The organism is Photobacterium rosenbergii (genome assembly GCF_003026455.1).
Taxonomy (GTDB): Bacteria; Pseudomonadota; Gammaproteobacteria; order Enterobacterales; family Vibrionaceae; genus Photobacterium; species Photobacterium rosenbergii.
Map to the genome: position 1 here is coordinate 1 of NZ_PYMB01000003.1, position 115,343 is coordinate 115,343.

At 45.6% G+C, this 115,343-nt stretch carries 109 protein-coding genes and 2 pseudogenes (1 of these 111 running past the window's edge); 76 read left to right on the forward strand and 35 right to left on the reverse strand.

The genetic code is table 11. The features are described from left to right. The first annotated feature begins 68 nt into the window (after positions 1-68). Positions 69-779, forward strand: coding sequence for a GntR family transcriptional regulator (locus tag C9J01_RS09770; protein ID WP_107297967.1), 711 nt, complete (start codon positions 69-71; stop codon positions 777-779). A gap of 113 nt (positions 780-892) precedes the next feature. Here C9J01_RS09770 and C9J01_RS09775 read toward each other — a convergent pair whose 3' ends face one another. Next, complete coding sequence (locus C9J01_RS09775) at positions 893-2,092, reverse strand: enolase C-terminal domain-like protein (RefSeq protein ID WP_107297968.1); 1,200 nt, start codon at positions 2,090-2,092, stop codon at positions 893-895. 542 nt (positions 2,093-2,634) lie between these two features. Here C9J01_RS09775 and C9J01_RS09785 point away from each other — a divergent pair. The 3 genes from C9J01_RS09785 (at position 2,635) to C9J01_RS09795 (ending at position 5,694) form a co-directional block, all read left to right on the forward strand. Then, the gene (locus C9J01_RS09785; protein ID WP_419686822.1) at positions 2,635-4,020 is read left to right on the forward strand and encodes a PTS transporter subunit EIIC; all 1,386 of its coding nucleotides are present in this window, start codon (positions 2,635-2,637) and stop codon (positions 4,018-4,020) included. Between the two features lie 300 nt (positions 4,021-4,320). Continuing rightward, a complete protein-coding gene (locus tag C9J01_RS09790) occupies positions 4,321-4,905 on the forward strand; it encodes a putative ATP-dependent zinc protease (protein ID WP_107297971.1) in 585 nt (194 codons plus the stop codon). Between the two features lie 129 nt (positions 4,906-5,034). Next, positions 5,035-5,694 carry a cation efflux transmembrane domain-containing protein gene (locus C9J01_RS09795; protein WP_237156931.1) on the forward strand — a complete coding sequence of 220 codons (660 nt, stop codon included), beginning with the start codon at positions 5,035-5,037 and terminating at the stop codon, positions 5,692-5,694. Positions 5,695-5,764: 70 nt separating this feature from the next. Here C9J01_RS09795 and pepE read toward each other — a convergent pair whose 3' ends face one another. Together pepE and C9J01_RS09805 are read right to left on the reverse strand one after the other, a co-directional pair. Beyond that, complete coding sequence (gene pepE / locus C9J01_RS09800; protein WP_107298448.1) at positions 5,765-6,496, reverse strand: dipeptidase PepE; 732 nt, start codon at positions 6,494-6,496, stop codon at positions 5,765-5,767. A 100-nt stretch (positions 6,497-6,596) separates the two neighbouring features. Then, on the reverse strand, positions 6,597-6,794 hold the full coding sequence (locus C9J01_RS09805; RefSeq protein WP_107297973.1) for a hypothetical protein: 198 nt from the start codon (positions 6,792-6,794) through the stop codon (positions 6,597-6,599). Between the two features lie 507 nt (positions 6,795-7,301). Here C9J01_RS09805 and C9J01_RS09810 point away from each other — a divergent pair. The 3 genes from C9J01_RS09810 (at position 7,302) to C9J01_RS09820 (ending at position 10,911) form a co-directional block, all read left to right on the forward strand. Next, a complete protein-coding gene (locus C9J01_RS09810; protein WP_107297974.1) occupies positions 7,302-8,588 on the forward strand; it encodes an L-lactate MFS transporter in 1,287 nt (428 codons plus the stop codon). A 113-nt stretch (positions 8,589-8,701) separates the two neighbouring features. Further along, positions 8,702-9,511: a bifunctional 5,10-methylenetetrahydrofolate dehydrogenase/5,10-methenyltetrahydrofolate cyclohydrolase gene (locus tag C9J01_RS09815; RefSeq protein ID WP_107297975.1), complete on the forward strand. Its 810-nt coding sequence runs from the start codon at positions 8,702-8,704 to the stop codon at positions 9,509-9,511. A gap of 230 nt (positions 9,512-9,741) precedes the next feature. Then, a complete protein-coding gene (locus C9J01_RS09820; RefSeq protein ID WP_107297976.1) occupies positions 9,742-10,911 on the forward strand; it encodes a DUF3179 domain-containing (seleno)protein in 1,170 nt (389 codons plus the stop codon). A gap of 77 nt (positions 10,912-10,988) precedes the next feature. On the opposite strand, the gene C9J01_RS09825 is transcribed toward C9J01_RS09820, so the two are convergent. Continuing rightward, complete coding sequence (locus tag C9J01_RS09825) at positions 10,989-11,909, reverse strand: LysR family transcriptional regulator (protein ID WP_107297977.1); 921 nt, start codon at positions 11,907-11,909, stop codon at positions 10,989-10,991. A gap of 200 nt (positions 11,910-12,109) precedes the next feature. Between C9J01_RS09825 and C9J01_RS09830 the strand changes: the two genes are divergently transcribed. Further along, positions 12,110-13,012, forward strand: a complete 903-nt coding sequence (locus C9J01_RS09830) for a S1/P1 nuclease (RefSeq protein ID WP_107297978.1) — start codon at positions 12,110-12,112, stop codon at positions 13,010-13,012. Between the two features lie 179 nt (positions 13,013-13,191). Continuing rightward, positions 13,192-14,085, forward strand: a complete 894-nt coding sequence (locus C9J01_RS09835) for a homocysteine S-methyltransferase family protein (protein ID WP_107297979.1) — start codon at positions 13,192-13,194, stop codon at positions 14,083-14,085. A gap of 93 nt (positions 14,086-14,178) precedes the next feature. On the opposite strand, the gene C9J01_RS09840 is transcribed toward C9J01_RS09835, so the two are convergent. Beyond that, positions 14,179-14,544 (reverse strand): hypothetical protein, encoded by a 366-nt coding sequence (locus tag C9J01_RS09840; RefSeq protein ID WP_107297980.1) that lies wholly within the window; start codon positions 14,542-14,544, stop codon positions 14,179-14,181. Positions 14,545-14,733: 189 nt separating this feature from the next. Between C9J01_RS09840 and C9J01_RS09845 the strand changes: the two genes are divergently transcribed. The 8 genes from C9J01_RS09845 (at position 14,734) to C9J01_RS09880 (ending at position 22,927) form a co-directional block, all read left to right on the forward strand. Further along, positions 14,734-15,360 carry a glutathione peroxidase gene (locus C9J01_RS09845; RefSeq protein ID WP_107297981.1) on the forward strand — a complete coding sequence of 209 codons (627 nt, stop codon included), beginning with the start codon at positions 14,734-14,736 and terminating at the stop codon, positions 15,358-15,360. 470 nt (positions 15,361-15,830) lie between these two features. Then, on the forward strand, positions 15,831-18,392 hold the full coding sequence (locus tag C9J01_RS09850) for an ExeM/NucH family extracellular endonuclease (protein WP_107297982.1): 2,562 nt from the start codon (positions 15,831-15,833) through the stop codon (positions 18,390-18,392). A gap of 131 nt (positions 18,393-18,523) precedes the next feature. Beyond that, the gene (locus C9J01_RS09855; RefSeq protein WP_107297983.1) at positions 18,524-18,802 is read left to right on the forward strand and encodes a hypothetical protein; all 279 of its coding nucleotides are present in this window, start codon (positions 18,524-18,526) and stop codon (positions 18,800-18,802) included. Positions 18,803-18,895: 93 nt separating this feature from the next. Then, positions 18,896-19,801, forward strand: coding sequence for a DMT family transporter (locus tag C9J01_RS09860; protein ID WP_336596069.1), 906 nt, complete (start codon positions 18,896-18,898; stop codon positions 19,799-19,801). Between the two features lie 353 nt (positions 19,802-20,154). After that, the gene (locus tag C9J01_RS09870) at positions 20,155-21,168 is read left to right on the forward strand and encodes an MFS transporter (RefSeq protein ID WP_107297985.1); all 1,014 of its coding nucleotides are present in this window, start codon (positions 20,155-20,157) and stop codon (positions 21,166-21,168) included. Between the two features lie 133 nt (positions 21,169-21,301). After that, positions 21,302-21,826, forward strand: coding sequence for a hypothetical protein (locus C9J01_RS29870; RefSeq protein WP_237156932.1), 525 nt, complete (start codon positions 21,302-21,304; stop codon positions 21,824-21,826). A gap of 105 nt (positions 21,827-21,931) precedes the next feature. Beyond that, positions 21,932-22,207 (forward strand): hypothetical protein, encoded by a 276-nt coding sequence (locus C9J01_RS29875; RefSeq protein ID WP_237156933.1) that lies wholly within the window; start codon positions 21,932-21,934, stop codon positions 22,205-22,207. Between the two features lie 27 nt (positions 22,208-22,234). Beyond that, positions 22,235-22,927 carry an SDR family NAD(P)-dependent oxidoreductase gene (locus C9J01_RS09880; RefSeq protein WP_107297986.1) on the forward strand — a complete coding sequence of 231 codons (693 nt, stop codon included), beginning with the start codon at positions 22,235-22,237 and terminating at the stop codon, positions 22,925-22,927. Between the two features lie 21 nt (positions 22,928-22,948). On the opposite strand, the gene C9J01_RS09885 is transcribed toward C9J01_RS09880, so the two are convergent. The 3 genes from C9J01_RS09885 to C9J01_RS09895 form a co-directional block, all read right to left on the reverse strand. Beyond that, on the reverse strand, positions 22,949-23,239 hold the full coding sequence (locus C9J01_RS09885; RefSeq protein ID WP_419686637.1) for a hypothetical protein: 291 nt from the start codon (positions 23,237-23,239) through the stop codon (positions 22,949-22,951). A gap of 107 nt (positions 23,240-23,346) precedes the next feature. Beyond that, complete coding sequence (locus tag C9J01_RS09890; RefSeq protein WP_107297987.1) at positions 23,347-23,916, reverse strand: DUF1349 domain-containing protein; 570 nt, start codon at positions 23,914-23,916, stop codon at positions 23,347-23,349. Positions 23,917-23,946: 30 nt separating this feature from the next. Then, positions 23,947-24,975: a radical SAM protein gene (locus tag C9J01_RS09895; RefSeq protein ID WP_107297988.1), complete on the reverse strand. Its 1,029-nt coding sequence runs from the start codon at positions 24,973-24,975 to the stop codon at positions 23,947-23,949. A gap of 128 nt (positions 24,976-25,103) precedes the next feature. Between C9J01_RS09895 and C9J01_RS09900 the strand changes: the two genes are divergently transcribed. After that, a complete protein-coding gene (locus C9J01_RS09900; RefSeq protein ID WP_107297989.1) occupies positions 25,104-26,039 on the forward strand; it encodes a LysR family transcriptional regulator in 936 nt (311 codons plus the stop codon). Positions 26,040-26,148: 109 nt separating this feature from the next. On the opposite strand, the gene C9J01_RS09905 is transcribed toward C9J01_RS09900, so the two are convergent. Beyond that, positions 26,149-28,134: a bifunctional metallophosphatase/5'-nucleotidase gene (locus C9J01_RS09905; protein WP_107297990.1), complete on the reverse strand. Its 1,986-nt coding sequence runs from the start codon at positions 28,132-28,134 to the stop codon at positions 26,149-26,151. A 687-nt stretch (positions 28,135-28,821) separates the two neighbouring features. Here C9J01_RS09905 and C9J01_RS09910 point away from each other — a divergent pair. The 3 genes from C9J01_RS09910 to pepT all read left to right on the forward strand — a co-directional run bounded on the left by C9J01_RS09910 (position 28,822) and on the right by pepT (position 32,547). Continuing rightward, on the forward strand, positions 28,822-29,682 hold the full coding sequence (locus C9J01_RS09910; protein WP_107297991.1) for a MurR/RpiR family transcriptional regulator: 861 nt from the start codon (positions 28,822-28,824) through the stop codon (positions 29,680-29,682). A 181-nt stretch (positions 29,683-29,863) separates the two neighbouring features. After that, complete coding sequence (gene dcuC, locus C9J01_RS09915; protein WP_107297992.1) at positions 29,864-31,225, forward strand: C4-dicarboxylate transporter DcuC; 1,362 nt, start codon at positions 29,864-29,866, stop codon at positions 31,223-31,225. Positions 31,226-31,305: 80 nt separating this feature from the next. After that, complete coding sequence (pepT, locus tag C9J01_RS09920; RefSeq protein ID WP_107297993.1) at positions 31,306-32,547, forward strand: peptidase T; 1,242 nt, start codon at positions 31,306-31,308, stop codon at positions 32,545-32,547. Between the two features lie 119 nt (positions 32,548-32,666). On the opposite strand, the gene C9J01_RS09925 is transcribed toward pepT, so the two are convergent. From C9J01_RS09925 to C9J01_RS09945, 5 genes are all read right to left on the reverse strand, one after another. Further along, positions 32,667-34,154, reverse strand: coding sequence for an alanine/glycine:cation symporter family protein (locus C9J01_RS09925; RefSeq protein ID WP_107297994.1), 1,488 nt, complete (start codon positions 34,152-34,154; stop codon positions 32,667-32,669). A gap of 565 nt (positions 34,155-34,719) precedes the next feature. Continuing rightward, positions 34,720-34,932 carry a hypothetical protein gene (locus C9J01_RS09930; RefSeq protein ID WP_107297995.1) on the reverse strand — a complete coding sequence of 71 codons (213 nt, stop codon included), beginning with the start codon at positions 34,930-34,932 and terminating at the stop codon, positions 34,720-34,722. A gap of 302 nt (positions 34,933-35,234) precedes the next feature. Beyond that, a complete protein-coding gene (locus tag C9J01_RS09935) occupies positions 35,235-36,923 on the reverse strand; it encodes an NAD-dependent malic enzyme (protein WP_107297996.1) in 1,689 nt (562 codons plus the stop codon). Between the two features lie 369 nt (positions 36,924-37,292). Beyond that, positions 37,293-38,228 (reverse strand): LysR family transcriptional regulator, encoded by a 936-nt coding sequence (locus C9J01_RS09940; RefSeq protein WP_107297997.1) that lies wholly within the window; start codon positions 38,226-38,228, stop codon positions 37,293-37,295. Between the two features lie 460 nt (positions 38,229-38,688). After that, positions 38,689-40,254 (reverse strand): arylsulfatase, encoded by a 1,566-nt coding sequence (locus tag C9J01_RS09945; protein WP_107297998.1) that lies wholly within the window; start codon positions 40,252-40,254, stop codon positions 38,689-38,691. A 370-nt stretch (positions 40,255-40,624) separates the two neighbouring features. Between C9J01_RS09945 and C9J01_RS09950 the strand changes: the two genes are divergently transcribed. The 9 genes from C9J01_RS09950 (at position 40,625) to C9J01_RS09990 (ending at position 52,241) form a co-directional block, all read left to right on the forward strand. Next, entirely contained in the window at positions 40,625-42,172 is a 1,548-nt protein-coding gene (locus C9J01_RS09950; RefSeq protein ID WP_107298451.1) for an arylsulfatase, read from the forward strand. A gap of 42 nt (positions 42,173-42,214) precedes the next feature. After that, positions 42,215-44,602: a multiheme c-type cytochrome gene (locus C9J01_RS09955; RefSeq protein WP_419686642.1), complete on the forward strand. Its 2,388-nt coding sequence runs from the start codon at positions 42,215-42,217 to the stop codon at positions 44,600-44,602. A gap of 120 nt (positions 44,603-44,722) precedes the next feature. Next, positions 44,723-45,709, forward strand: a complete 987-nt coding sequence (locus C9J01_RS09960) for an AAA family ATPase (RefSeq protein ID WP_107298000.1) — start codon at positions 44,723-44,725, stop codon at positions 45,707-45,709. An 11-nt stretch (positions 45,710-45,720) separates the two neighbouring features. Continuing rightward, the gene (locus tag C9J01_RS09965; RefSeq protein ID WP_107298001.1) at positions 45,721-46,683 is read left to right on the forward strand and encodes a DUF58 domain-containing protein; all 963 of its coding nucleotides are present in this window, start codon (positions 45,721-45,723) and stop codon (positions 46,681-46,683) included. A gap of 2 nt (positions 46,684-46,685) precedes the next feature. After that, on the forward strand, positions 46,686-47,210 hold the full coding sequence (locus C9J01_RS09970) for a DUF4381 domain-containing protein (protein ID WP_107298002.1): 525 nt from the start codon (positions 46,686-46,688) through the stop codon (positions 47,208-47,210). Continuing rightward, positions 47,203-48,279, forward strand: coding sequence for a vWA domain-containing protein (locus tag C9J01_RS09975; RefSeq protein WP_107298003.1), 1,077 nt, complete (start codon positions 47,203-47,205; stop codon positions 48,277-48,279). The genes C9J01_RS09970 and C9J01_RS09975 overlap by 8 nt, the downstream gene beginning before the upstream one ends. Then, positions 48,272-49,972 carry a vWA domain-containing protein gene (locus C9J01_RS09980; RefSeq protein WP_107298004.1) on the forward strand — a complete coding sequence of 567 codons (1,701 nt, stop codon included), beginning with the start codon at positions 48,272-48,274 and terminating at the stop codon, positions 49,970-49,972. The genes C9J01_RS09975 and C9J01_RS09980 overlap by 8 nt, the downstream gene beginning before the upstream one ends. Continuing rightward, positions 49,969-51,273 (forward strand): BatD family protein, encoded by a 1,305-nt coding sequence (locus C9J01_RS09985; RefSeq protein ID WP_107298005.1) that lies wholly within the window; start codon positions 49,969-49,971, stop codon positions 51,271-51,273. The genes C9J01_RS09980 and C9J01_RS09985 overlap by 4 nt, the downstream gene beginning before the upstream one ends. A 71-nt stretch (positions 51,274-51,344) precedes the next feature. Continuing rightward, positions 51,345-52,241: a LysR family transcriptional regulator gene (locus C9J01_RS09990; RefSeq protein ID WP_107298006.1), complete on the forward strand. Its 897-nt coding sequence runs from the start codon at positions 51,345-51,347 to the stop codon at positions 52,239-52,241. 16 nt (positions 52,242-52,257) lie between these two features. Here C9J01_RS09990 and C9J01_RS09995 read toward each other — a convergent pair whose 3' ends face one another. After that, positions 52,258-53,013 (reverse strand): alpha/beta hydrolase, encoded by a 756-nt coding sequence (locus C9J01_RS09995; RefSeq protein ID WP_107298007.1) that lies wholly within the window; start codon positions 53,011-53,013, stop codon positions 52,258-52,260. Further along, complete coding sequence (locus C9J01_RS10000; protein WP_107298008.1) at positions 53,010-53,393, reverse strand: DUF2784 domain-containing protein; 384 nt, start codon at positions 53,391-53,393, stop codon at positions 53,010-53,012. The genes C9J01_RS09995 and C9J01_RS10000 overlap by 4 nt, the downstream gene beginning before the upstream one ends. Before the next feature lie 315 nt (positions 53,394-53,708). Between C9J01_RS10000 and C9J01_RS10005 the strand changes: the two genes are divergently transcribed. The 5 genes from C9J01_RS10005 to C9J01_RS10025 all read left to right on the forward strand — a co-directional run bounded on the left by C9J01_RS10005 (position 53,709) and on the right by C9J01_RS10025 (position 58,725). Next, positions 53,709-55,037, forward strand: a complete 1,329-nt coding sequence (locus C9J01_RS10005; protein WP_237156934.1) for a ferredoxin reductase family protein — start codon at positions 53,709-53,711, stop codon at positions 55,035-55,037. Positions 55,038-55,227: 190 nt separating this feature from the next. Beyond that, positions 55,228-55,761: a porin family protein gene (locus C9J01_RS10010; RefSeq protein ID WP_107298009.1), complete on the forward strand. Its 534-nt coding sequence runs from the start codon at positions 55,228-55,230 to the stop codon at positions 55,759-55,761. Positions 55,762-56,135: 374 nt separating this feature from the next. Beyond that, entirely contained in the window at positions 56,136-56,447 is a 312-nt protein-coding gene (locus C9J01_RS10015) for a hypothetical protein (protein WP_107298010.1), read from the forward strand. An 80-nt stretch (positions 56,448-56,527) separates the two neighbouring features. Further along, positions 56,528-56,839, forward strand: coding sequence for a hypothetical protein (locus tag C9J01_RS10020; RefSeq protein ID WP_107298010.1), 312 nt, complete (start codon positions 56,528-56,530; stop codon positions 56,837-56,839). 182 nt (positions 56,840-57,021) lie between these two features. Further along, positions 57,022-58,725 carry a protein adenylyltransferase SelO gene (locus C9J01_RS10025; RefSeq protein WP_107298011.1) on the forward strand — a complete coding sequence of 568 codons (1,704 nt, stop codon included), beginning with the start codon at positions 57,022-57,024 and terminating at the stop codon, positions 58,723-58,725. A 5-nt stretch (positions 58,726-58,730) separates the two neighbouring features. Here the strand turns inward: C9J01_RS10025 and C9J01_RS10030 are convergent, their stop codons facing one another. Both C9J01_RS10030 and C9J01_RS10035 read right to left on the reverse strand, forming a co-directional pair. Continuing rightward, positions 58,731-59,102, reverse strand: coding sequence for a DUF2237 family protein (locus tag C9J01_RS10030; protein ID WP_107298012.1), 372 nt, complete (start codon positions 59,100-59,102; stop codon positions 58,731-58,733). Between the two features lie 143 nt (positions 59,103-59,245). Next, on the reverse strand, positions 59,246-59,626 hold the full coding sequence (locus tag C9J01_RS10035; RefSeq protein WP_107298013.1) for a winged helix-turn-helix transcriptional regulator: 381 nt from the start codon (positions 59,624-59,626) through the stop codon (positions 59,246-59,248). 144 nt (positions 59,627-59,770) lie between these two features. On the opposite strand from C9J01_RS10035, the gene C9J01_RS10040 reads away from it, so the two are divergent. From C9J01_RS10040 to C9J01_RS10050, 3 genes are all read left to right on the forward strand, one after another. Then, complete coding sequence (locus tag C9J01_RS10040; protein ID WP_107298014.1) at positions 59,771-60,313, forward strand: nuclear transport factor 2 family protein; 543 nt, start codon at positions 59,771-59,773, stop codon at positions 60,311-60,313. A gap of 154 nt (positions 60,314-60,467) precedes the next feature. Further along, the gene (locus C9J01_RS10045; RefSeq protein ID WP_107298015.1) at positions 60,468-61,307 is read left to right on the forward strand and encodes a phosphate/phosphite/phosphonate ABC transporter substrate-binding protein; all 840 of its coding nucleotides are present in this window, start codon (positions 60,468-60,470) and stop codon (positions 61,305-61,307) included. A 39-nt stretch (positions 61,308-61,346) separates the two neighbouring features. Then, positions 61,347-63,644, forward strand: coding sequence for an ATP-binding protein (locus C9J01_RS10050; protein WP_107298016.1), 2,298 nt, complete (start codon positions 61,347-61,349; stop codon positions 63,642-63,644). Here the strand turns inward: C9J01_RS10050 and C9J01_RS10055 are convergent. Then, complete coding sequence (locus C9J01_RS10055) at positions 63,580-64,482, reverse strand: LysR family transcriptional regulator (protein WP_107298017.1); 903 nt, start codon at positions 64,480-64,482, stop codon at positions 63,580-63,582. The two genes, C9J01_RS10050 and C9J01_RS10055, sit on opposite strands and share 65 nt — an antisense overlap. A gap of 163 nt (positions 64,483-64,645) precedes the next feature. Here C9J01_RS10055 and C9J01_RS10060 point away from each other — a divergent pair, with 163 nt between their 5' ends. Both C9J01_RS10060 and C9J01_RS10065 read left to right on the forward strand, forming a co-directional pair. Continuing rightward, positions 64,646-65,629 (forward strand): quinone oxidoreductase family protein, encoded by a 984-nt coding sequence (locus C9J01_RS10060; RefSeq protein WP_107298453.1) that lies wholly within the window; start codon positions 64,646-64,648, stop codon positions 65,627-65,629. Between the two features lie 159 nt (positions 65,630-65,788). Then, positions 65,789-66,304: a hypothetical protein gene (locus C9J01_RS10065; RefSeq protein WP_107298018.1), complete on the forward strand. Its 516-nt coding sequence runs from the start codon at positions 65,789-65,791 to the stop codon at positions 66,302-66,304. A 48-nt stretch (positions 66,305-66,352) separates the two neighbouring features. On the opposite strand, the gene C9J01_RS10070 is transcribed toward C9J01_RS10065, so the two are convergent. Continuing rightward, complete coding sequence (locus C9J01_RS10070) at positions 66,353-67,276, reverse strand: LysR family transcriptional regulator (protein WP_107298019.1); 924 nt, start codon at positions 67,274-67,276, stop codon at positions 66,353-66,355. Between the two features lie 90 nt (positions 67,277-67,366). Here C9J01_RS10070 and C9J01_RS10075 point away from each other — a divergent pair, with 90 nt between their 5' ends. Continuing rightward, positions 67,367-67,609, forward strand: a complete 243-nt coding sequence (locus C9J01_RS10075) for a DUF2798 domain-containing protein (protein WP_107298020.1) — start codon at positions 67,367-67,369, stop codon at positions 67,607-67,609. Between the two features lie 76 nt (positions 67,610-67,685). Continuing rightward, positions 67,686-68,234, forward strand: coding sequence for a carboxymuconolactone decarboxylase family protein (locus tag C9J01_RS10080; protein WP_107298021.1), 549 nt, complete (start codon positions 67,686-67,688; stop codon positions 68,232-68,234). A 193-nt stretch (positions 68,235-68,427) separates the two neighbouring features. Here C9J01_RS10080 and C9J01_RS10085 read toward each other — a convergent pair whose 3' ends face one another. Beyond that, entirely contained in the window at positions 68,428-69,435 is a 1,008-nt protein-coding gene (locus C9J01_RS10085; protein ID WP_107298022.1) for a LacI family DNA-binding transcriptional regulator, read from the reverse strand. Here C9J01_RS10085 and C9J01_RS10090 point away from each other — a divergent pair. The 5 genes from C9J01_RS10090 (at position 69,434) to C9J01_RS10110 (ending at position 74,418) form a co-directional block, all read left to right on the forward strand. Next, positions 69,434-70,717, forward strand: a complete 1,284-nt coding sequence (locus tag C9J01_RS10090; protein ID WP_237156935.1) for a phytanoyl-CoA dioxygenase family protein — start codon at positions 69,434-69,436, stop codon at positions 70,715-70,717. The genes C9J01_RS10085 and C9J01_RS10090 overlap by 2 nt on opposite strands. Positions 70,718-70,933: 216 nt before the next feature. Continuing rightward, positions 70,934-71,389 carry a Fur family transcriptional regulator gene (locus C9J01_RS10095; RefSeq protein WP_107298023.1) on the forward strand — a complete coding sequence of 152 codons (456 nt, stop codon included), beginning with the start codon at positions 70,934-70,936 and terminating at the stop codon, positions 71,387-71,389. Positions 71,390-71,471: 82 nt separating this feature from the next. Continuing rightward, positions 71,472-72,806 carry a dihydroorotase gene (locus C9J01_RS10100; RefSeq protein ID WP_107298455.1) on the forward strand — a complete coding sequence of 445 codons (1,335 nt, stop codon included), beginning with the start codon at positions 71,472-71,474 and terminating at the stop codon, positions 72,804-72,806. A gap of 60 nt (positions 72,807-72,866) precedes the next feature. Continuing rightward, a complete protein-coding gene (locus C9J01_RS10105) occupies positions 72,867-73,427 on the forward strand; it encodes a DapH/DapD/GlmU-related protein (protein WP_107298024.1) in 561 nt (186 codons plus the stop codon). Beyond that, positions 73,417-74,418 carry a CobW family GTP-binding protein gene (locus C9J01_RS10110; protein WP_107298025.1) on the forward strand — a complete coding sequence of 334 codons (1,002 nt, stop codon included), beginning with the start codon at positions 73,417-73,419 and terminating at the stop codon, positions 74,416-74,418. The genes C9J01_RS10105 and C9J01_RS10110 overlap by 11 nt, the downstream gene beginning before the upstream one ends. A gap of 101 nt (positions 74,419-74,519) precedes the next feature. On the opposite strand, the gene C9J01_RS10115 is transcribed toward C9J01_RS10110, so the two are convergent. After that, positions 74,520-76,220 (reverse strand): alkaline phosphatase family protein, encoded by a 1,701-nt coding sequence (locus C9J01_RS10115; RefSeq protein ID WP_107298026.1) that lies wholly within the window; start codon positions 76,218-76,220, stop codon positions 74,520-74,522. A 75-nt stretch (positions 76,221-76,295) separates the two neighbouring features. Next, positions 76,296-76,997, reverse strand: a pseudogene (locus C9J01_RS10120) (formylglycine-generating enzyme family protein); the annotation flags it as partial. Between the two features lie 259 nt (positions 76,998-77,256). Between C9J01_RS10120 and C9J01_RS10125 the strand changes: the two are divergent. Genes C9J01_RS10125 through C9J01_RS10135 form a run of 3 tightly spaced genes read left to right on the forward strand, consistent with a single transcriptional unit; the run spans position 77,257 to position 80,842 of the window. Continuing rightward, positions 77,257-78,591 (forward strand): anaerobic sulfatase maturase, encoded by a 1,335-nt coding sequence (locus C9J01_RS10125; RefSeq protein WP_107298028.1) that lies wholly within the window; start codon positions 77,257-77,259, stop codon positions 78,589-78,591. A gap of 14 nt (positions 78,592-78,605) precedes the next feature. Beyond that, positions 78,606-79,637, forward strand: coding sequence for a tetratricopeptide repeat protein (locus C9J01_RS10130; RefSeq protein WP_201797817.1), 1,032 nt, complete (start codon positions 78,606-78,608; stop codon positions 79,635-79,637). A gap of 38 nt (positions 79,638-79,675) precedes the next feature. Continuing rightward, on the forward strand, positions 79,676-80,842 hold the full coding sequence (locus C9J01_RS10135; RefSeq protein WP_107298029.1) for an OmpP1/FadL family transporter: 1,167 nt from the start codon (positions 79,676-79,678) through the stop codon (positions 80,840-80,842). Between the two features lie 251 nt (positions 80,843-81,093). Here the strand turns inward: C9J01_RS10135 and C9J01_RS10140 are convergent, their stop codons facing one another. After that, positions 81,094-81,894 carry a LysR family transcriptional regulator gene (locus C9J01_RS10140; RefSeq protein WP_107298030.1) on the reverse strand — a complete coding sequence of 267 codons (801 nt, stop codon included), beginning with the start codon at positions 81,892-81,894 and terminating at the stop codon, positions 81,094-81,096. Positions 81,895-82,158: 264 nt separating this feature from the next. On the opposite strand from C9J01_RS10140, the gene C9J01_RS10145 reads away from it, so the two are divergent. Further along, the gene (locus C9J01_RS10145) at positions 82,159-83,283 is read left to right on the forward strand and encodes a GGDEF domain-containing protein (RefSeq protein WP_107298031.1); all 1,125 of its coding nucleotides are present in this window, start codon (positions 82,159-82,161) and stop codon (positions 83,281-83,283) included. Between the two features lie 288 nt (positions 83,284-83,571). On the opposite strand, the gene C9J01_RS10150 is transcribed toward C9J01_RS10145, so the two are convergent. Both C9J01_RS10150 and C9J01_RS10155 read right to left on the reverse strand, forming a co-directional pair. Then, the gene (locus tag C9J01_RS10150) at positions 83,572-84,468 is read right to left on the reverse strand and encodes a 1,4-dihydroxy-2-naphthoyl-CoA synthase (protein WP_107298032.1); all 897 of its coding nucleotides are present in this window, start codon (positions 84,466-84,468) and stop codon (positions 83,572-83,574) included. A gap of 244 nt (positions 84,469-84,712) precedes the next feature. After that, a complete protein-coding gene (locus C9J01_RS10155) occupies positions 84,713-85,708 on the reverse strand; it encodes an NADP-dependent oxidoreductase (protein WP_107298033.1) in 996 nt (331 codons plus the stop codon). Between the two features lie 208 nt (positions 85,709-85,916). On the opposite strand from C9J01_RS10155, the gene C9J01_RS10160 reads away from it, so the two are divergent. The 4 genes from C9J01_RS10160 (at position 85,917) to C9J01_RS10175 (ending at position 90,744) form a co-directional block, all read left to right on the forward strand. Beyond that, the gene (locus C9J01_RS10160) at positions 85,917-86,336 is read left to right on the forward strand and encodes a MarR family winged helix-turn-helix transcriptional regulator (protein ID WP_107298034.1); all 420 of its coding nucleotides are present in this window, start codon (positions 85,917-85,919) and stop codon (positions 86,334-86,336) included. A 64-nt stretch (positions 86,337-86,400) separates the two neighbouring features. Continuing rightward, complete coding sequence (locus C9J01_RS10165; protein WP_107298035.1) at positions 86,401-87,858, forward strand: FAD-binding domain-containing protein; 1,458 nt, start codon at positions 86,401-86,403, stop codon at positions 87,856-87,858. 63 nt (positions 87,859-87,921) lie between these two features. Continuing rightward, positions 87,922-90,300: a helicase-related protein gene (locus C9J01_RS10170; protein ID WP_107298036.1), complete on the forward strand. Its 2,379-nt coding sequence runs from the start codon at positions 87,922-87,924 to the stop codon at positions 90,298-90,300. Between the two features lie 144 nt (positions 90,301-90,444). Beyond that, positions 90,445-90,744, forward strand: coding sequence for a hypothetical protein (locus tag C9J01_RS10175; RefSeq protein ID WP_107298037.1), 300 nt, complete (start codon positions 90,445-90,447; stop codon positions 90,742-90,744). A gap of 116 nt (positions 90,745-90,860) precedes the next feature. Here the strand turns inward: C9J01_RS10175 and C9J01_RS10180 are convergent, their stop codons facing one another. Next, positions 90,861-91,142 (reverse strand): DUF3861 domain-containing protein, encoded by a 282-nt coding sequence (locus C9J01_RS10180; RefSeq protein ID WP_107298038.1) that lies wholly within the window; start codon positions 91,140-91,142, stop codon positions 90,861-90,863. Between the two features lie 56 nt (positions 91,143-91,198). Continuing rightward, positions 91,199-91,690, reverse strand: a complete 492-nt coding sequence (locus C9J01_RS10185) for a DUF2798 domain-containing protein (protein WP_107298039.1) — start codon at positions 91,688-91,690, stop codon at positions 91,199-91,201. A gap of 102 nt (positions 91,691-91,792) precedes the next feature. Between C9J01_RS10185 and C9J01_RS10190 the strand changes: the two genes are divergently transcribed. Together C9J01_RS10190 and C9J01_RS10195 are read left to right on the forward strand one after the other, a co-directional pair. Next, positions 91,793-92,227, forward strand: coding sequence for a MarR family winged helix-turn-helix transcriptional regulator (locus tag C9J01_RS10190; RefSeq protein ID WP_107298040.1), 435 nt, complete (start codon positions 91,793-91,795; stop codon positions 92,225-92,227). A 163-nt stretch (positions 92,228-92,390) separates the two neighbouring features. After that, positions 92,391-92,759, forward strand: coding sequence for a VPA0510 family protein (locus C9J01_RS10195; RefSeq protein WP_107298041.1), 369 nt, complete (start codon positions 92,391-92,393; stop codon positions 92,757-92,759). 114 nt (positions 92,760-92,873) lie between these two features. Here C9J01_RS10195 and C9J01_RS10200 read toward each other — a convergent pair whose 3' ends face one another. The 3 genes from C9J01_RS10200 to C9J01_RS10210 form a co-directional block, all read right to left on the reverse strand. After that, positions 92,874-93,503 carry an SGNH/GDSL hydrolase family protein gene (locus C9J01_RS10200; RefSeq protein ID WP_107298042.1) on the reverse strand — a complete coding sequence of 210 codons (630 nt, stop codon included), beginning with the start codon at positions 93,501-93,503 and terminating at the stop codon, positions 92,874-92,876. A 117-nt stretch (positions 93,504-93,620) separates the two neighbouring features. Continuing rightward, positions 93,621-94,082, reverse strand: a complete 462-nt coding sequence (locus tag C9J01_RS10205; protein WP_107298043.1) for a tellurite resistance TerB family protein — start codon at positions 94,080-94,082, stop codon at positions 93,621-93,623. A 213-nt stretch (positions 94,083-94,295) separates the two neighbouring features. Continuing rightward, positions 94,296-94,829, reverse strand: a complete 534-nt coding sequence (locus tag C9J01_RS10210) for an LA_2272 family surface repeat-containing protein (protein ID WP_107298044.1) — start codon at positions 94,827-94,829, stop codon at positions 94,296-94,298. Between the two features lie 182 nt (positions 94,830-95,011). Here C9J01_RS10210 and hrpA point away from each other — a divergent pair, with 182 nt between their 5' ends. The 13 genes from hrpA to C9J01_RS10280 all read left to right on the forward strand — a co-directional run bounded on the left by hrpA (position 95,012) and on the right by C9J01_RS10280 (position 107,731). Then, positions 95,012-98,926: an ATP-dependent RNA helicase HrpA gene (hrpA, locus tag C9J01_RS10215; protein ID WP_107298045.1), complete on the forward strand. Its 3,915-nt coding sequence runs from the start codon at positions 95,012-95,014 to the stop codon at positions 98,924-98,926. A gap of 470 nt (positions 98,927-99,396) precedes the next feature. Further along, complete coding sequence (locus C9J01_RS10225) at positions 99,397-100,842, forward strand: amidohydrolase family protein (RefSeq protein ID WP_107298047.1); 1,446 nt, start codon at positions 99,397-99,399, stop codon at positions 100,840-100,842. 125 nt (positions 100,843-100,967) lie between these two features. Further along, positions 100,968-102,221, forward strand: a complete 1,254-nt coding sequence (locus C9J01_RS10230) for a carbohydrate porin (RefSeq protein WP_107298048.1) — start codon at positions 100,968-100,970, stop codon at positions 102,219-102,221. A gap of 56 nt (positions 102,222-102,277) precedes the next feature. Then, entirely contained in the window at positions 102,278-102,490 is a 213-nt protein-coding gene (locus tag C9J01_RS10235; protein WP_107298049.1) for a helix-turn-helix domain-containing protein, read from the forward strand. Positions 102,491-103,047: 557 nt separating this feature from the next. After that, positions 103,048-103,314 (forward strand): type II toxin-antitoxin system RelE/ParE family toxin, encoded by a 267-nt coding sequence (locus C9J01_RS30170; protein WP_419686825.1) that lies wholly within the window; start codon positions 103,048-103,050, stop codon positions 103,312-103,314. A gap of 246 nt (positions 103,315-103,560) precedes the next feature. After that, positions 103,561-104,421, forward strand: a complete 861-nt coding sequence (locus tag C9J01_RS10245) for a GIY-YIG nuclease family protein (RefSeq protein WP_107298051.1) — start codon at positions 103,561-103,563, stop codon at positions 104,419-104,421. Positions 104,422-104,943: 522 nt separating this feature from the next. Beyond that, positions 104,944-105,123, forward strand: coding sequence for a hypothetical protein (locus tag C9J01_RS29495; protein ID WP_146157074.1), 180 nt, complete (start codon positions 104,944-104,946; stop codon positions 105,121-105,123). 501 nt (positions 105,124-105,624) lie between these two features. Further along, on the forward strand, positions 105,625-106,035 hold the full coding sequence (locus tag C9J01_RS10255) for a hypothetical protein (RefSeq protein ID WP_107298053.1): 411 nt from the start codon (positions 105,625-105,627) through the stop codon (positions 106,033-106,035). A 46-nt stretch (positions 106,036-106,081) separates the two neighbouring features. Further along, a complete protein-coding gene (locus tag C9J01_RS10260) occupies positions 106,082-106,285 on the forward strand; it encodes a hypothetical protein (protein WP_107298054.1) in 204 nt (67 codons plus the stop codon). Then, a complete protein-coding gene (locus tag C9J01_RS10265; RefSeq protein ID WP_107298055.1) occupies positions 106,282-106,833 on the forward strand; it encodes a hypothetical protein in 552 nt (183 codons plus the stop codon). Before C9J01_RS10260 ends, C9J01_RS10265 begins: the two co-directional genes overlap by 4 nt. Before the next feature lie 11 nt (positions 106,834-106,844). Then, positions 106,845-107,081, forward strand: coding sequence for a hypothetical protein (locus C9J01_RS10270; RefSeq protein WP_107298056.1), 237 nt, complete (start codon positions 106,845-106,847; stop codon positions 107,079-107,081). Next, a complete protein-coding gene (locus C9J01_RS10275; RefSeq protein WP_107298057.1) occupies positions 107,078-107,410 on the forward strand; it encodes a hypothetical protein in 333 nt (110 codons plus the stop codon). Before C9J01_RS10270 ends, C9J01_RS10275 begins: the two co-directional genes overlap by 4 nt. A gap of 6 nt (positions 107,411-107,416) precedes the next feature. Continuing rightward, positions 107,417-107,731: a hypothetical protein gene (locus C9J01_RS10280; protein WP_107298058.1), complete on the forward strand. Its 315-nt coding sequence runs from the start codon at positions 107,417-107,419 to the stop codon at positions 107,729-107,731. 604 nt (positions 107,732-108,335) lie between these two features. Here C9J01_RS10280 and C9J01_RS10285 read toward each other — a convergent pair. Beyond that, positions 108,336-108,518 (reverse strand): hypothetical protein, encoded by a 183-nt coding sequence (locus C9J01_RS10285; protein WP_107298059.1) that lies wholly within the window; start codon positions 108,516-108,518, stop codon positions 108,336-108,338. Between the two features lie 197 nt (positions 108,519-108,715). Here C9J01_RS10285 and C9J01_RS10290 point away from each other — a divergent pair. From C9J01_RS10290 to C9J01_RS10315, 6 genes and pseudogenes are all read left to right on the forward strand, one after another. Next, positions 108,716-108,853: pseudogene (locus C9J01_RS10290) on the forward strand (carbohydrate porin); the annotation flags it as partial. Positions 108,854-108,964: 111 nt separating this feature from the next. After that, positions 108,965-109,879, forward strand: coding sequence for a LysR family transcriptional regulator (locus tag C9J01_RS10295; RefSeq protein ID WP_107298060.1), 915 nt, complete (start codon positions 108,965-108,967; stop codon positions 109,877-109,879). A gap of 89 nt (positions 109,880-109,968) precedes the next feature. Beyond that, positions 109,969-111,072, forward strand: a complete 1,104-nt coding sequence (locus tag C9J01_RS10300; RefSeq protein WP_107298061.1) for an alkene reductase — start codon at positions 109,969-109,971, stop codon at positions 111,070-111,072. 183 nt (positions 111,073-111,255) lie between these two features. Further along, on the forward strand, positions 111,256-111,816 hold the full coding sequence (locus C9J01_RS10305) for a nuclear transport factor 2 family protein (protein WP_107298062.1): 561 nt from the start codon (positions 111,256-111,258) through the stop codon (positions 111,814-111,816). 118 nt (positions 111,817-111,934) lie between these two features. Then, positions 111,935-113,227, forward strand: coding sequence for an MATE family efflux transporter (locus tag C9J01_RS10310; RefSeq protein WP_272898719.1), 1,293 nt, complete (start codon positions 111,935-111,937; stop codon positions 113,225-113,227). A 117-nt stretch (positions 113,228-113,344) separates the two neighbouring features. Then, the gene (locus C9J01_RS10315) at positions 113,345-113,785 is read left to right on the forward strand and encodes an ankyrin repeat domain-containing protein (protein WP_107298064.1); all 441 of its coding nucleotides are present in this window, start codon (positions 113,345-113,347) and stop codon (positions 113,783-113,785) included. Positions 113,786-113,830: 45 nt separating this feature from the next. Here C9J01_RS10315 and C9J01_RS30020 read toward each other — a convergent pair whose 3' ends face one another. The 3 genes from C9J01_RS30020 to C9J01_RS10325 form a co-directional block, all read right to left on the reverse strand. Next, positions 113,831-113,965: a hypothetical protein gene (locus C9J01_RS30020; protein ID WP_272898716.1), complete on the reverse strand. Its 135-nt coding sequence runs from the start codon at positions 113,963-113,965 to the stop codon at positions 113,831-113,833. Between the two features lie 29 nt (positions 113,966-113,994). Further along, on the reverse strand, positions 113,995-114,282 hold the full coding sequence (locus C9J01_RS10320) for a hypothetical protein (RefSeq protein WP_107298065.1): 288 nt from the start codon (positions 114,280-114,282) through the stop codon (positions 113,995-113,997). 237 nt (positions 114,283-114,519) lie between these two features. Then, positions 114,520-115,343, reverse strand: partial view of a multidrug effflux MFS transporter gene (locus C9J01_RS10325; RefSeq protein ID WP_107298066.1) — the 3' portion only. It continues 379 nt past the right edge of the window; 824 of the gene's 1,203 nt are visible here — the last part of the coding sequence; the start codon falls outside the window, past its right edge; its stop codon occupies positions 114,520-114,522.

A 115,343-nucleotide genomic window follows, 5' to 3' on the forward strand; every position in this document is an offset into this window, starting at 1 on the left:
GTTCCCACATTGAATCCTCAAAGGGCTTTGTTAAAATAGTCACATAGCATTGCTTGAATATTTCATCTATGAAGAAGTTTGAATTCGTCGTCCAAGATATCCTCAGCAAGATTTACCAAGGGGTGATCACCGATAAACTGCCTGCAGAGCGTGAGTTGGCAGAGAGCTATGCGGTGTCCCGGTTCACTGTCCGCAAGGCGCTGAATAAGCTTGAGGCTATTGGTGCGGTATTCGTTCGTCAGGGGGCAGGGCATTTTGTCAAAGATGCCAACCGTAATAACCCGCTGGTTTATAACTCGATTACCGAAAACAGTTTCGAGGAGATGTCGTACAAAAAGGTCAGCCTTAACAAGAAGATCACCGACTCACACGATAAGAATTCATTTTTGAGTGATGAAAATGATTATATCTGGGCTATCAAACGCCTACGCTTGGTCAATGGGAAAATTGTACAGTTGGAAAGTACCAAGTTGCCGGTAAAACTCTTTCCCAAGATGAATGACGATATAATCGAGAGCTCGCTACAAAACCATACTTTGGATCTTGGCCTGCAAATCGATAGGTATTTAACCAGCTATAAAGCGATCAATGTTTCAAAAGAAGAAGCGGAACTGCTGGGCTGTAAGAAGGGCATCGCGGCAATGAAAATAACCAACCGGGGATTTCTAACCACCGGCGAAGTCTTTATTGTCAGTGAGGTGATCGATATTGATTACCAATGTACCTATGTGATCCCGTTTAATAGCGAAAATATTAAGTTCAGGGGAAAAAAAGAATAGCTGGTTATTTCACGGGAAATAACGCAGCTATTTTTGTGATAGGTCCGAGATCCTAGTTCCTAAGTTCTAAGTCCCAGGATCTAGGCTCCAGGATCTAGGTTCTGAAAACCTCTTTACGGCGTATGAATAGTGCCGTCAGGTAGGCGGCTTTGGGTCCACTCATGTGGGCGGTAAGTCACCGGGAAATCTCGCGCTGCTGCAACATCCATTTCTACACCAATACCGATTTCTTCTGAGGCGTACAGGTAACCGTTGCGTGGTTCTTGGGCATTAGGGAAAACACGCTGGGTATTTTCTTTGTATTCCACATGCTCCTGAATTGCAGCGTTATGCAGGTGAACGTTCATATGGGTATTTACCGCAGCACCGATCGGTGTCATATCTGGTGGGCAGTGCCATGCCAGACGAACGCCGAATGTCTGGCAAAGGTGCGCCAGTTTAAGGGCAGGGGTGATACCACCGATTTGTGAAACATGGCAGCGGATAAAATCAATCCGGCGGTTGATGATCAGCTGTTTCCACTCTTCAGGGTTGTTGAAAAGCTCACCTAGGCCAAGCGATACCGAAGTCTGGCTACGGATGTTATCAAGCCATTCGGTCTGGTTTGGCGGTAGGATATCTTCGATGAAGTATGGCTTGTATTGCTCAACTTCTTTAGCGAACTGGATAGCCTGGTTCGGGAACAAACGCTCGTGAACATCATGGAGAATATGGAATTGGTTACCGTATTTCTCACGGAGTTTCTTGAACATGGTCAGGGTGTTTTCGGTGTACTGGTCCTGATCATAATATGAGCCTTCGGTTGGGTTTTCCGTGGCATGAAGGTTCTCTGGCACACCGCCGTAGAAACCAAGCTGGCAACGGATGTGCTTGTATCCTTGCTCTAGGAAGCCATCAACCAGCTCATAGATCCCTTCCATTGTGTCGCTGGTGGCGTGGGTATAAACCGGGATAGCATCACGGGATTTACCACCGAACAGTTGGTGAAGAGGCATTTCGGCCAGCTTGGCTTTGATATCCCACAGTGCCATATCCACACCAGATACCGCATTGTTGATCACAGGGCCGTTACGCCAGTAGGCGTTGACCATCATCATCTGCCATAGGTCTTCAATGTTGTTCGCATCTTTACCGACTAGCAGTGGCTTGAGGTATTCATCTACCATGGTTTTGACAGCTAGCGGACGCTGTTGGAAAGTGGCACAACCATAACCTGTAACGTCTTGATCAGTATGGACGATAACAGTAATTAAATTATGACGATCAGGTTTAGTAATAATGCATTCAACATCTGTGATTAATGTTTTTTTCACAATGAAATTCTCATCTGAGCCGGAATCTATTTTTATATATACCAATTGGAAAACGGTTATTTCAACCCCTATTTTTTTAATAAATTTAATTGGTACGGTAACTTAGCTAAACCGGACCAAAAAACAGACCAATCGCAGAAAATTAATTGTTTTAGCGCTAAATGTCCTAATTTTCGTGATTTAACTCTCAGTTTCGTCCGTTGGATTTTCGATTTGGTTCTATATCATTTGTTTCATCAAATGGAACTTCCGGTGTTGAACAGGGTTAAAGATGTGCAAGTTAATGCACTGTCTCAGGGCCAGGAGGAAAAGAAAATAAATTCATACGGCGTGATTTTAAAAAGTGAGTTTTAAACTCAAATTAAATGAAATCATAAGTGATCAATTTATAAGACATATCTTAAGTGTGAATATCTTTGTTTTACAAAAGATGGCTATTCCACTAGATTTCTTTTCTTAAAGAGAGTTATTTAAATATGCAAATTAGTGAGTCGATGGGTGGTTTTGGAAAAAAGGCATCTGCATCATCTAAACAAGATGCAATGACTGAAAAACTATCGCTAATGATTGATGCGTTGGGTGGCATCAGCAACATTACCGATGCTACGCACTGTATGACACGACTAAGGCTTAAAATTGCCGACCAGTCGAAGGCTTCTGAAGAGACGTTGAAATCCATCAAAGGAGTTCAGGGTGTCGTTTTTGCAGAAGGCCAAATTCAAATCATCATTGGTGTAGAAGTCGAGAAGTGGCATAAAGCGCTGCAAGCTATTATGGCGGGTAGTGGTGCGGCTGTGAGCGATGACGACAAGCCAAAAGCAAAAGATGACGGCAAGCTATTCCAGAACGTTATGCGTGTGGTAGCGGGCATCTTTGGCCCGGTTGTTCCGGCTATTGCTGGTGCAGGTATGTTGATGGGCCTATTATCTGGCCTTATTGCGACCAATGTGATCTCTGAAACATCGGATACGGTTTACTTCTTCCGTTCAATCTCAGTTGCTGTTTTCTTCTTCTTACCTATGCTGGTGTCCTTCTCGGCAGCGAAGATGTTCCGTGTGAATGAGTATATCGCGTTGGCTGTTGCTGCTGCGATGCTCTCGCCACAGCTTGCTGACAAGGCTGCTGCACTAAAAGCTGCTAGCGATGCTGCAGAGCTGACTGTGTTGGGTGTGGTGCCTATCGAGCTGATGAACTACGGCGGTGCTATCGTTCCGGCTATCCTGGCAGTTTGGTTACTTTCAAAAGTTACGCCGTTAGTAGACAGTATTGTCCCGACTGTAGCGAAGCCAGTATTTACTCCACTGCTTGCCTTTGCCGTTACTGCGACAGCGACGCTAGCAGCTGTTGGCCCGCTAGGTATGTGGCTAAGTAATGGTGCAGGCTGGGTAGTAAGCTCACTACTTGAGATTTCACCAACGCTAACAGGCTTCATCTTCGGCCTAACACGTCCGATTACCATTGTGTTCGGTATCCACCACAGCATGACGCCTATCAGCCTGAATAACTTCGCCCTATACGGCAAGGATCTGCTGATGCCTATCATGTGCTTGGGTAACCTTGCTATTGCCGGTGCAACCCTTGCTGTCTGGTACAAGCAACGCAAGAGCGTATCGAAAGAGCAATCATCAATTACTGCAGGTTCTGGTGTAACAGCAATCCTAGGTATCACTGAGCCAGCACTATTCGGTGTTCTAACTAAGTACACTAAAGCAATGTTCACTGCGAGCTTGGCAGCAGGTGTGTTCGGTGCAATCTCTGTAACGCTTGATACGCACCTAACTAGCTACATTCTTTCATCTGTATTCAGTCTGCCAGCATACCTGTCAGCGGGTACACAGAACTTCATCCAGGCTGTAATGGGTGTGTGTGGCGTGTTTGCTCTGTCATTCGTACTGACCATGCTGTTTGTTAAGTTGGATGAAGAGTAAGGCTGGAGAAGCAATATTTAAAGCCTGAAAAGTCAGCCTGTAAAAAGATAAAGTCTCAACAAGCGTTAAAACCGCAGCCAGCAATGGCTGCGGTTTTTTGCATTTGGAAAATTGTAAATCCTTTTTTCCCTGTATTGCTCCTGTCAAACACCTTTGTAAGTATGGCTAGAGGACCAAGGACCAAGGACCAAGGACCAAGGACCAAGGACCAAGGACCAAGGACCAAGGACCAAGGACCAAGGACCAAGGACCAAGGACCAAGGACCAAGGACCACAAATTACACATGGAAGGGAGTTGTCATGTTATTAAAGAAGGGAAACAAGGCTGAAACCTTGAATAAGGGCAAGAGTATCGCTTTGGGAGCGGTATTGGCCACAACACTAATGTTATCGCCAGCGGTATTAGCAAGTGATTACGCACAATCGTGCAGTATCGATGGTTCAGGTATTGAACAATCGAGCAAACTGGTCATCGGTCAGAAGGAAACATTCTACTCTCCGGCGGCTAACCTCAATTTCCGCTCTCGGATTGATACTGGTGCAACCCGTACCTCTATTCATGCGACCAATATTGAAATAGAAGACTTCTCGCCGGATGCAGAAGAAAACATTGGCAAGATAGTGAATTTCATTACAGCGAACGAGTTGGGGGAGACGGTACACATGCGTGAGAAAATCACCCATGTCCGCCAGATACAGAACTCACTTGGTTCAGAGATGCGTTACAGCATCCAGTTGGATTTGTCCTTGGATGACCGCGCCTACAGTGTCGAAGTAAACCTCAAAGATAGGAGCTTGATGTCCGATAAGCTACTTATTGGCCGTAACCTGCTGTCATGTAACTATGTCGTGGATGTATCAAAAGCCTCTGTATATGGCGTATAGATAACCACTGGTTGATTCAACGAAATTTCTTCGTAAATTGCTGCGCTTCCATTTCCTAAATGGAAGCGTCTTTATTTCTACCCGTTTGGAATATCCGTAACCGAAGCCTTGTACTCTTTGGTAAAAGGTTTGCTGCTTCTTGGCGTGATTATCTCGGCTTTTACCTCCAATGGCGGCAAGATACTGCAGTACTTGGCCGGTGAGCCCATCGCTATGATCAAAACCGGTCCTATTCTCTATTACGTGGTTGCCATGGTGGCGATTTGTTGGGGCTTGTCGGCTTTCTATTATATCCAGAACAAAAAGTTGCAAGGCAATAGTTCGATGCTGGCCGTTGATCAGAAAGCGTCATTGATTGATGGCTTATTGTCTGCCTCAACAGGTGCGGTGCTGGTGGTGATTGGATACATCCAACAAGGCTCTTCGTGGGATTTCCTTTTGTATATCGGTGATGCCTTGCTTGTTGTTGTGTTGGCAATATCTATGCTTGGGCAGCCTGTTCGTATTATCAAAGAAGCCTTTGTCGAACTGGCGGGTGGTAAATTACAGAACGATCAACAACATCAGGCTATCGCTGAAAGGGTTAAACAGACGCTTACTGATAATGGGTTGAAGGCGGAATCATTGAACATCAGTAAAACGGGCAGTAGTTATTTGGTGATTGTCGGGTTGTCTTTAGAAGCACTCAGCATTGAACAGAGCGGCCAAGTTATGTCGGTGAAGGCCACACTTCAGGGTTTGTTGGCTGATGATCTGACTTTTGTCGATGTTGAGATGGTGTTGGTTTAATCTGGATAAAAAGCACAGGAATTAAGGATGAGGCGTCCTTTACCCTGTGCTTTCGGTTAAGCTGCAGCAATTAGCCGTCTAAGCCCATGAGCTCAGTGACATCTGAACCAGCTTGAATTAGCTTACGTTCTTGGTTCAGTTTGAACCAGTGTAGTGGTTTGCCGTTAGCGGCTTCATAAGTCATGGTATCGCCAGATACTGCAAGCCATGAACCTTCAGGAATACCAATCACAGACTGGTGAGGGTTCACCACAAGGAACTCTTCAATACGCTCGTCACGGGTTTCACCCATATGGCCTTCAATTGTCGCATCAATGTAGTGGGCATTGATCTGGAACGGGACAAAGCTAAGGGAAGGGGTGATAGCCGCAGATACGATACACATATCATTGGTCGTGCGGATTGTCGGGGCACTGATCACGGCACCAGCACTCCATCCGACATACGGCACACCACGTTGGGTCACAGCCTGTTGGATAGGGCCAATTAAGCCAAGATCATGCAATGTCTTATTCAATACCCAAGTATTACCGCCACTACAGATGATAGCGTCGGCTTGGCGTACGGCCTCTACAGGGTCTTCAGCGCGGTGAATACCTGTAACATTCACATCAAGGTGGCTAAGTGACTCTGCGACCATGGCGGTACGATCGTCGTGGCTGCTGCGAATAACCGCGTAAGGAATAACAAGTACGTTTTTAACTTGTTTGCGGGTGAAGACGTCTGTAATCGCAGGTAGGGCAAACTCCATCACCTTGGTGTTGCCAGCAATTTTGCCGTTACTTAGTAGTAAGAGATCCATCATATATTCTCTTGATTTGGGTAAAAGAGCTTAAGCATATATGAATCTCATTATCAGTAAGGTGAAGGGGAGCACAAAACTGTCCCTCCATCCTTACTTATTAGTGAACTAATCTAGGTGCTTGATCATAAGTCGCTTCGAGTTGAAGTTGAGCGGCTTCAAGCCCTACGAGCAACTCGCTGACTTGCTGGGTTTTGCCGTGGGCAACAGCCTCACGAATTTGCTTGTGATAGCCACGAACACGCTGGATACATTGCTGACGCTGAAAAATGCTGCGTAAACCTTCTGCCTGATCCATACACTCACCTCATTATTTTGCTTTGTTTGAAGCTCTTTATTAAGAGCTAGGGGGCTGTAAATATTTAACCAGCAAAATAGCGTTCGTTTTTCAGGGTATTGTCAATTCACTATCAATTTATTTTTAAATTATAATTTTTATAATCAGTAATCATGATTAATATTTAGACAAACTTCAGGTTAAATTCAGGATATCAATCATTCCAAGAATGGAAAGTTAGATTGCACTATGTAAGTGCGGGCGATCTAATACTGCGGTTTAACCGAGTTGTTCCAAGAGTGTTAAATCATAAAATTATTATCAAATATTATAATTATCAATAGCTTGTGGTTGGTGTTTTTATATGCTTGTTATTCTTAAAAAAACGCCTAATTTCATTTTGTTTTGCATTGAAAATCTTTATTTCAGCATTAACTTTTCGAAATGAGAGCGATATTTTGCCTTTGTTTTTCTCTCAAACTATTTCATATAGGGTATGCCTGTCTTCGAATATTAGGTAACTCAAAAATGAAAACAGCACAAGTGAAAAACCGCTGGCTTATTGCACTCGCTGCAGTTGGTATTCATATTTCCATCGGTTCAGTGTATGCGTGGAGTGTATTCTCAAACCCACTTCATGAAGCGTTTGGTTGGGATTTGCAGCAAATCTCATTAACCTTTGGTATCGCTATTTTCTTCTTGGGCGCATCGGCTGCTGTTATGGGGCATGTTGTTGAGAAAAAAGGCCCTCGCTTTACTGGTATGATTGCAGCGACCTTCTTTGGTGCTGGTATTGCCGGTGCAGGTATCGCGGTTGCGATGGAAAGTCTATACATGCTGTACCTTAGCTATGGTGTCCTGGCAGGTATTGGTCTGGGTATGGGCTATGTAACGCCGGTATCTACCTTGATTAAATGGTTCCCGGACCGTCGCGGTTTAGCAACTGGCCTTGCTATCATGGGCTTTGGTTTTGCTTCTATGATTGCAAGCCCGGTTATCCAGTCGCTAATTAGCGCGGTGGGTCTATCTTCTACTTTCTTCATCATGGGTGCGACCTACTTTGTTGTCATGCTTTCTGCATCCCTGTATCTAGAACGTCCGCCGGAAGGCTGGAAACCAGCTTCTATGGTTGAAAGCAAAGAAAATGGTACACCGGCTAAAAAGCCTGCTGCTGACCTTAACCAATCAAGTGCCAACGACGCCGTACGTACACCAACGTTCTGGGGTCTGTGGGTGATGATCTTCATCAACATCACTTGTGGTATCGCAATCATCTCTGCTGCGTCACCAATGGCTCAGGAAATTGCTGGTCTAACAGCAATGGAAGCGGCCACTATGGTGGGTGTGATGGGTCTGCTAAATGGTCTTGGCCGTCTACTATGGTCTGCTGCTTCTGACTACCTAACGCGTCCGTATACATTTATGCTGTTCTTCGTTATCCAGATCGCTGCATTCTTCATGCTGCCTTCGCTATCGAACGCAATTGCATTCCAGATTGTGGTGTTCATCATCATGACATGTTACGGCGGTGGTTTCTCGACACTACCTGCATACATCGGTGACCTGTTCGGTACTAAGCAGCTAGGCGCTATCCACGGTTACGTTCTAACTGCATGGGCACTTGCTGGTCTGTCTGGTTCTTCACTAGCGGCATTCGTTCGTAATCTAACGGGTAGCTACACCATGACTATGTACATCTTCGTGGGTATCTTGTCTGTTGCATTGGTGATTTCGGTTGTGATGAAAGCACACGTCACTAAAGTGCTACGTGCTAAAGAGCAAGAAGCGATGGAAGCAAAGCCAGCGACTGCATAATCTACAGGGTAGGGCAATTATGTGATACCAAACACGTTTTAATTGTCCTACCTCAATGTTGATGTAGAATCAGTTGGTTATAAACAAGAGATTCGTCACAAACAGTAAGTAGTATGAAAGCAGTAATCAATACACTTTACGAAGCCAAACTGGCTGAGCTTAAAGAGAAAATCGACGCAGAGAGCATTCCCGTTCAACTGACTATCGTTACTGTCGGTGATGATCCTGCCAGTAAGGTCTATGTGAGAAACAAGGTACGCCTTTTTGAAGCGCTAGAATTGCCTTGCCATCACATTGTCCTTCCTGAAGAAGGGACAACACAGGCAGATCTCGATGGCTTGGCCGCAAAGGCGGATCATCCGATTTTATTCCAACTGCCTCTACCAAATGGCTTAGAAGCACCCGATCTACCGGCAGCAGTCGATGTTGATGGGTTTGGTTCTGAAGCGTTGGGTCAGTTGGTATTAGGCCAGAATCCAGTGCTACCTTGTACGGTTCAAGCTGCTATCGATATCATCGAACTTCATTGCGGGGAGTTTAGTTTCCCTGGCTTGAAAGTTGCCATTCTTGGTCGTAGCAATATCGTGGGCAAACCGCTCGCAATTGAATTGATCAACCGCCAAAGCACGGTTTCAAGCTTCAATAGCCGCTCAGATCTGGCAGCGGTAGACTGGAATAAGTTTGATGTCATTGTGGTCGCAACGGGTCACCACGGTACGTTGGATAATTCCCAGTTTATCGAAGGCCAACTGATTATTGATGTAGGTATTAACCGCATTGATGGCAAGCTGGTGGGTGATATTAAGCATCAAGACGGTGTCTTATCTGCGGCAGCAATTACGCCGGTACCTGGTGGGGTAGGTCGCCTGACTTGTCTGAACGTTCTAGGTAATGCGGTTAAGCTTTGCCAAGCCAACTCATAGAGTGAGTTCTGCCTCAACACGAAAAGCGCTACCTTGGTGGCGCTTTTTTTATTCCTCTTATTCATACCTTTGGCATTACACCTACCGGTAGAAGCTATCAATAATGGCTACAGCCCAATTGCTGATATACCAAACATGATATAGCAGTGATACAGGTAGCGTGATTGCTGCTTTTTTCACCGCCTTTAGAATGCACTCATTACTTCACTTCAAGCTGTTGGAGACGATTTATGAGTCAATCTCGAAAGATAAGTAAATTCCATTTTTACGTTGTTGCAGTCGTGACAGCATTCTTCTCTATCTTTTCTGCTGTCGTTATGACCGAGCCAGGGCAGAGTTTGGACCTGCCTCGCAGTTGGACGGTAGCGTATTATGAGTACAGCGAGTACTTTGTTGCAGCCAACTTGTTGCTGTTGGGCTACCTATGGTATCTGCATTCAAAAGCTAGGTTGTGGACGAACCGGAAGATGCGCTGGGCAACCAAAGGGGTATTGGTCAGTATTATCACGGCCAACTTCCTGCTGAGTTTGCTGTTCCCACCTAAGCAAACCGATGCGGTTTATGTGACGGTTGCTGAGGCCAATAACCAACTGCGCAAAGAAGATATTATCTATGCAGTAGAGATCAATGGTGACGTTCGTGGTTATCCGCGTCAGTACATGGAAATACCTCATATCGCTGGAGACAATATTGGCGGCAAAGATGTAGCATTGACCTTTTGTGCCTTGAGTAATCTGCCTGTGGTTATCGACCAAGATATCGGTCATGGTGAAAAGTCAGATCTGGGTATCCTTATCCAAACGCACAATAACCTTGTTATGGTCGACCGTAACTCTGGGGATCTTATCCAGCAAATCACTATGGAGACCGAATTTGGTGAGTCAAACATCCAACAATATCCGAATACCATGATGACATGGGAGGCATTCCAGGAGGTTTACCCAGATGCCGAGGTTTTTGTTTACCCTTATGAGCGTTGGATGGATAAGTTACTGGTCAAAGCGTTTGATAAGCCGATGCAAATGCAGTTTGATCCCGAGCGTGGTCCTATCTTCCCGACGTTGGATTTAGCAGATGATAGGTTGAATGCCAAAGAGCAGGTGTGGGGATTTGATTACGCCGGCGAGCAAATTGCTTTTACTCATGACTTTGCCGTCCACAACCCAGTGTATGAGTTTGAAATGGCCGGTAAGCCCTATGTCATGGTGTACAGCAGTAAGTATGACATCGTGAATATATTTAGTTTGGAGAAAGACGGTCAACGAGTTGAGTTTAGCGAGATTAACTTTCAAGGTGAAACCGACTCTGAGTGGGGACGGTTAGATCAAGTACCGACAAAAAACGGCGTATTTTGGATGGTATGGTCTCATTGGTTCCCGGAATCTAAATTGATGAGTTGAAGAGAAAGGTAAAGATGAGAAGGGAGATAAAAAGGAAGTACAGTGTACTTCCTTTTTTATTGGGAGGGACCAATGGGCTACTGGGTGTTAGTTGATTCTTCAAATACCGACCTTACCAATTTTTCAAGCCATAGATATTTGGCACTTCGGAATTGATTGTTGTTGAAAGTCAGGGAGATTTTCATCGTCAACGTTTCTTCCAATCCCGCAAACTCGATAAAAGAGAAATCGTCTGCTGAAAGGCTAGCTAGTGATGTTTTCGGGCAGATACAAACCGCATTATTTTCGTTGATGTATCTCAACACGTTATTGAGATATTGGCTTCTTAGTTTGGGCTTAAGAACTGTTCCTTCAGGAAACAATTGCTGGATCAGCATGTACTGGTTATTCAAATCAGGCAAAATCAAGCCGGTTATCGGGTAGTCCAGCATAGAGGCAATAGGGACAGTTTTTCCTGCCAGTTCGTGGCTGTGTTTACATATCGCACCAATTAACGTTTCAGCGATTGGGACTTGCCTGAGAGCCTTTGGGACACCGGTTGGGTAGAAGCTTAGCCCGGCATCCAGCTCTTGGGTGATCAGTTGGTTTACCGTGGCGGCACTGTAATTATGGATTTCGATATCAAGCTCAGGCGCATCTTTGGTCAGGGCTTGAAAGATGGCATAGCCGTGACTTTCAGACAGGTAACTATGGAGCGCAATTCTAAATGTGCCGGTTAGGTCACTGGGTTTGAAATCGTCACCTTGTAGCGTACTGGCGAGCTGTGACAAAACCTTGGGTAACTCTTGCTCTAACCCTTGGGCTTTGGGCGTTAGCTTTAGTCCCCTTGGCTGCCGGATAAAAAGGGGATCATCAAAATGGCTACGAATTTTAACCAGTGCACGGCTGACAGCTGGCTGGCTGATCCCCAGCCGTTCGGCGGCCTTGCTGGTGTTTTTCTCCTGTAGAAGTACAACCAACACTTTCAAAAGGTTTAAATCGAAATTATCTAACTGCATTCATTATCCGTTGGCTCATAACTTTCTCCATCAATCCTAGCTGATGTTGGTTAGAACGGTTTGTGTGATAAGTAAGCGTTTTAACCCGGGTTAATCGATTACGTGCTCAATTAGATGCTTACTAGGGATATTTCCTTGACCATCACTTTTCAGAAGAGCAAAGTAGCGCCGAATGTAACAAAATGTAAATGTGGTCAGCTATGAAAAATATCACTCTTGTTGCCTCTGCAATGGCAGCGTTGGCGCTAGCACCGACTTCAGCCATGGCTTGGAACTATCAAGGTCATGTTACTGTGGCGGAAATTGCCTACCAGAATTTGGATGAAGCGGTGAAAGTGCAAGTGGATGAGCTTGCCGTTAAGGCTTACCAGTCGATGCCAAAAGATGTTCAGCATAAAATGGACAGCTTTGAAGGCGCGAGCCAGTTTGCCAAACTGGCGATGGTACCGGATCTGATCCGCAAAGTGCCGGCTGAGCAGATTTGGGAGCAAATGGGCGAGACGATTCCTGCATCACTGAATCAGTGGGAAGAGAAAGAAACCGGTGCATGGCACTACATAAACCAAACTTATCCAGCCAGCAGCCAGTGCGATTTTGTCCATACTCCGAATATCAAGTTAGTGGCAAGTTACCTGTTCGAAGACTTCAAGCATAATCCGCAAGCAGCGAGCTTAATGTTCATGAGCCATGTAACTGGCGACTCACACCAGCCAATGCACTCCATCTCCCAGAGCTTGAGCCAAAATGAGTGTGTGACGGATTTGGGTGCCAATAAGCATACTTTGGATGTACCGCAGAAAGACCTTCACCACCTATGGGACAGCGGTATGGGGATGCTGGATACGGAACACAATATTCACGACTTTGCCGCCTCGCTACAGCAAGACTTCCCGAAAGGTAATATGGCGCTGGGTGAAGTGGCTGACGTTGATTTGTGGGTCAAGGAAAGCTATGGGTTAGCCGACTTTGGTTATAGTGTCGGCAAAGACACCAAGCCGTCCGGGGAGTATTACCAGAAAGGAACTGAACTGGTAAAACAGCGACTAACCCAAGCGGGCTATCGATTGGCGGATGAGCTCAATAGCGCTTACACAGAACAGTAAATAGCATTAGTGTTTCTGTTGGTAGATTGATGTTATGAATCCGAGTGCGCTTAACAGGCGCACTCGGATTTTTTATGTTCGTTGTGGCTTTCTCATAGGCGTTGTGAAGAAGTTTCAAAACACATTTGGTGGATATTGTGGTTCAATACAACAAATAGCTAAGTTGTATAGGGCTGACAATGAAGAAACTAACCATACTAGATGGCGGAATGGGCAGGGAGCTCAAACGTATTGGCGCGCCATTTTCTCAGCCTTTATGGAGTGCTCAGGCACTTATTGAATCACCAGAGCATGTCTTTCAGGCCCACCAACGTTTTATCGAGAGTGGCGCTGAAATTATTATTGCCAACAGTTATGCGTGCGTTCCTTTTCACTTAGGCGAGGAGTTGTATGTGTCTGATGGCCCTCGATTAGCCGGCGAGGCTGCAGCGATTGCCAAATCTGCAGTACAAGAAAGCGGGAAGGATGTGCTGGTTGCAGGGTGTATCCCGCCAGCATTTGGCAGTTACCGGCCAGATTTATTCAAGCCTGATGAGGCTTTTGATATCTTTACTTCCCTTTTCAAAGCGCAAGATCCGTTTGCTGATCTTTGGATAGCTGAGACTATATCTAGCCTTGAAGAGTTAGCGGCGATCCAAAAGGTATTGGCTCAAACCGACAAGCCTTGTTACTACGCCTTCACCCTTGATGATGGTGAAGGGGAGGCGAGGTTACGTTCTGGCGAACCGGTAAAACTCGCGTCTGAACGAGTATGCAAAGCTGGTGGCGCGGGCATTTTGTTCAATTGTTCAGTGCCAGAAGCGATGGAGAAGGCGATTAAAGAGGCTAGGTCTGTCATGGTTGAACACGGGAAAAATATTGATCTTGGCGCTTATGCAAATAACTTTACCCCGATAAAGTCAGATCATCAGGCTAACGACACCTTGCAAGCGATGCGAGAACTATCCCCTGAAGATTATCTTGAATTCGCTAAGCGTTGGCGAGAAGCAGGAGCCACAGTCATAGGCGGCTGTTGTGGTATTGGCCCAGAGCACATCTATGCACTGGTTAAGTGGAGAGATTCACTTAACTGATCTGATGATGGAGTCATCATCATCCTTGTTTGATTCATTGAAAAGCGATACCCGCAACTTTGCAGGTATCGCTTTTTGCATTCAACCAACAGGCTAGTTTGATGGTTTCAATAGTTGGCCAAGGTAGCGAACCACATGGGCTGCGTCTTGTGCGGTGTGGGTGATCTTTTGGATGATCGCCTGTGCTCGCTCGTCATCTTCGTTTAGGGCAGCCTTAACCTTGGCGTTCATTGCCTGGGCATTTTCAAGCTTCTGCTTGCAGTCTTCAAACAGTGCCGACAAAAACTCCATATCGACTTCACCGCCCTTGATAAACATGTCTGCCGCAATTCGGTAAACGGTGTGGAACTTGTTGGCCATGTCTTTTTGGTTAGTCTGACCTTCTTTGGCCCAGTCTTCTGCCCAACCTTTAAAGATGATGGCAATTTGAGGGTTTGGAACAATGTTTACTTGTGGCATTCGAACTGTCCTTCGGCGTGTTACTGCATTTTTAACAAGGCAAGTGTAATGGAGGTCGCGGTATGGTTAAAGGGATTGTAGGGTATATGATTAATTAACGAGCAGGTGGTGATCATGCGTTAGCAAAGTGTCGTACTCAAATATATGTTTTATTGCCACATTTCCATCAGCGAGATTTTGGAGCGAGTTATGAGTCGAAGCCATTGCATAGAGCAGAAACAACTTGTTGATCAAACTTACCGCCAATCGGCTGTAGCTTGTTTATTGGGCATATGTGTAGCGACTATTGCGTTGTATACACCATCGATAAAAGCAGAAAACCAGTTAAGCGCACAGACGGAATGCGGTGCTTGGTTTGATCAGCAGTTTAATAAGCTGAACTCTACCGAATCAGTCAAACTGTGCGAGCAATTTGCAGGGCAGGTACTTGTTGTGGTCAATACGGCCAGTCAGTGTGGTTTTACGCCGCAGTTCGAACAACTTGAGGCCGTTTACCAAAAATACAAGGATAAAGGCTTCTCAGTGATTGGCTTCCCTTCCAATGACTTTAACCAAGACCGTGGTAGTGAAGAGAATACGGCCAAGGTCTGCTATCTCTATTACGGGGTGACTTTCCCTATGGTTGAAAGGACAAATATTAAAGGAAACAATGCCAACCCTGTATTTAAACATTTAGCTAATGAAACGGGAATTACGCCAAAATGGAACTTTTATAAATATATTATCGACAGGCAAGGTGAGGTGGTCGCTGTTTTTTCAAGCAAAACGAATCCAACCGATACTGTAATGATAGATGCAATAGAAAAAGCATTATAGTTGTTGTGATGCATATATTGGTGAAATAACCGTCGTTGGATAATCGTCATCGGCGGTTTTTAAAAACTTCATGTCTTTTGCCAAATGTAACTTATTTCAAATCTGTCACTTATTGTTGAGTGACAATGTAACGCAAAATTTCATCTTAGAGTATTGTTAATAGAAGTGAAAACGCGCATTGCATTTTTATCAAAGTAAATCAATGGTTTCATTTAAATGTTGCGAGCAGTATTTGTGTTGGTATGTAACCTTGTGCACTTGAGTCAAGAATTGAAGAAAAACTGCATTTCGTGTCAGATCAAATTGATATTTGTAACACTGATATATAAAAATAGTCTCGCTCAAATTGGTATCTCGATATTACATTCGAAATTATATTAATTAAATAATTATTCACTGAGCATAATACTATCAGTTGGAAAACCTAAGGCTGGATAGCCTCTGGTTTTTATTTATATCGGAGTTTACACATGACACGAATCAACACATTAGCCAGTGCTATTGCCCTGGCTTTGATGTCATCATCTGTTTCTGCACAGTTATTAATAACGGAATATGTTGAAGGAACGAGTAATAATAAAGCTATTGAGGTGACCAACCTTTCTGAATCTGGAATTAACCTCTCAGAATATAGCGTGAAGTTGGCAATAAACGGTGCAGACTCATTTGGTACCACCATCAGTTTGAACGATGTTAATTTGGCGGTAGGTGAAAGCTATGTCCTTCACCATAGCTCTGCGTCATCAGATATCAAAGAGGTGGGTGACCAAGCATCAGGCAGCCTGAGTTTTAATGGTGACGATGTCGTTGCCTTGTTCGATGGTGAAGAGTTGATTGACAGCTTGGGCCAACTAGGTGTGCGTGAAGACTTTGCCAAAGATGTGACCCTTCGCCGTGACCCTTCAGTGACGACTGGAAGGACGGATGTCGAGAATGAATTTGACCTTGATGCGCAGTGGACAACTTTTCCAACGGATACTTTCGATGGCCTAGGCTGTAGCGGCCTTGAAGCCTGTGATGGCACAACACCGCCACCGAACCCGTTCGTGTGTGATACTGAAAACCTTGTGCCAATCTATGATGTTCAGGGCGATGGTGACAGAAGCCCATTAGTACCAGAAGGTAGCTTCGAGAGCCCAGAAAAATACTTTGTTCGTGGTGTTGTAACCGCAAGGGGCGAGAGCTTGTACAAAGGTTTCTACCTTCAAGACCCTTACGGTGATGGTAACGAAAACACATCAGATGGGGTGTTTGTTTTCTTGGGTGGCGGCACTGCACCAAATGACATTCAGCCGGGAGCAGAAGTCTGTGTTGAGGCAACAGTCAAAGAATACTACGGCAATACCCAATTGGATGTTCGCAACAATGCGTTTAAGGTAGTTAGCACGGATAACCCAATTCCAGCGCCGACAGCTTTCCGAGTGAAGGAAGGTGAAGATCTTCATACCGCTTTGGAACGTCACGAAGGTATGCAGGTATTGCTTGATGCAGACAGCCCGTTGGTGATTACGCGTAACTTCAGTTTCGATTATGCCTCATACCGTAATAACCTGATGCTGGCCCATAACACACCGCTTTATAACCCGACGCACCTTTATGCCGCAGAGACAGAAGCTGCCAAGCAGCAGGCTGCCGAAAATGCGATCAGCCGTGTTTACGTTGAATCAGATTACAAAGCCAAAGATGGTGAAGTGCCTTGGTTCGATAACTTCAATCCTGTAGATGGTTATCTCCGTATGGGCGATAAGCTTAACGGCCTGACTGCAATGGTGGGCTACAGCTACGGTGAATACCGCCTTGTGACAACCAATACTATCAATAGTGGTCACTTGGGGCGTGAGCCTGAAAATGAAAGGACAGAACAACCGGTGACTGCTTATGAAAATGGGTTGAAGGTCGCTGGCTTTAACGTGCTCAACTACTTCACGTCTTACGCGAAATCAGGTAACCCGAACCCTATGTGTACTGAAGCATCGGTAGGGCCAAACGATAATTGCTACCGTGGTGCGCCATCGGTTGATGAATTTGCTCTTCAGCAGGCCAAGCTCGTCAATGCCATCGTCGCGATGGATGCTGACATCGTTACCCTTATGGAGCTTGAAAATAACGGTTTTGATGAGAACAGTGCGCTCGATTCATTGGTGAATGCATTAAATGATGAACAAACGGATAAGAAAGATCACTACCGCGCAGTAAAAGTGCATAAATCAGATCTGACGTTTAAAGATGAACCTGGCTTTGAAGGTGTTGAATACTTTGGTACCGATGCGATCACAGTCGGCATTATCTACCGTCACCATAAAGTGAAGGCGAAGAACAAAGCACGCCAGATCATGATGCCGGAACAGCATGCGCCACTTGATGATGGCGGTGTGAAAAGTGCTTACCAACGCCATGCGATGATGCAGAAGTTCAATATCCCTGGTGCTAAAGATGATTTGACCGTGATTGTTAATCACTTTAAGTCAAAAGGCTCTACGTGTTGGGAAGACGATTTCATTTTCGGGGAAGATGAAGACGTTCAAGGCAGCTGTAATAACTTCCGTGTCTCTGCAGCTAAAGTTCTCGGTGAAGCCGTACAGGACATCAAAGGCGATGTGCTTGTGATGGGTGACTTGAACTCTTATGGTATGGAAGACCCAATCCTTACGCTTACCTCCTTCGATGAAGCTGACCGTGGCGGCAAAATCTACACGGCGTCTTACACCACACTGGATGGAAAAGTGTTTGAGAACGAAGGGCAATTAGTCGAAAAGGGCTATGGACTGGTGAACCTGAAACACAAAACCGACTATAGCTACAGCTATGAAGGTGAGTTAGGTAGTTTGGACCACGCCCTAGCTAGCCCTTCTTTGGTGAATAAGGTAACTGCGGTTGAGGCTTGGCACATCAACGCTGCTGAAAGTAATTTGTTTGAGTACAGCAGTAAGTACACCGGTGATCTGGAAAAATCAGACAACATTTACTCGTCGTCTGATCACGATCCAATCATTGTTACCCTGGAATACAAACACAAGAACGGCAAAAAATAACGTTTCTTGATCTGAAGAAAAACAACCGGCCTTGTGCCGGTTGTTTTGTTGGGACTGTACTTTGGGGCTGTACTAAAGTTGATTGCATACGGAGTGTCTATAACAGTGAACAATTAAACAAGGAGCACAGAATGCGCTTAATGTTACGTTTTTCCATTCCGGCCAAGAAAGGGAATGAAGCAGTTGCCGATGGCACCTTGGGAATAGCCTTCAAGAACTTGGTGGAGAAGGTAAACCCTGAAGCGGCATATTTTCACTTAGATGATGGCTGTCGAGCAGGGACCATTATCTTTGAGGCAACCGAGCAACTATCAATGGCTGAAATCAATGAGCCCCTGTTTGCTATGTTGGAGGCTAAAATTGACATCCAGCCAGCTATTAGTCTGGATGAACTATTGGAAAAGCTATAATAACTTATTGATATATCATTTGCTTTTATCCGCTAGCATTTCGATTCTCACCGCTTTATAGAGCCGCTATGATGTTAATCGAACACTCATTAGGTGGAATTTGAATTGAACTCTTCTCCATTAAAAACGGCTTTGTATGTTTCTAGCGCCATGTTGGCTTTTGCGGGTAACTCGATATTGTGCCGCTTGGCATTAGCTGAAGGGGCTATTGATGCCGCAAATTTCACCCTCGTGAGATTGGTATCAGGGGCAATAACCCTTGCGGTGTTGACTATTGCCCTGCATTCCCAATCATTCTTCAGCCCGTTTAACTGGAGAAAAACCGATATTCTCGGGGCACTAATGTTATTTGGTTATGCTGCGACCTTTTCATTTTCATATGTGAATATGGCGACGGGCACGGGGGCTTTAATTTTGTTTGCGTCGGTCCAGTTCAGCATGATTGGGTTTCATCTTTTCAGCGGTAACAGGATGAGCCTTTGGGAGTGGGTGGGACTGGTTGTGTCCCTGGCTGGTTTTGGGTATTTGCTTATTCCTAATGCCACCCGGCCCGATATTGGGTCAGCCGTGTTGATGGCAATTGCCGGGATATGCTGGGCTGCGTTTACTCTGTTAGGAAAGCGCGAAAGTGATCGCCCCTCGCTGTTGACCATGTCAATAAGCTTTATATTGGCCTCATTGCTGGGCGGAGGCATTGCCATGACTGCTGGGATGTTTATGCCAATGCCATTTCAAACTGAGCTTATTTCATCTCGTGGTTTAGTGTTAGCGGTGCTGTCTGGCGCGGTTGCTTCAGGTATTGGCTATGCGATTTGGTATGCTGTCTTACCAAGGCTTTCTATATTGCGAGCTTCTGTCGTTCAACTTTCGGTGCCGGCAATCGCCAGCATTGGTGGCTGGATAGTTCTTAGCGAGCAAATCACTCTTTCCACCACAATCGCCACTTTGTTGGTTCTGGGCGGTATTGCCTTAGTGTTTGCAGCAAGAAGCAATGAGTAAGCTTCCTCATAACCGCTATCTAATGGTTTGTTTACTATTAGCTATAGCCTAATAATTAATTAAGTATTGTCTGTCTAGTTGTTAATAATCGTTTTGAATAAGATAACTTTCATCGATGTAGAGCTAGGAAACAGACATGAATGCGACAACACAGAGCCGCCCCTTAAACCAAGGCGTTGGCTTAACCTTACTTGCTGGTTTACCTCTTTTCACCCTCTTACCATTGGGTTTAGATATTTTCCTACCAGCGGTTTATCAGATTGGAGAGTTTTTCAATAACCAAAATGTCCCCTCGATGGCAATCAGTATTTATATGCTTTTTTGGGGGATAGGCCAGCTATTCTGGGGGGGGGGTGGCCGATACGCTTGGTAAAAAGAAAATCGCCCTTATCGGTTTGGTTATCTTCTCAGTAAGTTCGTGGATGATTTCTGGCATTGAGCAAGACGAATCCCTGCAATTTCTGGCCTACCGTGCCCTACAAAGCTTTGGCGGTAGTGCTTGTTTTACTGCGATTTTTGCACTGATCCGGATGCGCTTTGAAGGCGCAATGCTAAACAAAGCCTATAGCTACTTAAACGGTATCTTGGCGTTCGTACCCGTTAGTGCCCCTTTGATTGGTGCCTATATTGTCGAAAACAGTGCCTGGTTTACCCTGTTTAGCATAATGGCTGTGCTGGGCGTGGTGAGCGTTGTGTGGATTATGCTGACATTGCCGGCTGACAGTGGCCAACAAAAGAGCAATAACTCTGCAGGTACTCAACAAGGATTTGTGAAGCGCTATCTGTCGGTATTGGGGAATATCCGCTTTCGTACCTACCTATTTTTTGCACTGGTGGCCCAGACACTCTTTATCTACTTGCTGACAGTTGCTCCTATGTACTTGATGGGTAAGTTGGGCGTGTCTCAGATCTTGTTTGGTCAGATGTTTATGGCGATTGCGATTGTGTTTATGGTCGGCAGTTTCATTGCCCCGAAACTCAATCAATTAATGAATATTAAAACGATCATTGGTGTATCCCTAAGCTTGATTGTGTTGGGCGCGGCTTTGATGTTTGCCATGAGCGGTATTCACGCATGGTATTCATTAATCATGCCTATGGTGATTGTTGCAGTGGGCTGTACCATTTTGTTAAGTAGCAGCCCTGCTAACGCCCTTGCTGATTTTAAAGAAAATGCGGGTGCCGCTAGTGGCCTATATACCGCAACCACTTTTGGTGTAGGTGCATTGGTTTCTGCGCTGTTCACTAAACTGGTTGATAGCACGGATTTGGTTCAGGTCGCGATGGTTTATGGTGTGTCTGCTCTGTTGGCACTGGCGGTATTTACTATCAACAAAACACTAAGGGCAGATACCCAAAAAGCTTAAGGGAAATTGTCACCCAAGCAACAAAATTCAAAACACCAAGCAGCTTTGTTCAATCAAACTCATCGGTAACGGCTTAATCTTTGATTAAGCCGTTACCGACAAGAATTCCCACATCCGATAGGAAATGAGCACGATGAATATCAGAACGTTTTTCTTTCTTTTGCTTGCCCTGATGAGCACTCAAGCATCGGCACAAGACCCGCAGACACATAGGCAACACGCAGACACAATTAATGCCTTCTTCTCTCAATACTCACTCATTGGCAAATCAGATTCTGAAGAAAAAGGGATGGAGGCTTTTGCTGAGCAGCGAATGGCGTTGTTTAGCAAAGACAGCAAGACAATCGTCCATGATGATGCCCGTACAGAATATCAGGGTAGAGAAGGGCATATTCAATCGATAAAAGATTGGTTTGCTATCTACAGCACTCAAGATGACTTTGATTATGAGATAAAAGGCAATGTGGGTGGCAACACGGTAAAAGTTGAGTTGTATGGCACCCTGCAGCAATCATTACCTGATGGCGAGAAGACGGTTGCCCCTGATGCCCATAAGTGGACAGAATATTTCACGTTTGATGAATCAGGGCTGCTCGAACGTTTGCAGATTGATATGAACCTATTGAGCGACAGCTATGACAGTCATGCCCGTGAGTAGCTGAGCCGTAATGATGTTGCGAGTTTTGTCTACCAGTGGTTTGCCGGCTTCGACCATCAACGTGAATCAGGCTTCTTCCTACAAAAAATCGCAGAGCCAGTAGACATGTATTACCCAGATTTTCCGGTAAAGTCCTATGATGACTTCCTGCGCTGGTACAAAGGGGTGACCGATAATATCACTTGGAATGCCCATGATATTCAAAACTTGTCTATCTCAGGCAATCAGGATGAAGGGTGGCAGGTCAGTTATGATGTGGTTTGGAAAGCGACGGCAAAAAATGGCGACAAATACGATATGCGGGTACATCAGCAACTCAGAGTGGTTCTGCAGCAGGGGCAGCTGAAAATTGCCAAACTGCATGCTGAAGTTATTGAATAACCCATGACAAGTTTTAGAGGGTAGGTTATGTCACAACCAGTCGCAATCATTACCGGTGCTAATCGCGGTTTAGGTAAAGAAACCAGCCGCCAGCTGGCCTCGCTAGGGTATAAAGTCTTTGTTACTGCGCGAAAATTAGAAAGCGCGCAGCAGACCGTTGAAGATCTAGGTAGTAAGAATTTGATCCCAGCGCAACTCGATATTACTGATGCTGATACTGTTGGGAGGTTCGTGCACTTTGTAAACCGTGAAGCACAAAGCGTGGACGTGCTAATCAACAATGCCGCGATACATTATGATACTTGGCAGAATGTGGTCGATGCAGATTTAGAGACGGTACAACAAGCGATGGATACCAATGTTTTTGGTGCGTGGCGAATGGTACAAGCCCTGTTGCCTTTGTTGCGTCAAAGCCCGAAAGCCAGAATCGTCAATGTCAGTAGCGGGGCGGTTGCACTCCATAATATGGGGGGCTCGACACCCGCTTACAGCATGTCAAAGATTGCTTTGAACGCATTGACCCTGATGCTGGCAAACCAGTTGGGGCAGGAAGGTATTCCGGTCAATGCGGTTTGTCCGGGATGGGTAGCCACTGATATGGGTGGCACAGGTGGTCGTCCTATCGAAGAAGGCGCAAAAGGCATCGTATGGGCTGCGACAATGGATCAAGATGGCCCGTCAGGCGGCTTCTTCCGTGATGGTCAACGGATTGATTGGTAGGAAATATAAAGTGGCAAACGGCTATTTCACCCGAAGTAGCCGATACCTGACGCCCTCAATATGAAAGACTAATACCTGAGAGACTTTCATCTCCTCAACCTTCTCTAGCATATCGGCATCAAACTGTTTTTTCTTCATCCATTGTAAGGGTTGTTTGAAATTATCTTCGCTGACAACAAATGATTCATCTTGAAGCGTGCTGCTTCGGATATTGACGACCCACACGCGGGATTGGAAATCAAGGACATCAGCGGCGGCGGATTTAAAGCGTTGCCAAAGTGAAGTGGGTTTGTTCATTTCTGCATTAATCATTACGGCTCTGATGCAGCATAGTGTAGCTTGCATCAATAGCAGAGGCTAGAGGCTGAAAAACGCCTCTAGGTTTGTCTTCGGCTGCTTGCTACTTATCGAAATGGCTTTTAGTTTGAGGCCAACACAAACTTTGAAAATTTTGCTGTCGACGGGGCCATTTTTGATCCTCCGAAGGTGTATAGCATCAGACCTTCTTCTTCGTCATCAAGGGCGTCAGCGGTACCAACCACTGTCCATTTACCATTGACAGACTCGGCATAGGAAGCGGTTATCAAGCTATCACGCTTTTCGATTTTGACAACCACATCATCTTTTGAGTAATCGATAAGCTGCTGTACTGAAGGGTAACCGTCTTTCTCGATAACAAACACTAGCGACAGCCTGCCATTGAACATCTCTTTGCTGATCTTTATGTAGTTGTCGGTATCCCAAATAATGCCCAGCCCTGCTTGTTCGTAAGTCCGTTTAGGGGTTAGGTTAATAGCAACCTGTGCACTGAAATTCCCTTTCTCTTTAACGCTATCTGGCTTTAACGGATGGATAAACATATTGTCCACCTCCGATGAGCCAGCGCCCCAGATGTTTCCTTCAGAGACTTGGACAAGCAATTCTTGGTCTTCAATACGCCAGTTCACTGGGTTGTCATTGCGAATATGCCAGTTGTTTATTTCAATCATGGTCAGTTCCTGTGGGTTAATTCAATGAAGTTAAATCATGCGCTGGCGCAACTGATAAAAGATATCGTCAATATTCGCAGTACCAGATTGCTCAATTTTGTTTAATTCTCTTTGTACTGTATCAAAGTAAAGCTGGTTGCTCATATCGTCCAACTGGCTGTAATAGTGAACTCTGCGACCGAGAATGAAGTTCTGTTGTTGCTCTGGTTGTAATGCCAAATAACGATCGATAGTCGCAAGAAACTGAGGCTTATCTTCAGGCAATTTACCATTTAGCTCCATAAGTAAGTTGATGGAATGGTAGTTGCCATAGTTACCATTAACGCTTTCTAGAAGGCTAATCAGCTTTCTTTGCTCCTCGACCATTTCAAGCTCTGTCAGAGGAGTGAAATTACCATCTTCCACCATACTATCGAGTTCTGTTCCGGGCTTAACGGCCAGCGACAGAATACGGATTTCATCGGGGTCAATCTGATTGAGTAGGGCAGCTGTTTCATTCACATGCTGATCTGAAAGCTCTTTGCCACCCAAGCCAAGAATGATAAATGTCATCATCTTCATGCCTGCCTGTTTGGCGTATTCCGCTGACTTGAGGATAGACTTAGGCGTGATGCCTTTCTTCATCTTCTGCAAAACATCAATCGAACCAGACTCCATGCCGCAGTAAAGCATGTTGAGGCCAGCGTCGCAGATGGCTTTCATCTCTTCCGGTGACTTTTTCGTCATAGTTTGGGCTCGGCCATAAGAGCTGATTTGTTTTAACTCAGGAAATGCTTGTTTAAGTGTATTCAATACATCCAGTAAATCCTGCGTATCCATGGCGAACGAGTCACCGTCTTGTAGAAAGCAAGTATCGAATTTCCGGCCCTTATAAAAGGCTTTCGCCGCCCAGATATCTCGTTTGATGTCTTCGACAGGGCGGATGGAAAAATCCATTCCGTCAAACAGGGTGCAAAAACGACATTTGTTCCAAGGGCAACCTTGGGTTGTTCTGATCAATAAACTATCGGCTTCTGATGGTGGACGAATTGGCCCTTGTTGAAACTGAATAGACGGCATCTTGATTATCCGGTCGGTAAGGAATTAATTGGTTGTCATCATAAGCCTTGTCACTTAACTTAAAAACGGCGTTGAAATTGATATATTATCAAAAGAGATTTGATAATAAGTTTATTGAAGGCACGTATATGCTCATCCAAGATCTTGAAGTGGTGTTGAAGGTGGCGGAGTTTCGCAGTATTACTGCGGCAGCGACCAGTTTAGATATGCGGGTGGCAACGGCCAGTGCAGCAGTCAAACGAGTTGAAGCCTCACTCGGCGTTGAGTTGTTTGTTCGTACTACCAGGCAACTTAGGATCTCTCCTGCTGGAGAGCGCTATTTACCCCAGTGCGAACAAGCCTTGCAAATGCTTGAAAGTGCAAAGCTAAATGTACGTGAAGATCTTGATGATATAGATGGTGAAATTAGGATCTCCCTGTCGTCAGATCTTGGTAGGAATGTGGTGACCCCATGGCTGGATGCGTTTCTGGCCAATCACCCTAATGTCGCCTTGCGCAGTAATATCAGTGATAGCAATATCGACTTTTATCGTGACTCGGTTGATATGGCCTTGCGGTACGGCTCTCCCAATGATGCCAGTATGTATGGTTTCAAAATTTGTAATGTGCCTCGTTTGATGTGTGCGTCAGCTTCCTACCTTGAATCCAATGGGACTCCTAACTCGCTAGAGGATCTGAAACAACACAATGGTTTGTTCTACCAGCTTCGCGATATTGTTCAGGATGAGTGGCGGTTCAATGTTGGTGAACAGAGCCACAAAGTGAAACTAAGGGGAAACCGCTCCTCCAATGACGGGGATTTGGTCAGGCGCTGGTGTGTATCGGGGCAGGGGATTGCAATTAAATCCTGCTTGGATATGGCTGATGATCTTCTCAATGAGCGGGTGATTAACCTGATGCCAGACTACAAACCCACCCCGACCGAGCTATGGCTTGTCTGCCCGAGCCGCCAGTCGATTACACCGACAGTAAGAATGCTCCGTGATTTTTTGCGAGAGCAAACTCGTGAAGTGTTATTAAAACTGGTGGACGCAAAAGTGCTAGAAAAGAGTGTGTTGAAGTAGAACTAGCAAGACAGGAGCCGTAGAGGGAAATAAAGTTACGGCAGAATAAATAAAAAAAGAGGATGGCCTATGCCATCCTCTTTGTATTTTTCATAGCGGTTGATACAAATTAGTTCGCGCGGTTAAACGTTACTACGTTGTAGTCAAGCGGCTTCAGTGTTGGCATGTTTTCAGCGATGTAGTCGATAACAGCTTGTGCATCGGTGTTACAGCGGAAGTTGTCAGCCTTACAGTTAGGGGCTGCGCCTTCATAGTTCACCTTGAAACGACCATCGGCCTCGACGATGTTCTTCACTTTGAAGCCTGTCAGCTTGCCGTCAACATATGCAAGGTCAACACGGCCAGAAGATTTCTGCTGGGCTGTAAATAGCGGAGTCCAACCATCGTTACCTGTTGCGTTGTAGTTGTTGATAGCAACGTTGTAGGTCTTGTTGTCTTCGATTGGTGTCCAAACCGGTGCTTCAGCAGTGCCAGTCATCACTTCAACGTAATCTAGCTTACCGCTTTGGTAAGGCGTCGTTTCTGTGTACTGGTAACGGATGTGGCCACCGTATGGGAATTTACCTGCGTGAGAACCTTCAGGAAGGGTCGCAGAAACTGTACCGTCGATCAGCTCTTTGATGTCTTTACCTTTTACAGGTACGACAGACATGAAGTTAGAGAACGGTAGTAGTTCTAGTGAAATGTTACCTTCACGGTATTCACCCGCTTCAATGTTGGTACGGATACCGCCAGCACCGATCAGCGAGAAGTCAACTTTCATACCAGTGACAGCAACAACTTCTGGTGAGTTAGCCCAGTAGTACTGGCCTGCTGCCAGGATAGGGGCTACATCAGAACCGTGTGCATCTGTACCGCCGTCACCCGGACGACGTTCGTGGTTGATTTCTTCAGGAACCTGAGCGATTACCTTGCCGTAAGCTTCGTTAACCGCTGGTTTGTACTTGGTGTCGATGATCTGACGCATTACCGCTTCTTCTTCGGTAATGGTGATGTTGTCTTCCCCTTCGATGAAGCTCACAACGTTGGCGGTCTCATCAGCACTGAATTCGCTACCGGCTTCACGTAGCGGCGAGTGGAAATACTCGTCGTTACTTAGCAATACGTTAAGGCCGGCACAGTTAGTCACTTTACCGTTGGCGTCGAAGGTAACATCTAACTGACCGATAGCTTGCGCGTATTCACCGGCTTGAACAACACATGTCTGGCTCTGACCGTCAGGGTTCTGAACCATTTGTGCGTATTCGCCGCCATTATCGTGGCCTAGGTTGGTGAAGTCGCCCAGTAGGGTGTGTGAGTGACCGCCTACGATTAGGTCGATACCATTAACCTGTGATGCAACGTCTACATCGATTGCGTTACCGATGTGGGTAACCGCGATGATGTTATTGATGCCTTTGGCATGGAACATATCAACAGTTGCCTGCGAAGATTCCACCATGTCATGGAAAATTACGTCACCGGTATTAGGCGCGATGTTTGGCATGTCGTCTAGTGCGATACCGAAGACAGCAACAATATCTTTGCCTGCAGGAAGGTTATCTAGGTCAGTAACTTCTGTTTTCTGGTTGCCGTCGAAAGCGTAAACAACGTAAGGCTTGAGGTTGGTTTGGTCTTTCAGGTCGGCATCTTGGCTAGCGTCAATGTTAGCAGCTAGAACAGGGAAGTTGATGTCGCCAATGAACTGGTTAAGTTTTGCGTTGTTCAGGTCAAACTCGTGGTTACCCAGTGCCATGGCATCAATGCCTAAGCGGCTCAGTAGTTCAGCATTCATTGCGCCTTCATTGAGTTTGAAGTATGCGCTGCCTTGCCATGCGTCACCACCGTGAAGGAACAAGAAGCTCTGGTCATTATCTTCAGCCGCTTTCTTATACTCATCAGCCATCGTTTGCAAACGAGGGAAGCCACCGAACTCGTTGTAAACTAGCTTGTTTCGCGCCCAGAAACTGGACTTAACAGGATCGAAATTGGAATGCGTGTCGTTGATGTGGGCGACAGTAAGGGTAAAAGAGTCACCTGTTTCAACTGTAGACTGAGCACAACCAGCTAGCGCCGTTGCGACAGAAAGCGCGATAAGAGGCTTAGTAAACTTCATGGGATAACCTATTTATAATTATCTGTTGATGGATGAATGCTGTGAATACTATTCAACCACAGAGAAAAGCCTTATTACTGTAAGGCTTGCGCACTATATACGAGTTAAAACAGAGGAGCAATTACAAAACGGAGACATAAAACTTCGGTTATTGACCGCCAAGCAAACGATTGTGTGTAACGATTGCTTAAATTAGCGCAGGTTATTGAATATAAAGGAGCTTATAGGTGGCAGTTCAACGGCTGAATTTACGTATGAACTTGTAACCAAGTGTACTAGTAATTTATCCGGTGAATGTATTAATGTGCTTTTGCTTTTAAAGTAATCAATCGCTCAATTTTTTTGTGAAGTGTATTCAAACTGGGAAAAATATCCCATGAATAAAATGTCACAGCCTTGGTGAATTGATTTAGCGCAAAATATAAGTTGAGTGTTAAACACACCTTTATGTTAAAAGCATAACTACTTTAAAATCGATCGGTTAATCAAGATATCAATATACCGTATATAGGTTCTGTGTTAATGCGGTGTGAAAATAAGATAAACAAATAATGAATCATTGATGCTGATGTGTATTGCTTAAGCGGGTGATCACAAAATTTTGCTGGGAAAATCGTATTCCCTTGCCTATTTAACCTCTGAGTGGAAAAATTTCCCACATAAAGAAAAGCGCGGGAAATTACACCCATGAATAAACAAGAGTTCATTAATGCGGTCAATAAATTTGACTCCTATACGGCAGCGGAGAAACGTATTGCAGCGTATTTTATGGAACATTACACCATGCTGCCGTTTGCTAAAATTGATGAACTCTGTAAACAAATTGGCGTAGGGAAAGCAACCTTAGGGCGTTTTTTACAGCGTTTAGGGTTTAGTGGTTTTATTCAATTTAAAAAAGAAGTGTCTGACGATTTGGCACAAACGTTAACTACACCAATCGAACGCTATGAATACCATACTCATGATTCATCACAAGATACTATTGAGGGTTTATTAGCAAACCATTATCAAGAAACGATTGATAATGTGGACAAGACATTCAGCAGTTTACCTGAACAAGATTTTGAGTCAGCGATGAAATTAATGCGACATGACAAGGGTAAACTGTACGTGATGGGTAGTGCATCCTCTGAAGCATTAGCAACATACTTTTACCTATTGGCTAGGTACTTACGTAAAGATGTCGTGTTACTGAAAGTTGATATCTCAACCTTGCCGCATCAATTAGTGGATGTGACCAAAGACGACGTATTGCTGGCTATCTCTTACCACCGCTATTCGTCTATCACTATCAAACTTGTCCGTTGGTTCAATGAGTGCGGAGGCCATAACATCCTGGTGACTGATCAACCAGTGAACCCTTTTGTCTCTTATTGTGATGTCCAGTTTATTGTCGAAAGTGCCGGAAGAGGTTTTTTCAATAATCGCGCGGCAGGTTTTGCATTGATAGAAGCGTTTATCAAAGGGCTTTCGATGCACCAAGAAAAAGATAATCGATTTAAACGAATAGAAGGGTTATTCGACGAGTTTAGTGTATTTAAAAACTAGTACTTAAAAGTTAACACAAATATTTATATTTAATTAACCTGATTGAATCCTTATAACTAACTATTTTGTTATTCAGAATATCAATGTTGGGATAATCAGGTGTGGCATTACTGTATCCAAATTTTAACTCATATTTATTAAACCAATAAATCACATTTATTCTCTCTTGAAGGGGTTGTTAATGATTACATACTTAGCTCTACCATCAATATTTGGTGTCGGATATTTTATTGTCAAAAAATATAATACTCAGGCGGTATTATTTTTGGCAGGTCTAATGATGATTGCTCTTGGAGTGATAAGCGGTAATACCGACTTCATGCCAAAGGGTGGGGCGCATACTGGCTCTGTGGTTGTCGACTTTTTTGAAGTGATCAAGGTTATCTCATCCTCTACACTCGCCAAGTTGGGTTTGATTATCATGGCTGTGGGTGGTTTCTCAAAATACATGGGCCACATCGGTGCGGCAAATGCCATGGTGCAGATTGCAACTAAGCCACTGTCTTATGTAAAGAACCCTTATTTGGTGTTGGCGATGGCGTATGTTATCGGCCAATTGATCAATATATTCATTCCTAGTGCAACCGGTCTGGCGCTACTTTTGTTGGTAGCTATGTACCCGGTTTTGGTCGGTGTAGGCTGTAACCCGGCAGCTGCAGCAGCGGTGGTTGCAACAACCGGTTGCTTGGATCTTGGCCCAGCATCATCGGCAGCGAACAAGGCTGCAGAAGTGTCAGGTATTGATGTCGCTACATACTTTGCGAGTTACCAGTTGCCTGTCTCTATAGCGGCGATGGTGGTGATTGCGGTTCTGCATTTCTTCTGCCAGCGTTACTTTGACCGCAAAGACCAAGAGAACGGCGTGACTCACGAATTTAACCTTGAGTCAAAAGAGCAGCGTGAAGCACCTAAGTGGTTTGCTATTCTGCCTGTACTTCCATTGTTGCTGCTTCTTACCTTCAGTAAGTTTGCAATCACCTCAATTCGGATGGACGTGGTTACCGCTATGTTTATCGCGTTGTTTGTCTCTATGGTATGTGACTTCATCTATACCCGTGATGGTAAAACCGTTGCTGCTTCGTTAAAAGTGTACCTAGAGGGTATGGGTGGTGTTTTTGCTGGCGTGGTTACCCTGATCATTGCCGCTCAGGTGTTTGTTGTTGGCCTAAGCGCGATTGGCTTTATCGATTTGCTTCTTAACTCAGCAGCAAACTTGGGCCTAGGTTATTCAGCCATGGTTGTGATGCTGGTGGGTATTATCATTACTATTACCATGCTATCAGGGTCAGGTAATGCCGCATTCTTTAGTTTCTCCAACCTAGCCCCTGATGTGGCGTCACAAGTCGGTACGGCTGCGGCACATGTCGCGCTACCAATGCAGTTATCAGCGGGCCTGATGCGTTCGGCCTCACCGGTTGCCGGTGTTGTGATCGCCTGTGCGGCGGTGGCCAATGTCTCTCCAATTGAGTTGGCAAAGCGTACTGCGATTCCAATGCTTGGTGGATTGCTGACGGTAATGATTTGCTCACAGCTTATTGTGTAAGCAAGCCTAACAACGAAAACAATTAAGTTTACGGCAGAGTATTTCTCTGCCGTATTTTCGATTAAGATCGGAGCTGAAACATGAATATTGTCGATAGATTTATCAACTATACCCGTATCAATACAACGACCAGCCGCGAAAAGGGAGCCGCTGGCATCATGCCTTCTTCCCAAGGGCAAATGGAATTGGCGACCTTGCTTAAGGCAGAGCTAGAGGCACTAGGTATGGAAGAGGTCGTTCTACGCGATACCGCGATCCTTACCGCGACCTTACCGGCTAATACTAATAAAGATTTACCTACTGTTTCATTCTTTGCCCACCTAGATACCAGTGCCGAGCAAACCAACGACACCAAGGCCCAGATTGTTTCTTACCAAAGCGGTGATATCGTACTCAATGAAGCTTTGGAGATTGTGCTCAAGGAATCAGAGTTTCCTGAAATTGCCCAATATCAGGGACAAGACATTATTGTGACCGATGGCACCAGTTTGTTGGGTGCAGATGATAAAGCTGCGATTGCTGCCATCATGCAAGCGCTTCAGGTGTTGGTTGCAAACCCAGAGATTGTACATGGCCCGGTCAAAGTAGCATTCCTGCCTGATGAGGAGCAAGGTTTGCGCGGTGCCAAGGCCTTTGATGTTGAAAGTTTCGGGGCTGATTTCGGCTATACCTTGGATTGCTGCGGCATCGGTGAGTTTGTTCATGAAAACTGGAATGCGGGTAATGCGGTAGTGACCTTTACCGGCCAGTCAGCCCATCCTATGTCTGCTAAGGGTAAACTGAAAAACTCTCTGTTGATGGCGCATAAATTTATTGCCATGCTGCCACCGGGTGAAGCACCGGAATATACCGAGGGTAGGGAAGGCTATTACTGGGTCAAAGAGATGTCTGGTAACAGTGCCAAAACGGTGTTGAAAATGGATATCCGTGACTTTACCAAGCAGGGCTATGCCCATCGTATGACTTTCTTGCAGCAACTTGCTGATAGCTGCCAAGCATTATGGGGCGAGGGACATATCGATATCGAGCTGTCAGACCGCTACGAGAACGTTGCCAACAGCCTCGAAGGTGAGGCTGGCTTCCCTATTGAAATCGCCAAGGCAGCTTATCGACGTAACAATATCGAGATGAAAGCGATTCCAATGCGTGGCGGCTATGACGGCGCGGTGCTTTCTCAAAAAGGGTTGCCTTGTCCGAATATCTTTACCGGAGCCCATAACTTCCATTCTATCTACGAATACTTGCCTGTTAAATCACTTCAAGCTGCAAGCGATGTGGTGGTGGATGTGATTCGGATTACGGCTGAAGAATATGCAAAGTAACGCGTGATGGGGAGTCAACGCCTAGGGGCGTTATAAGCGAGTAAAGATGCTTTGTAACCGATAAAAAAAAGAGCCAGCGTTATTCACGCTGGCTCTTTAGTTTGTATTGTCAGAGAAGATTACTTGCTAGTAGCAGCTACTGGCTCAGTACCTTCTGGGTGCCATGCACCGTCTAGGTCATCTAGCTCTGGGAACTTAGAACGGTCGAACTCTGGCGTTTTACCCGCTTTAAGCTGTGTTTCGTAGTCTTTGATAACCTTGATAGCCAGCTTAGATAGCATCACTAGTGCAACAATGTTGATTAGCGCCATCATACCCATAGATGCATCAGCTAGGTTCCATACCACTGGTAGTGAAGCAACAGAGCCGAACATCACCATGATAAGTACGCACACACGGAAAGCGAATAGGCCTTTCTTGGTGTTACCGTTCAGGAACATCACGTTAGTTTCAGCGTAGCTGTAGTTCGCGATGATAGACGAGAAACAGAACAGTAGAATCGCTGCAGCCATGAAGTAAGTCGTCCAGCTACCTAGCTCGCTTGTTAGCGCTTGCTGAAGCAGGCTGATACCGGTTGCCGCGTTTGGCTGATCCATCACGCCACTTAGCATAATCATTGCTGCAGAAGCAGAACAGATAACGATGGTATCAACGAAAACACCTAGCATCTGAACGAAACCCTGAGACGCTGGGTGGTTCGGGTTTGGTGTTGCACTTGCCGCAACGTTTGCTGCAGAACCCATACCTGCTTCGTTCGAGAATAGACCACGAGCGATACCGCTTTGCATTGCCTGTGCAATAGTGTAAGCCACACCACCTGCTGCCGCTTCTTGCCAGCCAAATGCGCTCTTAACGATAAGAGCTAGAACTGCCGGAAGCTCAGTGATATTCATGATCACGATGATCATTGCGATTGCCAGGTAGCCGATAGCCATTACTGGAACAATTTTCGCAGATGCTGCTGCAATCTTACGTAGGCCGCCCATGATGAAGAAGGCAGAGAAGGCAACAATCACTACACCCATGATAGTTTCGTCAAAGCCGAAAGAGTGGCTTAGCGCATCTGTGATGGTGTTTGCTTGTACTGCGTTGAACACCAGACCGAATGCAATGATCAGGAACACTGAGAATAATGAACCCATCCAGCGCATGCCTAGGCCTTTTTCCATGTAGTAGGCTGGGCCACCACGGTATTGGCCGTCAACATCTTTAGTTTTGTAGATCTGAGCAAGTGTTGATTCGATGAAAGCCGTAGACATACCGAATAGGGCAATCAACCACATCCAGAAGATAGCACCTGGGCCACCAACGGTAAGTGCAACAGCAACACCAGCCATGTTACCAGTACCTACACGGGCTGCCATTGATGTACAGAACACTTGGTAAGAGCTGATACCGTTATCAACATCTTTACCGCTTTTTAGGACATCAACAGAATGGCGGAATTGGCGAATTTGGATAAAGCCGAGACGTAAAGTGAAGTAAATACCGACTGCTACCAGTAGGTAAACAAGGAGTTGGCCCCAAAGTACACCGTTAATTGCGCCGATGACAGCCTCAAGGCCATCGTTCAGCGAGGTCAACCAAGTTTCGTTTGTAACACTCATACTAATTTCCTGTATATGACACTCAACCATTTAAAGGCGGTTGAGCAAACTGAAACGTCCATTTACATGACAGTTCATGAATATGATTCTGAATTTATATTTTTTATTTACTGGAAGAATCCAGCCATGTGTAACTTGTTGAAGTTACATTTGTGAAACATAGAATCAGGTGTTTCATCTGTAGACGGGGCAGTAAGTTAGCACGAAATTCGCCTACATCAGCGTGATGTATGTCACGTTTTTTCAATGAGATTTGCGCAACTCAAGCTTGCAATACTTCATTCTGTATAATTAAGCCAGTAATTTCAATTGCTTAAGTTTGTGTAACTGTGTTTCTTACAGATGCTTAATGAACAATGTATAATTGATGATATTTTTGGTTTTTACTCTGCGTTAACCAAATAACGCAGAATATTTAACCGTGATTTGTTGTGTGGATTTCAACTATTCTTAACATTTGAGAATGGCTGTGAAGGGATTGAATGGCAGTAATGAATAATATTTCATGAAATAGTTAAATAAAAACCGCCCATTAAAAGCGGTTTTAACCAGTTAAAATATGAAATTAGTGCAGTAAGGCAGTTTTGCGGTGTTGGTAGGTGGCTTGGTAAGCGTTGGTTTTTTCTTCACGCCGATTAGAAATACTGGTGCTTTCTTTATTTGCTTCGACGTTATGCCCTTCAAATTGATGCCCGCAGATGCACACATATCCCCCAGTTTCTGATATGAGATATTCTTCATCTTGGCCACATTTAGAGCAAGTTGGTAGATCTTGCATATTATTACCAATACCTTTTTTATGAATACAACGAGGGAGTTTTATACCCAATATCAGACTAATGCTTAGTTTGATTCGAATATAGTAATTCTACCGGGGTGTATAGAGTATCGGCTTAAAGGATTTTTTGGAGGAAACACGAAAATTATTAATATTGCAGCTAAGCAAGTTTGCAAATCCAAAAAAGAATGTATAAGGACGGAGTTAATGTGGCTATTTCTTAACCATTTTATTGAAAAAAGACCCGCCAGTTGGCGGGTCCTTAATACAAAATAGCTTGTGGTGGCTATATGCAGTCTGTATTAGAAAGAAGTACGCTTGTAACGACGGTACTCTGCATCCCAGAAGTTGTCGTTGATCTTCTCTTTAATACGCTCGTCGGTATTCTTAGGTGCTTTACGCTGCTCAACCGCTTTCTTAGCAACAGCGAATGCGATATGACGAGAAACGTTCTGGATCTCTTCCAATGGCGGTAGAAGGGCACCACTACCGTTAATGGCCAGTGGTGAGCACTCTGCTAGGGCACGGCTACTTTCCATCAGCATTTCATCTGTTACACGACGAGCACCTACAGCCAGTACGCCCAAGCCAATACCAGGGAAGATGTAGCTGTTATTACACTGGGCAATCGGGTAAGTCTTACCGTTGTGAACGACAGGCTCAAACGGAGAACCGGTTGCAACCAGTGCGTTACCGTCAGTCCAGCGGATGATATCTGCAGGAGTCGCTTCAACACGGCTGGTTGGGTTTGACAGTGGGAAGATAATTGGACGCTCGCAATGGGCATGCATTTCGCGGATCACTTCTTCACTGAATAGGCCTGGAACGCCAGATACACCGATCAGAACCGTTGGTTTGGCATTACGCATTACATCCAGTAGCGAGATGTTGTTATCTTCCGTATCCCACTCATTGATTGTTGAGCGCGTTTGTACCAACTTCTTCTGGAAGTTGATAAGGTTTGGCATGTCATCAACAAGCAGACCCCAACGGTCAACCATGAATACTTGACTGCGTGCCTGCTGATCAGTAATCCCTTCAGAGACCATCTGAGCAATAATCGCCTCAGCAATACCACAACCCGCAGAGCCGGCTCCCAAGAATGTCACACGTTGTTCAGACAGTTTGCTTCCTGCTGCTTTACATGCTGCAAGTAGTGAGCCCACGGTTACCGCTGCGGTGCCTTGGATGTCATCGTTGAAGCAACATACTTTGTCTTTGTAACGCTCAAGCAGAGGCATGGCGTTCTTCTGCGCAAAGTCTTCGAACTGAATAAGCGCATCAGGCCAGCGCTGTTTAACGGCTTGGATAAACTCGTCAACAAAGTTGTCGTACTCCTGGCCAGAAATACGAGGATGACGCCAACCCATGTACATTGGATCAGACAGGCGTTGTGGGTTGTTGGTACCAACATCTAGAACAACCGGTAGGGTGTAAGCCGGGCTGATACCGCCACAAGCTGTGTACAGAGAAAGCTTACCAATTGGAATACCCATACCACCGATACCTTGGTCGCCCAAACCAAGAATACGTTCACCGTCGGTCACAACAATAACTTTTACGTTGTGGCGAGATGCATTGTTTAGCATGTCTTCAATGCGATCACGGTTAGGGTAAGAGATGAAAAGACCACGGCCACGACGGTAGATGTTCGAGAAGTCTTCACATGCAGCACCAACAGTTGGCGTGTAGATGATAGGCATCATCTCTGAGATGTGGTTTTCAACCAAACGGTAGAAAAGGGTTTCATTGGTGTCTTGAATATTGCGAAGGTAAATATGCTTATCCATATCGTTTTCGAATTTCAAAAACTGCTTATAAGCACGTTCTGTTTGTTCTTCAATGGTTTCGATAGCTTCTGGAAGCAAGCCTTCCAGGTTGAAGAACATACGCTCTTCGACAGAGAATGCACTACCTTTGTTTAGCAGGGGAGTTTCTAGCAACGCAGGGCCGGCGTAAGGGATATAGAGGGGGCGTTTATCGTTATTCATGCAATAGACTCTGTTTCATGGGTAGTAAGGAAATGGGCTATCGTAAGATTTTCCATTTAGGCGCTAATCGTAGATCTACCTTGCTGATTATTCAAAGGGAAAGCGCAGAAATTTCGAGGTCTAGATCAAGTTTTGGAGGGGTTTTTTACGGTCATTAACACGGTAAAATGTTCGTGTTTGAAATTATGTTATTTATGTTGCTCCCTGTTTGCTTTCTTGGTTGTAATTTGTTGTTGTTTGTTTCTCATTATGGTGGATAAAAATCGCACGAAGCCAGGGGATTTATCATAGTTTGATTTTTGTTGATTGTGTTAACTTGTGGTTGCGTTTGTTGATTTTTATGGTTTACTTGGTTTTTCCTGTGATCACTTATTGTTGTGTGTTGAATGGCGTTCTCAACACATCTATGAGTTCTGAATCTGGATACAGCAAATCCGCTTGCCTTTCCAAGACAAAATCAAGGAAGGCCTTACCCTCACGTGACATGAAATGTCTTGGCGGGTGCACAAGCCATGATAAATTCATTATTGGTGCGTAGGTTGGGATAATTAATTGCAGAAGACCTTTTTCCACAAACTGTTTGCCAATGCGTCTAGAGGTAAAAAGTACCCCCTTATGCTGTGTCGCCGCTTCTATCATTAGCAATATACTGTTCACAGTAAGTGAAGATTTCGGTTGGATGATATTTCCGTTTTTACTCGTTACCTTGTCGAAAATTTGACCATTACTAAATCTATATACAATGAACAAATGCTCTACTAAATCTTCCAGTGATTGCGGCTCACCATATTCAGCAATATATTGGGGTGAGGCATATAAACCGAATGTTTCTCTCGCCATCTCCCGGGCGACCAAGTTTTCTTCACTGACTTTGTTCGATAACCGAAAAGCCATATCAATATTGTTTTTAATTAAATCTTGCTCATAGGGTGAGCTAATCACCTCAACGTCAATATTCGGGTGCAATGTCATAAAGTCCAAAACCAATTGAGCTTTATTGAGCATGACAGGCATGATCATGATTTTTAGTTTGCCCTGCAGATCATCTTCTGGTGTTTGTAGCGATAAAACGGTTTGGTCGAGATCCTTGATGATCGACACCGTTGAGATATAAAAGCGATTTCCAGACTCAGTCAGAGTGACATTCCTACTGTGACGATGGAATAATTTGATACCGGTATCTTCCTCCAACTGTTTGATCCTGCGACTAATGTTTGACTTGGGCAAGTCCATCCATTTCGCGCTTTCAGAAATCGAACCAAACTCCACAACTTTATGGAATAGCTTTATATCTTCAGTTTTCATATTACCAAGATGATAATGGTTGTAAGTTCTATTTTATCAGAGTCTGTGGGGTTTATTGTTCCATGAAATGAAACGATGGGTTTCCATATTGACGGTTTAATGAAACGAGTTCAGTTCCTATACTTTGCCGCCTTGTATGACAAAAGCAGGCGATGGTGATGGATGAATCATGCAAACATAAAATAGTGGTAAAAGTGAAGAGGTGCTGGTGGCAGCGTTTGCTCTACAAGAGTATATATCGCTGTAGCTACTGTAATGCGGAGTTCAAGCTTTGAGCTTGGATAGCAGAAGGACCCGTGAGATCGTGCAAAGGAAAAGCGCCAACCATCTTCGCAGTGTCAGGGATAGGTTTGTCGATCACTACCAAAGCTCTCAACCCAAACCCAAATCCCAAGAAAATAGAAAACGCCCGCATTCATAGAATGGCGGGCGTTTTGGTTTTATCCAAAAGGAAGCACAGTTACTTTATTGTCTCAACTTTCTGCTGTAGGGCGTCAAGTTGTTGCATCTTGCCTTGCAGGCCAAGGGATTGGTAATTGATCGACGCAGGGTTCATCAATTGGCCTTGCTGCATTGGGTAATCAGGCAGGGTCTTGAAGAAATCACCGATTACGTCCTGAATTGGTACGAACAACCACATGTTGTCAGCCATCCAGCGAAGGTACATACCAGACTCGTGTGGTGCTTTTTCGAATGGGTCAGCACGAAGATGGATGATCTGTGGCCAGTTCTGCTCGAAGCGAACAGCATCAGAAATGTTACCTTCCATCACTGCGAAGTTCAGTTTCCAGTCGTTCCAGCGAACTGCGTTTAGCTCACCGTTAGCTGAGAAGTAGAGTAGAGACTCACGAGGACCTTTGTCTTCTTTACCTTCGAAGTAAGGTTTGAAGTTGTAGCCATCGATGTGAACACGCCAATCTTTACCGTTGGCGGTGTAGCCTTCAGACAGTTTTTCCTTCACATCTGGCACACCAGCAGCATCCATCAGAGTTGGTAGCCAGTCTTGGTGAGCCATCATTTCATTGATACGTGTACCCGGCTCGATCACACCCGGCCAGCGAACAAGCTGAGGTACACGCATACCGCCTTCCCATGTGGTGCCTTTTTCACCGTGGAATGGTGTAGCACCGCCATCAGGCCAAGTCACGGTTTCAGCACCGTTGTCGGTTGAGTAAATTACGATGGTGTTATCGGCAATTTTTAGCTCGTCTAGCTTGTCGAGCAAGATACCGACTTGGTCATCATGCTCCAACATGCCATCGGCATAAATACTGATGCCCGATTTGCCTTGGTACTTCTCTTGTAGACGAGTCCAAACGTGCATACGGGTAGTGTTGTGCCAAATGAAGAAAGGCTTATCGGCTTTAACCGCTTTTTCCATGAAGGCGAGTGATTCTTCAAGGAACTCCTCATCAGCATGTTCCATACGCTTACGGGTCATCGGGCCGGTATCTTCAATCTTACCGTCAGCGTAAGACTTGATTACACCGCGAGGGCCGTAGTTCTTACGAAACTCAGGATCTTTCGGGTAGTAGTAAGTTTCAGGTTCTTCTTCTGCGTTAAGGTGGTAAAGGTTACCGAAGAACTCATCGAAACCGTGAGCGGTCGGAAGGTGCTGATCCTGATCGCCCAAGTGGTTTTTACCAAACTGTGCAGTCATGTAACCTTGCTCTTTCAGCAGGTCAGCAATGGTCGGCGCCCAATCAGGGATACCGTGAGTAGAGCCAGGCATACCAATGGTTAGCAAACCGGTACGGAACGGTTCTTGGCCGGTGATAAATGATGCACGACCAGCGGTACAAGATTGTTGGCCATAGTGATCAGTAAACAGTGCACCTTCATTGGCGATACGGTCAATGTTTGGGGTTTCATAACCCATCATGCCCTGGTTATACGCACTGATATTCCAGTAACCTACATCGTCACCGAAAATAGCCAAAATATTCGGCTTGTCTGCTGCAACAGCAGCGCTCGAGGTCGCGAGAACCCCTAGGCCGACAGCCAGTTTACTTACTTGGTTTGCCATAGTAACTCCGTTCAAATTTAGAGAGTTTTTTAATCAGCACGCAAGGTGCTTATTTGTTGTTGGTGGCTAAGTTACTGGCAATTAAGGGGCTTTGTCGCTTTATAGCAGTTATAACCTTTTGTTAATTACGTCAGCTAATGTTCTGTTTTATCGGGGATTTTAATTAATTTTGAGTAGGTCAGATTTGACTTCGACTGTGATGATCGTCACAGGTGAACACGCAGGCAAGGTTGGTCTTAAGGCACTGCTTCGGATTATTTTAATCGCAGAAAAATACTTAATTTTGAGTGGTACAGGTCGCGGAACTACCCATAGTGAGCTATTAATTTTTGTTGCAGGACGCCATTTTAACTTAGTGACTGAGGTTTATATGACAGCGAGAAAAGGCTTTAAAAGCCGAATAATGATACTTGCAACACTGCTGGTCGGTGCTGCAAGCAGTAGTATCGCAGCAGAGAAACCCAATATTTTAGTTATCTGGGGTGATGACATCGGACAAACCAATGTCAGTGCCTACACATTTGGGTTAGTGGGTTATCACACTCCGAACATAGACAGTATTGCCAAAGAAGGGATGATGTTTACCGATTACTATGGTGAGCAATCCTGTACCGCTGGTCGTTCAACGTTTATTACTGGGCAAACTGTTTTGAGAACCGGGTTGAGTAAAGTCGGGCTTCCTGGTGCTGATCTCGGTTTGCAAGCGGAAGATGCCACTATCGCAGAGTTGCTTAAACCGCTGGGTTATATGACCGGTCAATTTGGTAAGAACCACCTTGGTGATAAAGACGAACACCTGCCAACCAACCATGGTTTTGATGAATTCTTCGGTAACCTCTACCACCTTAACGCGGAGGAAGAGCCGGAAAATGTTGATTATCCTAAAGACCCAGAGTTTCGTAAGAAATTTGGTCCGCGCGGTGTGATCAAATCTTATGCCGACGGTAAGATTGAAGATACCGGTCCGCTAACCCGTAAGCGGATGGAGACGGTGGATGACGAGACCTTAGAGGCTGCGCTGGACTTTATGGATCGCGCGGTGAAAGCCGAGAAACCTTTCTTCGTCTGGTGGAACGCGACTCGGATGCATTTCCGTACCCATGTCAAAGAAGCGAACTCAGGCAAGACGGGGATCAGCTTTTACGCCGATGGTATGGTTGAGCATGATAACCATGTCGGTGAGTTACTGAAGAAAGTGGATGACCTTGGTATCAAGGACAATACCATCGTTTTCTATTCTACCGACAACGGCCCGCACATGAACTCGTGGCCTGATGCCGGTCTGACGCCATTCCGAGGTGAGAAGAATACCAACTGGGAAGGGGCATACCGAGTACCAGCCATGGTGCGTTGGCCAGGCAAAATTGAGCCGGGTAGTGTATCCAATGAGATCATGCACCATATGGACTGGATGCCGACTTTCCTTGCAGCCGCCGGTGATGACAAGATCAAAGAGAAGTTACTTGAAGGCCACCAAGCAGGCGACAAGAATTTTAAAGTTCACCTCGACGGGTACAACTTCCTGCCATACCTAACCGGTGAGGTGGATAAAGGGCCTCGAGAAGAAGTATTCTACTTCACCGATGACGGTGATCTGAGTTCGCTTCGCTACAACAACTGGAAGATCGTATTCTTGGAGCAACGCGCCAAGGGGACACTGCGTATCTGGGCAGAACCGTTCACTCCACTTCGCGTCCCTAAAATCTTCAACTTGAGGATGGACCCTTATGAGGTCGCTGACATTACCTCTAACACTTACTACGACTGGATGCTTGACCGTGCCTTTATGCTAGTGCCAGCTCAAGCCTATGTGGCCAAGTTCCTTGAAACCTTCAAGGAGTTTCCACCAAGGCAGAAAGCAGCAAGCTTCTCCCTTGATCAGGTGATGGAAAAACTGCAACAGCCAACAAATAAATAAGGTGCTGAATTAATATGATTATCTAGGGCTCTTCGGAGCCCTTTGTCGTTTTATAAACTATCTTTATTGCAGGGATACCACTGTTCAAGGATGGTTATGGCGCGATTTGTTCGTTTGGATTGGCTTTTCAAAATTAGCTTACGCATTTGTGCTGTTGGCAAACTGGCTTTCATTTTTATTCCGAGTTTATTATCAGGCCTTTTATCTTGGAGTGTGGCTTCAAAAACCTTGGATTATGTCGGTAGTGAAGCCTGTGCTGAATGCCACGCCGAGCAAACTAAAGCCTGGCAGGGTTCCCATCATGAAATGGCGATGAAGCATGCGACGCCTGAGTCAGTAATGGCTAACTTTTCCGATCAAAAACTCGAACACAAGGGTAAATCCAATCGTTTTTTCAAAAAGGGTGATGAGTATTGGGTCAATATAGCGGGTGCAGATCAGCAATTCTCTGACTTCAAAATTAGTTACACCTTTGGCGTTTATCCCCTACAGCAATATATGGTCGAGTTTCCTGATGGTCGTATTCAGTTAATTCCCTTTGCGTGGGATTCTCGTCCGCCAGAAAAAGGTGGGCAACGTTGGTTTCACTTATATCCCGACGCGACACCGGTTGATGAATTTTATTGGACCAACACTGGGCAGAATTGGAACTTTATGTGCGCCGATTGCCACTCAACCAACCTAAAGAAAAACTACGATACCAAGGCGGATACTTACCAAACGACATGGTCAGAAATCAATGTAGGCTGTGAAGCTTGCCACGGGCCTGCCAGTGGGCACATCGATTATGTCACAGAGCATGATGGTGCTGTGCCTGCATCACATTCCGCCGAACTGATGGGTTTTGAGCGTGACCTTACTGTGTCGGTTAAACAGTGGGTTGCAAAAGAAGGGCACAAAACGCTACAACCTGCTTCCATCGTTCCGACTGATCAAATACAAACCTGTGCGCAATGCCATAGTCGCCGTACCCAACTTAACGAGACAGCGGATCATGTCAAAGGCTCCTTCCTCGATAAATACCGACTCAGCTTGATCACTCCGGATCTTTATTATCATGATGGCCAAATTTACGACGAGGACTATGTATACGGCTCATTTCTACAATCCCGTATGGCTGAGAAAGGGGTAACCTGTACCAATTGCCATGATCCTCATTCAGCAAAACTGAAGATCCCTGAAGAGACGGTTTGTAGTCAGTGCCATGTATCACCGGAATACACTTCCAGTAAACATACGCTTCACTCGGAAGGGACGGAAGCGGCTAAATGTACTACCTGCCACATGCCCGAAACCACCTATATGCAAATTGATCCAAGACGGGACCATAGCTGGCATATCCCACGGCCGGATATCAGCAAGCACATCAACACCCCTAATGTGTGTACTGGGTGCCATGAAGAGAAAACAGATCAATGGGCTGACAAAACGCTTGCCAAGCATTTTCCGAACTCAACGTACCGCAACCAACAGCACTTTGGTGTTGCATTCTATGCCGACAGTATTGGTCATAAAGCCGCACCCGATGCACTCTCATACACAGCGCAAGATTCGAGCTTAAGTGACATTATCCGTGCCTCTGCAGTGTTACGTATGGCAGGAAATACCGGACAGAACACCTTGGTGGCGCTGGCAAGAGCGGTTAAACATGACAGCGAGTTAATACGATTGGGGGCAATTGAAGGCTCCGCCGGTTACGGTTGGCCGGAGCGCTGGCAGATATTATCTCCATTGCTGACTGACCCGGTATTGTCGGTACGAACAGAAACAGCGGCAACTCTGGTTGTGCACTGGCCTCAGATGAATCTTCTACAAAAAGACAGCCTGAACAAGCCATTGCAAGAATATATTGAAATTCAACAGTTCAATGCAGATAGAGGGTTTGGCAGAACGAACCTAGGTAATGTTTATCGTGCAATGGGGGACGTTGACGAAGCTGTCTCTTGGTATCAAGGGGCAATAGGGATTGAGCCATATTTTGCCAACAGTTATGTCAATCTGGCTGACTTGTATCGTAGCCAAAATGAAGAAGGCTTAGCCTTAGAAGTGTTGCAGCAGGGTATGAAAGCTCAGCCAAATGACAGCACGCTACCCTACAGCGCAGGGTTGGCCTATTTGCGTGCTGGCGAGATGCAACAAGCCAAGTCTTTGTTGAAAACGGCAGCTGAAATGGCAGAGGGTAATTCCCATTACTGGTATGTCTACGGTTTAGCGTTGGAAAAAACCGATGTACTGGCAGCAAGCAAGGCTATCAATACAGCCTTTGAACTCAGTGGTAACCCACAGCACCTTTACGCCCAGTGTGAGGTCTTGGCTCGAAATTACCAAACAGGAGAAGTGGCTGAGGCATTTGAAGGTTGTACCCAGCAACTTGGCAAGATGGTACCACCTGAAATAGTCAGCCAGTTGAAAGCTCTGATTAGGGGCTGATAGTAAATTCAAACCATGAAAAGTCCTGCGGCTGTAATGGCTAATATAACTAATAGTTATCGGGCTTATGGGTACGATAAAGGTCATAAAATACTAAAACCTAAGTAGGTGAGGGAATCTATGAACCAAGCACAGCAGGCAATGAATCAGCTGATTGAGCAAACTGAAAAAAGTGTTATCGGCCAGCGCCATGTCGTTGAAGCGCTGGTGATAGGCTTGCTGGCCAATGGTCATATTTTGTTAGAGGGCTTACCTGGAACAGCGAAAACCCGCTCGGTGAAGTCTCTAGCAACTCTTCTCAACACAGAATTTGGTCGAATCCAATTTACCCCTGATCTACTGCCTTCGGATGTGACCGGCACTGAGATCTATCAAGATCTCGATGGTAAACCGCAGCTTCACTTCCAACCGGGCCCAATATTCAACAGCATTGTCCTTGCCGATGAAGTTAACCGGGCGCCAGCTAAAGTGCAGGCGGCATTGCTAGAAGCTATGGCAGAAGGGACGATCACTGTTGGCGATACAACCCATCATTTACCAGAGTTGTTCATGGTATTGGCGACACAGAACCCGGTAGAGCAAGAGGGGACCTACCCGTTACCGGAAGCGCAGATGGACCGTTTTATGATGAAGGTAACGGTTGAATACCCTGAGGATGACGCCGAGCTAGATATCATTCGTTTAGTGCGAGGTGAAGAGCTGGGTGCCGGTGAATCTCGCACCGAAGGCCAGACACAGACGTATATTGAAACAGAACTTGTCCTTGATGCTCGTCGTCAACTACCGAATGTGACGGTCTCTGATTTGGTTGAACGGTACATTGTTGCTTTGGTGATGGCGACCCGAAAGCCAGAACGTTATCCTGATTCTAGCCTGTCAACGTGGATTGAAGTTGGCTCAAGTCCTCGGGCCTCTATTGCCTTGGATAAATGTGCCCGGGCATATGCTTGGCTACAAGGTCGGGATCATGTGTTGCCGGATGATGTTCGTGCTATGGCACCAATGGTACTCGGGCATCGTTTCACGCTTAGCTACGATGCGTTAGCTGATGGGATCAGCCACTTAAGAATTGTTGAAGAACTGCTAGATCATGTAGAAATCGGATAGTAGGGGGCACTATGGCAAAGCCAAATATTGCCCCTCAACCTGCTGGTCTTGATGGTCGTATTTATTGTGATTACTCCCGTTTGGTGCGTCTTCAGTCCCAGATAAATACGTTTAGCCTATTACCGCACCTTAAAGCCGGTAGCGTTTTGTCGGGCCGTCATAATTCTTTGTTTCGGGGGCGTGGGCTGAATTTTGAAGAATTGCGTCATTATCAACTTGGCGATGATATTCGTAATCTGGACTGGAAGGTGACGCTACGAACGGGCAAGCCTCATGTTCGCAGTTATACCGAAGAAAAAGATCGCAATGTCATTATCTGCGTCGACCAGCGCAGTCAGATGTTTTTCTCGTCAACTCAGGTGATGAAATCGGTTATTGCCGCAGAAATTGCTGCCATGTGTGGTTGGCGAGTGCTCAAAGATGGCGATCGCGTTGGTGTTGTTATCGCTTCAACTGACAAGATCTACCACAGCAAATCTCAACGTTCCCAGCATGCGTTTATGGCGCAGCTAAAGCTACTAGCCAAGGCCAACCAGCAACTCAATGTTGATTCTTCCAATAGTGACAAGGTGAGTTTTTCGCTGTGGCTTGAGCAACTCAAACGGATGAATTTATCCCAGTCGACCTTGGTATTTATTACCGATTGGCGAGACTGCGAAGAGCAGCACCTTGATCTGCTCAAACAATTCCAAATGCACAATGATGTATTGGCGGTGATGGTCAATGATCCTCTCGAGCAGACCTTACCGGATGACCTCGCCAAATCCAATTGGGTGGTCGGGGACGGGCAATATCAGCTGACGCTGGACTCACAGGAGAAAATTGCCAGTGCCAGTGCCAGTTTAGCTGAGCAAAGCTTGCTTACTCGCCAGTCACTTACTCGGTTGATGGCATTGAAAAGCCTTCCATTTATTGAGTTGGATACGTCTGGTTCCCACATTAGTCAGTTCCAGCGGCTTGTTGGGAGACAATAACCATGAGCATTGAACATTCGCCGCCGAGCACGTACATACTGCGTGATCTCCATGATGTCACCGTCCCTGATAGTGTCAGTTGGATGCCTCAGACAATTGGCTGGAAAATTCTCACCCTTGGTTTGTTGATTCTGGCAGTCTTCCTCGTTTATCGCCGGCTTCAAACTTGGTGGCAGAACCGTTATCGCACTGAGGCAATCGCTGCGATAAATAACCTCAACCTTAATGATCAGAGTTTTGAAGATAGCTTGTATTCGATTGTGAAAATTGTGCTGGTGTATTTAGACCCTGCCAATGGCAAGTTATTTGGAGCTTCATTACTGCGTCAGATTGACTGTTTGGGGGATGGTAAAGATACATTTGATGGCGTGCTCGGTCAGAAATGGACACAGTCTTTGGTTGATCCAGCAACGGTATTGAATACTGACGAGCGAGCAAGCTTACAACAGAAAGTATTGAATTGGATGATGGTACACCAAAACCAGAAAAAGCTTCGCATTTCGAAGGGAGAAGGGCGTCATGGTTAACTTTTCTCTGATCGATTTAGAGTTCATTCATCCTTGGTGGTTTTTGGCTTTACCACTACCACTGTTGGTTGTCTATTTTGTTCCAGCTTATCGCACCAAGCAGAGCGCGATTAAAGTGCCTTTTTTCAGCCAGTTGATAGAGGCGTTGGGTGAAACCCCTTCAACAGGAGCTAATCAGTTAATGCCATCTTGGTGGCAGCGTATGACCTTAGTGATTTCCTGGGTACTGATTATTACTGCGTTAGCCAAACCAACTATTTTGGGTTCTCCCCAAGTAAGGGAGAGCTTTGGTCGAGATGTCATGGTGCTGGTGGATCTTTCAGGATCAATGGCGGAGCAAGATTTTACCTCAGCATCAGGTCAAAAAGTCTCTCGTCTCGATGCCGTAAAAGAGGTACTGGCAGATTTTGTCAAAACCCGAGAGGGTGATCGTCTGGGTTTGATTTTGTTTGGCGACGCAGCATTTTTGCAAACACCGTTTACCGCCGATCAGGATGTGTGGCTGGCGTTGCTGAACCAAACTGAAGTCGCCATGGCAGGTCAGAGTACCCATTTAGGCGATGCGATGGGATTAGCAATTAAAGTGTTTGATCAAAGCCATCAGGAAAAAGGTGACGAAGATAGGGAGAAAGTCGCCATCGTGCTTACCGATGGTAATGATACCGATAGTTTTGTGGAGCCGATTGAAGCCGCAAAGGTTGCCAAGGCAAAAGGTGTGCGGATCCATATGATTGCAATGGGTGACCCTCAAACAGTTGGTGAAACGGCGCTCGATATGGACACTATCAACCGTGTTGCCCAAGAATCTGGCGGGCAGGCTTTTGTTGCTCTTGATCGTCAGGCACTGTCTGCCGCTTATGAAGAGATTGGCAAGCTTGAGCCTCAACTCTATGAAAGTTCAACGTACCGCCCTAAGCAAAGTATTCACCATTATCTGATTGCGGTTGTTGTTGTGATGTACTTGGTTGCATTCTCGTTGGCAACACTCAATCGACGAAGGAACAGTCGTAAGCATTGGAACTCTGGAGCAGAGTCAAAAGAAGCTGGCTCGGAGGGAAACCATGTTTGATAGTTTGAATCTGCAACAGGTGATATCGCAATTTCATTTCATTAGACCAATGTGGTTGTTGGCTTTTGTTCCTATGGGGTTTTTATTGTGGCTGCGGTGGCAGGAAGATAACCAGCCTTCTTGGAAAGATGTGCTGCCTGATCACCTGCGAAATGTGTTGACCATAGGGGAAAAAGGTTGGAGTAAACAACTGCCGCTTAAGTTACTGATGGCAATTATCGCGATTGCGATAGTGATTTGTGCCGGGCCGACTTGGCAGCGCCAAGCTTCACCTTTTGGTGAGGATAAGGCCTCTATGTTGGTGTTACTTGATAGCAGCGAATCTATGTTAGAGAAAGACTTACCCCCAAGCAGGTTAGAGCGGGCGAAGCATAAAGTGCGTGACTTATTAGCCCTTCGTCAAGGTGGTAGCACAGGTTTGGTGGTGTATGCAGGAACCGCTCACGTAGCTATGCCAATGACCCAAGATACCAAGGTGTTTGAACCGATATTAGCGGCCATATCCCCTGAAATCATGCCTGTCGAGGGTAAGTTCGCCGAACAGGCTCTGCCGCTTATCGACCAGTTACTGCAAGGTCGGCCCGGTTCAACAGTCTTGATGGTATCTGATGGTGTAACCCCAAATACTGCTACAGCTTTTAAAGACTATTTTGCGGATAAGCCTTATCAACTAATGATATTGGGTGCAGGTAACCGAGATGTCGTCAGTGATGCACCAGCAGATTTTGATTCACTAAAGCAACTTGCTAGCGATACTAACGGCCGATTCATTGAAGTCACTGTCGATAGTAGCGATATAGAGCAACTTAATCGCTCTGTTGAGCGTAATATGCAGCTCAACGGTGAATCGTCAATGCCATGGCAGGACATGGGTTATCAACTGTTGTTACCTATTGCGCTGGTAATGTTACTTTGGTTCCGCAAAGGTTGGTTGGTGCAATGGTGCTTGGTGATGACGTTGAGTGGAAGCCTGTTTATTACGCCTGTTGTTAAAGCTGAAACTATCGTTGTGTCAAAAGCGCAAACCACTGAGCCTATTGCAGAGGTGACAGCCTGGGATAGAACAACCCAATGGTGGTGGGATTTGTGGTTAACCCCAGATCAGCAAGGCCAGCGACTATTCAATAAAGGGGAATACCTAGAGGCCGCGAAGCATTTTGTTGACCCGCTAAGGAAAGGGACAGCTTACTACTATGCCAGTGAATACAAGCAGGCCCACCGTGCATTTTTACAAATGAACAATGACTTTGGCTTGTATAACGCGGCGAGTGCGTTAGCGAGGCAGCGGGAGTATCTTGCGGCCAGGGACTTATTGCAGTCTTTAGCTGATAAGGCATCCCTTGCTCCAACCTTACGACCGGATGTTGAAAATAACCTAAAGGTGATCAGTGGCATTGTCGAGGAGATCAACCGCACCAGTGAAAGTCAGGCTGGAACGACTGACGGGCCGGAAGAGTCCTTCGAATTGAGTGATGACAAACCTAGGACGGCTGATGGGGCCGATGAAAAAACCGCAGCAGAACTCATGATCAAAGACTCATTGAATGCCAACGAAATTTTGGGTAGTGACGAACTGGCAGATAAGTGGTTAAGGCGGGTAGAAGCCGATCCTAAGTATTTCCTGCGAGCTAAGTTTCAGATCCAACTCAATGAATCAAATAAAAGCGATTTTACCGGTGAGGTACAGCAATGAGAACGGGGTTAACTTCTTCACTGCCAGTATGGCTAGCAGTCGTTATATCGCTGTTGAGTTTTCAAAGTTACGCTGTCACTATTGATCGACTTGAGAAAAGCAACGATGTTGAAATACAAGCATGGTTGAGCGATGTGAATGAACAGGGCGATAGCAGGGAAGAATCAGAGCAGTCAAAGACACTACCAAGCTTTAGTGTGAATGAACAAATCATCCTATATGTGGAAGTCGCCACCCCACGCTGGTTTACCGGAGGCACCCGGATTGAATCGGTAGAAATCCCCAATGTGATTGCTAAGCAGCGCAACCAGCTGGCAACTAATTATACCGAGCGAAAAGGCGGGCAAACCTGGTCGCGCCAACGGTGGGAAATCACCTTGTACCCCGTTAAATCAGGAACGTTTACGGTGCCTTCTTTGGCAGTTAATGTGCAGGTGTCAGCACCGGATGGCTCTAACGTCTCTGGCAATTTGTATACCCAACCGATGAACTTTAACGTGAGTTTACCGTCTGGTTTGCTCAGTGATGATACACCTTGGTTTACTGCGACCCACGTTGATGTAAAGCAAGAGTGGTCACAATCAAGCGATGAGCTGAAAGTAGGTGATGCCATAACACGCAAAGTCACTGTCAATGCTCAAGATAGCCTTTCAGTGTTGCTGCCGAACCTGTTGAAAAGCGATTCATCGCCGTACTTCCAAGCCTATCCGCAACCTCATCGATTGAATGATACGCAAACACGGGGCGACTACCAATCGAGCCGCATGGAAGAAACGGTCTACGTAATACAGCAAGGCGGTGATTTCAAGTTACCAGAGCACCAGTTCCAATGGTGGAATGCGAAAACCAATAAATTAGAAACCGTCACCGTTGAGGGTAAGAGCTTTCATGCTCGTCATACACCGGCCTCTTTTGTGAAGGCCAATTTTCATTGGCTGGTATCTTTATTATCGACCCTGGTTATTGTTCTCATTGTGTTGCTTGGCGCTCGGCGTTATTTCCGGACACATCCAACCCCGCCTTGGCTTTTGTTTTGGCTGGAGGTTAGAAAAGGTGAGTGGTCGAAGGCAAGGGCACAGTTGTACCGATACTTACGTGTCTCAACCGATCATTTGGAGATGGGCAAAGCTGATAGTGATAAAGCTTGGTTGAAAACCAGTCTTCAAGTACAAACCGGTGCAGAAAAAGCTTACGTCTTCCATAAGATGTGGCAGATGATCAGCGGAAAGAAGGGCGCTCGTAATGGGTTAAGGCTACCTAAAGCGCTACCTAAGTTAGATAAGGGTCACAAGGAAGGCTAGTTTACTTTAACTTATTGAAAAATAATGCCTATGATAAATAGTATAAGAATGACGATAAAATATAGCGAAAGATGAAAAGCACTGATTTAAACCTGATTCCTATTTTTGTAGCCGTGTATGAAGAGCAAAGCCTTTCCAAAGCGGCTGTGAGGATGGATGTTAGCCAACCTGCGGTGAGTAAAGGACTAAAGCGCCTGCGTGAAATTTATGATGATCCTTTATTTCATCGCAACGCCAGTGGGGTGGAACCGACGGCGTTTGCCAGCGATATTTACCCTGCTTTAGCCGCTTCATTTAAGAACTTTAGTTCGACGCTTTCGGCTTCGCGGGAGTTTGATCCCAAAACATCAAAACGGATCTTTTCGATCGCCTGCGTTTCAGTAGCCAGTTACAGCATTGTACCTGCACTGATAGAGCAAGTGCGTTTAGAGGCGCCGAATATCGCATTCGAAATCCATCCGCTATTTACTGAAGACATGGAGTCGGATTTACGCTTACAGCGTTATGATTTAGTCATTGATTTACCGCCTCGTGGTCGAAGCTTACTGAAATCCCAAGTACTTTATTCTGAAGAACTTAGTGTCGTGTGCTGTAAGCATCACCCCCGTATAATCGACTCGATTACTATTGATCAGTTTTTAGCGGAAGATCACGTAGTGGTTGCCCGCTGGCATGCCCGTCGTAGCTTATTGAATGCCGAAGATATCCCAGAACTTGATCAGCGAAATATTATCGTAAGGGCTCCAGGTGCTGTTGAAATGTTGCCGATAATTGCCGGTTCAGACATGATAGGTATCTTGCCAAAATCAACCATTGAGTCTTTTTCGGAGCTTTATGACATCAAGGCATTACCTTTGCCGTTTGGTGAGAATATTTACGACCTTTGCGCAATTTGGCACCCCAGCCGGACGACTGAAACCAGTCATCGCTGGCTGAGGCAGTTGTTGTTTAAAGTGGTCAAAGTTTAGTTCAGCGTTAGGTCGACTAGTCTAATGCACGCTTCAGCCCTGACGTATATTCCGGATATTGTGAGATAGTATTGTGGCCAGCATTATCGATAATGATGACTTCTTGCAGTTGCTCGTCAAATTCGGCAATTAGCTGATCGGTTCGCGAGCGGGAAATTACCTGATCCCTTCCAGCAATGAAAATATAGGTTTGGGCGGTAATTTCTTTGGCTCTTTCCGATGATTGGTATCTGTCTTTGATAAACCAGGAAACGGGGAACATCCAATAAATGTCCTTGGCAACATTTTCAATGCTATCGAAAGGCGTTACCAAAATAAGCTTGTCCACTTGCCGGTTGGCTGCCACATAGCTAGCTATACCTGAACCAAGGCTACGGCCCATTAACGAGACAGATTGATGCTGGTTTTGTATCGCCTCAAAAATCTGCACTGCATCGTTATATAAGTTAGCCTCAGTCGGCGTCCCAGGATTGTTGCCATACCCACGGTATGGGATCAGGTAGACGGTATAGTTAGGGATAAACGCTTTGAAGAAAGGGATGTTGGCTTCGATGTTTTCTGCGTTCCCGCCATAGTAGATTAATGCCTTAGGTTGTCCTTCATTGACGACCCAGCCGGATAGCTTTTCACCATCTACAGTAAAATTGATGTTCATTTCACCATAGAAATTACTGGCAGGCTGTGGGTAGTAGAGGAAATGACGTTGTAGGGAACAAAAAGTCAGGAAGAAGAGGGCGTAACCTACCACTATGATAACTAAAAGACTTTTCATTCATGCGTCCTGCCTTGCCTGTGTCTATACCAATAATAGACGAACGCATAAATTACGATGTTGACTGTCAAAGCAGCAAAACCTAAAACGACTTGGACATCAAAACTAAGGGCTGGCGGGTAAATCACCGGAATAAGGTAGTGTTCGACAAACCCTCCTGGGTAACCTTCACCACCTGCGGCTTGGCGCAATTGGTTTTCCAAGGGTGTGAGAGGGCATATCCAGCCCTTGAAGCTAATCACGGCAACCCACAATGCCGCTGGTATATGGAGAAGCAACATATAGTTCCGCCAAAGTACCAGCAATCCTCCGAGTAAAGCGAATATGATAAACAGTAGGTGGAATATGACGACCAAATCAGCAAGGAATCGATACATCATAAGCAGCTAAGCCATCAGAGCTCGCATTGGGATCACTTATCCACGTCGCCTTCAACGCCTTCATGTGAAAGGTCGCCGGAGAGTTCCCAAACAAAGCACTATGCACAATCAAGTTTTTCATTCTCCACTCCATGACCTTCAGTTAACAAGAAAATCTTAGCCCACAAAACTTACTACCTGCCATAACTTCAATCTCAGCGATGAAAATGCCAGCTTCTTGCTTTGCCTTTCGAGCATAGTGACTCAACGACTTTTTCACATTTGTGTTGTTACTCTGGCTTGTAGTGCAAATGAGCTTTTGTTTGGAAGAATCCCATGAATAGAAATTTGTTGTTCTGCTTTGGCGTTGTGTTTGTGGCTTTGCTGCTTCCAGTCAGTATCTTCAATATCGGAGAAGCGACGCCTGAGTGGTCGTTGTTTTGGCAGGTACGTACTTATTTCGTTACCTACAGTGGGATGGTATCTATGATTTTGATGTCGCTGTGTATCATTCTCTCTGTTAAGCATTGGCCAGTAGTGAGGTGGCCAATAGAGAAATGGTTGGGCGGTCTCGACCAGCAGTACCGGCTACATAAGTACCTTGGAATTTCAGCTGCATTTTCGGCTCTGTTTCACTGGGCCAGCTTTTTGAGTGATGATTTTGCCATGGATCTGGGTTTTGTTACTCTTAAAGACGAAACCTTTCCGTTCTGGACATTGGTAGAAGCGCTAGGGGACCCTGCACAGCTCATCGGCGAATATGGCTTCTATTTTACCGCAGCCTTTGTCCTGATAGCCTGGATAAAGAAATTCAAACACAATGTATTTCAATTTTCACATAAGCTATTCCCTTACCTATATTTGCTGCTGGTGTTGCATATGGTGATGTTTTTCGATGCTAGCCTGTGGCTGACTTTCCCTGGCTTGGTACTACTTATGACCAGCACACTTGCAACTGTTGGCAGCTTACTGACTATCTTAGGCTTTAATGGAAAACAGAAGCGCTATCCTGCAAAAGTAGAGCGTTTCACACCCATGAACAATGGTGTGGAAGTGGTGCTTAAAGTCGACCCACAAAACTCGAGGGAATTTCAGTTTAAGCCAGGACAGTTTGCCTTTATTGGGTTTGGTGATAAAGAGCGAGCACACCCATTTAGCCTTGCCTCTGCCTGTCATCGTGACGGCACCGTTCGCCTACTTATCAAAGCGAATGGTGATTACACCAACGCGCTGATCAATAGCCTGAAGGTGGGGCAGGCTGCACAGGTTGAAGGTCCTTACGGCTGCTTCAATTTCGACGATGAGGCAAAACAGCATATCTGGTTTGCTGCAGGTATTGGTATCGCACCATTTCTTACCGCGATAGAAGCTGTCGGAAAAAATAAGACAGTGAGCCTGTATTACAGTTTCCGTGAGAAGGAGAGTGCTTTGTTAGCAGAGCTAAAGCAAAGAGCGATAGAGGCCGGTGTTGACTTGCATGTAAGGGATACTACTTCACAAAGCCGCTTTGCTAGTGAAGAAATTATCAGCAATGTCCAAGATATCAATCAATGCAGTGTTTGGTTCTGCGGTCCATCCGAGCTTGGCAAGCGACTCGAAAGAGATTTTGCCAAAGCAAAGCTACCTTCAAAAGCCTTTCACAGAGAGCTATTTGAATTTAGGTAAATTAGGTATTTGATATTTGCAAAGCCGTTGGGAGAGCAAGTTTCAGGCAATCTGTTGCTGTACAAAAACTGAACGATGTTGCTTTTGATTAAAATTAGAGTAAAAACTCAGATCTGGTGCAAAGATAATCCTTGTCAGCTTAGTAATATGGGGTTGTTGTTCCATGTTACAGCAGAGAAAGGAGTGAATAATGAGAAGTTTACCTTTGATTAGCATTATTTCGATAGCTGTGGCGACACCTGCGTTGGCAACGGATTTTTTTGTTGGGGCGGGTGTTGGTTGGCAGCAAGATGAAATAAAACGTACCGTTGAAAAAGACAGTGAAAGTGTGCATTTCCAGCTTCGGGCCGGGGCAATCCTTGAACAAGACCACCGTATCACTGCGGCCTATTCCTACAAGGATGATGATGTCCGAGCGGAAGGGGAGAAGTATAAGCACTATATGCACTTGATGACATTATCTTACGACTACATGATGCCGTTCGCTTTTGATGGGCGGTTGGCGGGATTTGTAGGCCCGACAATGGGTCTTTATAACAATAAATTTGATAACAGAAGCCGGACCCACTTCACCTGGGGCGGTCAAGTGGGTTTGCAATATCGCCTGCCACAAAACTGGAGTGTTGATCTCTCTTACCGCTATCTAGATATGGATGTTAACGGTAGCCAGCATGAGTTGGATGACACCCAGCAAATCACACTAGCAGTGGACCGCCGTTTCTAGCCTTACGCCATTGACTGCTTGCAGCGCCTGAGTTATATGATTAGCTCGGGCGTTTATTTTACCAGAGGTGTAATCACGTGCTCGTAACCAATTGTCAACGAAATGTACACCAGCAACGCAGCCATTACACAACTCCCTAACCAGAGTCTCTCACATTATTCCTACGCCAATATATTCAACTCATCAATAAAAAACTTGAACGAAATTGCTCAGTTCACCTGACGGCTCTGTTGACTCTCTGGGAATGTAAATAAAAAATCGAAACTAATTAGTTTTATTTTCTTGACAGCTTCAATAGCCGAGCCTACATTTAAATTAACAAAACGAAACGGTTTAGTTTCGAAATCAAAAAACAGTCAGAGAAGGAATACAACATGCTTAAATCAATCGCGCTATCAACTTTACTTGTCGCTTCAATGTCAGCTTCAGCTGTTGATCTCAACATCACAGATTCAGGCTCAGGTCTTCATATCAAGGCAACAGATCAATCAGCACCGGCAGCAGGGCTTAAGGTGAATGTAACCAATGTCCCTCAACTCAACGGGTCGTCATTTACCACTGATGAGAACGGCCGAGTCTTTATCCCGCTGTCATTGAATGCCAGTCGCTCAGTAAAGGTTGTTGCGACAGATGATATGGATATGTCAGTTGCATCAAGAACTGTTTTCCATAGCCACTCGCGCTAAAAACAGGTTACGCATTACAACTCATCAAATAACACTAGATAAAGGCTGCCACTGGCGACCTGTTAAAGAAGGAATACAACATGCTTAAATCAATCGCGCTATCAACTTTACTTGTCGCTTCAATGTCAGCCTCAGCTGTTGATCTCAACATCACAGATTCAGGCTCAGGTCTTCATATCAAGGCAACAGATCAATCAGCACCGGCAGCGGGGCTTAAGGTGAATGTAACCAATGTCCCTCAACTCAACGGGTCGTCATTTACCACTGATGAGAATGGCCGAGTCTTTATCCCGCTGTCATTGAACGCCAGTCGCTCTGTAAAAGTTGTCGCGACAGATGATATGGATATGTCAGTTGCATCAAGAACTGTTTTCCATAGCCACTCGCGCTAATCTCAGCCTTAAGAACCCTGCAAGGTTTCAAGGTTTCAAGGTTCAAGATATTAAGATTGCAGAGTTTTGATTGGCCATTGAATTAGATTACGAGGCATTAAACGCTAGCCGTTAATGCCTTTTTGTCGATCTAGACGTATGATTGCCAATAGGTTCAGGAAAAATAAACGGGTATCAAAGCGATGAGTGTACGAGAGGGAGCAGGGGAACCTGCCAATATTTCCACTTTTGACGAGTTTGCCAAGTCCGCAGACTACTCTTTGATGGATACGTTAAACCCAGACCCAGATGCCACGGAAGATGGTAACGACTTTTCCCCACGACAGGTATTCTCCGGGCATTATGTCCCCGTAAAGCCTTCACCGATTGCTGATCCTGTTTATATCAGCCATAGCCAACAGTTTTTTAGAGAGTTGGGGCTAGATGACAGCTTGGTATTGAGCGAAGGGTTCGCAAAGCTATTTTCAGGTGATATCACCGATGTGCCGGCACCTATGCGCAAGGTAGGGTGGGCGACTGGCTATGCGCTATCCATTTTTGGTAATGAATATACTGAGCAATGCCCATTTAGAACCGGTAACGGTTATGGTGATGGTCGTGCGGTCTCGGTGTTTGAAGGTGTGTTCAACAACCAGCGATGGGAAATGCAGCTAAAAGGAGGCGGGCCAACACCATATTGCCGAGGTGCTGACGGTAGGGCGGTACTGCGCTCTAGTGTCAGGGAATTCCTCGCCCAAGAGTATATGCATGCGCTCGGTGTTCCATCGACCCGCTCACTAAGCTTATTCGTTTCACAATCCGAAACGGTTGATCGTCCATGGTACAGCGAGGGTTCCCGTTCGGAAAATCCCGATATTATGGTCTCCAATCCTGTTGCTATCTCAACTCGTGTCGCGCCTTCATTCTTACGGGTAGGCCAGTTGGAACTATTTGGCCGAAGGGCCCGTGTGGGTGATCGCCCTAATGCAATGGCCGAGCTGGAGATGATCGTCCTGCACGTTATCGAGAGGGAATACAAAGCGCAGATTGACGCAGATTTGCCTATGGCAGACAAAATACTCGCTTTAGCGACTGAGTTTCGCGACAGGTTAACTGACTTGGTGGCGAACTGGCTGCGAGTGGGTTATTGCCAAGGTAATTTCAATAGCGATAACTGTGCGGTGGGTGGATTCACCATAGATTACGGCCCATTTGGCTTCTGTGAATACTTTGACCCTTATTTCCAGCCATGGACGGGCGGTGGCCGCCACTTCTCCTTCTTTAACCAGCCACTGGCTGCCGAGAAGAACTTTGAATCATTCTGCTCCGCGCTAAAGCCGCTACTGCAATCAACCCCTGAAGCATTAGAGCAACTGGAACAGATCATCGAAGATTTCTCCACAGTGATGGAGGGTAAAGTTAGTAAAATGTGGGCTACCAAGCTTGGGCTGGAATCGCTCGACAGTGAATTGTTCACTCAACTTTTATCACTGATGATGAAAACCCACGTTGATTACACGATTTTGTTCCGCCAGCTTTCGAGTCTGCCCAAGGAGATTTCCGAGATATCAGATAGCTTCTATGCGGCGCCAAATGAAGAACTTCAAGAAGCTTGGAACCAGTGGCTGACCTCTTGGCGGGAGAAGTTTAATCCTGCAATAAGTCATGACGAAATTTCAAATCAAATGAAGCGGGTGAACCCAAAATACACCTGGCGTGAGTGGCTTATTGTGCCTGCTTATGACAATGCGAAGCATGGTGATTTTGCGCTTATCCATGAACTGCAACAAATTCTAGCCAATCCATATGATGAACAATCTGAATGGGTGGAGAGGAAATATAACCATCTGAGGCCGCTTGAATATTTCACTGCTGGTGGGGTATCCCATTACAGTTGCTCATCATAGTTGCTCTATTTGGAATCAACAGCATGCTGCTTTAGTACATCAATAGGGATTATATCCAAGGTACTCACTTCGCAGCTTGCTAATACAACCGGTGGTGCGCAACCGGCCTGCCATGCTTCTTTCCAGCGCTGGGCACATAGGCACCAACGGTCTCCAGGCGCTAAGCCGGGAAAATCAAACTCCGGCCTTGGCGTAGACAAATCATTACCCTGTGCTTTGGTAAAGGCGAGAAACTCATCCGTTACCAAGGCACATACGACATGAAGGCCTGCGTCGCTATGATCGGTGCGGCAATAGCCGTCCCTAAAGAATCCGGTCGTAGGCGAGCAGTTACAGAGCGCCAAGGGGCCGCCTAACACGTTAGTTTTACCAGTCATGGTCACACCTAGAATGATTCAGTTTCAGTGTTCAATACCATTGGTTGGACAAGATATTGTTATTCACTATAGGCTAAATGATCTTAGTGTAGTTGCTCTTGGTGTAGTTGCTCGCAGGGCTTAAGCCCGCAAGATTGACTGGTTTAACTCCTTTCATCATAGGCCTGACGTGCTAGTCTGATATCGCCCTGATGTTGTTCAGCCCAACAGACCAATTGGTAGAGAGGCTTAACCAAGTCGCGGCCCATTTCTGTTAGGCAATACTCGACCCTGACAGGGACTTCAGGGTATACCGTCCTGCTCACGTATCCTTCCCGTTCCAGATCCCTAAGAGTTTGTGTCAGCATGCGCTGGGATATTCCTTCCACCCTTGATTTGAGGGCATTGAATCTTTCGGTGCCATCTACCAGGGCAAAGAGAATAAGCATTGACCATTTATCACCGATTTGCGAGACGACATTTCGCACAGGGCAGTCTTCATTGTTATGGAAGATGCGTTTTTCAGGTTTGGCTTGTGTTGTCACGTTACATTCCTTTTGGATTTCTCACTCACATGGGTTACCAAAATGTGCCTATCACACCTTTTGGTGCCTTCTTGAATACTAGGTTACTAATAATTACCATGGTGATCAATGTATACCAAAGCGGAAAATCACTAGGAGTGAGTTATGCGTAAAACAATGGCATGTTTGATTCTTCTTGTAGTAAGCACAGTCGCCAATGCGAATAATAAAGATACCTTGATGGTCGATTTAGATTCTCTGCAAAAACCGAATTGGACCGAGCAGGAGTTGGCCAACGCAAAATTGGTCACTGATTTCGTACAGAACCTGATGAATAACCATAACTTCGACTATGTGCTGGAGCACTACAACGATAGCGCGTATGTTCAGCACAATAGAAACCTACCCGATAAAGTCACCGGTCTGGTCGGTTTTCTTACCGAGTTTGTCGAGGAATATCCAGATTACGCTTATGACGTGAAGCATATCTATGTTGATGGCGACTATGTGGTGTTTCACTCCCATGCCACGCTAAATCGAGACGATAGGGGTAATGATCGAAAAGGGATGAATATTATCGATACGTGGCGTATCGAAGAGGGAAGGGTTGTAGAGCATTGGGACTCGATTCAGGCACTCGATTTTTCTATGCGGCTATATTCCCTTATTAGTGGCGGTGAGATAGAAAATTCGAATGGCGTGTTTTAGCTGTTTAAACCAGTAAACTGAAAGCGGTTGAACTGCCTAAACTTGGCACCTTTTTTGACTATTTTTCTGTATCAGCAACAGAAACTCGTCAAGCACAACAATTCACCTTGATACAGCAGCATCTTGAACTGGGGAATTGAAGGGAGGTGGCAATATGCGAATCAATTTGAAAAGCAAAATCACACATGCCTTTATCGCTTTGGCTGTGTGTTTTACATCCGGTGCTTCAGCCAGTCAGGAACCGGCTGAAGTTGCTAAGCAAACCTTGGTATTTGGTGTGGTGCCACAGCAGTCAGCCGCTAAGCTAGCGGTACAGTGGGGGCCGCTGCTCAAGGTATGGGGCGAAGTAACCGGTTTGGACATTCGTTTCGCGACGGCACGGGATATTCCAACTTTTGAGCAGCGCCTTGCTGCTGGGGAGTACGACATTGCCTATATGAACCCGTACCATTTCACCCTTGTAAACCAAACTCCGGGTTACACCGCCCTGGCCCGTGCCAAAGACAAGCGTATCACCGGGATAATGGTTGCGAGAAAAGATTGGCAAGGCAGCCTTGATGAGTTGGACAATACATCCCTCGCTTTTCCTGCCCCCCGCGCGTTTGCAGCATCTATCCTGACCCAATCTGAATTGCGCCAGAAAGGGCTCTCCATTTCAGCTAATTATGTTGGCTCACACGATTCTGTATATATGGCAGTCGCAAGGGGACTGTATCCTGCCGGTGGTGGGGTGATGCGTACCTATAACAGCCTTGATGAATCAATTAAACAGCACCTTACCGTCATTTATCGCACCAATAGCTATACCCCCCATGCGATTGCATTTTCCAAAAGCCTCGATAAATCAACGACCCTAGCTCTGCAGCAAAGTCTGACAGCAGTTAATGAGCATGCTGATGCCCAAGCTGTATTCGAAAAGTTGAGTATTAAGGGCCTAGAACCTGCATTAGACAGTGATTGGGATGATGTCGTATCGCTCGATATCGAAATGTAACTATGCAGTTCGAGAAGGCTAATTGAGGCGGGGCTTGGTATGACATTACGGACAAAAACAATCATAGGTATCGCATCGATAGAGGCCTTGGTATTGGCGGTATTGATTTTTACCGGCCTGCAGTGGCTCAAAAACTCCAATGACAGCCGCCTTGAAACGGGTAGCAAACAGCTTGTCAGTGTCTTTGCCAGTGCTACCAGAGATGCCGTCCTTGCCACTGATCTTGCCTACCTAGACAGCTTTGCCCAATCGATCACTGCTGAGCATAACCTTGCCTACATCCGTATTACCGACCGCAATGGTTTGGAACTGACCCGTCATGGTGAATACCACAATGTGACTAACCATAACTTGCCCTCTGAGGTGACCGATGGTGTTTATGATGTTTGTAGCGAGATAGTCGTCGGCGGTCAGTTTTACGGTAAGGTGGAGATGGGGGTAAGGGTCGATGACTTCCAAGCTCTTATGTCACAAGCGACAAGAATGAGTTTGTTGATTGCGGTATTGGAAATGACCCTAGTTGCTATCTTTTCATTTGCACTGGGCACCTATTTACTTCGACGCTTGGAAAAGCTCAAACAAGGGGTAGAGCAAGTCGGGAAAATAGGCCCCGGTGGGCAAATTGCCATTACCGGTAATGATGAAGTAACAAGGGTCGGTGAAGCATTCAATCAGATGTCACTCTCATTGGCGTTGGCTCAGCAAGGCTTGGCGCAAAAGCATCAGCAACAAATTGAACTGACAGAAAAGGTAACCGAGCTTGCCCAAGTGGCAGAGCATGCCAGGGACGTCATTATTATCACTGATGCCAAAGGCTACATAACTTGGGTTAACCCTGCGTTTGAAGCGCTGACAGGTTACCAATTCGAAGAAGCTCTGGGGAAGCAGCCCGGTGATCTTCTTCAGGGAAGGGGGACAGACAAAGCGGCAGTTGCCCAAATGTCGGCTTCACTTGCACAAAAGAAAGCCGTTAAAGTCGAGTTGCTCAACTATACCAAGCAAGGTCACGCATACTGGGTTGAGATGGATATTTCCCCGGTGCTTGATCAAGATGGCGAGGTGGTTAGGTTTATCGCGGTGGAGCGTGATATTACCGAACGACGCAGGGTGAACAAAAGACTTGAAGGGGCACTTGAACAGGCGACTAAAGCGAACTCGGCAAAATCTGACTTCCTCGCCAATATGAGCCATGAAATCCGTACCCCAATGAATGCCATTATGGGGCTGAGTGAACTGCTACTCGATAAAGTGACTATCCCAGAGCAGCACGAAAAGTTGAAGATAATCAACCAGTCGGCTGAAAATCTTGTCACTATCATTAACGATATTTTGGATTACAGCAAAATCGAAGCGGGCAAGTTAACCCTCAATGATGCCCCGTTTGATTTGCGGGAAGTATTGGAGCAAGTTGTTGAACTCAGTGCCTATCAAGCCAAGAACAAAGGCTTGCCGGTAATGCTCGACATGCCATCAGATATCCATACCCAAGTGATTGGTGACAAAGGGCGTCTCAATCAGGTGTTACTGAACCTATTGGGCAATGCTGTGAAGTTTACCCAAAAAGGTCATATAAAACTGTCTGTTACCGAGGAGCTTTTAGGCCAGGGACCTCTGTTTCGGTTTACAGTCGAAGATACAGGGATGGGGATCCCTGAAGATCGTCTGCCATATATCATGGATAAATTCGAACAGGTAGACAACTCAGCAACCCGTGAGTTTGAGGGGACGGGGCTTGGTTTGGCAATCTGTAAGCACTTGGTGGCATTATTTGGTGGTAAGTTGCAGGTCCAATCTATACAAGATGTCGGATCGACGTTTAGTTTCACGATTGGCCTCAAACTGCAAGAAGATGTCGTTAGTGAGGGCATGGCGGAGCGGGTTGTCCAATCAACAAGTGCAATTCAAACGGAAGAGGAGGCCTTACCGGCGCTCAACGTTTTGGTGGCTGAAGATAGCCAGGTAAACCGAATGCTGGTCGAAGCTATGCTGGCCAATAGTCAACTGAACCTTATCTTTGCAAAAGATGGCCAAGAAGCCGTTGATCTATACCAACAGCATCGATTTGATATGGTCATCACCGATATCTCAATGCCAAGGAAAGATGGTTACGCCGTCACAAGTGAGATTAGGGCGTTACAACAAAGCAGTCAGTTTCCGTGGTGTCCGGTCATCGCCTTGTCAGCCCATGCCATGCTTGAAGAACAGGAAAACTGCCACCAACGCGGGCTGGATGACTATTTGACCAAGCCCGTTAAGAAACATGAGTTGCTGGCTATGATCGCGAAGTGGGGAGTGACTGCTGATAACGCTCGCGAATGTAGTTCACGATATGTTTGATTTGGCTTTGTGCGTGTCTGCGGCCGAGATAATAAGCGTACATATCCCGTTTGCGTGGCTGTAAAGAGTCGATAGGTAAAACCATCATCTTTTCATCTTGTACCATCGAACTGGGTAGTAAAGCAATATACTGGCCGGTCATGGCTGCATGATACGCCAGCCCCAGATCATCAACGATCAACCCTTGGTGTGGGGTGATCGTCAATTCATTCTGTTCATTGTCAAAAAATTTCCACTGCGTAGCAGGGCGGGTTATGACTGCTGGGAGGCTTTCTAGTTTCTCGGTAGATATGGGCCCTTCGGATAAACTATGCCTTTCCACGTAGGAACGATGGGCGCAAACGACGTAAGGAATATCCCATAATTGCAATGCAATCGCTGAGGAGTCAATTAATGGCCCAACGCGAAAAGCCAAATCTATTTCATCTTTGATCAGGTGCTTGTTGCTATTAGAAAGGGAGATATCCAACTGAAGGTCAGGGTGCTCTGCTGCAAAATCAATAAGCCAAGCACCAAGGAAATCAATTCCGGCACGTACAGGCATTGAAACGCTGAGCTTGCCTTTGAATTCAACCTCGGAATCGACCGCAAACCCAATTGACTGACTGATATTATCCAATAGACTTGCGCAATTTTGGTACAGCTCTTCCCCCCGCACGGAGACTTTGACTTCACGGGTAGTCCGGTGCAACAGCACCAACCCGAGGTTTTTCTCTAACGCTTCGATACGCCGGCTGACCGTACTGTGGGGGATGTCCAATCGTTCTGAAGCTTTTTTGAGGCTACCTTCCTCCACCACGGTACAAAAGACCTGCAAGTCATCCAAAACCCGTTTCATCCGATACTCCATGGCAAGTGAACTCAACGTTATTATCCCATTTTTGGAATTATGATGTCCAATATCGCTGATTTTCTCTCGGCTGCTGTGCGCCTATGATTTGAATCACAGACAGGCAGTGATTCAAATGCCAACACTAAGTATCAATTTTGAGGGCAGAGCCATGAAAGCAATCTTTCTTAATCAAACTGGCGGTAGCGACAAACTAGAATACCGTGAAGTAGCAACACCTGTTCTTCAAGAGGGACAGGTACTCGTAAAAATGCATGCAGCACCGGTTAACTTTATCGATACCATTATCCGCGAGGGCAACATGCCTCCGGGTATGATGCCGGAACTGCCATTTGTTCCCGGTGTGGAAGGTAGCGGTGTCATCGCAGATTCTAACCAGACTTCACTCAAAGATGGCACTAAAGTGGCGTTTCTCGGTCCGATTGGCGCCTCAACCTATGCTGAGTATACGGCGGTAGATGCAGATAAACTGGTTGTCCTACCTGATTCGGTTGACCTCAATGAGGCGGCGGTGCTGCCAGTGAATTACTTCACGGCTTATCATATGCTGCACAATGTTGCCCGAGTTGAAAGTGGCAAAACAGCGTTGGTGTATGCTGCATCGGGCGGGGTGGGGACTGCACTTATTCAACTAGCCAAACTTGCTGGGCTTAATGTTATTGCGCTGGAACGTAAGCAACACAAAGCAGACAACGCTTTAAAACTAGGTGCTGATCATGCCTTTGTTTCGGATGCGACGTGGGTAGAGTCGGTAACAGAGAGTACCGGTGGTCGAGGTGTGGATTATATCTTTAACCCAGTCGCCGGCGATACGATTGTTCAAGATTTTGAGGTGCTAGCACCATTGGGCCATGTCGTTGTGTTTGGCTTCCTAGCCGGAGCTGGCGAGACAAACTTGCATGCAGAAGCCATCAAGCATTTTAGCAAGGCACCGACAGTATCTTATTCTGAAATATATGCGACCTATTTCAACAACTATCCGTTGGTAAAATCGTCGATGGAATCCCTATACGCCCTGTTGGAACAGCAGAAGATCAAACCCGTTTATTCAACCCTGCCGCTGGTAGAGGCCGCTAAAGCACACGACCAACTAGAAAGTGGCACGGTGATGGGAAAAATGTTGTTGCTTCCTTAACTTATACACAAAGGGGCTCAGGGGCTTGTGATTCGATAAGCCCCCTATACCTTCAAAATTGCAAGCATCAACTTCAATGTTGTCTGTTTTTGAATGCTATCGCTGCCGTTAAGATCATTGCATTAAACCGTTCTTCACTTTTAATCAAAGGTTTTTGCTATGAGCACTTCGCAGTTAATTCTTGAGCTTTCGTTAATCGGCACCATGTTTTTGGTCACAGGTGTATTTTTGTACCGCTCGTTTGATATCAAAGATACGTTTTCAATTAAGGTGCAGAAAATCCTTACCGGTTTACTGGGTGCGTTTTTGTTAATGGCAGGTACTGTTAAGTTTTTTGACCCATTTACAACCATGTTTGCCAAACAAATTGCGTTGAGTGAGCTACCTTTGCCTGTTTTGTCCCGTTGGGCGGGGCAGTTAGGTGAAATGGCGGCAGGGGCGCTGTTATTGATCATTATGATTGGTGGTAAAAGAATGGACGGTGAACTTCGTGATAAGGCGATGCTATTGTCGACATTGCTGACAACAGTCATCATGCTGGTGGCAGTGTATGTTCATCTGCTGCCAAACGTTCCTGCGGAGGTCTTACCGTTGCAGTCAAAACCTCCGGTAATGACTTTGATCATCTTGGCATTAGCTTGGCTCAATGCTTATCTATACAAGTTGAATCGTTAAGTTTTTTAACAAAGATGAAAGCGCTTAAACGCCAACCTCGGTTGGCGTTTATTCGTTTGTGTCCGAACTCACAGCGGCCAAAAACTCTGCTGTTTGGCCGAAGCGGTCAAAGATCATATCCCTAAAAGCGACCACCCTGGACGCAATCAATTTCCTGTCGGCCCAAACCAGATAGGCCTTACCAGTAGGACAATCTACATCAGGCAATACCTGAACTAAATCTCCTCGTTCTGCATATCGTTCAAATGATGCTCTAGGCATCATGCAAATTCCAGCTCCCGCTAATGTCGCATCTATATTGAGCCTGAGGCTGCTTATGGCATATTTCGGCTGATAGGGAATACGTATCGATCTTCCGCTGACATTGAGCTCCCAGTAAGGCAAGTTATTCCCTGACAGAAGCCGGTGGGAAATCAATTCTTCCGCATTTTCTGGCATACCATGCTTCTCAATATAAGACGGTGCCGCAGCCAACATTAGTGGCGATTCGAACAATTGGCGTTGGACAAGATGGCTGGCATGGGGAGGGCTGGTCACAATTGCCAGATCAATTTGCTCATCAAAGAACCGCTCTGTTCCCGCACTGAAATGGATGGTAATGGTAATTTCAGGGTGTTGCTCCATAAACTCGATGGCCAACTTCTGTAAAAAATGATCGGCAAATGGCTCTGGGCATGAAACTCGGATCTCGCCTGTTAGAACAGGCTGGCTATTGGACAGCTGTGTCCACTCGTCATTAAGCTGAGAAAACAAAGAAGCGAAACGGTGATAATACTCGTCGCCCGCTGTCGTCAACTGGAATTGTTTGGCATTACGGTGAACGAGTTTTTCGCCGAGTTTCTCCTCAAGGCTAGCAACGGCTCGGGAAAGTGTCGGGGCTGAAATGTGTGTCTGTAAACTGGCTGCAGCAAATCCACCACATTCTACTGACTGGCAAAACAGGTAGAGGTTGGAAATATCTTTAGCTTTCATATTTGCACGCTTCAAATTCAATGTTGTCTATTTTTGATCGCTAAGCTCGAGCCTAGAATAGCTACATAAGTTAGTCAATCGGAGCGAGACATGAAGAAGTTCCCACGTAAGTTTCAATACCCACTGATGGTGTCTATGGTGTTACCTACGATGCTGCTGAGTATGCCGGCAATTATGGTCGCCAAAAGCCTTCCCGAAGGCGGCGTGTTTTTTGATGCGTGGCTCTATGCTCTTGGGCAAATGTTGCCATCTGCTCTAATACTTCTTGCTGTTGTTGCACCGACAGTCCGTTTATTTGTTACCAAAGTGCTTCTTGAACCTGAAGCGAAATAAAACAGTACTACTTACTGAATATTTGAATCAAAACTTGCTTGTAAAGTCAGAACGTTAAATTATCGAGGATATAACCATGAGCGATTTTAAACTGCATACAGTAGAAACGGCCCCAGCAAAAAGCAAAGCTATCCTAGAGGGAGCGCAGAAGCAGATGGGTATGGTTCCTGGCCTTTATTCGGTCATGGCTGAGTCACCGGAAATCTTGAAAGCTTATACCCAGTTGCATCAACTTTTCACCAACACTTCGTTTGATGCTGAGGAGCTAACCGTGGTGTGGCAAACCATTAATGTTGAGCATGAGTGCCATTACTGTGTGCCGGCCCATACGGGTATCGCCCACTCTATGAAAGTCGATCCTGCCCTGACAGAGGCGCTAAGAAACGATGAGGCAATGCCAACAGAAAAATTGCAGGCGTTGAAAGACTTTACACTCAGTGTTGTGAGAAACCGAGGCAATGTATCAGAGCAAGATCTGAATGCATTTTATGACGCAGGCTATGGCCAGCAACAGGTATTCGAAGTCATTCTTGGCCTTTCACAGAAAGTGATCAGCAACTATGTTAACCATATCGCACATACACCAGTCGATAAGGTGTTTGAACAGTTTGCCTGGAGCAAGTGAGCAAACGTACTGAACTTGAGTTCAATAGATAAAGTCATTTAGGTGAATGAACAACTTAAGCCTAATTATCTGATTTAAAGAGAGCCCACTTTACGTAGTGGGCTCATTATTATTCATCGATGTTGAAAATAATGCGCACTCGGAAGGGTATATACAGCAAGCAACACTAATAGAACTCATCTAAACAGGCGGTTTATTGTAAATTAAACGGGGTGACTACATTGATTCGACTGGAAGTATACGAAAATGTTGGCATGAGACCGTATGGTGCAAATACGCTGAAAAAAGCGGCTCTAGCATCGTCATCAAGGTTATGATCAATGACAGCCTGTATTTTCCGAGTTCTCAGGAGGTAGCGGTTATCATCATCCAAATCGTGTCCTATGAACGCATCAATAGGGCGATTCATTTCTTTAAATGCATCTAAAATGGCGCGATTACCCCCTCCGACACTGTATACCGCGCTAATATTCGAGTCTTCTATTAGCACTGCTTTTACCTGTTTTTTAGTGCCTACATTCAGTCCATACCCTTCACTTATTGTTGTAACCGGTAAATTTGGATAGTGTTCTAAAAAATGGCAAAACCCTTTTGCCCTTTGTTCTTCACCACGAAATGCATTGCTGCTTTGAACCAACAAAATACCGCTGTTTTTTTTACCTAGCCACTGAGTCAATAAAAAAGCGGCTGTTTCCCCTGCGGAAGTATTATCAATTCCTATGTAGTTCAATCGTTTGGATTGGGATATGTCTGTGACCAAAGTGACGGCTGGAATACCTTCTTTATGTAATATGTTCACCGCTTTCACTATCTTTGGATGGTCAGGCGCTTTAAGCAGCACACCATGACTGCCGCGTTCTTTTGATTCATAGATAACCGACGCCAAAGTATCGATATCAATATCTTGATACAGGAAATAACGTAACCGGACGCGAATCGGGGACATTTGAACAGATATGCGATTCAACGCCTCCCGGACTAGATGACTAAATCTCAAAGGTGTATGCATGATGACATCGACATAAAAAGTTCGTCCCTTAAGAGCATCCAATTTGTATTGGTCTTCCAGTTCTGAAATTGCCTGCTCAATACGCTGCTTGGTTTGCTGATGTACGCCGCTTCTGCCATGAAGAACGCGGTCGACAGTGGCAGTACTAAACCCAGCCTGAGCCGCAATTTGCTTGACGGTAAATTTCTTCATGAAGATTGTCCTTGCCGTTGAAGATTTCCTTGATGGACTTTTGATGGTTTTTCTTCTCGTTTCAAGATTACAAATGATTAACATAGTTGTCACTACCATTTTGCAGGAGGCACTTATGAACCGTGAATACCCGCACTTTTCGAGCAAGGAAACAGTCAGGCTAGAGGACTTTATCGATAGCTGTAAGCCGCAATCAATCAATACCTACCAACATGCAAAATCGACCCAGCAAGGCATTGTCATCTATGACGGTGGAAGCATTAGCCTAGACAACTGGCAAAGCGTGAAAGAAGAAATGGCTGATGTGTTCTTAAATGGCAGTGGTATCGTGGTGATCCAAGGGTTCTATGGAAATACCACCGTGGTTGATGACATGAGTAATATTTTTGAATCGATTCTCGCCGCTGAAAAAGGGTATGGAGAAGGTGATCATTTTGCTCAAGCGGGTGCTATGGCAAACGGACGCATTTGGAATGTCTTTCAAAAAAGTGCCAGCATTTCGCCTGCTGTGTTTGTTGAATACTACAAAAACCCATTACTCAAACTGGTTTCAGAAGCTTGGTTGGGGGTAAACTATCAAGTAACAGCCCAAGTGAACATCGTTAGACCGGGTGGGAGAGCGCAACAATCTCACCGGGATTACCATTTAGGCTTTCAGCATCCAGAAGCCTTAAGAGATTATCCCGTTCACGCTCAGAAGATGTCAGCAATGCTTACTCTGCAAGGTGCTATCGCCCACAGTGATATGCCATTGGAATCTGGCCCGACGAAGTTGCTGCCTTTTTCTCAACATTACCCTCTAGGGTATATATCCTGTCGTGAAGAAGAATTTAAACAGTATTTTGAAAGTAATTATATACAACTTCCGCTTAAAAAAGGGGATGCTGTTTTCTTCAATCCTGCTGTTATCCATGCTGCAGGACAAAATAATACCGCTGATTTACATCGCACCGCTAACTTGCTCCAAATTTCATCAGCGTTTGGTAAGCCGATGGAAACTATCGATCTTGCAAAGATTTCGCAGACTGTATACGCCTCTCTCGCTCATGATTGGCATGATGATGTGCTAACAGAGATAGAGAAAGATGCCATATTAACGGCATCATCAGATGGCTATTCCTTTCCGTCAAATCTTGATACCGATCCACCGATTGATGATCTCGCGCCACAAACAATGAAGCAATTGTTGCGGCAATCTTTAGATCAGCGTTGGGAGAAAGCTGATTACCAAGCTGCCTTATTTGCCCAAATTGAGAGAAGAAAGCCGGAATCAAAGTGTTAAAGAATAGTGGTGATATACCGAGTCTATAAACGATTCTGTCTAAATCGAGCGTCCTTGCTATGAGTATCAAAGCCCACTTCATTTGAAGTGGGCTTTTTTATTGGCGCTTCTTTACTTGTGATGAGCGGTGAGGGGAACTTGATGAAATTAAACTTTATGTTATAACATAACATAAGCAGGTTGGTTTAATGAGCACAGAGCTCAAGGGAATACGCAATGAGCAACATCGACGCTCTAATGGAGCATGCAGAGCAGAGTTGTAAGGCTCGGGGAAAGCAGTTAACAGTAAAAAGAAAGCAGGTGCTTTATGGTTTATTGCACTCCGAAAAAGCGCTGTCTGCCTATGAGTTGATAGATTATTGCAAGGAGCAATTCGACCAAAGCCTACAGGCTATGTCGGTATACCGCATATTAGAATTCCTCGAACAGGAGCATCTGGTTCACAAACTCAAGGTATCGAATAAGTATGTGGCCTGTTCTCATATTTTGTGTGAGCACGAACATGGTGTACCGCAATTTTTGATTTGCTCAAAGTGCAATAAAATCAGAGAGCTCACTATTGAGCAGGGAATGATTACCCACCTACAAGCCAACGCCCGCCAAGAAGGATTCACAGTTATCAGTCCGCAATTAGAAATCAACTGTGTATGCGATGAATGCATCAATTCGTAAATCGCGCCTTATAAATAGCGTCAAAAATACAATGTGAAAACCAGCTGCTATAGCTTTCAATACATGGAGATCAAAGAGAGTGGTGTCATCAACGCTAATTAAAAATGCCAAAGTGGTTAACGAAGGAAAGGTTATCGAAGCCGATGTGCGGATTACCGGTCAGAAGATAGAAAAGATTGCGAATGACATTTCAGTAAAGCATGAAGAGCGTGTAATAGATGCCAAGGGCAGCTACTTATTACCGGGAATGATAGATGATCAAGTCCACTTCAGGGAGCCAGGATTAACACATAAAGGTTCGATTGCGACGGAATCCCGTGCAGCAGTGGCGGGCGGGATTACAAGTTATATGGAAATGCCGAATGTCAGCCCTGCTACGACAACCATTGAGGCGCTCGAAAAAAAATATGATATTGCAGCGCAAAACTCACTGGCAAACTATTCATTTTATCTCGGTGCGACGGAAGACAACCTTGAACAGATCAAGCGATTAGATCCAACCAGGCATTGCGGGGTCAAAGTTTTTATGGGGGCCTCAACCGGAGACCTCTTGGTGGAGAACCCGCAGGCACTTGACCTGATTTTCCGAGATTCACCGGTGCTCATTGTTACCCACTGTGAGAGCGGCCCGGTTATCAGTCAAAATAGAGACGCTCTTCTTCAAACCCAATCTGAATTCACCATTGACGATCATCCCAAACTGCGTGATGCCGAAGCATGTTTTGCTTCATCATCTTATGCCGTAGGTCTTGCCAAGCAGTATCAGAGCCAACTTCATGTGCTGCATATCACTACCGAAAAAGAGCTGGCATTGTTTGAGTCGGGCCCTATTCAAAACAAGCATATTACTGCTGAAGCCTGTGTTCATCATTTATGGTTTTCTAATCAAGATTATACCCAGTTGGATAACCTGATTAAATGTAACCCCGCGATAAAATACCCGTCTGATCGAGATGCCTTAATTCGGGCACTGCACACCAACCAGATTGATATTATTGCTACTGATCATGCGCCTCATACGTTTGATGAAAAGCAAGTGCCTTATGATAAAGCACCTGCAGGTCTTCCTCTGGTTCAACATGCTTTGCTGACTTTACTAGACCACGTTGACCAAGGGCGGTTGAGCATTACTCAGGTCGTTGAGAAAACAGCACATAACCCTGCAATCCGCTATGCAATTGAAGGTAGGGGCTATATCAAAGAAGGGTATTTTGCAGATTTGGTGTTGGTCGATGAGCATTCACCGACAATTGTGACCCACGAAAATAGCCTCTACCACTGTGGCTGGACGCCTTTTGCAGGGCATCAGTTCTCATCGAGAATTAAAAGTACTTGGGTTAATGGCCAGCAGGTTTTCGATGGCGAAAGCGTTATTACCAGCAGTGTGCCAGCGATGGCAATGCAGTTCGAGCGGTGATAGCTTGATTGCAGCAATATTATTTACAAAGCATCAGGAAGAACAATAAAAGAGCGCATTATGATTAGAAGAAACCCAAACGGCCATTTGCCTGTTGTCTCCGAGACGGCATTTATTGACCCAACTGCCATCATTTGCGGCAAAGTCGTTATTGAAGATAATGTATTTATTGGCCCTTATGCTGTTATTCGTGCTGACGAAGTCGATGATAACGGTGATATGGAGCCTATATTGATCAAACGGGATACCAACATCCAGGATGGGGTTGTTATTCATTCAAAGGCGGGCGCTGCCGTTACCATTGGTGAGCGATCATCCATTGCCCACCGCTCGATTATTCATGGCCCTTGTACAGTAAGCGATGATGTTTTTATCGGGTTCAACTCAGTTGTATTTAGCACCGTGATTGGACAAGGCTGTGTGATCCGCCATAACTGTGTTGTCGATGGACTCGATTTGCCAGAGAACTTCCATGTTCCACCAATGACAAATATCGGCGCTGATTTTGACCTAAATAGCATTTCAAAAGTCCCACCAGAGTATTCCGCTTTCTCGGAATCTGTTGTCTCTGCAAACCATACCCTTGTTCAGGGCTATAGGAGAATTGCAAATGAACTCTGAAAATGAACAAATAATTGCTGTACCCACAAATATCGTGACAGGCTTTCTCGGGGTGGGTAAAACATCCGCCATTTTAAATCTGATGAAACACAAACCAGACAATGAGCGCTGGGCGGTACTGGTCAACGAGTTTGGCGAGATTGGTGTGGACGGCAGTTTGTTCGAAGGGCAGCGCAGCCAACAACAACAGGTGTTTATCCGTGAAGTCCCCGGCGGTTGTATGTGTTGTGCAGCGGGTTTGCCGATGCAAATTGCACTCAATCAATTGTTAGCTGAAGCAAAACCTGACAGACTGCTTATCGAGCCGACAGGGCTTGGCCATCCTAAAGAGGTTTTGCAGGTCCTATCTTCAGAGCATTACCAAAGCGTGCTGTCATTGCAAAAAACGCTAACCTTGGTTGATGCGCGTAAATTGTCCGATCCCCGCTATACCGGTCACGATACCTTCAACCAGCAAATCGCGATTGCCGATACTGTTGTGGGTAATAAAGTGGACCTATACCAAGCTAATGAAAAAGAACAACTTCAATCTTATGTCGAGCAACATGGCAAGCCGCACACCCAAGTGATTTTTGCCCAGCATGGAAATATAGATCTAAGCGAGTTTGAAGGTCCAACGGCTGCCAATGAACAACCGGCCCACCATCACCATCATGGTCATTCAAAACCGTTGGTTTCTGAACAGCCAATGCCTGAAAGTGGTGTGCTAAAAGCGACCAATGAAGGAGAGGGCTTTGTCAGTGTAGGCTGGCGTTTTTCACCGGATAAAGTTTTCAGCCGCCAAAAACTGGTTCATCTGCTGGTAGGCTTAACGGTAGAAAGGATGAAAGCGGTCTTTATCACCGATGACGGTGTATTTGGATACAACCTTACCCCGGATGGGCTTACAGAAGTTGAGCTTGATGATTGCATGGAGAGTCGAATCGAGCTGATATCCGATTCTTTGGGCGATAAACTTGAAGAACAGATTTTAAGCTGTGTAACTGATTAAATTTGCTATTACCCCTGATAGCTATGGCTAGCTGTCAGGGGTGTTTAGCACATCACCATTGTTGCTTTGTGCATCGAAGATGGTGATTCATCAAGATATGACTAATTTGTCGCGCTAACTTCCTTCAGTACTTGACCCGTTGCGCCACTTGGCAATGTTATGCCTAGTGCATTAGATAAGGTCGGTGCAATATCGTATGGGGTGACCTCTCGTGTGACTTTATTGGCTTCGACACCGTTGCCGGCAAAGATGACCGGTACATGGGTATCGTATCGCCAAGGTGAGCCGTGGGTAGACGCAATAGTAAGGCCATCCATATCATTGATGTAGGTACGTGGGGTAAATACTAGGTAAATATCGCCAGACCGCTGTGGATGGTGATTGTTTTTTACTAGTTGCATCACACGACTATCAGGTAGGGTGTTTTGCATGATATCGGTGCTGGTTACGGCGTGTTCTATCCCTTTTACTTTCTCCACCTCTTCTGCAACCGCCCGCTGGACAGCTTCGAGTGAGACACCTTTGTTCTTGATGACTTCATGGTTCAGGTAAATGTACGGCTGGGAGTACAAGCGGATTGCCTCTTCACCCAGACCAAATTCTTTGTTGAGTCTGCTCACCAATTGTTCGTTAATGATGGTGTCCTTGTTGAAATACTTGGCAGTGTTGTAGCCAAGGGCATTGACCGTAGGGGCCGCCTCAGGTACGCCGTGATCGGCAGAAAGTACGATAAGAGTGTTATCTAAGCCAACTTGCTTTTCGACATTACCCAAGAAAGTAGCCAGTGTCTGGTCGAGGCGGATCAAATTATCTTCGGCTTCCAGGCTGGAAGGGCCAAACATGTGAATGACATAGTCATTGGATGAAAAGCTGACGGCCAGATAATCTGTGAAGTTGCCTTGGCCCAATTTTTCCTGCTCAAGCAGTGCCGAGGCAAAATCAGCGGTCAGTTCGTCACCGGCAGGGCTCAATGTCAGCATGGTGCTGAAATATTGAAAGCTCGAAGGGCCATACGGGTGCGGGAAAGTGCGCTTGAAACCGGCAAGGTCGACTTTCTGATCTTGCGGACCTTCCTGCAGTGTGTACTGATCCCTTTCGAGGCTCAAATCCCATTTTTGCTTGCTGTAACGGGTAGGGTAGCCTTGGGCATTCCATTCCGTTACCCATGCCGGATAGTCCTCATAATAGTAATTACTGGTGACAAATTCCGATTGGGCCTTGGAGAACCAGAACGCTTTGCCCGAGTGACCGGCCAATGATATTGCGCCACGGTCTTTGACCGAAACGGAATAGATTTTGGATTGGCCATTACTGGCAATCGCTAACTCGTCACTAAACGTGGTTGAGAGAATAGGTACGGGAGAGCGGCCGTCAAGCTTGGCGGTTTTTTGGGTTGGGTCGATTTCTGTTGACTGGTTAACACCGGCCCCCTGGGTCAACATGGCGTAATCGCCATCTTCGACGTTATAAACCAAGCGTTCTTTTTGCCTGTCGTACCAAACGTTGCCGACCATGCCGTGCACACTTGGCGGTGCCCCGGTCGCCAGCGACACATGGCCGACAATGGTTTCGGTATTACCGTGCTGGTAATGGGCATTGGTGTAATATGCACCTTCGTCCATCAAATAGCGGAAACCCTTATCACCGAAATTGTGTTTATATCGCTCCAATAAATCGCCACGCAGTCCATCGACGGTGATCTGTAATACCAATTTAGGCGCCGGTTGGGGGGCCGCGACAGCATTAAATGCGATTAAACCCAAGCCAAGACATAACAAGCGGGGTACTGTTGCTATCTTCATTGATAGAGGCTCCATTATTATTTTTGAAAACAATTGAAGTGTAGAAGAGAAAATAAATGCTTTCGTTATAGGGGATTAATTAGCATCCCTGACTAACCGTAACCCCATGTCAGCCATGATGATGTTTTGGCTGGCGAAGTCACGGCGGTAGCTTTCCGATAAATCTTCATCATAGGCAAAGCTGCCACCACGGACCGATTTATGGGCAAGGCCAATGTTGGTATCTTGTGCGTTGTTCGGGTTATCGTTTGAACCATAGCGATAGAAACCTTCATCGTAGGCATCAATCACAAACTCGCCAACGTTGCCGGTCATATCGTAAAGGCCTAGCTCGTTAGGTTGTTTTTGGCCGACTGGGTGGGCACGGTTATTGGCATTTCCTGCATACCAGGCCACATCTTCGATATTGTTGGAGCCGCTATAGGTGTAGTTTTGGCTCTTGTTGCCTCCTTTGGCAGCAAATTCCCATTCGGCTTCGGTAGGGAGCCGGTAATTGGCACCCGTTAGGGTATTGAGTTGCTCGATGAAATAATTGGCCTGTTGCCAACTGAGGTTATTTACTGGTACATCGGGATCGCTGAAGTAACTCATTGAAGAGCCCATGACGCTTTCGAACAAAGATTGCGTTACTTCGAATTTGGAGATGTAAAAGCTATCGACTGATACTGTCCGGGCCGGTGATTCCGCTTTGCTCGCTGCTGTTAGGCTTGAGCCCATTTCAAATGACCCACCCTCGACCAAAACCATATCCGACTCAATCTGCTTCATCACAGGATGGGGTTCACTGGCAAACAGATCCTTGTTGAACCATGTTGTCGCGGCTAGCAAGGTGAGACCTGAGATTGTAATAAATGCAGCTCGCTTAACGGTAGGTGATGGCATAAGGAGTCTCCGTGAATCAACAAAAAGATGATTGAACTAGAGGAGACATTGTATGCAAATCTGCCATACCAAAAGGTTATAAGGGGTATAACAAGCACCTAGGTGTAGCACGCTTTATTATTGGCTTACTTAATTGTTTATAAGTAGGTGGAATATGCTGATTACTCAGGGCCCGCAACATAACGGCAAGGCATCGAAGCGATTACATGTGATGGCAAAACCCATTGGTGCGGCGTGCAATATCGATTGTACCTATTGCTATTATCTGAGTAAGCAGGATCTGCTGGAATATAAAAAAGGGTGCTCTCCGGTGATGGACGAGGACACCTTGGAAACCTATATTCGCCAATATATCGAAGGCCAGAATACGCCTGAGATCATCTTTTCTTGGCAGGGCGGTGAGCCGACCATGCTTGGTGTTGGTTACTTCAGAAAGGTGGTTGAGCTACAAAAGAAGTACAAGCCTGCAGGTGTGATTATTTCAAACGATCTGCAAACCAACGGCACCTTGCTCAATGATGAATGGTGTGAATTTCTAGCAGAGAACAATTTCCTAGTCGGGCTAAGCATCGATGGTCCCGAAATGCTTCACAATGCTTACCGTACCAACCGTGCAGGGCGAGGTACTTTCAAACAAGTCATGGCTGCCGTTGAGCTACTCCACAAGCACAATGTGAATTTTGCCACCCTGACATGTGTAAATAACCTGACTAGCAAGAACCCGCTAGAAGTGTACCGCTTCTTGAGAGACGAAGTGAGATCGCCACAGATCCAGTTTATTCCTATCGTCGAGCAGAAGACATTCCGTACTACCGCACCACAGAAATGGAATCCTCATGAGCAATTACGCCAAGGTGATAAGCGTTTGAACCCTTGGCACAAAAACTCAGTTGTCGAACCCTGGTGTGTGTCTGCCGAAGGGTGGGGTGACTTCTTGATTGCAGTATTTGACGAATGGGTTCAGCACGATATCGGCAAAGTCTTTGTGCAGTACTTTGAAGCCAGTGTTGAAACTTGGATGGGACGTAAGAACCCACTTTGCACCCTAGGCGAGATCTGCGGCAAAGGGTTGGCGATGGAACCAAATGGTGATGTCTTTACCTGTGACCATTATGTGTACCCTGATTATCGAGTGGGCAACATCCATCACCAAAAACTCGATGAAATGGCGTATTCAGAAGCGCAACAAAAGTTTGGCTTTGCTAAATCACGTTCATTAACAAGTCAATGCCAGCAGTGTGACTATAAATTTGCCTGTTTTGGTGAGTGCCCGAAGAATCGCTTTATCCGCACCAAAGAAGGCGAGCCCGGCCTCAACTATCTTTGTGCGGGCTGGAAGAAGTTTTTCTCCCATGCTGACAAAGCAATGGCTCTTATTTTACGGACCACTGGCCATCCAGTTGCCCACGGCAAGTATTCTGATGCTAGGTTGAATATCTCAATGCCGAAAATGTCCCCACGCCAGCCGTATTTCCCAACTCGGTTCTAATTTGGAGTCAGACAATGATGAAGAGAGCATTTGAGTTGGTATTGGGGGTGTCATTAGCGGTTTTGATAATAGCGATGCCTTCATATGCACAAGATGCGGCGCCAACACTTGATAGTGCAGAGCAACTTAACCCACAGCAACAACGACAAGCAAAGCAGATCCAGCAATGGGTAATGATTGCTCAAGATCGTAACCAAAATGATGAAAGGCGTGCTGATGCTTTGCGTCAATTAGCAAGATACCCGAACCAGAATAGCCTGGTGGCGGTGGCCCGTAGTCTTCAAGATGAAAACCCACGAGTACGGGAAGCGGCAGTGGTTGCGGCTGAGCCTTATCAGTTTGCTAATCGCTGGCGTATGCTATCGCCGCTGCTAAAAGACAGTGATCAGCATGTTCGCTTGGCTGCAACAATAAATTTGATTCGCAATTACGCGGAGATGACTCCAGAACAGCAGGCAGATATGGGAAAGCCTGCAAATGGTTTGTTCAAATACCTTAAAGGCAAATCCGATCCATCATCCCAATTGCTGTTGGCCGATGTATACCGCTGGTATCAGCAGTTTGATGATGCAAACCGAACCTACAACGCTTTGCTCGATGGCGATAAGCAAAATCCGCAAATTTGGCTGGGATTAGCAGACAACTACCGGGCTCAAGGGGAAGACCATCAAGCCAACAAGGTTTTGCTACAGGCACAAAAAGTACTGCCGGACGAAGCAAACCTGTTTTACTCCCAGGCATTGACTCTGGTCAGGCTCGAAGAGAAGAAACAGGCTGCCGATGCGATGGAAAAGGCCACCGAATTGTCTCCGGATAACAGCTACTTTTGGTATTTGAATGGAGTGCTTCAAGAGGCTTTCAATGTGGATCAAGCTACGGCCTCATTTGAAAAAGCCTATGAAATTTCCGGTGCCCCTGAGCAGTTATATGCCGTCTGTGACATTTACGTGAGGCATGGCAATCTCAAGGCTGACTCATGTTTGGAATCATTGGCCAAAGTCGCCCCCGCCTTTGTTATCGACGAACTAAAATCTAAACGGGGCTGATATGCCCCATAATTAATAAAATAATAAAGAGGGAGCAAATGCGACCATTAAAATTAGCAATGGCAGTGGCGTCGGTATTGGCATTGCCTGTTCAAGCGAGTGGTATATTCCTGCAGGAAGCAGTAACAGCAAATGCGGGTACAGCAGGTGCGGGAGATGGGGTTTATACCGGCTCAGCCGCCGCTATGTGGGTAAACCCAGCAACGATGAGCGGGATGGGCGAGAGCTTAACCACATTTAACTTGCTTGGATTTGATCTCGAAATGAAATATCGGGACAACGGCGATAACGGTGACGGTAAAGCGCACTCGGTATTGCCATCTGCCGGTGCATTCCATGCCCGCCAGGTCACCGATAATTTGCATGTGGGTATTGCCCTTGGGGCTGTAGGTGGTTCGAGCCTATCTTATGGCACTGAGTGGGCGGGAAGGGCCGCACTTGATGAAATTACACTTACAGCGATGCAGATAAACCCTGCAATTAGTTATCAAATCAACCCGCAATGGTCGGTTGGCGCTGGGGTGCAGTTAAGCTGGGCCTCATTGGAACAATCGACAAGCTTACTTGATATCGATAAAGATACCGACTGGGCATTTGGTGCCAACTTCGGTGTGATGTACCAACATGATGAGCGACTAGCAATCGGCGCTAGCTACCGAACTAAACTCGAGCATGAATTCGGTACCCGTGTTACTGGGCCTCGAGATGATGGTCTCTTTAACAGCCTTCAAACTGATATTACTGTTCCTGCTATTGCTGATATCAGTGTCAGCTATGCTGTTAATCCACAATTAGACCTTTTGGCATCAGTACAGTGGCACCAGTGGAGTGAGTGGGATAACACAGTGATGGATTTTGGATTTGGTTTTGAAGATGGACCAGCGACCATTGTGAGGGACTGGGATGATGTGTGGAAGTTTGCCTTCGGTGCCGATTATCAGCTAAATAGCCAATGGCGGGTAAAAGCGGGCTTTTCTTACGAGACATCACCGCAAGATGACCCAACTAAACAGTGGGTAGATGTGCCTGTTGGCGAGCAATATCGTTATTCAGTAGGTGCTGCAACCCAATGGAATGATGTAACTATCGATATGTTCTATGAGTACGCCGATCTGGGAGAGGTGGATATCCAGCGAAGGCTTCCACAGCTAGACGGTACATTCGATAGCCGAATTCACTTTTTGGGTGTGAGTTTTACCTATTAAATTAAACTAATCACTTTCAAATTAAAAAGCCAAATCATGATGATTTGGCTTTTTGTTTATTTCTCTCATGTCTTGTTAGTACCGATTTTCGAACTTGCTTTAGGTGCTGTTGTGCAAGTAGTTTGACTTTTTGGGAGTGGCTCATCACATATATTTCTAAATTTGAAAATGAATAAAAGGATTATATGAGTGATGATAGTGACTTTGATGATAGTCGAAATTCCTACAGGAATAGTGTGCCAGAAGGTAACTCAATAGCCTTCAAAGGTTTCGATCAGTGGCACCAGCAGTTTAGTCAGCCACTGGATTTTTTCTGATTGTCTTCGTGATGCCTTGGTGATGATAGCGACGGTCAGGTCGATATCGTAATCGGTTTGTTGATCTTTATCTGGTGCATAACGGAGTGTGTAGCAGGTATCCATTAACTGCGTAGTAAGAATATGATTATCTGTGAAAATTTTAGCCTTTATTGAAGGGTCCATCATCTCATAACGGTTCTCATACTCATTGACCCCCGAAATAATGTACTTAACGTATTCACCTTTAGTGTTACCTTCGAAATGTGCCCGTCCTTTGAAAAGTGGTTTTTGGTGTAACGTTTGAGGCTTGTTGTTCAAGATATGGATACCAATATCGACGATCTCTTCCTGAATCATGGTCTCGCTGAGCGGACTCCATTGCCGGATATCGATAACGGCGTCGGTTTCCTTGCGGATGGCATCAATAATATCTTTGCCGATGGTAATCAGGTATGGCTCGATAATATGCAGGGTAATTTTGTCGAGTAATTTGGGATCAAATTCTTCAGGCTCTAAGGCAATATTCACCTGGTCTAAAGCTGTACGCAGCCTTGGCTCAATGCTCATGGCATAACTGGTGGGAGATAACCCTTCAGCGGTTCGGACAAAGAGGGGATCATCGAGATCTTCACGAAGTTGCGCCAATACTTTTGATACGTAGGATTGTGACCGACCGAGTTTTTGGGCGGCCCGAGTCGTTGAGTGGGTTTGCATTAAAGCAAGAAAAACATGGAGCGCATTCAAATCATTCATAAATCGATAATTTTTGTTATTCCATGGATTGGATTATCCATTAATCTTAGACGAAATGAAAGCAGATTAACGTAGTCTCTCATTGGAATAACGGTAATTCCAAAGATAATTGTGCAATAGATATAATAAATGGGTCGGCAGAGAGAGGGATTGAATTCAGTTCTCGAATTCTATTTTTCTAATGACGGTCAATAATAACCAATATGCTAGGGATTTGCCTTTATGTTTCTGATGTAAGGGCTTTTTTTTATTTTTGATAGAAATATGCAATTACAACAACATATAAAGCAGCATAATGGAAGGTATCTTTCTCAGGCCATTATTGCTGTCGTGGTTATATCAATAATATTGTCCCAGGTGACAGGTTATTGGTTGGATGAAAGCCTTATTATCGACAAAGATATAGAAAGAGTACATGTAAAGTACCTTTTTCTCTATGGCTTTCCAGTTCTGGGTCTGAGTTTACTGATACTAGGTAACTTTTCAGGGCAATCAGTTGTGTACCATAAAGCCTGTATACTCATGATAGTAAGTATTGTTGCGACAATAAATACCTTATCTATTTCGATGTTCTCGGATATATCTATTATCAGTTTGATGATGATTACTTTGATTGCCAAACTACTGGTATTCTCACCGTTATTTTCGTTGTTTGTTTACAGTATCTATATTTTTCAATCAAATATGATGGTTGAAATCTTCCACGCCGACATGGTGCTATATGCAAATTATTACTTCTCATTGGCTGCAATGTTTATTTGGTTGAATTACATTTCAATAAACAACTATCGAAGTTTTGTTCGGGATTACAATCATGAGCAAAAGAAAAAGTCATGGATGGCAACAGCCATTATCCATAACAGGGAAATAGCAGCAAGAAATGTCATTCTCAATGGCTATTCATATGTTGATGAAGTTACAGGGTTACACAATAGGCGTTACCTCCAGCAGCAAATGGCGTTGCTGAATCAGCGTAGCTATCCATTACCGCTTGGCGTTTTGCTTATCGATATTGATCATTTCAAGCAGGTGAATGATGTCTACGGTCATGTCAAAGGTGATGAGTATTTGAAAAAAGTTTCACAAGCTATGCGCAATGTCTTTAAAAGAAAAAGTGATGTTATTGCAAGGTATGGTGGCGAGGAGATAGTCGTGATGCTGACTGGAATAACTCAACAAGACCTTGAAAATAAGGCAAAGCAAGCGTGTGAAGCTGTCAGGGCACTGGCCTTACAACACCCGCTACGTGAGTGTGTGAGTGTCAGTATTGGTGGGATATATGCCAGTACAGAGCATTACCCTGCCGAGCATTACTTAGATAGTGCAGATAACTGCATGTATGAGGTTAAGTCACGGGGCCGCAATGGGTATTTAGTGCAATCGTTGTAGCCATTCCTAGGCTGATTCTCATGGACGAATTGTCGTCAAATGACCTTCTTTGACGATGCAAAACCACATATTTTATGGATGCGGGATGGCAAACAACCGTTCTGACATCAATAAGTTGTGGGGTGGGGATGAAGACATGTATTAAATGGACACTTCGATTGACTGCGCCTAGTGTCATTACTATTTTGCTTGTGTTGTTGGGTATATACCTGTAACAACCAACAGTGATTAGATAAGAAAACGCGACCCTTGAGGTCGCGTTTTTGCGTTTAACTGACTAATCGACAATTAGTAGTGCCAAGGGAACTTGCTGAAGTCCTGGTCACGTTTTTCCAAGAACGCGTCACGGCCTTCTTGGGCTTCATCTGTACCGTAAGCAAGTCGCGTTGCTTCGCCGGCAAATAGCTGCTGGCCGACCAAACCGTCATCTGGCAGGTTGAAACCGTATTTCAGCATGCGCATAGCCGTTGGTGACTTGCTGTTGATCTCTTTAGCCCAGCGTAGTGCTTCTTCTTCGAGTTCGAAGTGATCAACCACCTTGTTGACCATACCCATTTCGTAAGCTTCCTGGGCACTGTAGTTGAAGCCGCAGAAGAATATTTCACGGGCACGCTTTTGGCCAATCATTTTAGCAAGGTAAGCTGAGCCGTAGCCTGAATCAAATGAAGCAACATCAGGATCAGTCTGCTTGAAGATTGCATGTTCTTTCGATGCCAGTGTCAGGTCACAGACAACGTGAAGGCTATGGCCACCACCAACTGCCCAGCCAGGAACAACGGCAATCACTACTTTAGGCATAAAGCGGATCAAGCGCTGGACTTCAAGGATGTGCAGGCGACCCATACGGGCAACGTCAGCTTTGCCGGCTTCTTCACCTTCGTACTTGTAACCGTCTTTACCGCGAATGCGCTGGTCACCGCCTGATGAGAATGACCACTGGCCTTTTTCAGAAGGGCCGTTACCTGTAATGAATACACAGCCAACATCTGACCACTGGCGTGCATGGTCTAGTGCCGTGTAAAGCTCATCGACAGTTTTTGGTCGGAAGGCGTTAAGGCAGTCCGGGCGGTTGAATGCGACACGCACTGTACCTTGGTCTTTGGCACGGTGGTAAGTGATATCTTCAAAGTCGAACCCTGGAACCTCTTCCCAAAGCTCAGGGTTAAAAATCTCTTTGCGGCTCATGATGACAATTGCCTGAAAAATTCAAAAGGTGATGTAAGGCTAGGGAGTTACAGCTGAATGTCAATGGTTTATGAAAGATTGTGACTAGAAGGCGATTGTTTTGGGTGAGGTGGGATATTTATCCATCAACAAAGTATGGTTTTAACGCGGTACTGGCCACCAGCCATGTTAGAACTGGCTGGTGGCTAATTTAATTACTCTACGTAAGTATCCAAGCAATGTAAGCATCCAAGCTATGCAAGAATCAAAGCTTAACGAGCATTTTGCCTTTGTTTTTACCTTCGAATAGACCGATGAAAGCGTCTGCCGCCTGATCAATGCCTTGGTAAACCGTCTCTTCGTATTTTATTTTGCCTTCGGCAATCCATTGACCCATTTGCTGTGCATATTCACCATAATGTGCCCAGTGATCGAACACGATAAAGCCCTGCATCTTGAGTTTTTTGATGATCAACATTGCCATGTTGCTTGGCCCCGGTTGTGGCTCAGTGGCATTGTATTGCGAGATCAAACCGCATACGGCAATGCGGCCATAGTCATTCATATTATTAAGGGCTGCTTCCAAGTGCTCACCGCCAACATTTTCGAAGTAGACATCAATGCCTTGAGGTGCCACTTCAGCCAGAGCTTGGGTCAGGTCTTCTGTTTCTTTGTAGTTGATGACCGCATCCACACCCAGTGAAAGTAGGTAATCCGCTTTTTCTTGCGAACCAACCGACCCGATAACGGTACAGCCATGCATTTTGGCGATCTGGCAGGCAATGCTGCCGACAGCCCCTGAAGCTGCTGAGACAAATACAGTATCAGAAGGCTGCAGGTCGGCAATACGGAATAAACCTGTCCATGCCGTCATACCCGGCATTCCCATGATTCCGAGGAATGTTTGCTCTGGAAGTGGGGTAGTTGGCAATAAAGTCAGCCCGGTGCCGTCGCTGACAAAGTGGCTGCGCCACCCCAGCATGCTGCTGACTTTACTGCCGACAGGGAAGTCTGGGTTATTGGTTTGGGTGACTTCGCCGATAGCACCGCCTTCTAACACTTCGCCAATTTGGAAAGGAGGGATGTAGCTCTTGCGATCAATCATGCGACCTCGCATGTATGGGTCGACAGACATCCAGGTATTTTGAACCAGTAGCTCTCCCTCTTTCAGCTCCGGCAGAGCCACAGTGACAAGTTCGAAGTTATCTTTAGAAGGTGTACCTTGTGGGCGTGATGCAAGGTGGACTTGTTGGCTGTTCATTATCAATCCTTATCAGCTGTTCTCATAAATACTTTATGCAAAAAAGGTTAGCGCGCAAACTATTTGCCTATTAACTTAATGATTGATTTGGTAACTTGCAATAGCTTTGCGAGAAAATAATTTGCGCGCAATGTATTTTGATCCTCGTTGAATCTGCTATCATCGCAACAGAATTGAACAATACAGATGGATTAACTCGGATCTTAGTATGGCCCAGAAGCTTTCTGACAATGTGTGTTTTGCCTTGTATACCGCGTCAAATGCGCTGGTGAGGGCCTATCGTCCTTTGCTGGATGAGTTTGATTTAACCTATCCGCAATATATCGTGATGCAGTCGCTTTGGTACAACGACGGTGTCAGCTTGAAGGAAGTCTCTAATGACACTCAGCTTGACTCGGGCACATTAACTCCGATCGTAAAGCGGCTTGAGGCAAAAGCGCTGTTAACCCGTAAAGTGTCCGTTGAAGATGAACGGAAAAAGGTTATATCACTGACTGACAAAGGGCGTTTGTTGCGTGATAAAGCGAAAGACTTGAAGGCGCAATTGGAGGCGAAGTCGAGTATGCAGCGAGAAGATGTCGAGACGCTCAGAAAGCTGTGTCTTGAACTGGCGGAAAAATTGGGCTAATTGCTGATTTGAATGATCTTTTCTTTTGTCTATTGCGTTGTCTTTTCAAACAAAGGAGAGCGCAATGGACAAACCTTCAATTCAAATTGTCTGGCTAAAAAGAGACCTGCGACTGCAAGATCACGCTCCATTGCAACAGGCATCCTGCAACAGTGATTTCCCTTGCCTGCTACTCTACATTTTTGAACCCATGCTGCTCGACAATGCCCATTACAGTGAGCGTCATTGGCGATTTGTCCAGCAGTCACTCGAACAGCTCAATGATCAACTTGTCCCATACGGTGGCAAGGTTGTGACTGTTAGGGGTGAGGCAACTTCAGTTTTCCAAACCCTCAAAGAGCAATTCAATATCCAGTGTGTACGCAGCCACCAAGAAATAGGGTTGCAATGTACTTTTGACAGGGACCGCGAAGTTGCGAACTGGTGCTCCCAACAGGGTATACAATGGTTGGAGTCCCCAACGGGTGCCGTTATACGTGGTGCTACTTCCCGAAACGGATGGGACAAACATTGGAAACAGTATATGAGAGCGCCGCTGGAAAACCCAAGCCTCGACACTTTATCCTTTGTGACAGATACACACTTACCACCTTACACACCACCTGAGCATTGGATAAATACAAACCCTAGCATGCAAGCTGGCGGCGAGATTTCCGCACACCATATAATGGATAGCTTTTTCGATTCTCGAGGTAAGGGTTACGCCTTTGGTATTTCCTCGCCTTCAAAAAGCGTTGACAGTTGCTCTCGGCTTTCGCCTTACCTTGCATGGGGGAATCTAAGCCTCCGGCAAGTCTATCAGGCTGTATTGGCTAACTGGAAAAAGCCAGGCTGGCGACGTTCCCTAGCTGCCTTTGCTTCACGTCTTCATTGGCATTGTCACTTTATCCAAAAGTTCGAGTCTGAAATAGACATGGAACAAAGGCCGATCAATCGGGGCTACCAGACATTTCCTTATGAGCAAGATATCAGCTCGAAATTGCATGCATGGAAAACCGGAACAACCGGTTATCCCTTGGTTGATGCGTGCATGCGTTGCCTGCTCCAAACCGGTTATATTAATTTTCGTATGCGGGCAATGCTGGTTAGTTTTCTTTGCCACCATTTGATGGTTGATTGGCGCAATGGCGTTGAACATTTAGCTTCCTTGTTCCTCGATTTCGAACCGGGTATTCATTACCCGCAGTTTCAAATGCAAGCCGGCGTAACGGGTATAAATACCATACGAATTTATAACCCGGTTAAACAATCGCAGGAGCATGATCCTGAGGGCTGCTTTATCCGTCACTGGGTGCCTGAAATTAGCATGCTGCCCAACGAACTTATCCATCAACCATGGCAACTGACACCGATGGAGCAGCAAATGTATCAACTGGTTTTGGGTGAAGACTATCCTGAGCCCATTGTGGCTATCGAGCACAGTGGCCGCAAGGCACGAGAACTCTATTGGAAGTGGCGCAAGAACACCATGGTCAAGCAAGAGGCAACCCGTATCCTGCAACTACACGTCAGGACAACTTAGCCATGACATGGTCTGTAAAACTTGCCACAATAGCGGGTATGTTGTTGATGCAAAACCTTTGCTATGTCTATCTCTCTACCTATTGATTCGCTTAAAGACCAGTTCCTCGAACGTCTTTCCCACACCCACCTTGTTGTTTCTGCCGAAACCGGTTCGGGTAAATCGACCCGTTTACCCGCTTGGGCGGCAGAGCAGGGAAGGGTGCTTGTTGTTGAACCAAGGCGAGTCGCGTGCCGTTCTTTGGCTGAGTTTGTCGCCAGCGAGAGGAACGAAAGTGTTGGTGAATCGATAGGTTATGCTATCCGGTTTGAAAATACGTACTCTGATAACTCCCAAGTCGTTTTTGTGACTCCGGGCGTGGCATTGCGGTGGTTGAGTGAAGATGGCCTCGCGGGTTTTGCCACCATCATCATTGATGAATTTCACGAACGCCGCTGGGATACGGATCTGTTGCTGGCGATGCTTAAGCAAAAGGATACCCACAAACTAGTAGTGACATCGGCAACGCTTGATAGTGAACGTTTAGCCTCTTACCTTCAGGGTGAATGCCTTAATGCCAAAGGGCGTAATTTTCAGGTGGCTGTCGAGCATCTCGCTTCAGATAGCCGCAACATGCCTGATATCCGGCATATCGAGAATAAAGTCAAAGAGGCGGTGCTCACAAGGTATGAGAACCATCAGGATATTTTGGTTTTCTTGCCGGGCCGAAAAGAAATCGCTCAATGCTTATCAACGCTAAAACAGGCTTTGAGGGAGCAAGTTGACCTTGGAGTCCTAGATATCATCACTTTGCATGCCTCTGTAAGTGATGATGAGCGCCACCGCGCACTGACTGAAAGTGATAAGCAGCGTATTATTTTGGCGACCAATGTTGCGGAAACCTCGCTGACTATTCCTGGCGTTACCTTGATTGTTGATACCGGATTGGAGCGCAGGACACACCAGCGCAATGGTCGAACAGTACTCGGTTTGCATGCTATTTCAAAAGCCAGTGCCGAGCAGCGCAAAGGTCGGGCAGGACGTGTTACCGATGGCACCTGTGTAAGGTTATTTGGTAAGGCTGCGCCGCTGGAGTTGATCACGCCACCGGAAATGCACCGCGAAGAACTGGTTGAACCTATGCTGGCAGCTGCCTGTTGTGGTTTTCCGCTAGATACCTTGGACTTTGTTGATACCTTACCCGAAAAGTCTTTATTGATTGCCAAAGAGAAACTTCTGCAAATGCAGGCGATTGATGATGAGGGCAATGCGACCGAGCATGGTCAAATTCTGTATCCCTTGCCGATAGATACTTTGTTTGCTCATCTGATCACCGCAATGACGGATAAAGCTAGCCGTGAGGCAATGGTCGATTTGGCGGCATCGCTGAGCGTATATCAGCGTATATGGCAAATGCCATCCGGCGAGGAAGCGCGTGAAAAGTTGGCACAGTGGGAGACTAAACATTGTGACGCGATGGCGCTTATTAAGTTACTTCGCGGCAGTGAACCCGAATGGCTGACTTTCGATAAAGAGGTGCTGGCAGAGGCGCGGATGCTATCAGGACAAATGCGCGAAGCACTTGGCTTACCGGCTCTGGAAGTGGCTTCGTCGGTGAAAAGGGATTCATGGCTACAGGCGGTAATGAAAGCCGCTCCCGAGCTTGTATTTGTTCGAAGGCAAAAGCGTCGGCAAGCATTGGGTAACGGGTATAGTGAAGTCAGCATTGGTCGTGATAGCCGGTACCCAGAAAGTGCTGAGGCCGCGGTTGTTTTTGATCAGTTTGCTCTACCGGGCAAAGGAGTGAAGCAGAATTTAGTATTGGCCACCTGTATGGCCCCAGTTTCCCTTGCGTTGATGAACCAGCTTGAGATGGGCGATGAGGCTTATGGCGAAACACAAGTCGGTGAGCAAGGCTGCTTGGTTGAAAAGCAAAGGGTTTATGCCGGGCGTGTGATCTATTCTGAGTGGGTGGCACCGCAGGGTGCCTCCGCCCATGACACATATATCGATATGATCCTCAATGGCTCAATATTGCCTGGGCTTGGTGAAAAAATCACAGCTGATATCCACCAGTGGAACTTGTATTTAGCCTTGGGCAACTATCAGGCGGATGTTTGCACTCGTGCTGCTGAGGCTGTCGATGTCCGTGAATGGTTGGGCGAACAGATTGAAGCGTTAGGGGTGGAATCAGCCGAAGATTTCGAACTATTCACGACGGATGATTTCATTTTTGATGGCATTCCGGAGTGGGAGCGAGCAGATTTTGATCAAGCGTTTCCCTACAAGGTAGCCTTGACCGATCTGACACTGCGAATCGAATATCACATACCGCGCAAATTGGTGCTGGCTATCCATGAGAGTGGTAATCGCAAGGCTGACCCAAAACGTTGGGAACTTCCACGTTGGCAAGGTTGGAAGGTACAGTATCGCAAGGCCAGCCGAACCATCGATGTGCGCTAGCAAAATCTATTACGACTGCTTTCCTATTTCCTCCATTAAAGCTCAATATGATTGTCACATTGACGTGCAATTAATGGTGGAGGATATAAAAGCGATCAGTACCGTTAGGTAATAAAGGTTGCTCCATCTTTTAGGGAGGACGGAATGCAGTTTAATTGGCATGAAAATGTGTGTGCAATGAAGCTATTGGGTTTTGATGTAAATGTTGAGCAATTGCAGGGTAAGCATACCTATTTCAAAGCCAAGGTAAGCGTCGGAAAACGTTACCCAGTGCGCTTAGCGGATATCAGCGACGAGTATCTAGAAGGTGTCATGGGGCAAGTTTTCGATGCAGTGGAAACCGCGCCGATGTCTGCCAAAGACATTTCGAAGCAAGCTAATTCATTGAAGTACAGCGGCTGTTTTGAAGGTTTACATGCTTTGATTCGAGAGAGTCAGATCTAGTTAGAGCTAATACAGCTCACTTGAAAGCGTAACTAGATGTCCCATATAAACCTGAAGCTGCCTGTCTTGCTTGGATATAAAGACAAGGGCAGCTCTGGTTTTTTCACCGAATAACGTTAGCTTTTGTTTTTCAGTTTAGCTTTCAAACCTTTCATGAATGTGCCGAAATGCGGGAAGAATTCTGCAAACAATGGATGTTTGCGATCCTTCATCATCATTGGGCCAAGCAGACGCAGAGCAACCCCAAGACGGGTCGAGTCGTTTTCATCCAATCCGCTGCCGTGCTTGATAGCATCGACAATGGCAAACATATCTTCACGATCTTCAAACTCGAACTGCATAGTGGCAGCATTGTCTTCATTGGTTCGTTCGATAGTAATACGGTAGTTGTGTTTCATATTTAGCTCCGGTGTTTTAGTCGGTTAAGTCGTTATATCAATTTGAAGATTTGGGGTTAGCTTTTTAGAAAGCGTTCAACCTTAGGCTTAATAGTCATTGAGATAATGGTGATCAAGGCCAAGCCAACAGGCAGAGCGGCAATAAAACCCTGCAACCAACTACTTGTAAAAAGCGCCATATCATCAAAACCGATGTTGTTAGCGGTAGTGGTGAAGGCCATCATGGATTCCATCACCACAGCCATATTCAGGCCCACTACCAGATTTCGTCTTTTCTCACTGGAATTGGGCATCAATTTGCCTATCAGCTTGGTGACTAAAGTCATCATCACCAAACCAAACGGCATCATGACTAATACTGTTTTCAGGAATGAGCTGAACCAGTCGGCAAGGAATGTTTCGGTGTAACCGACGTTCATATATGTCATCACACCAGTCAATGTGCCACCCATTAGGGTCATCATGCCTAGCACAACCAGTACCTTGTAGATCAATGGGGTTTTCATTTGATTGGGGAATGGGGCTGTCATCGTTGTTTCTGCAGTCATCGAGATTCTCCAGTCTTGAAATTTCGCTCAATTAAGTTGATAATGTCAACTATAGTGGTTTAGTTGATAATGTCAACTATATTTTTATTTGAGGAACACCGGATGTCAGAGTCAAAGTCACTCGAAAGTTTGTTTCAGTTAGTCCATATGCTTAAACGCCACATGCATGAGCATATCGAGCAACTGAATTTGAACATTACGCCAATGCACCTTCGCGTACTAAAAATTATCAATAAAAAACAATCATGTACCGCGATTGATATTGCCCAATTCTTAAACCGGGACAAAGCACAGGTAACGCGTTTGCTCAATGAACTGATTAAGCAAAGCTTAATTGAGAAAGTGCCGAATCCCGAAGATAAGCGAAGCCAACGTTTGTTGGTTACCAGCGAAGGAATGGCGATCTTGGCGCAGCTTGAGACTATCGATTCAAAGATGAATGACAAGATGATGAGAGGGATCTCTCAAAAGGAACTGGAAGAATTTGAGCGAATTACTGGGTTGATGACTGAGAATTTAGCAAAAAATGAGCATTAAGATAGATTTGAATGAATATTGACACTGTTTGTCATATTCAATTGCTTGAGTCAGTCCGTAGTGACTGACTTAGTAAAACATAGAGGTTGACATTACTTTACCTAAAAAAACGTTATTTTAAATAAATTAATGTACAGTGTTCATAACAGAAAAGAGGTCTGATATGAATTTATATCCGTATGCTGAAAGAAGTGTCTTGAATCCTTATACAGTGAAATCTATTGTCACAGCCATTGTGATTGTATTTGGCTTGGGCATGTCCTCGGGAGTTGAAGCAAAAAAATATAACCACAACCCTAACAATAAAAGCAATAAGGTTACCGTTGTGAAGGCTCCAGCAAAGAAAACGCCGACAAAGGTCGTTGTTGTTAATAAAAGATCGGCTCCATCACATAAACATTATCATCGAAATAGTTTACCTAAGATCGCAACATTTGCGGTTATTTCTGGAGTAAGTTATGCGATCGTTGATAACTTTTACTATAAACGTCAAGGTGATAGCTATATTCATGTGGATAATCCACGCAGATAGTGCAATAGAGCCAGAAGTCAGATATTTCTAACTTCTGGCTCTATTGCGAGTTTAAGCTAAGAAACTCTACAATGATATTGTGTTCTTCTTACCTTAAGTTCTTTACATGCTAACTTATGTTGCTGGCAGTAGAGTAGGTATGATCTCTGCTAACTTTTCAGCAAATTTCTTATGCTGGTCAACTTGCCAATGAATGCCTTCACGCTCACACGGCGTGATAAAGTTAGCTGCATCTAGAAAATGGCAATCTAATTCCTTTGCTCGTAATTCATAGTAATGAGCAAGCTCTTTAGACTTTGCCTCAGCGTTGGTAAAGCCTTCTTTTAATGGATCTACTTCGTATACATGGGCAGGTGAAACTAACAATACCTCTGGTGCTTTTGGCATAAATCCGTGCTTAAAGTTCTGCACAACCTGAACTAATCGCGCAGCACCTTTGGAGATATCGCTGGCAGTGAGATTGAAGCGAGATTTTAGGTCATTTGTACCCAACAAGATGACGACGAGGTCAGGGTGATGACTTTCTAAGCAAGGCAGTAGGTAATCGAGTCCTTTTTTTCCTGGCTCATAAGGGTCATCTAGCACTGTGGTACGGCTATTCTGGCCTTCTTCAATAATTCGGTAATCTGGTGTTAGGTACGACTGGAGTAGCATAGTCCAGCGTTCATCTGTGTTGTAACGGCGCGGTAGATCAGGAGAGCAGCCCCAAGTATTGGAATCACCAAAACATAAAATTGTTTTCATTTGTTCACACTAAGAATTATCAGAAAAACATTTGAAATATAATAATACAAATTTGACTTTGCCTTGTCATTAATTGCTTATTAATGCTTGTGAGCTTTCAGAAGGTGTTTTGTCTTATCAGCTTTGTCCCAAGCTATTCTGCACGGCTAATTTTGCCCGGATGTACTCTGAGTGGTCGACATAAATAAGCTCAGCAACTTGGCGGATCACCGCTTCTTCCATCGGGTCTAGAACACCATCGGCGTAGGCAACTTGCCACATGGCTTCAATGAGTTCGAAGCGTTGCTCGGGTTCTAATGAGCGGAGTTTACTGGTGAAATCATACAGCGAGACAGATGATTTACTTTGTAGAAGCGCTTTTTCCAATAGTGCGTCGGCATTCTCTTCACTGATATCTAGCAAGTGAACGAGCTGGTGGCGCTTAGCTTGGATTTCTCTTGGGTCATCACTGTGATCGGCATTTGAAACTTCACAAAGCAAGCATGCCATGGAAAGGTGGAGAGTTGGGGTATCGACAGCGCCGCCATCGGTGCCTTCATTCATCACTTGGCGGAAAATTGTACGCAATTGTTTGAACATGCTGAGCCTCAGGTTTCATTTCTATTAAGTATAAGACTCTTTAGTCGGGTAAGGAGTTCCTTACTCGTGGCTTAGTTGGATGTTTAGTCAGCAATTATTCAATATAGCGCTTAGCTGATATGCGTGGTTAACGTATGTGAGGGAAGGAAAAAAGTCTGGAGATGGTGCTCCAGACTATAATTACCAGTCTTGCTGGACTATTAACGACTGTTATTAGAAACGGGCGTTAATAATTGGGAATACTGGGATATCTTTGCTGACGAAAGTACCAGATTTGTCGTAGTTGATCAGACCAATCTGGACACCTTTTTCGATGCGGTCAGTGGCGTTGATGAAGCCAAGCTGTAGGCCGTTAAGGCTACCTGCGTAGTTAAGCGCGCCAAACTGAAGACCAGTGAACTGGCTGCCAGTGTAGTTGGCAAAACCAAAATCAGCACCTGCTGCCGTGTTGTCGTTCCAGTTAGCTAGACCGAACTTAACACCTGTAGAGTTGCCAGTTACACGGTTAGCGCCGAATAGGATACCGAAGCTCAAACCTTTGAAAGTCTGAGATTCAGCAAGACCAAGCATAGGTAGCTGGAAACCAGTAACAGATGGAGTCTGTCCGTATAGAAGAGAAGCGCGGAAACCGTGAACATTGCCGTCAGGTAGGTTGTTGCCTGGTACTGAAAGCTGTACAGGTTGGTTAGCAAAAGCAGGTGATGCCATCACAGCTGCCAGCGCAAGGCTAACTAGTGTCTTTTTCATTATTTTTACTCTATGTATGAAGTTGCGACAAAATAATACCTGAAGTCATATTTGTGCTGCAAATTATGTCATAACATTTGTTAAGAAATTGGGCTGTAATTCTCGTATGCCGCAAAACCACAGAGTTGTGGTAGAATTCGTCCAATTTTGTGAAATACCCAGCTGAAATATCAGGAATTCCATTGACTCAGTCGAATACTCCTCAGGCTAACGTTTTAAACAACGAAAAAACCCTCAAAGCTGCGATTAAAGATTGCATGATGCGCGATCAGTTTCGTTTGCACAAACGTGTGCAAGGAGCAGCAAGAATCAAGAAAGAGCAGGCAAGGCATGCTGTGTTTGACGAAATCGCGCTAGATATCGCCAAATCCATGCAAACCGTGCAGATGCGAGCAACCCAGCGACCGACAATCTCTTATCCGGAGCAATTGCCGGTCAGCCAGAAGAAAGACGAAATCGCCGAGGCGATTAAGAACAACCAGGTTGTGATTGTCGCCGGTGAAACCGGTTCGGGTAAAACGACCCAGCTACCAAAAATCTGTTTGGAGCTAGGACTCGGCACCAAGGGCATGATTGGCCATACCCAGCCACGTCGATTGGCGGCCCGCTCAGTCGCAAGCCGTATTGCTGAAGAGCTTCAGTGTGAGCTAGGCTCTTACGTCGGCTATAAGGTTCGATTCAACGACAAAGTATCAGATCGTAGCCAAGTCAAGCTGATGACCGATGGTATCTTGCTGGCCGAGATCCAAAACGATCGCTTCTTAAATCAATATGACACCATCATTATCGATGAGGCCCACGAACGTAGCCTCAATATCGATTTCATCATGGGTTATTTGCGTGAACTGCTACCAAAGCGCCCAGATCTAAAAGTCATTATTACGTCGGCAACTATCGATCCAGAGCGTTTCTCCAAGCACTTCTTCAATGCCCCAATCATTGAAGTTTCAGGCCGTACTTACCCTGTGGAAGTGCGTTACCGTCCGGTTTCCGAAGATGGAGACGATAGTGATCGTGACCAACTTCAAGCCATTTTTGATGCAGTAGACGAACTGTGCGATGAAGGCTTGGGCGACATCCTGATCTTTATGAACGGTGAGCGGGAGATCCGTGATACTGCTGATGCGCTAGAGAAACGTAACCTGCGCGATACCGAAATTCTGCCACTGTATGCCCGGTTGTCGGCAGGCGAGCAGAACCGAGTGTTCCAAACTCATGCCGGTCGCCGTATCGTGCTGTCTACCAACGTTGCTGAAACCTCGTTGACGGTACCGGGAATCCGTTATGTTATCGACCCGGGTACTGCGCGTATCAGTCGATACAGCTACCGAACCAAAGTACAGCGCCTACCGATCGAGCGTGTGTCTCAGGCGAGTGCCAACCAGCGTAAAGGTCGATGTGGCCGTGTAGCTGAAGGTATCTGTATTCGTCTTTACTCAGAAGAGGACTTCCTGTCACGCCCTGAGTTTACCGACCCAGAGATCCTTCGTACCAACCTTGCATCTGTTATCTTGCAGATGACGGCGATTGGCCTTGGTGATATCCAAGCTTTCCCATTTGTCGAAGCGCCGGATAATCGTAATATCCAAGACGGTATCCGTCTCTTGGAAGAGTTGGGTGCGATTAACACCAAAGCGAAAGATCCACGCAAACGCCTGTCGACAATTGGCCGACAGCTAGCCCGTTTGCCGATTGACCCACGTTTGGCGCGTATGGTGTTGGAAGCACCTAAGAACGGTTCTTTGCGTGAAGTGATGATCATCGCTTGTGCATTGTCAATTCAGGACCCACGTGAACGTCCTTCTGATAAGCAGCAAGCTTCGGATGAAAAGCATCGTCGTTTCTACGACAAAGAATCGGACTTCGTGACTTTTGTTAACCTGTGGGATTACATCCAAGAGCAGCAAAAAGCGTTGTCAGGCAACCAGTTCCGCCGCCAGTGTAAGAAAGATTACCTGAACTACCTGCGTGTCCGTGAGTGGCAGGATATCTACTATCAGGTAAGCCAAGTCGTTAAAGAACTTGAGTTCCGTATCAATGAGCAGGAAGCCAGCTACCAAGGTATTCATACTGCGATTTTGGCCGGTATGCTTTCGCATATTGGTTTGAAAGATCAGGAGAAGAACGAGTACCAAGGTGCGCGAAATGCACGCTTTAACATCTTCCCGGGCTCTGGCATCTTTAAGAAGCAGCCTAAGTGGGTAATGGTGGCCGAGCTGGTAGAAACCTCACGCTTGTGGGGCCGTATTGCCGCCAAGATCCAACCTGAGTGGGTGGAGCCTTTGGCTGAGCACCTGCTTAAGCGCAGCTACAGTGAGCCGCACTGGGAGAAGAAACAAGCTTCCGTTGCAGCCTTCGAGAAAGTGACAATTTACGGCATTCCTGTGGTTGCCAAGCGTAAGGTCAACTACGGCAAGATTGATCCGGTTATTTCTCGTGAACTGTTCATCCGTTCGGCGTTGGTAGAAGGGGACTGGGAAACCAAGCACAAGTTCTACCAACAAAACCGCAAGCTATTGCGCGAAGTTGAAGAGCTGGAGCATAAATCACGTCGTCGTGACATCTTGATTGATGACGATGAGCTGTTTAATTTCTACGATCAGCGAATTGACCACACTGTGGTTTCAGGCCGCCATTTTGATACGTGGTGGAAGAAAGCCTCGCGTGACAATGCCGAGCTGCTTAATTTCGAACGCGAAATGCTGTTCAAGGGCGATGCGAGTCATATCACCGATTTGGATTACCCGAACTTCTGGCATCAGGGTAACCTGAAGCTTAAGCTGAGCTATCAGTTCGAGCCGGGCGAAGACAGTGACGGTGTAACAGTGCATGTGCCGCTGCCTATCTTGAACCAGGTCGAAACTGACGGTTTTGATTGGCAGATCCCAGGTCTTCGTCAGGAGTTGATCGTTGCGCTGATCAAGTCACTGCCAAAACCTGTTCGTCGTAACTTCGTTCCTGCACCAAACTACGCCGATGCTTTCCTTGCGCGTGCAGAAGCTATGGCAATGCCACTGCTGGATTCACTTGAAAAAGAACTCAAGCGAATTTCTGGTGTGACGGTGTTGCGCGAAGACTGGAATCTTGATCAAGTACCTGATCACCTGAAGATCACTTACCGCGTGGTTGATCACCGTAACCGTAAGCTTCGTGAGAGCAAAGATCTTTACAGCTTGAAAGATGGCTTGAAAGAGAAGGTCCAGGAAACCCTGTCCAAAGTTGCCGATGATGATATCGAGCAGGAAGGGCTAAAGACTTGGAGCTTTGGCGAGTTACCAGAGCGTTACCAGCAAAAACGTGGCGGTTTCGAAGTGAAAGCTTACCCTGCGATTGTTGATAACAAAGACTCTGTCGGTATCAAACTATTTGAAACCGAAGAAGAGCAGCGTACCGCGATGCAGCAAGGCCAGCGTCGTTTGGTCTTGCTCAATGTACCTTCGCCGATCAAATACCTGCATGCCAACTTGCCGAACAAGTCGAAGCTGGGTCTATACTTCAACCCTTATGGTCGGGTTATGGATTTGATTGATGACTGTATTGCCTGTGGTATCGATAAGCTAATCGAAGAGAAGGGCGGTTTAGTATGGCAACCAGAGGCTTTCGAAACACTGAAAGAGCATGTTCGTGGTGAACTTGGTGATACGGTAGTAGATATTGCCAAGCAGGTAGAAGAGATTCTGACCACAGCATTCAACATCAATAAGAAGTTAAAAGGCCGGGTAGATTTGACGATGGCATTTGCGCTATCGGATATCAAGGCACAGATTGAAGGGCTGATTTTCAAAGGCTTTGCTACTGAGTGCGGCTGGAAGAAACTACCTGATATCCTTCGCTACATGCGTGCTATCGAGCGCCGTATGGAAAAACTGCCAATTGATCCTAACAAAGACCGTATGCACATCATGAAGATTGAGTCGGTGGTATCTGATTATAAAGAACTGCTGAACAAGATCCCTAAAGGTCAGCCTGTGCCTGAAAAGGTTAAGGAAATCCGTTGGATGATTGAAGAGCTGCGTGTCAGTTACTTTGCCCAGCAGTTGGGTACGCCTTATCCGGTGTCAGACAAACGAGTCCGTAATGCGATAAGCGATTGTTAATCTATTCCAGTTAACAATACTCTTGAAAATAGCAATCCAAGTTGGGTTGCTATTTTTTTTATCCTTACTTTCATATAGATAGGAAAATATTCTGCCGACGTGTATAGTGCGAGTTGCATATATTGGTTTACCCGACAACCAAGGAGTTAAGCGTGAAATGGTTATGGTTATTTTTGGCTGTATATACAGTCATCAGTATTGCTTTTTGTATTTCTCAGCTCGGTTATAAAAACGAAAAAAGTACGTGGTGGAAGGAAGTTATTTTGATACCGGCTTGTTGTATTGCTTACTTGGTGGGAGCGATAGGAGACCTCATTTGTTTTCTTACGAAGAAGAAAAAGTGATTACACGAAGAGTTTTAATCAGGAAACAAGCAAAAATATTTGGCGCTAATTGATAAAAATACAATCAGTCTTGCGATTAAGCTTGGCGAAGATTTCTTCCCAGGTTTGAAAAAAAGAGACTGAACTATGTATAAAAAAACTGCCTTTCAAAAATCATTAGTTGCATTGTCTATCGCAATGGCTTCTTCTTTTGCTGTTGCTGCGCCTATGTCCAATGAAGCTTCACCCAGTAACGCGACTGATACCAAAGCGGCAGAGCAAGTGATTGTCTTTCACAATGTGAATATCTTCAACGGTATTGAAAACAAGCTGCATAACGATTTCAGCGTTGTGGTGACAGGCAATAAAATCTCGACGATTCAGCAAGGAAAAATCAAAGCCCCAGAGAATGCTAAGGTGATTGATGGCGAAGGACGAACGCTGATGCCAGCATTGGTTGAGTCCCATATGCATCTCGCTTTGCCGAAAGGGTTACTGGGTACCGATGACATGCGCTGGAATGAAATCGCTATTCACGCTCAGTCGTTTGCAGAAATGTATCTGGACTTGGGTTTTGGCACAATTCGTGATGTCGGTGGGGCTGATGGTTCATGGACTGATATGGAGCGTGATGGTCGCCTAACTGAGGTGCCAAGGATCTATGCGTCGGGCGCTCCCATTGCGCCAATCGGAAGCCATGCAGATGTAGGTTTACAGTCTCGCCGTCTAAGTGATTCGCCTCAGAACTTGGAAATCTTGAATATCATGTCCAATTCTAATGGTGCGGAAGATATCAAAATGCAGGCCCGGTATAATTACCGCCAAGGGGCACAATTTACCAAGGTATTCCAATCCGGCGGCGTTTCTTCCAAGTTTGACCCTTGGCAGTACACTTCATTTACCGACGATGAACTAAAAGCGGCCGTTGATATTGCCACAAGCTACGGTTCATATGTCGCAACACATGCCTATTCGGATAAGGCCATTAAATCTGCATTGAACAATGGCGTGAAGACTATCGAACATGGGTTTACCTTCAATGAAGAGCAACACAAACTCTACAAGGAGCAGGGGGCATTTCTGGTTACCAATCTGACTGCATTTTCACCTGATTTAGCCAATGTACCTGTCGTCCAAGACCCGATGATCCAAGCCAAGTTGGAAAGTGCTCAAGCGGCATTTGAAGAGTATGTGGAAAATGTGCAGAAGCTTGATCCCGATTACCGTGCATTTAATACCGATTGCGTCGGAACGGCAGATATCTGTGCCAAACAAATTGCTCATGAGATTTACCTCAACGCCAAGTTCTTCGGCAACTTCAATGCACTGCGTGCCATGACATCCACGGGCGGGCGAATTCCTGCTGAGTTGATGGAAGATTGGATCAACCCATATTCAGACGCCAAGATTGGGGTGATTGAAGAAGGTGCTTATGCTGACTTGCTGCTTATTGATGGTAACCCGCTTGAAGATATTTCACTTATTGGTGGCCGCGAACAATGGTTCGAAAATGATGCGATGCCAGATGGCTCGCACCTAACCGAAATGGACCTGATTATGAAAGACGGCAAGATTTTCAAAAATACCCTGTAAGGTTATTCAGCCTTATTTCACATTGCGATATGTACCCAAGCTTCACAATCTGGCTTGGGTACAACTTCCCTCGAATATTTTTTCTCTAGCTTGATTCTATCTAGCCTTAAATGAGTGCCTGTATTATGAAAATTCATACCACTGCCAAAGGGGTAGGTTTGTTATTTGCTTTGGCAAGCCAATCGATTATTGCCGCTGACTTTGGTGGCCCTAATACTGTTGAGAATACGCTACCTAAGCCCGAGCAAACCAAACCTGATCGCACAAAGGGTAAACCACAACCGAGTTGGCGTGAAAAAGCGGCTGAACAGGGAATTACGTTGGGCGCTGATTACACCGTTTTTGGTGTTAGCTCGCCGGATGGCTCAAAGGGAAATAATGTCAATCGCGCATCGGGGGCTGCACGCTTTTATGGCTCATGGGATTTAATCAATAGGGGGGAGAAAGACAAAGGCGGTTTGGTATGGAAGGTTGAACACCGTCATGCCTTTACTGATAGCTCACCGAAAAATTATGCGTTTATTGATGATGTATCCGGTGGGCCTGAAGGCATAGGCTACGTTGGCATGATGGGTACACCGTTTAGTGACCAGGGCTTTCGTGTTACGAATTTGCACTGGAAACAAAAGCTCAATGGTGGCAAAACAAGTGTGATTGCGGGCTGGCAGGATGTGACTGACTATGTCGATACCTACGCTTTAGCGAGCCCTTGGACAGGCTTTACAAATTTAGCGTTCTCGACAGGGGCTGGTGCAATGGGGTTACCCGATGATGGTGTGTTGGCGCTGTCAGCAGGGCACATGCTTACCGACAATATTTATGTGATTGGCGGTATTGCCGATGCTAACGGTAAATCCGATGACATCTTGGACGGATTCAATACAGCGTTTGATGAAAGTGAGTATTTTACCAGTATCGAATTGGGTTGGACGGCATCTCAAGAGCAGATCTACACAGATAACGTGCATGTCACGCTTTGGGATTTCGGTGAAAATACCCTTCATAGCAATGCAACAGGCGAAGGTGGACGAGGGGTTAACGTGTCAGCCAGTTGGTTTGCGACTGATAGCATTATGCCGTTTGTCAGAGGTGGAATTTCTGAAGGTGATGTTGCGCTATACGATAAATCATTGAGTGTCGGTTTTGGCTACTTCGGATTAGGCAAGCCAGAAAATACCCTAGGCGCTGCAGTCAACTGGTCGGAAACTAACGAAACGGCCTTTGGCGGGGATGAACAGATCACTGCTGAGGTGTTCTACAACATGCAATTTGGCAAACATTTGCAAATTACCCCGGACATTCAATTTATCAAAGATCCCGCTTTCTCTAGCGAAGATAGTGCTGTGGTATTTGGTTTGAGGGCAAAAATATCTTTATAAGGGATGTGTTCACATCTACTATCGGATTAGTTAGTGGGTAATGGATACAATGATAAATGAAGACTGTCGATCCTAAGTTATTGCAAGTGTTCTCGGATGTTGTCGACCAAGGCAGTTTCACGGGGGCTGCAGATCTTAGAGAGACTGATGCTTCTTATGTGACACGTCAAATAAAGAAGCTTGAGTCACAACTGGCATTAAAGCTGTTGAACCGAACCACACGGGCTATATCGCTGACCCAACAGGGTAGGCAGGTTTATATTGTTTAAAGAGCAACACCAGTGATTTTATTTATATCGTTAGAACATGACGAATCGATTTTCCATAGACACACTACAGTTAAATCAAAAGCCACACTAAGGTTAGACCGTATTACTGTGACTTTGGGATGGGGTTGGGTTCTGTTGAGCTAATGCTCATATGGCATAAATGCGTCGTTAACACCGAGAAACCGAAATACAACGAAGCAAAGCAGGTAATGAAGTTAACCATAGTAATCAAAGTCACTCAGGAAGAGTTTGCTCTGCTGACCGATGATGGCGAGATTTCCGATGTGAAGAAGTTATGTAGAATGATTAATGCCTGAAAGGCAGACAACGTCAGCGATTAGAATAAAGGATCCAAGTCAATTAAAGACAGTCTGGCTATAGCCATTCAAGCCATCAAAGATGCCCAGGCAAGACTTTAGCAAAGCCCTCCTTAGAGGTTTTTTTATTACTTACTTGTCGTATGACGACCCATATAATGTCATGACCAAAAGACAAACATGAAGAGCAACATGAACAAAAACTACACGACCAACACCTTCGACAGGTGACTTTCCAGCATCAAGGACGAAAGGGCCTTGTCCACGATTAACACCCGACTACTTCGAATCACTCAGGGCAATTTTGGTGATGTGAGACCAGAAAGGGGAGGTTTATCGGAAGCTAGGGTCACTATCGGTAAGGGACACAGAATTAACTTCATGTACGGCAGGGATGGGGTGATCATCCTCTTGAACGGAACCAACAAAAGTAGTAAGCGTTTTCAGAACATTGCCATGCAAAAAGCAATAAGTCTAGCTAGGGAGTGCCGACAAAGTTGGAGTTAAGAAGATTCAAGCCAAGCCATCACATCTATATTTACAAGGAAGAGCTCTGGTACGCCATAACGGGCATGAAACCATGGCCTGCCAATCTATAGTTATCGCTCTGTGGGCCTCATGCAGGCTTGCTCTTGGGCGCAACCAAAACCAGAAAGAAACGCCTAGAAAGTAGCTGGGCGGTTAACGGTTGATTGTACTGTATAATAATCGTACCATGTACGACATTCAAGGCGGGACTGGAAACAAGACGAGATGAGTGAGTTTGTATATGTGCTAGATACCGGCACAGCCACCCAAGATACTGGCGCAAAGATTTACAAGATTGGCATGACGACCAATGATCCTGAAACAAGAGCAAGGCAGGTTTCATCGGCTACAGGCTCAATCATGGAGCAAGTGGTCGTTCACTCAATCGAAGTGGATGAAGGGGAAGCTCTGGCAATAGAGCAAAAATGTCACGAGAATTTCTCTGAATTTAGAGTAAACGACCGTCGGGAATACTTCAGCGCTCCGCTAAAGGAAATCATCAATTACCTCGATGAGTTTGATCAGGTTGGTGATGATGAAGTGATCGACCCGAGGGAAAAGGTTGGAGATTTCTATGTGGACATCATCGGTCGCCTTCATGATGCGTCAGAAGGAGCCAAAGAGTTCGGGTTTAAGGATATCCGCAACGAGATTAAGGAACTTGCTCGGTCGGTTGTTGAGCAGTACCAGCTAAGCGGAACCGAAGAGATAACTGATTTTGAAGACTACCTAGGGCGCCATGGCGACTTTCAGGTAGAAACGATGGAGAAGATCACCGCTATTCGCCAGAAGATGCTTATCAAGAACCAGCTTGACGACATTTTTAATGACGATGATTTCGTCGATGATCTGTTTGAGCCGCTACTAAAGACAACGCCGGTCATCAGGACTTACACCGAGGAAGAGCGAAATGAGAAGCCGAGAACACCACCAACTGAGCCATCAATGGAAGAAGTTTGCGCCAAGGTTGAGGCGGAATCAATCCCAGCATTGAAGGAAGCCAAACGTCAGGGTGAGGCGTTGGGAGCTGGTCTGGTTTTCTTGGTGGCAGCACTATTCATCATCAGTCGAATCGTTGGAGCTTAATAGGAAGCAAGACGAATGAACAAACCAGTAGACCTAGGTTACTTCTAGTTTAAAATGCCCTTTATGAAATATAGAATAGCCTTCTGATTGAAGGCGCTGCCACTTGGCGTTATTATTTCCCCTCAACCGTGCTCAACACTAATAAAGTGTTGATAATAATAATGAACGACGTAGAAATGGTAATATTAACTGGGGTGGTAATGACTTAGTCACTTTTCCGATTCCACCAAACAGCGCTATGGACGAAGTCTTGACCGAGGAACTTTGGCAAGACATGCTTGATAACCACGATCAGTGTTCTGAACATGGGAAATACCATGCTGCCTAATCAAAGCCATGGTGGACACATTCATCGAGGGTGAGTTTGATTGTCTGCCAAGCATTGACCAAGGCGAAATCCTAATATCACTCCATGCCGTATCAACTCACTTTGGCCCTGATGATCTTGAGCTAATCATGGAGATGGTTAGTCGATCTGAAAGCGAGGTTATCCATTAGTGGCTATGCATCATCGAATGGAGCATGGCCGATTCCCTCCGTAACTCAAGACCTGACATTGTTCACCATCACCTAGACGAGACCAAACTCTGTCATCTTAAGAAAGCCCTTCGTTCTGGAGAGTTGAGCAAGAAATTAGTCTGCCAAGCCACTAGCCTGACTTACTCCCAACAAAAAGACTGGATAAACGGAGGTGTAAAATGAAGCAGGTTAAGCGTCGTCGCCTGAGAAGATTTACGCCAAAGCTGAGTACCATTCTGGCGGTGCGAATATTTACCGATGGTACAGGCAAACAAACCTGATTGGCTACAAGCCTTGATAGCCTCTGTACCACTACCTATTTTGGTTTGATTTAAAAATAACCGTTGAACGCACTGTGATTATACCGTATTATGTACGCATAAAGGGCGACGAGAGAGCATCAATATTCAACATCCTAATAAAAATGCCTCAGTCCAGATCAGGCGGTCGGTCAAACGAGATTGTCTTCGAGCTGGATGGTGTAAAGAACACCTACCGAAACATCACCAACACCATGTTTGAACAGGCCCGAGAAATTAAATGGGTATCAGGGGATTCTGATAAACGAAATCACAAAAAGCTATACCGTTACCAGAGCAAAATTACTAACTGGAGCCTATTGGTTCTGTTAGGTAGGAAAGTTTTTAATAAGCTTAATACGTATCAAGTACGAAGTAAGGGGCGATGAACATATACACAATTGTTACCAAAAATGGTGAGACTAAGGCTACTGAGCCAACCACCGATGCAAAGCTGTACTGGGAGGAGAAGGGCTGGACCTACCAGAAGGACATCGAGGCGAAGGAGCCAGCACATGCAATTGATGCATACCTTCGAGGCTCTGATAGTGCAGAATCCACCATGACTCATGGGTATGCCCTAGAGGATGGAAAGTTGGAGCAAGTGGACTCCCATCGAATAGGGTATGGTGTTCTAGTCCTTGGTGTTGTTCTTGCTCTCTTTGGAATGTCTGAGCTTGGAGACTATCGCCCAGACATGGATATGGTCTCGTTTCTGTTTACTGGTTCTGCTCTTTGCGAAGTGGTAGCAATCATCATGATTATTATTGGCCACGTTAATAGCAAGACTGTTTAGGCACATAACATTCTCATCGACAAGCTTTGCAAGTAAGGACAAGACAATGAAGAAGCTACTACTAGCACTGTCAATTATGGCATCAGCTCCAACACTTTCAGCAGAAATAACCGAGTGTAAGAAAGGTAAAATTGCAGCGTCATCTGGTCTACCAATTCATTCTTTTTCCTTGTCAGGTGAGGCAAAGATTTGTTACTGGTCTGTGCAGAAAAACCCAGTTTCAAAGGCAGTTAAGGAAACAAAGAAATGAGGGCTTTGATTATCGCGGTGGTATCTGCTTTGGTGCTGTCTGGATGCCAGACAACCCCAGAAAAGCCTGATATGCCAGAACAGATAGCTAGGCATTTGGCATCGGTTGCAGGTGGTGCAAAGCGATGTTTCAACGAGGGGATCTTCTCCCCTGAATACGCAGCTCAAGCTCAAAGGAGCGTTGTTTACCTTGCTAACACTTGGAACATGACTCCAGAGGTTGGCGCTTTATACAACGAGACTTTTAACCATTATCTGACCGTACAAGCAACCCCTGAGCAATTGGCAGATGGCTGTCGAAAGTTCAAGTTTGAGATTGCCAACAGGAACAACGAAGCAGCAAGCCATTACAATCAAATGCAGGTTAACGCCCAGCGTCAACACGAAATGAAGAAAGCACACGTACAAGCAGCAAAGGAAGCTAACGCGGCCAGAACATCAATGCTTGGCGGTTCCGTTCAGTGCAAGAAAGTAGGCTCAATAAGTGGCGAGGTTAGAACTTACAACGCATTTGCCTGCCCTGTTGGCTGGTATCCAGCGCAATTTTAAGGGAGTAACAAATGAAATATCTACAAATCACACTGGTTCTAATTGCTTCAGCCGCTGCCAATGCTACAGCGTGGGGCGACTGCCGATATGGGGCGGAGGATATCCGCAAGATGCACGACGTCAAGAAGGTTAAAAGCGAAGTTGTTGAATCTAACCTGTTAACCACAAAGTGCAAGCACACGTTCATCGATAAGCGTGGTAAGAAGGTCGAGCGTATTACGATGCACACAAAGGGGAATCGAAAGTGAAAAGCCTAGTTAGCATCCTGATCGGGATAGGTATTTTTATTGGTGTTTCATTATATGCAGCTCACAGCACCAAGGAAGAGGCAGCAAAGCAAGTCCTAGCCAACACGATGGAGCGAGTTAACAAGGACGGCAAATGTTCCGCTGATTACATCGGTTACCGTGTAATCAAGAATATTGGCCCTGTTGACCACATAGCTATTGATTACATGCTTACATGCGGGACGCACAGCTCTACAGCAGAACTAGAGACTTACTACGCCGTTAATGGTGATCAGTGGTTTAGCAGCAAGAACTACCCAAAAGTAAAAGACTTTGCCACCCAGGAATAACAAAAAATGAAGACACTACCACTAATCACCATTGCTTTACTGGCCTCAACCACTTCCAATGCCGGGCTTGAGAAAGCAACGATAAGCAATATGGCTTATCACATCGTTTGCTCTGACACGATGTATGACCGGAGTATGTGGGACGAGGGAACATGGCATGAAGATACTGGCCTTGGTTACATGAAACGCGGACAAGAAAAGTATGGTGCCGGTTGGTCGAAACAGATTCAGCCAACCATCAACGATCAGCGCGACAAGTATCGGACCAGCCAGGATTACTTCGAGATGTGCCTTGGTGACTACGAACGAGCAAGTAAGTAACACGGGAGTGCATACGCTGCCGCCCGAAGGAATGGATGGCTAAACCAAGACACACATAATATCTAGCATAAACAATATATGAGTGATTGAGACCACAGCACACTACCACTGATATGTGATTGTAGATATAGACTTAATTGTAATAGTAAATGGTAGGGCTATTGGTGGTGCTGAATAAGTGGGGGAGCTATAGGCCAATAATAAGGGGGGCTCTAGACGGGGTGCCTACAAGGCGGGGCCTATATACGGCCCACTTTATATCGGGCCCTATAATAGCCAGCCTTTCAGGAAGGGGGCTATATAGGCGTGGGTCAAAAAAGTCCCTTCTGAGAGCCCTTTTCCATAAATCCGGTTTTTATCGCATGGCTATAAGCGATTTTCCTAGCAGGCTAATTACAGCCTTTTCGGAACCGGCTTTTTTACGCAAAACGCTACCAATAAGGCGATCGACCATTTCTGACACTTTTCTGTACTCAACAAAGTATACAAAGCAATTTTTGAACGTAGGATCATCAATAACGGCTTCCCAGCTCGAAAAAGCAATTCTGGAGAACCTAAATTTAGCTTTTTCGCCCTAGCGCCATAAACATCATCCAGGACACATTCAAGTATTGCATTTCGGGTTCTCGCGTAATGCTTCACGCCCATTCGTGAACATTCCAACACGTTGTTCTGCAAGTGTCGTGTAGCTTAGGTCTGATGGCCCACCTTCCAGCACCATTTCTAAGATGGTTTCATGAACACGAGCTTTCATCAGCTCAGCATGTTCTTTGCTCTTTTTGGCCATTTAGTGGCGTCCTCATCGAATAAAATTATCCGTACATCACACCATAAGTCGCGGTACGGTATTTGAAAAATTCCACCTATGAATGCTGACAAGCTCTGCAATCGACTTTCGTCCAGGCCAGAGAAAACTTGATCTCTGAGAATGGCGTCACGTTCAAGCCTTTGAAGGTGAAAGTGGCTTGCTTGCTGCTTATCGAGACTGCTGAGGTATTCTACAACATGCAATTTGGCAAACATCTACAAATTACCCCGGATATTCAATTTATCAAAGATCCCGCTTTCTCTAGCGAAGATAGTGCTGTGGTATTTGGTTTGAGGGCAAAAATATCTTTATAGAGGGTGATAGGCATTGTCTTTATGATCATAGTGTCGCAGACATATTATGTCTTACTGTGTACCAAATAGTGCATAATGGAGTTTAGATTAGTGTGAAATGAAGGTGTTTTCGTGGCGATTGAATTAAACAAACAACTGATGGCCTTTGTCGATGTCGTAAAGTTTGAGAGCTTTGCAGAGGCGGCAAAACATCGGGATATGCTGCCGTCATTGTTGTCACGAAACATAAAATCGCTGGAGGATAAGTTGGGTGTTGTGTTGCTCAAACGTACCACGCGCGCACTTTCCCTGACTGAAGCAGGAGAGGTAATTTATCAGCAGGCGCTAGTTCTCAAAGAGCTAGAAGACAAGATGAATAATTTCGCTCAAAACTATAGTACTGCTGAGACTGGCTTAGTCCGCCTGACTTGTGCTTCTCACCTAAGCCGAAATTTTATTCTGCCGACGATCCAAGAGATTCAGGCTGAATACCCGAATATTCGATTTGAGGTCGACTATGATGACAGGCGTGTCGATATCATAAAAGAAGACTTTGATATGGCCATTCGGATTTGGAAGCCCCAAGACACCTCGCTAATTGGCCAAAAGCTCCGCTCAACCAACCTCGTTATTCTTGCCAGCCCGGATTTCATCCAGCGCCATGGCATGCCTGAAACTATCGAACAGTTAGTTGCCTTACCATCTGCTTGTTATGCCAGGCTAGGTGTAGTGAGAGATAAGATCCAATACTATGACGCAGAAGATCGGATTCAATCGGTGTCTATGAACCCTCTCTACAAATCAAGTTCGCCTGAGTCTTTGATTCAAAGTGCATTGGCGGGAATGTATTACACCGTTGTCACAGACCAGAACCTCAGTGGTGAAATCGAGCGGGGTGAGTTGGTGCAATTATTACCGGATATGCGTTTTCCTTTTGAACCCTCTATGTATGCGGTTTACCCGAATCGGGATTTAAGCTTCGGGGCGAGGCTATTTGTCGATAAACTCAAGCAGCGTTGTGCTGAAATACCTGTTATTGGTAACTAAAAAGTACATAGTGAAATGAAATAATTGCTATTTTAGTGACTGATGCTTTCGCCTAACCTGTGCCTATTCCAATCGCATTCGGAGGCGAAATGCTTTTTTCAAATTACACACTGGGAAATACGGCACTGGCAAACCGTATGGTAATGGCACCAATGACGCGATCTCGTGCTTCTATTGACGGTGCTTTGAATGATGACATCGTAAAATACTATCAGCAGCGCGCAACAGCTGGCCTTATCATCACAGAAGGCGCTCCGATTTCAAAGGTTGGTCGCGGTTATGCATTTACACCGGGTATATATAATCAAGAACAAATTGATGGATGGAAAAAGGTAACCAGTGCCGTCCATGCCGAAGGCGGTAAGATCTTTATTCAGCTGTGGCATGTTGGCCGGGTCTCCCACCCACGGATCACCGGTGGGGAGCAGCCGGTGGCACCTTCGGCGGTAAAAGGAATCAATAAAGGCTTCGGACCTCTTCCTGAAGGTGGCTATGAATTTTTGGAGCAAGAAACCCCGCGGGCGATGACTAAAGAAGATATTGCTAGTACGCAAAACGACTTTGCTCAGGCAGCAAAGAACGCAATGGAAGCCGGCTTTGATGGGGTTGAGATACATTCGGCCAATACCTATTTGTTCGAACAGTTCATGTTACGAAGTGCCAATAAACGTACCGATGAATATGGTGGCAGCCAGGAAAACCGAGTACGTTTTTTGGTGGAAACTGTAGAAGCGGTAGCACAGGCCATTGGTGCAGAGAAAGTGGGTTTCCGTTTATCACCGTATCTCGTTATCGACGATCCTGACGTAGACCCTGAAATGCCGTCATTGGCACTGAAAGCAGTAGAGCAATTGTCTCAACACAATCTTGCTTATGTGCATTTTTCCGAGAATGTGGCGACTTGGCGTCCTGTTCCGTCATCATTCCGTCGCCAAGTGCGTGAAGTGTGGAAGAACCCAATTATTATTGCCGGTCGCCATACCAAGGAATCTGCCCAGGACATGCTAGATCTAGGATATGCCGATTTGATTGCGTTTGGTGAGTACTACATCTCCAACCCCGATTTGGTATATCGCTTCAAAGAGAACCTAGCGCTTAACGCAAATGACCGTTCTACTTATTACGGTGGCGGAGCTAAAGGCCTAACGGATTACCCAATATCCGATCCCGCTGTTAAGCATTTGCAGGTCTGATATATCCAACGTGCTTGAGGTGATTCGCCTTTGAATAAACCTTCCACCCAAGGGGTGGGAGGCAATCGTTATTATTAGGCAAAAGCTAATAATTCATTAGGTAAACTGCGTCTTATTTTTATCAATATGAACGCCTATAGTTTGTTCCAAGTTAAAGGAAAAGTCAGCGACGAGGAACAACTAATGAGAAAGTTAAATACATTCGCAGCACTATTAATTTCACTGGTTTTTGCGGCATCAAGCCTGGCAAGTCCGAGTAACGTTAATGACCAAGCTATCGCTGATGCTAGTGAGATCAATAACGAGGCGCTTTGGGTTAAACCTGCAAATCCCATTGCTTCAGGCTCAGAAAACAGTGCAGCACTAAAAGTCGTTCAGGGTTTTTTCAACGCCTATGGACAAGGTGACATGGAAGCAATGAAACAGTTTGTCGCCGAAGATGTCGAGTGGCATATCCCTGGCCGTCATCCTTTAGCGGGAACAAAACGCGGCATCAAGGAGTTCACGGAGTTCTTTGCCAAGCTCGGTGAAGCCGGGTTCAAGGCGGAGGTGATGATTTTGGCTGCGAATGAAAATTACGTCATTGATGCCCATCGAGGCTTTAGCACAAATGCAGATGACAACATCGATATCAACTGGGTTCTGCTTTATCAGATTGAGGATGGCAAAATTCAGCGGGTGCAAAACTTCTCTGGTGATTTGTATGCATCTGACCAATTCTTCGAGAAGTTTTTCTCTAATTAATCTGTAGGTCTTTTCGGTTCTGTGTCTTGCAGAGCCGAGTTATCGACTTTAACGGTAGCAACTTATGCATATCTCAAATGAAATAAAACTGATTATACAGCGCACACTCCCATTAACCATGGGAGTGCTCGCTATTATGGCAGTGCAGCTGGTGGATACAGTATTTATTGGTATGTTGGGCGTCAATGCACTAAACGCTCAGGGGTTAACGCTACCGTTTTCATCTGTCATCATTTCCATTCAGGTCGGCATCGGCGTTGCGGCAACATGTCTTATTTCACGCTATGTCGGTGAGAAGAATCAGCCAAAGGCCAATAGGTTCGCGACCTTGGGTTTACTGCTTGGCACACTGGCTATTTCACTGCTGGTGCTATCACTATGGTTCTTTGAAAAAGCGCTATTTACTCTTTTTATCGATGATAAAGTCGATTCAGTACAAATGGCCGGGATACAACATCAGTTCAGTGCTTATTGGGGCATTTGGCTGATGAGTGCCTTGGCTGGAGCGGTGTTCTATTTCGTTTCTTCGGTATATCGCGCGAACCAGGATTCCAGTACCCCAGGTAAGCTATTGATTGCATCTAGCATACTTAACCTTGTGTTTGACCCTATTTTTATCTTTGTGCTTGATATGGGCATTGCCGGCGCAGCGTTGGCAAGTTGCTTGGCGTTTACGCTTTGTGCTGCTTATATGCTGCTCAAACCTATAGCGAAAGGGTGGTTTACTCTACAGATTTTTTATAAAAGTGCATTTGAAGATCTCAGAGTGCTGACCTCAAATGCTATCGCCACAACGGCGAATCAATTTTTACCGGCAATCAGCGCCTTGGTATCTATGTACCTGATTGCCCGTGTTGGACCTCAGGCTATCGCTGTCTGGGGAATAGCAATGAAGATGGAAGGTTTGTTGCTGGTACTCTCATTGTCATTAACCATGTCGATCCCCCCAATTATTGGCAGCTATTTAGGTAACCAGCAGTTTGGCGATATCCAACAGATCATAAAAGCGGCGACCAAATTAATATTGCTAATACATACGGTAATAGCTCTATTTGTGATGCTGTCTTCGGCATATCTGGTAGAGGTAATCGGTGGAGGGTTAGGGCTGGATAGGGATCTACATTTTGTACTTGTATTACTGCCGCTCAGTTACGGGCCTTTGGGATTATGTATGGTGATGGTGTCGGCATTCAATGCGCTAGATTTAGCCAAGCGGGCATTGGTTGTCTCCTTTATCCGTTTGTTTGTGCTGTTTATACCTGCGATTTACTTGGGCAGTCTGTTTGGCAATATTCAAAGTATTATTATTGCTGCAGCTATAGCAAATACCCTAGCAGGGTTAAGTGCATGGTATTTAATGAGAAAGCAGTGGCAGTCAACAGAAAAGACAATGAAGTTGATCGCTGCTTAATAAATTAAATTTAAAGGGGCAACACTCGTTTAATTGAGAGTCGAACGGTCATCAATATCAAACAGCGGGCGCCATCTTGCGTCCGATTAATTCACAATAGTATTTGAGACAAAGGTGATGAAGAAAAAGCTTCTGGCAACGTTAGCTACCGCAGTTATTGCACTGACAGTGTCATATGGCGCATTGTGCAACGATACCATTCATCTGGCGGCCTATCATGGCGATGAGGCACAGGTTATTGAACTGCTTAAACTCAACCCGAACCCTGATGAACGAGACTCATCTGGTGGAACGGCATTGCATGCAGCAATGTTTCAAGACAATGTGCAAATAGTACAACTGTTGATTGATGCTGGTTATGATGTGAATGCCGTTGGTCCCCGTAATGGTTATACACCGCTGCATGATGCGGTATGGGGTAACAATCTACCAGCATTAAAGTTACTTGTTGAAAACGGTGGTGATGTCACGATCAAAGGCCATGATAGCAATACTCCGCTCACTAAAGCGAGAGAAGAGGGCAAACAAGAAATTGTCGCCTATTTAGAGTCGCTTTAAATCTATAATGGGGAGTGCTATCCCCATCATTGACGGCGTTCTTCATTACTTCTTATCAGCATTTTCAATTTTTGACTTTTCCCAGCCCGATAGGTTGTCCCAGTCGTAGCGAGCGGTATGATTTTCTGCCGATACAGAGAAGGTGGTGATTATCGCTAGTACCGTAAATAACATTTTCATTTAGATAGTTCCTATTATATATCTCAGATTTATTTGCAAGTGATTGTCACAACAACAGAGCCATCACCAAGCGTCTTGGTGTTGTCGATGGTGTATGAAGCTGGGCATGTCCCGTAAGTTCGGTTAACCCAGGCAACATTTTGAATAATGATGTCATCTTCATTGCCGTGTCCTCTGAATGACTCCATGGCTGTGGCATTGAAGTGGATTGCTGTAGAAACTGAGCCGTCATCGCTTACTGTAGAATCGAGGTCAATCTCAGCGTATGAGGCGCAGCCTGATAGGGCAGTAGCTAAGACGAAAAATAGTTTATTCATTGGTTGTTGTTCTCTAGTTTTACATCTAAAGGTACTTAGTACGAATTTGGTTTGAAGATAATTTTATAGGCAGTGGTTGCTATTTCAATACCTGAAGGTGTAAAAAATATGAATCTATACTTTAGTGGTATTTGTAGGGTATAAGCGAGTGAGGCTGGGAATTTATGGCTCAAGAAACTTTAATATAAACAGATACTCATTAAGTATCTGTTTATATATGATAATTTCTGCTGCTCGTTATTGCTTAATGAGCTTGTCGGTTACAAATGGGCGATTTCTGGCCAGTAACCATAGCACACCGCCGGTGAGACCTACGACAAACTGAAGGATACCAAGGTTTTCAATCAGCGATTCGGGACGGATGGACACCAATACCATGCCTAGCGATCCGCAAATCATGCCACAGAACTGGATTAATGCGACAGCCGAGCCCGTATCGCTGTCTTGCTGGTCAAGCATCAAGTTCGTACCCGGTACACGCATTGTGATAACCATTAAGGTTGCTGGCGCTGCGATTAACGCAAATACCAACGGCGATGTATGACCGATGGTTACTGTTAATACGCCTGCAGTTGCGAGAAGGAAAAAGCACAGGGTGATGATCTTCTGGACTGGAATAAAGCGTGATAGCTTCATATAAATCGTTGGGCCGAATGAAGCACACAGTGCATTGAATGAGAATGCGTAGCTAAATTGTTGTTCGGTAAGTCCAAAGCCATTGATATAGATATATGAGCCGGCAGCTAGAAATCCCATCATTGCTATTGGTGTTATTGAGAAAATCACCAGCAGTGCAACGAATCTAGGGTTCTTCATTACGACACCAAGTCTTCCCCACGAGCGTAGGATCGAACCGTTGTACTTAGCTTCAAGCGTCTCTTTATAACAGAATGCGAGTACAGAGGCGAAGGCACCAAATACTGCCAGTGTAACAAACATCATCCGCCATGAAGCGATCTTCAACAGGAATGCGCCAAGAACCGGAGCGACCATCGGGGCTATAATGACCAGTGACATAATGGTCGCCATGATCTTTTCGCGCTCACGACCATCAAACAGAT

Coding starts and splice junctions, on each gene's coding strand:
- C9J01_RS10025 (WP_107298011.1), top strand. CDS start 57,022: ATGAGTGTACGAGAGGGAGCAGGGGAACCTGCCAATATTTCCACTTTT.
- C9J01_RS10160 (WP_107298034.1), top strand. CDS start 85,917: ATGGCCCAGAAGCTTTCTGACAATGTGTGTTTTGCCTTGTATACCGCG.
- C9J01_RS09965 (WP_107298001.1), top strand. CDS start 45,721: ATGGCAAAGCCAAATATTGCCCCTCAACCTGCTGGTCTTGATGGTCGT.
- C9J01_RS10315 (WP_107298064.1), top strand. CDS start 113,345: ATGAAGAAAAAGCTTCTGGCAACGTTAGCTACCGCAGTTATTGCACTG.
- C9J01_RS29870 (WP_237156932.1), top strand. CDS start 21,302: ATGAATATCAGAACGTTTTTCTTTCTTTTGCTTGCCCTGATGAGCACT.
- C9J01_RS10015 (WP_107298010.1), top strand. CDS start 56,136: ATGCTTAAATCAATCGCGCTATCAACTTTACTTGTCGCTTCAATGTCA.
- C9J01_RS10005 (WP_237156934.1), top strand. CDS start 53,709: ATGAATAGAAATTTGTTGTTCTGCTTTGGCGTTGTGTTTGTGGCTTTG.
- C9J01_RS10210 (WP_107298044.1), bottom strand. CDS start 94,829: ATGAAAAAGACACTAGTTAGCCTTGCGCTGGCAGCTGTGATGGCATCA.
- C9J01_RS10055 (WP_107298017.1), bottom strand. CDS start 64,482: ATGAAACGGGTTTTGGATGACTTGCAGGTCTTTTGTACCGTGGTGGAG.
- C9J01_RS10165 (WP_107298035.1), top strand. CDS start 86,401: ATGGACAAACCTTCAATTCAAATTGTCTGGCTAAAAAGAGACCTGCGA.
- C9J01_RS09840 (WP_107297980.1), bottom strand. CDS start 14,544: ATGCCACAAGTAAACATTGTTCCAAACCCTCAAATTGCCATCATCTTT.
- C9J01_RS10180 (WP_107298038.1), bottom strand. CDS start 91,142: ATGAAACACAACTACCGTATTACTATCGAACGAACCAATGAAGACAAT.
- C9J01_RS09910 (WP_107297991.1), top strand. CDS start 28,822: ATGAATAAACAAGAGTTCATTAATGCGGTCAATAAATTTGACTCCTAT.
- C9J01_RS09970 (WP_107298002.1), top strand. CDS start 46,686: ATGAGCATTGAACATTCGCCGCCGAGCACGTACATACTGCGTGATCTC.
- C9J01_RS09820 (WP_107297976.1), top strand. CDS start 9,742: ATGAGTCAATCTCGAAAGATAAGTAAATTCCATTTTTACGTTGTTGCA.
- C9J01_RS10225 (WP_107298047.1), top strand. CDS start 99,397: ATGTATAAAAAAACTGCCTTTCAAAAATCATTAGTTGCATTGTCTATC.
- C9J01_RS10090 (WP_237156935.1), top strand. CDS start 69,434: ATGAAGATTGTCCTTGCCGTTGAAGATTTCCTTGATGGACTTTTGATG.
- C9J01_RS10245 (WP_107298051.1), top strand. CDS start 103,561: ATGAGTGAGTTTGTATATGTGCTAGATACCGGCACAGCCACCCAAGAT.
- C9J01_RS10080 (WP_107298021.1), top strand. CDS start 67,686: ATGAGCGATTTTAAACTGCATACAGTAGAAACGGCCCCAGCAAAAAGC.
- C9J01_RS10260 (WP_107298054.1), top strand. CDS start 106,082: ATGAAGAAGCTACTACTAGCACTGTCAATTATGGCATCAGCTCCAACA.
- C9J01_RS10255 (WP_107298053.1), top strand. CDS start 105,625: ATGAACATATACACAATTGTTACCAAAAATGGTGAGACTAAGGCTACT.
- C9J01_RS09925 (WP_107297994.1), bottom strand. CDS start 34,154: ATGAGTGTTACAAACGAAACTTGGTTGACCTCGCTGAACGATGGCCTT.
- C9J01_RS10135 (WP_107298029.1), top strand. CDS start 79,676: ATGCGACCATTAAAATTAGCAATGGCAGTGGCGTCGGTATTGGCATTG.
- C9J01_RS09935 (WP_107297996.1), bottom strand. CDS start 36,923: ATGAATAACGATAAACGCCCCCTCTATATCCCTTACGCCGGCCCTGCG.
- C9J01_RS09830 (WP_107297978.1), top strand. CDS start 12,110: ATGAAAAATATCACTCTTGTTGCCTCTGCAATGGCAGCGTTGGCGCTA.
- C9J01_RS09890 (WP_107297987.1), bottom strand. CDS start 23,916: ATGATTGAAATAAACAACTGGCATATTCGCAATGACAACCCAGTGAAC.
- C9J01_RS09950 (WP_107298451.1), top strand. CDS start 40,625: ATGACAGCGAGAAAAGGCTTTAAAAGCCGAATAATGATACTTGCAACA.
- C9J01_RS10020 (WP_107298010.1), top strand. CDS start 56,528: ATGCTTAAATCAATCGCGCTATCAACTTTACTTGTCGCTTCAATGTCA.
- C9J01_RS09940 (WP_107297997.1), bottom strand. CDS start 38,228: ATGAAAACTGAAGATATAAAGCTATTCCATAAAGTTGTGGAGTTTGGT.
- C9J01_RS10010 (WP_107298009.1), top strand. CDS start 55,228: ATGAGAAGTTTACCTTTGATTAGCATTATTTCGATAGCTGTGGCGACA.
- C9J01_RS10075 (WP_107298020.1), top strand. CDS start 67,367: ATGAAGAAGTTCCCACGTAAGTTTCAATACCCACTGATGGTGTCTATG.
- C9J01_RS09835 (WP_107297979.1), top strand. CDS start 13,192: ATGAAGAAACTAACCATACTAGATGGCGGAATGGGCAGGGAGCTCAAA.
- C9J01_RS09980 (WP_107298004.1), top strand. CDS start 48,272: ATGTTTGATAGTTTGAATCTGCAACAGGTGATATCGCAATTTCATTTC.
- C9J01_RS09790 (WP_107297971.1), top strand. CDS start 4,321: ATGTTATTAAAGAAGGGAAACAAGGCTGAAACCTTGAATAAGGGCAAG.
- C9J01_RS09930 (WP_107297995.1), bottom strand. CDS start 34,932: ATGCAAGATCTACCAACTTGCTCTAAATGTGGCCAAGATGAAGAATAT.
- C9J01_RS10115 (WP_107298026.1), bottom strand. CDS start 76,220: ATGAAGATAGCAACAGTACCCCGCTTGTTATGTCTTGGCTTGGGTTTA.
- C9J01_RS09895 (WP_107297988.1), bottom strand. CDS start 24,975: ATGCCGTCTATTCAGTTTCAACAAGGGCCAATTCGTCCACCATCAGAA.
- C9J01_RS09900 (WP_107297989.1), top strand. CDS start 25,104: ATGCTCATCCAAGATCTTGAAGTGGTGTTGAAGGTGGCGGAGTTTCGC.
- C9J01_RS10050 (WP_107298016.1), top strand. CDS start 61,347: ATGACATTACGGACAAAAACAATCATAGGTATCGCATCGATAGAGGCC.
- C9J01_RS10270 (WP_107298056.1), top strand. CDS start 106,845: ATGAAATATCTACAAATCACACTGGTTCTAATTGCTTCAGCCGCTGCC.
- C9J01_RS09945 (WP_107297998.1), bottom strand. CDS start 40,254: ATGGCAAACCAAGTAAGTAAACTGGCTGTCGGCCTAGGGGTTCTCGCG.
- C9J01_RS10095 (WP_107298023.1), top strand. CDS start 70,934: ATGAGCAACATCGACGCTCTAATGGAGCATGCAGAGCAGAGTTGTAAG.
- C9J01_RS09975 (WP_107298003.1), top strand. CDS start 47,203: ATGGTTAACTTTTCTCTGATCGATTTAGAGTTCATTCATCCTTGGTGG.
- C9J01_RS10150 (WP_107298032.1), bottom strand. CDS start 84,468: ATGAGCCGCAAAGAGATTTTTAACCCTGAGCTTTGGGAAGAGGTTCCA.
- C9J01_RS10170 (WP_107298036.1), top strand. CDS start 87,922: ATGTCTATCTCTCTACCTATTGATTCGCTTAAAGACCAGTTCCTCGAA.
- C9J01_RS09885 (WP_419686637.1), bottom strand. CDS start 23,239: ATGATTAATGCAGAAATGAACAAACCCACTTCACTTTGGCAACGCTTT.
- C9J01_RS09805 (WP_107297973.1), bottom strand. CDS start 6,794: ATGGATCAGGCAGAAGGTTTACGCAGCATTTTTCAGCGTCAGCAATGT.
- C9J01_RS10195 (WP_107298041.1), top strand. CDS start 92,391: ATGAATTTATATCCGTATGCTGAAAGAAGTGTCTTGAATCCTTATACA.
- C9J01_RS10205 (WP_107298043.1), bottom strand. CDS start 94,082: ATGTTCAAACAATTGCGTACAATTTTCCGCCAAGTGATGAATGAAGGC.
- C9J01_RS10265 (WP_107298055.1), top strand. CDS start 106,282: ATGAGGGCTTTGATTATCGCGGTGGTATCTGCTTTGGTGCTGTCTGGA.
- C9J01_RS10300 (WP_107298061.1), top strand. CDS start 109,969: ATGCTTTTTTCAAATTACACACTGGGAAATACGGCACTGGCAAACCGT.
- C9J01_RS09960 (WP_107298000.1), top strand. CDS start 44,723: ATGAACCAAGCACAGCAGGCAATGAATCAGCTGATTGAGCAAACTGAA.
- C9J01_RS10045 (WP_107298015.1), top strand. CDS start 60,468: ATGCGAATCAATTTGAAAAGCAAAATCACACATGCCTTTATCGCTTTG.
- C9J01_RS10030 (WP_107298012.1), bottom strand. CDS start 59,102: ATGACTGGTAAAACTAACGTGTTAGGCGGCCCCTTGGCGCTCTGTAAC.
- C9J01_RS10105 (WP_107298024.1), top strand. CDS start 72,867: ATGATTAGAAGAAACCCAAACGGCCATTTGCCTGTTGTCTCCGAGACG.
- C9J01_RS10190 (WP_107298040.1), top strand. CDS start 91,793: ATGTCAGAGTCAAAGTCACTCGAAAGTTTGTTTCAGTTAGTCCATATG.
- C9J01_RS10235 (WP_107298049.1), top strand. CDS start 102,278: ATGAAGACTGTCGATCCTAAGTTATTGCAAGTGTTCTCGGATGTTGTC.
- C9J01_RS10280 (WP_107298058.1), top strand. CDS start 107,417: ATGAAGACACTACCACTAATCACCATTGCTTTACTGGCCTCAACCACT.
- C9J01_RS09825 (WP_107297977.1), bottom strand. CDS start 11,909: ATGCAGTTAGATAATTTCGATTTAAACCTTTTGAAAGTGTTGGTTGTA.
- C9J01_RS09810 (WP_107297974.1), top strand. CDS start 7,302: ATGAAAACAGCACAAGTGAAAAACCGCTGGCTTATTGCACTCGCTGCA.
- C9J01_RS09985 (WP_107298005.1), top strand. CDS start 49,969: ATGAGAACGGGGTTAACTTCTTCACTGCCAGTATGGCTAGCAGTCGTT.
- C9J01_RS10110 (WP_107298025.1), top strand. CDS start 73,417: ATGAACTCTGAAAATGAACAAATAATTGCTGTACCCACAAATATCGTG.
- C9J01_RS10155 (WP_107298033.1), bottom strand. CDS start 85,708: ATGAACAGCCAACAAGTCCACCTTGCATCACGCCCACAAGGTACACCT.
- C9J01_RS10125 (WP_107298028.1), top strand. CDS start 77,257: ATGCTGATTACTCAGGGCCCGCAACATAACGGCAAGGCATCGAAGCGA.
- C9J01_RS10145 (WP_107298031.1), top strand. CDS start 82,159: ATGCAATTACAACAACATATAAAGCAGCATAATGGAAGGTATCTTTCT.
- C9J01_RS30020 (WP_272898716.1), bottom strand. CDS start 113,965: ATGAAAATGTTATTTACGGTACTAGCGATAATCACCACCTTCTCTGTA.
- C9J01_RS10185 (WP_107298039.1), bottom strand. CDS start 91,690: ATGACTGCAGAAACAACGATGACAGCCCCATTCCCCAATCAAATGAAA.
- C9J01_RS10000 (WP_107298008.1), bottom strand. CDS start 53,393: ATGATGTATCGATTCCTTGCTGATTTGGTCGTCATATTCCACCTACTG.
- C9J01_RS09785 (WP_419686822.1), top strand. CDS start 2,635: ATGACTGAAAAACTATCGCTAATGATTGATGCGTTGGGTGGCATCAGC.
- C9J01_RS29495 (WP_146157074.1), top strand. CDS start 104,944: ATGGCCGATTCCCTCCGTAACTCAAGACCTGACATTGTTCACCATCAC.
- C9J01_RS09770 (WP_107297967.1), top strand. CDS start 69: ATGAAGAAGTTTGAATTCGTCGTCCAAGATATCCTCAGCAAGATTTAC.
- C9J01_RS10085 (WP_107298022.1), bottom strand. CDS start 69,435: ATGAAGAAATTTACCGTCAAGCAAATTGCGGCTCAGGCTGGGTTTAGT.
- C9J01_RS09815 (WP_107297975.1), top strand. CDS start 8,702: ATGAAAGCAGTAATCAATACACTTTACGAAGCCAAACTGGCTGAGCTT.
- C9J01_RS10175 (WP_107298037.1), top strand. CDS start 90,445: ATGCAGTTTAATTGGCATGAAAATGTGTGTGCAATGAAGCTATTGGGT.
- C9J01_RS10060 (WP_107298453.1), top strand. CDS start 64,646: ATGAAAGCAATCTTTCTTAATCAAACTGGCGGTAGCGACAAACTAGAA.
- C9J01_RS10140 (WP_107298030.1), bottom strand. CDS start 81,894: ATGAATGATTTGAATGCGCTCCATGTTTTTCTTGCTTTAATGCAAACC.
- C9J01_RS10200 (WP_107298042.1), bottom strand. CDS start 93,503: ATGAAAACAATTTTATGTTTTGGTGATTCCAATACTTGGGGCTGCTCT.
- C9J01_RS10230 (WP_107298048.1), top strand. CDS start 100,968: ATGAAAATTCATACCACTGCCAAAGGGGTAGGTTTGTTATTTGCTTTG.
- C9J01_RS29875 (WP_237156933.1), top strand. CDS start 21,932: ATGTATTACCCAGATTTTCCGGTAAAGTCCTATGATGACTTCCTGCGC.
- pepT (WP_107297993.1), top strand. CDS start 31,306: ATGAATATTGTCGATAGATTTATCAACTATACCCGTATCAATACAACG.
- C9J01_RS10285 (WP_107298059.1), bottom strand. CDS start 108,518: ATGGCCAAAAAGAGCAAAGAACATGCTGAGCTGATGAAAGCTCGTGTT.
- C9J01_RS09850 (WP_107297982.1), top strand. CDS start 15,831: ATGACACGAATCAACACATTAGCCAGTGCTATTGCCCTGGCTTTGATG.
- C9J01_RS10070 (WP_107298019.1), bottom strand. CDS start 67,276: ATGAAAGCTAAAGATATTTCCAACCTCTACCTGTTTTGCCAGTCAGTA.
- C9J01_RS10305 (WP_107298062.1), top strand. CDS start 111,256: ATGAGAAAGTTAAATACATTCGCAGCACTATTAATTTCACTGGTTTTT.
- C9J01_RS09905 (WP_107297990.1), bottom strand. CDS start 28,134: ATGAAGTTTACTAAGCCTCTTATCGCGCTTTCTGTCGCAACGGCGCTA.
- C9J01_RS09990 (WP_107298006.1), top strand. CDS start 51,345: ATGAAAAGCACTGATTTAAACCTGATTCCTATTTTTGTAGCCGTGTAT.
- C9J01_RS09845 (WP_107297981.1), top strand. CDS start 14,734: ATGAGTCGAAGCCATTGCATAGAGCAGAAACAACTTGTTGATCAAACT.
- C9J01_RS09995 (WP_107298007.1), bottom strand. CDS start 53,013: ATGAAAAGTCTTTTAGTTATCATAGTGGTAGGTTACGCCCTCTTCTTC.
- pepE (WP_107298448.1), bottom strand. CDS start 6,496: ATGGATCTCTTACTACTAAGTAACGGCAAAATTGCTGGCAACACCAAG.
- dcuC (WP_107297992.1), top strand. CDS start 29,864: ATGATTACATACTTAGCTCTACCATCAATATTTGGTGTCGGATATTTT.
- C9J01_RS10040 (WP_107298014.1), top strand. CDS start 59,771: ATGCGTAAAACAATGGCATGTTTGATTCTTCTTGTAGTAAGCACAGTC.
- C9J01_RS10130 (WP_201797817.1), top strand. CDS start 78,606: ATGATGAAGAGAGCATTTGAGTTGGTATTGGGGGTGTCATTAGCGGTT.
- C9J01_RS10065 (WP_107298018.1), top strand. CDS start 65,789: ATGAGCACTTCGCAGTTAATTCTTGAGCTTTCGTTAATCGGCACCATG.
- C9J01_RS10310 (WP_272898719.1), top strand. CDS start 111,935: ATGGGAGTGCTCGCTATTATGGCAGTGCAGCTGGTGGATACAGTATTT.
- C9J01_RS09880 (WP_107297986.1), top strand. CDS start 22,235: ATGTCACAACCAGTCGCAATCATTACCGGTGCTAATCGCGGTTTAGGT.
- C9J01_RS09855 (WP_107297983.1), top strand. CDS start 18,524: ATGCGCTTAATGTTACGTTTTTCCATTCCGGCCAAGAAAGGGAATGAA.
- C9J01_RS10320 (WP_107298065.1), bottom strand. CDS start 114,282: ATGAATAAACTATTTTTCGTCTTAGCTACTGCCCTATCAGGCTGCGCC.